Annotated in this window: 88 protein-coding genes, 2 tRNA genes, 1 pseudogene and 1 riboswitch (2 of these 92 only partly in view); of the genes and pseudogenes, 58 read left to right on the top strand and 33 right to left on the bottom strand. The window is 45.0% G+C overall.

Annotation, left to right across the window (positions count from 1 at the left end):
* Positions 1 to 3,366, top strand: partial view of a pilus assembly protein gene (locus KDM92_RS09280; RefSeq protein ID WP_212684063.1) — the 3' portion only. 231 nt of this gene lie to the left of the window's left edge; the window shows 3,366 of its 3,597 coding nt (coding positions 232–3,597); its start codon lies beyond the left edge, outside the window; its stop codon occupies positions 3,364 to 3,366.
* Between the two features lie 63 nt (positions 3,367 to 3,429).
* The gene (locus KDM92_RS09275) at positions 3,430 to 3,873 is read left to right on the top strand and encodes a type IV pilin protein (protein WP_230408259.1); all 444 of its coding nucleotides are present in this window, start codon (positions 3,430 to 3,432) and stop codon (positions 3,871 to 3,873) included.
* Positions 3,874 to 3,972: 99 nt separating this feature from the next.
* Here the strand turns inward: KDM92_RS09275 and nrdR are convergent, their stop codons facing one another.
* Together nrdR and glyA are read right to left on the bottom strand one after the other, a co-directional pair.
* Positions 3,973 to 4,434: a transcriptional regulator NrdR gene (gene nrdR / locus KDM92_RS09270; protein WP_212684061.1), complete on the bottom strand. Its 462-nt coding sequence runs from the start codon at positions 4,432 to 4,434 to the stop codon at positions 3,973 to 3,975.
* A gap of 215 nt (positions 4,435 to 4,649) precedes the next feature.
* Entirely contained in the window at positions 4,650 to 5,897 is a 1,248-nt protein-coding gene (gene glyA / locus KDM92_RS09265; RefSeq protein WP_212684060.1) for a serine hydroxymethyltransferase, read from the bottom strand.
* A 99-nt stretch (positions 5,898 to 5,996) separates the two neighbouring features.
* A riboswitch (ZMP/ZTP riboswitch) is annotated at positions 5,997 to 6,128 on the bottom strand.
* A gap of 375 nt (positions 6,129 to 6,503) precedes the next feature.
* Between glyA and KDM92_RS09260 the strand changes: the two genes are divergently transcribed.
* The 33 genes from KDM92_RS09260 to KDM92_RS09100 all read left to right on the top strand — a co-directional run bounded on the left by KDM92_RS09260 (position 6,504) and on the right by KDM92_RS09100 (position 49,089).
* Entirely contained in the window at positions 6,504 to 7,250 is a 747-nt protein-coding gene (locus KDM92_RS09260; RefSeq protein ID WP_212684059.1) for an SDR family oxidoreductase, read from the top strand.
* Between the two features lie 25 nt (positions 7,251 to 7,275).
* Positions 7,276 to 7,683, top strand: a complete 408-nt coding sequence (gene ybgC / locus KDM92_RS09255) for a tol-pal system-associated acyl-CoA thioesterase (protein ID WP_212684058.1) — start codon at positions 7,276 to 7,278, stop codon at positions 7,681 to 7,683.
* Between the two features lie 120 nt (positions 7,684 to 7,803).
* Complete coding sequence (tolQ, locus tag KDM92_RS09250; protein WP_189345003.1) at positions 7,804 to 8,499, top strand: protein TolQ; 696 nt, start codon at positions 7,804 to 7,806, stop codon at positions 8,497 to 8,499.
* An 18-nt stretch (positions 8,500 to 8,517) separates the two neighbouring features.
* The gene (locus KDM92_RS09245; RefSeq protein WP_189345002.1) at positions 8,518 to 8,961 is read left to right on the top strand and encodes an ExbD/TolR family protein; all 444 of its coding nucleotides are present in this window, start codon (positions 8,518 to 8,520) and stop codon (positions 8,959 to 8,961) included.
* Positions 8,962 to 8,970: 9 nt separating this feature from the next.
* Positions 8,971 to 10,842 carry an autotransporter assembly complex protein TamA gene (locus KDM92_RS09240; protein ID WP_212684057.1) on the top strand — a complete coding sequence of 624 codons (1,872 nt, stop codon included), beginning with the start codon at positions 8,971 to 8,973 and terminating at the stop codon, positions 10,840 to 10,842.
* 39 nt (positions 10,843 to 10,881) lie between these two features.
* A complete protein-coding gene (locus KDM92_RS09235) occupies positions 10,882 to 15,222 on the top strand; it encodes a translocation/assembly module TamB domain-containing protein (protein ID WP_212684056.1) in 4,341 nt (1,446 codons plus the stop codon).
* Positions 15,223 to 15,402: 180 nt separating this feature from the next.
* Positions 15,403 to 16,227 (top strand): cell envelope integrity protein TolA, encoded by an 825-nt coding sequence (gene tolA, locus KDM92_RS09230; RefSeq protein ID WP_212684055.1) that lies wholly within the window; start codon positions 15,403 to 15,405, stop codon positions 16,225 to 16,227.
* A gap of 6 nt (positions 16,228 to 16,233) precedes the next feature.
* Positions 16,234 to 17,511: a Tol-Pal system beta propeller repeat protein TolB gene (gene tolB / locus KDM92_RS09225; protein WP_212684054.1), complete on the top strand. Its 1,278-nt coding sequence runs from the start codon at positions 16,234 to 16,236 to the stop codon at positions 17,509 to 17,511.
* 78 nt (positions 17,512 to 17,589) lie between these two features.
* Entirely contained in the window at positions 17,590 to 18,114 is a 525-nt protein-coding gene (gene pal / locus KDM92_RS09220) for a peptidoglycan-associated lipoprotein Pal (protein ID WP_189344998.1), read from the top strand.
* A gap of 180 nt (positions 18,115 to 18,294) precedes the next feature.
* Positions 18,295 to 19,056, top strand: coding sequence for a tol-pal system protein YbgF (gene ybgF / locus KDM92_RS09215; protein ID WP_212684053.1), 762 nt, complete (start codon positions 18,295 to 18,297; stop codon positions 19,054 to 19,056).
* A gap of 53 nt (positions 19,057 to 19,109) precedes the next feature.
* Positions 19,110 to 19,185, top strand: a tRNA-Lys gene (locus tag KDM92_RS09210).
* A 98-nt stretch (positions 19,186 to 19,283) separates the two neighbouring features.
* Positions 19,284 to 19,359: transfer RNA gene (locus KDM92_RS09205), tRNA-Lys, on the top strand.
* A 189-nt stretch (positions 19,360 to 19,548) separates the two neighbouring features.
* Positions 19,549 to 20,616 (top strand): LacI family DNA-binding transcriptional regulator, encoded by a 1,068-nt coding sequence (locus tag KDM92_RS09200; protein WP_230408258.1) that lies wholly within the window; start codon positions 19,549 to 19,551, stop codon positions 20,614 to 20,616.
* A gap of 738 nt (positions 20,617 to 21,354) precedes the next feature.
* On the top strand, positions 21,355 to 23,664 hold the full coding sequence (locus KDM92_RS09195) for a TonB-dependent receptor domain-containing protein (protein WP_212684052.1): 2,310 nt from the start codon (positions 21,355 to 21,357) through the stop codon (positions 23,662 to 23,664).
* A gap of 134 nt (positions 23,665 to 23,798) precedes the next feature.
* Complete coding sequence (locus KDM92_RS09190; RefSeq protein WP_212684051.1) at positions 23,799 to 25,739, top strand: alpha-amylase family glycosyl hydrolase; 1,941 nt, start codon at positions 23,799 to 23,801, stop codon at positions 25,737 to 25,739.
* A 57-nt stretch (positions 25,740 to 25,796) separates the two neighbouring features.
* Complete coding sequence (locus KDM92_RS09185) at positions 25,797 to 26,801, top strand: PfkB family carbohydrate kinase (protein WP_212684050.1); 1,005 nt, start codon at positions 25,797 to 25,799, stop codon at positions 26,799 to 26,801.
* An 82-nt stretch (positions 26,802 to 26,883) separates the two neighbouring features.
* On the top strand, positions 26,884 to 28,203 hold the full coding sequence (locus KDM92_RS09180; RefSeq protein WP_212684049.1) for an MFS transporter: 1,320 nt from the start codon (positions 26,884 to 26,886) through the stop codon (positions 28,201 to 28,203).
* Positions 28,204 to 28,328: 125 nt separating this feature from the next.
* Complete coding sequence (locus KDM92_RS09175; RefSeq protein ID WP_212684048.1) at positions 28,329 to 29,213, top strand: class I SAM-dependent methyltransferase; 885 nt, start codon at positions 28,329 to 28,331, stop codon at positions 29,211 to 29,213.
* Positions 29,214 to 29,385: 172 nt separating this feature from the next.
* On the top strand, positions 29,386 to 30,843 hold the full coding sequence (locus KDM92_RS09170; RefSeq protein WP_212684047.1) for a Ppx/GppA phosphatase family protein: 1,458 nt from the start codon (positions 29,386 to 29,388) through the stop codon (positions 30,841 to 30,843).
* Between the two features lie 152 nt (positions 30,844 to 30,995).
* Positions 30,996 to 31,718, top strand: a complete 723-nt coding sequence (locus KDM92_RS09165) for a hypothetical protein (RefSeq protein ID WP_230408257.1) — start codon at positions 30,996 to 30,998, stop codon at positions 31,716 to 31,718.
* A 537-nt stretch (positions 31,719 to 32,255) separates the two neighbouring features.
* Positions 32,256 to 35,090: a TonB-dependent receptor gene (locus KDM92_RS09160; protein WP_212684046.1), complete on the top strand. Its 2,835-nt coding sequence runs from the start codon at positions 32,256 to 32,258 to the stop codon at positions 35,088 to 35,090.
* 274 nt (positions 35,091 to 35,364) lie between these two features.
* Positions 35,365 to 36,873, top strand: a complete 1,509-nt coding sequence (locus KDM92_RS09155) for a tryptophan halogenase family protein (protein WP_212684045.1) — start codon at positions 35,365 to 35,367, stop codon at positions 36,871 to 36,873.
* Between the two features lie 55 nt (positions 36,874 to 36,928).
* The gene (locus tag KDM92_RS09150) at positions 36,929 to 38,128 is read left to right on the top strand and encodes a cation:proton antiporter (RefSeq protein ID WP_212684093.1); all 1,200 of its coding nucleotides are present in this window, start codon (positions 36,929 to 36,931) and stop codon (positions 38,126 to 38,128) included.
* A 96-nt stretch (positions 38,129 to 38,224) separates the two neighbouring features.
* Positions 38,225 to 39,553 (top strand): MFS transporter, encoded by a 1,329-nt coding sequence (locus KDM92_RS09145; protein ID WP_230408256.1) that lies wholly within the window; start codon positions 38,225 to 38,227, stop codon positions 39,551 to 39,553.
* Positions 39,554 to 39,588: 35 nt separating this feature from the next.
* Positions 39,589 to 41,307, top strand: coding sequence for an alpha-amylase family glycosyl hydrolase (locus KDM92_RS09140; protein WP_212684044.1), 1,719 nt, complete (start codon positions 39,589 to 39,591; stop codon positions 41,305 to 41,307).
* Positions 41,304 to 43,769 (top strand): glycoside hydrolase family 31 protein, encoded by a 2,466-nt coding sequence (locus KDM92_RS09135; protein WP_212684043.1) that lies wholly within the window; start codon positions 41,304 to 41,306, stop codon positions 43,767 to 43,769. Before KDM92_RS09140 ends, KDM92_RS09135 begins: the two co-directional genes overlap by 4 nt.
* 133 nt (positions 43,770 to 43,902) lie before the next feature.
* Positions 43,903 to 44,901, top strand: coding sequence for a substrate-binding domain-containing protein (locus KDM92_RS09130; protein ID WP_212684042.1), 999 nt, complete (start codon positions 43,903 to 43,905; stop codon positions 44,899 to 44,901).
* A gap of 127 nt (positions 44,902 to 45,028) precedes the next feature.
* On the top strand, positions 45,029 to 45,772 hold the full coding sequence (locus KDM92_RS09125; RefSeq protein WP_212684041.1) for an AAA family ATPase: 744 nt from the start codon (positions 45,029 to 45,031) through the stop codon (positions 45,770 to 45,772).
* A 92-nt stretch (positions 45,773 to 45,864) separates the two neighbouring features.
* Positions 45,865 to 46,221, top strand: coding sequence for an Mpo1-like protein (locus tag KDM92_RS09120; RefSeq protein ID WP_212684040.1), 357 nt, complete (start codon positions 45,865 to 45,867; stop codon positions 46,219 to 46,221).
* A 136-nt stretch (positions 46,222 to 46,357) separates the two neighbouring features.
* The gene (locus KDM92_RS09115) at positions 46,358 to 46,786 is read left to right on the top strand and encodes a DUF2059 domain-containing protein (protein ID WP_212684039.1); all 429 of its coding nucleotides are present in this window, start codon (positions 46,358 to 46,360) and stop codon (positions 46,784 to 46,786) included.
* A gap of 40 nt (positions 46,787 to 46,826) precedes the next feature.
* On the top strand, positions 46,827 to 47,297 hold the full coding sequence (locus KDM92_RS09110; protein WP_212684038.1) for a hypothetical protein: 471 nt from the start codon (positions 46,827 to 46,829) through the stop codon (positions 47,295 to 47,297).
* Complete coding sequence (locus KDM92_RS09105; RefSeq protein WP_230408255.1) at positions 47,294 to 47,677, top strand: DUF1801 domain-containing protein; 384 nt, start codon at positions 47,294 to 47,296, stop codon at positions 47,675 to 47,677. The genes KDM92_RS09110 and KDM92_RS09105 overlap by 4 nt, the downstream gene beginning before the upstream one ends.
* Before the next feature lie 20 nt (positions 47,678 to 47,697).
* Positions 47,698 to 49,089, top strand: a complete 1,392-nt coding sequence (locus KDM92_RS09100; protein ID WP_230408254.1) for an ATP-grasp domain-containing protein — start codon at positions 47,698 to 47,700, stop codon at positions 49,087 to 49,089.
* A 17-nt stretch (positions 49,090 to 49,106) separates the two neighbouring features.
* Here KDM92_RS09100 and KDM92_RS09095 read toward each other — a convergent pair whose 3' ends face one another.
* From KDM92_RS09095 to KDM92_RS09085, 3 genes are all read right to left on the bottom strand, one after another.
* Positions 49,107 to 51,242 (bottom strand): EAL domain-containing protein, encoded by a 2,136-nt coding sequence (locus tag KDM92_RS09095; RefSeq protein ID WP_212684037.1) that lies wholly within the window; start codon positions 51,240 to 51,242, stop codon positions 49,107 to 49,109.
* A gap of 14 nt (positions 51,243 to 51,256) precedes the next feature.
* Positions 51,257 to 53,029: a PAS domain S-box protein gene (locus tag KDM92_RS09090; RefSeq protein WP_212684036.1), complete on the bottom strand. Its 1,773-nt coding sequence runs from the start codon at positions 53,027 to 53,029 to the stop codon at positions 51,257 to 51,259.
* A 206-nt stretch (positions 53,030 to 53,235) separates the two neighbouring features.
* Positions 53,236 to 54,846 (bottom strand): phospholipase D-like domain-containing protein, encoded by a 1,611-nt coding sequence (locus KDM92_RS09085; RefSeq protein WP_212684035.1) that lies wholly within the window; start codon positions 54,844 to 54,846, stop codon positions 53,236 to 53,238.
* A gap of 329 nt (positions 54,847 to 55,175) precedes the next feature.
* On the opposite strand from KDM92_RS09085, the gene KDM92_RS09080 reads away from it, so the two are divergent.
* Positions 55,176 to 56,378, top strand: coding sequence for a toxic anion resistance protein (locus KDM92_RS09080; protein WP_212684034.1), 1,203 nt, complete (start codon positions 55,176 to 55,178; stop codon positions 56,376 to 56,378).
* Between the two features lie 83 nt (positions 56,379 to 56,461).
* The gene (locus tag KDM92_RS09075) at positions 56,462 to 56,938 is read left to right on the top strand and encodes a YiaA/YiaB family inner membrane protein (RefSeq protein WP_212684033.1); all 477 of its coding nucleotides are present in this window, start codon (positions 56,462 to 56,464) and stop codon (positions 56,936 to 56,938) included.
* Positions 56,939 to 56,940: 2 nt separating this feature from the next.
* Here KDM92_RS09075 and KDM92_RS09070 read toward each other — a convergent pair whose 3' ends face one another.
* The 8 genes from KDM92_RS09070 to KDM92_RS09035 form a co-directional block, all read right to left on the bottom strand.
* Complete coding sequence (locus KDM92_RS09070; RefSeq protein WP_212684032.1) at positions 56,941 to 57,795, bottom strand: hypothetical protein; 855 nt, start codon at positions 57,793 to 57,795, stop codon at positions 56,941 to 56,943.
* Between the two features lie 142 nt (positions 57,796 to 57,937).
* Positions 57,938 to 58,828 carry an HvfC/BufC N-terminal domain-containing protein gene (locus KDM92_RS09065; RefSeq protein ID WP_212684031.1) on the bottom strand — a complete coding sequence of 297 codons (891 nt, stop codon included), beginning with the start codon at positions 58,826 to 58,828 and terminating at the stop codon, positions 57,938 to 57,940.
* Positions 58,825 to 59,772 (bottom strand): MNIO family bufferin maturase, encoded by a 948-nt coding sequence (gene bufB, locus KDM92_RS09060; protein ID WP_212684030.1) that lies wholly within the window; start codon positions 59,770 to 59,772, stop codon positions 58,825 to 58,827. Before bufB ends, KDM92_RS09065 begins: the two co-directional genes overlap by 4 nt.
* Before the next feature lie 88 nt (positions 59,773 to 59,860).
* On the bottom strand, positions 59,861 to 61,540 hold the full coding sequence (locus KDM92_RS09055; RefSeq protein WP_212684029.1) for a ferritin-like domain-containing protein: 1,680 nt from the start codon (positions 61,538 to 61,540) through the stop codon (positions 59,861 to 59,863).
* 71 nt (positions 61,541 to 61,611) lie between these two features.
* Positions 61,612 to 62,955, bottom strand: a complete 1,344-nt coding sequence (locus KDM92_RS09050; protein WP_212684028.1) for a heme-binding protein — start codon at positions 62,953 to 62,955, stop codon at positions 61,612 to 61,614.
* Between the two features lie 301 nt (positions 62,956 to 63,256).
* A complete protein-coding gene (locus tag KDM92_RS09045) occupies positions 63,257 to 65,617 on the bottom strand; it encodes a patatin-like phospholipase family protein (RefSeq protein ID WP_212684027.1) in 2,361 nt (786 codons plus the stop codon).
* 87 nt (positions 65,618 to 65,704) lie between these two features.
* On the bottom strand, positions 65,705 to 66,931 hold the full coding sequence (locus tag KDM92_RS09040; RefSeq protein ID WP_212684026.1) for a cytochrome P450: 1,227 nt from the start codon (positions 66,929 to 66,931) through the stop codon (positions 65,705 to 65,707).
* Positions 66,932 to 67,262: 331 nt separating this feature from the next.
* A complete protein-coding gene (locus KDM92_RS09035; protein ID WP_212684025.1) occupies positions 67,263 to 69,431 on the bottom strand; it encodes a S9 family peptidase in 2,169 nt (722 codons plus the stop codon).
* Positions 69,432 to 69,597: 166 nt separating this feature from the next.
* On the opposite strand from KDM92_RS09035, the gene KDM92_RS09030 reads away from it, so the two are divergent.
* Positions 69,598 to 70,317, top strand: a complete 720-nt coding sequence (locus tag KDM92_RS09030; protein ID WP_212684024.1) for a glycine zipper 2TM domain-containing protein — start codon at positions 69,598 to 69,600, stop codon at positions 70,315 to 70,317.
* Positions 70,318 to 70,392: 75 nt separating this feature from the next.
* Here KDM92_RS09030 and KDM92_RS09025 read toward each other — a convergent pair whose 3' ends face one another.
* The 5 genes from KDM92_RS09025 to KDM92_RS09005 form a co-directional block, all read right to left on the bottom strand.
* The gene (locus KDM92_RS09025; RefSeq protein ID WP_212684023.1) at positions 70,393 to 70,701 is read right to left on the bottom strand and encodes a single stranded DNA-binding domain-containing protein; all 309 of its coding nucleotides are present in this window, start codon (positions 70,699 to 70,701) and stop codon (positions 70,393 to 70,395) included.
* Positions 70,702 to 70,837: 136 nt separating this feature from the next.
* On the bottom strand, positions 70,838 to 71,224 hold the full coding sequence (locus KDM92_RS09020) for a VOC family protein (protein ID WP_212684022.1): 387 nt from the start codon (positions 71,222 to 71,224) through the stop codon (positions 70,838 to 70,840).
* A 127-nt stretch (positions 71,225 to 71,351) separates the two neighbouring features.
* Entirely contained in the window at positions 71,352 to 71,738 is a 387-nt protein-coding gene (locus KDM92_RS09015; RefSeq protein WP_212684021.1) for an Imm10 family immunity protein, read from the bottom strand.
* A gap of 61 nt (positions 71,739 to 71,799) precedes the next feature.
* Positions 71,800 to 72,762 carry a hypothetical protein gene (locus tag KDM92_RS09010; RefSeq protein ID WP_212684020.1) on the bottom strand — a complete coding sequence of 321 codons (963 nt, stop codon included), beginning with the start codon at positions 72,760 to 72,762 and terminating at the stop codon, positions 71,800 to 71,802.
* Between the two features lie 44 nt (positions 72,763 to 72,806).
* Complete coding sequence (locus KDM92_RS09005) at positions 72,807 to 73,154, bottom strand: DUF2695 domain-containing protein (protein WP_212684019.1); 348 nt, start codon at positions 73,152 to 73,154, stop codon at positions 72,807 to 72,809.
* A 455-nt stretch (positions 73,155 to 73,609) separates the two neighbouring features.
* Between KDM92_RS09005 and pgmB the strand changes: the two genes are divergently transcribed.
* From pgmB to KDM92_RS08985, 4 genes are all read left to right on the top strand, one after another.
* Positions 73,610 to 74,260 carry a beta-phosphoglucomutase gene (gene pgmB, locus KDM92_RS09000; RefSeq protein WP_212684018.1) on the top strand — a complete coding sequence of 217 codons (651 nt, stop codon included), beginning with the start codon at positions 73,610 to 73,612 and terminating at the stop codon, positions 74,258 to 74,260.
* Positions 74,261 to 74,367: 107 nt separating this feature from the next.
* The gene (locus tag KDM92_RS08995; RefSeq protein ID WP_212684017.1) at positions 74,368 to 76,680 is read left to right on the top strand and encodes a family 65 glycosyl hydrolase domain-containing protein; all 2,313 of its coding nucleotides are present in this window, start codon (positions 74,368 to 74,370) and stop codon (positions 76,678 to 76,680) included.
* A 244-nt stretch (positions 76,681 to 76,924) separates the two neighbouring features.
* Positions 76,925 to 78,553 carry an alpha-amylase family glycosyl hydrolase gene (locus KDM92_RS08990; RefSeq protein WP_212684016.1) on the top strand — a complete coding sequence of 543 codons (1,629 nt, stop codon included), beginning with the start codon at positions 76,925 to 76,927 and terminating at the stop codon, positions 78,551 to 78,553.
* A 129-nt stretch (positions 78,554 to 78,682) separates the two neighbouring features.
* Complete coding sequence (locus KDM92_RS08985; protein ID WP_189344965.1) at positions 78,683 to 79,381, top strand: thiol:disulfide interchange protein DsbA/DsbL; 699 nt, start codon at positions 78,683 to 78,685, stop codon at positions 79,379 to 79,381.
* Positions 79,382 to 79,489: 108 nt separating this feature from the next.
* Here KDM92_RS08985 and KDM92_RS08980 read toward each other — a convergent pair whose 3' ends face one another.
* The 3 genes from KDM92_RS08980 to KDM92_RS08970 all read right to left on the bottom strand — a co-directional run bounded on the left by KDM92_RS08980 (position 79,490) and on the right by KDM92_RS08970 (position 82,625).
* Complete coding sequence (locus KDM92_RS08980) at positions 79,490 to 80,614, bottom strand: beta-ketoacyl-ACP synthase III (RefSeq protein WP_212684015.1); 1,125 nt, start codon at positions 80,612 to 80,614, stop codon at positions 79,490 to 79,492.
* Between the two features lie 136 nt (positions 80,615 to 80,750).
* The gene (locus KDM92_RS08975; RefSeq protein ID WP_230408253.1) at positions 80,751 to 81,371 is read right to left on the bottom strand and encodes a YitT family protein; all 621 of its coding nucleotides are present in this window, start codon (positions 81,369 to 81,371) and stop codon (positions 80,751 to 80,753) included.
* Between the two features lie 255 nt (positions 81,372 to 81,626).
* Positions 81,627 to 82,625 carry a tetratricopeptide repeat protein gene (locus KDM92_RS08970; RefSeq protein WP_212684013.1) on the bottom strand — a complete coding sequence of 333 codons (999 nt, stop codon included), beginning with the start codon at positions 82,623 to 82,625 and terminating at the stop codon, positions 81,627 to 81,629.
* Between the two features lie 293 nt (positions 82,626 to 82,918).
* Here KDM92_RS08970 and KDM92_RS08965 point away from each other — a divergent pair, with 293 nt between their 5' ends.
* Complete coding sequence (locus tag KDM92_RS08965) at positions 82,919 to 84,235, top strand: hemolysin family protein (RefSeq protein ID WP_212684089.1); 1,317 nt, start codon at positions 82,919 to 82,921, stop codon at positions 84,233 to 84,235.
* A 360-nt stretch (positions 84,236 to 84,595) separates the two neighbouring features.
* On the top strand, positions 84,596 to 88,273 hold the full coding sequence (locus KDM92_RS08960; protein ID WP_212684012.1) for a sensor domain-containing phosphodiesterase: 3,678 nt from the start codon (positions 84,596 to 84,598) through the stop codon (positions 88,271 to 88,273).
* A gap of 73 nt (positions 88,274 to 88,346) precedes the next feature.
* Here the strand turns inward: KDM92_RS08960 and KDM92_RS08955 are convergent, their stop codons facing one another.
* From KDM92_RS08955 to KDM92_RS08945, 3 genes are all read right to left on the bottom strand, one after another.
* Positions 88,347 to 89,495 carry a 6-phosphofructokinase gene (locus tag KDM92_RS08955; protein WP_212684011.1) on the bottom strand — a complete coding sequence of 383 codons (1,149 nt, stop codon included), beginning with the start codon at positions 89,493 to 89,495 and terminating at the stop codon, positions 88,347 to 88,349.
* A 27-nt stretch (positions 89,496 to 89,522) separates the two neighbouring features.
* The gene (locus tag KDM92_RS08950) at positions 89,523 to 89,711 is read right to left on the bottom strand and encodes a YgaP family membrane protein (protein WP_212684010.1); all 189 of its coding nucleotides are present in this window, start codon (positions 89,709 to 89,711) and stop codon (positions 89,523 to 89,525) included.
* A 90-nt stretch (positions 89,712 to 89,801) separates the two neighbouring features.
* The gene (locus KDM92_RS08945; protein WP_212684009.1) at positions 89,802 to 90,662 is read right to left on the bottom strand and encodes an MBL fold metallo-hydrolase; all 861 of its coding nucleotides are present in this window, start codon (positions 90,660 to 90,662) and stop codon (positions 89,802 to 89,804) included.
* Between the two features lie 259 nt (positions 90,663 to 90,921).
* Here KDM92_RS08945 and KDM92_RS08940 point away from each other — a divergent pair, with 259 nt between their 5' ends.
* A complete protein-coding gene (locus KDM92_RS08940; protein ID WP_212684008.1) occupies positions 90,922 to 91,740 on the top strand; it encodes a sulfite exporter TauE/SafE family protein in 819 nt (272 codons plus the stop codon).
* 41 nt (positions 91,741 to 91,781) lie between these two features.
* Positions 91,782 to 92,705 carry a hypothetical protein gene (locus KDM92_RS08935; RefSeq protein WP_212684007.1) on the top strand — a complete coding sequence of 308 codons (924 nt, stop codon included), beginning with the start codon at positions 91,782 to 91,784 and terminating at the stop codon, positions 92,703 to 92,705.
* A gap of 114 nt (positions 92,706 to 92,819) precedes the next feature.
* Here KDM92_RS08935 and KDM92_RS08930 read toward each other — a convergent pair whose 3' ends face one another.
* Positions 92,820 to 93,158 carry an ArsR/SmtB family transcription factor gene (locus tag KDM92_RS08930; protein ID WP_189345126.1) on the bottom strand — a complete coding sequence of 113 codons (339 nt, stop codon included), beginning with the start codon at positions 93,156 to 93,158 and terminating at the stop codon, positions 92,820 to 92,822.
* Positions 93,159 to 93,351: 193 nt separating this feature from the next.
* On the opposite strand from KDM92_RS08930, the gene KDM92_RS08925 reads away from it, so the two are divergent.
* The 6 genes and pseudogenes from KDM92_RS08925 (at position 93,352) to KDM92_RS08900 (ending at position 103,080) form a co-directional block, all read left to right on the top strand.
* Positions 93,352 to 94,488, top strand: a complete 1,137-nt coding sequence (locus KDM92_RS08925; RefSeq protein WP_230408252.1) for an efflux RND transporter periplasmic adaptor subunit — start codon at positions 93,352 to 93,354, stop codon at positions 94,486 to 94,488.
* Between the two features lie 28 nt (positions 94,489 to 94,516).
* Positions 94,517 to 97,738, top strand: a complete 3,222-nt coding sequence (locus KDM92_RS08920) for an efflux RND transporter permease subunit (protein ID WP_230408251.1) — start codon at positions 94,517 to 94,519, stop codon at positions 97,736 to 97,738.
* Between the two features lie 108 nt (positions 97,739 to 97,846).
* Entirely contained in the window at positions 97,847 to 98,056 is a 210-nt protein-coding gene (locus tag KDM92_RS08915; protein ID WP_189344953.1) for a YgaP family membrane protein, read from the top strand.
* Between the two features lie 365 nt (positions 98,057 to 98,421).
* The gene (trxC, locus tag KDM92_RS08910; protein WP_212684006.1) at positions 98,422 to 98,841 is read left to right on the top strand and encodes a thioredoxin TrxC; all 420 of its coding nucleotides are present in this window, start codon (positions 98,422 to 98,424) and stop codon (positions 98,839 to 98,841) included.
* An 83-nt stretch (positions 98,842 to 98,924) separates the two neighbouring features.
* Positions 98,925 to 100,198 (top strand): annotated as a pseudogene (locus tag KDM92_RS08905) (NAD(P)/FAD-dependent oxidoreductase).
* Positions 100,199 to 100,482: 284 nt separating this feature from the next.
* Positions 100,483 to 103,080, top strand: a complete 2,598-nt coding sequence (locus KDM92_RS08900; RefSeq protein ID WP_212684005.1) for a M14 metallopeptidase family protein — start codon at positions 100,483 to 100,485, stop codon at positions 103,078 to 103,080.
* A 148-nt stretch (positions 103,081 to 103,228) separates the two neighbouring features.
* Here the strand turns inward: KDM92_RS08900 and mnmA are convergent, their stop codons facing one another.
* Positions 103,229 to 104,335: a tRNA 2-thiouridine(34) synthase MnmA gene (gene mnmA / locus KDM92_RS08895; RefSeq protein ID WP_212684004.1), complete on the bottom strand. Its 1,107-nt coding sequence runs from the start codon at positions 104,333 to 104,335 to the stop codon at positions 103,229 to 103,231.
* Between the two features lie 146 nt (positions 104,336 to 104,481).
* On the bottom strand, positions 104,482 to 104,976 hold the full coding sequence (locus KDM92_RS08890; protein WP_212684003.1) for an NUDIX hydrolase: 495 nt from the start codon (positions 104,974 to 104,976) through the stop codon (positions 104,482 to 104,484).
* Between the two features lie 563 nt (positions 104,977 to 105,539).
* Here KDM92_RS08890 and KDM92_RS08885 point away from each other — a divergent pair.
* The 4 genes from KDM92_RS08885 (at position 105,540) to KDM92_RS08870 (ending at position 109,125) form a co-directional block, all read left to right on the top strand.
* Positions 105,540 to 106,655: a Re/Si-specific NAD(P)(+) transhydrogenase subunit alpha gene (locus tag KDM92_RS08885; RefSeq protein ID WP_212684002.1), complete on the top strand. Its 1,116-nt coding sequence runs from the start codon at positions 105,540 to 105,542 to the stop codon at positions 106,653 to 106,655.
* Between the two features lie 108 nt (positions 106,656 to 106,763).
* Positions 106,764 to 107,126 carry an aspartate 1-decarboxylase gene (panD, locus tag KDM92_RS08880; protein WP_212684001.1) on the top strand — a complete coding sequence of 121 codons (363 nt, stop codon included), beginning with the start codon at positions 106,764 to 106,766 and terminating at the stop codon, positions 107,124 to 107,126.
* Positions 107,127 to 107,356: 230 nt separating this feature from the next.
* Complete coding sequence (locus KDM92_RS08875) at positions 107,357 to 107,680, top strand: NAD(P) transhydrogenase subunit alpha part 2 (protein ID WP_189344945.1); 324 nt, start codon at positions 107,357 to 107,359, stop codon at positions 107,678 to 107,680.
* Positions 107,680 to 109,125 (top strand): NAD(P)(+) transhydrogenase (Re/Si-specific) subunit beta, encoded by a 1,446-nt coding sequence (locus KDM92_RS08870; protein ID WP_212684000.1) that lies wholly within the window; start codon positions 107,680 to 107,682, stop codon positions 109,123 to 109,125. The genes KDM92_RS08875 and KDM92_RS08870 overlap by 1 nt, the downstream gene beginning before the upstream one ends.
* Positions 109,126 to 109,205: 80 nt before the next feature.
* On the opposite strand, the gene KDM92_RS08865 is transcribed toward KDM92_RS08870, so the two are convergent.
* The 4 genes from KDM92_RS08865 to KDM92_RS08850 form a co-directional block, all read right to left on the bottom strand.
* The gene (locus KDM92_RS08865) at positions 109,206 to 109,520 is read right to left on the bottom strand and encodes a hypothetical protein (protein ID WP_212683999.1); all 315 of its coding nucleotides are present in this window, start codon (positions 109,518 to 109,520) and stop codon (positions 109,206 to 109,208) included.
* 106 nt (positions 109,521 to 109,626) lie between these two features.
* A complete protein-coding gene (locus KDM92_RS08860) occupies positions 109,627 to 109,887 on the bottom strand; it encodes a hypothetical protein (protein WP_212683998.1) in 261 nt (86 codons plus the stop codon).
* Between the two features lie 951 nt (positions 109,888 to 110,838).
* Positions 110,839 to 111,162 (bottom strand): low molecular weight protein tyrosine phosphatase family protein, encoded by a 324-nt coding sequence (locus KDM92_RS08855; RefSeq protein ID WP_212683997.1) that lies wholly within the window; start codon positions 111,160 to 111,162, stop codon positions 110,839 to 110,841.
* 88 nt (positions 111,163 to 111,250) lie between these two features.
* Positions 111,251 to 111,622 carry a DUF5329 family protein gene (locus KDM92_RS08850; RefSeq protein ID WP_212683996.1) on the bottom strand — a complete coding sequence of 124 codons (372 nt, stop codon included), beginning with the start codon at positions 111,620 to 111,622 and terminating at the stop codon, positions 111,251 to 111,253.
* 153 nt (positions 111,623 to 111,775) lie between these two features.
* Here KDM92_RS08850 and KDM92_RS08845 point away from each other — a divergent pair, with 153 nt between their 5' ends.
* Positions 111,776 to 112,375, top strand: coding sequence for a YceI family protein (locus KDM92_RS08845; protein ID WP_212683995.1), 600 nt, complete (start codon positions 111,776 to 111,778; stop codon positions 112,373 to 112,375).
* 77 nt (positions 112,376 to 112,452) lie between these two features.
* Here KDM92_RS08845 and KDM92_RS08840 read toward each other — a convergent pair whose 3' ends face one another.
* Together KDM92_RS08840 and KDM92_RS08835 are read right to left on the bottom strand one after the other, a co-directional pair.
* Positions 112,453 to 113,001, bottom strand: a complete 549-nt coding sequence (locus KDM92_RS08840) for a CNP1-like family protein (protein ID WP_212683994.1) — start codon at positions 112,999 to 113,001, stop codon at positions 112,453 to 112,455.
* A gap of 2 nt (positions 113,002 to 113,003) precedes the next feature.
* Positions 113,004 to 113,666, bottom strand: coding sequence for an RNA pyrophosphohydrolase (locus KDM92_RS08835; protein WP_212683993.1), 663 nt, complete (start codon positions 113,664 to 113,666; stop codon positions 113,004 to 113,006).
* 497 nt (positions 113,667 to 114,163) lie between these two features.
* Here KDM92_RS08835 and KDM92_RS08830 point away from each other — a divergent pair, with 497 nt between their 5' ends.
* Positions 114,164 to 115,343 carry the 5' portion of a proline--tRNA ligase gene (locus KDM92_RS08830; RefSeq protein ID WP_212683992.1) on the top strand. It continues 557 nt past the right edge of the window, so 1,180 of the gene's 1,737 nt are visible here — the first part of the coding sequence; it begins with the start codon at positions 114,164 to 114,166; the stop codon falls past the right edge of the window.

Here is a 115,343-nt window from a genome sequence, read left to right as displayed (position 1 = left end):
ACCGATAATACGAAATATTGCGGATCTTCTTGCTGGGTGGTCAGAGTATTTCCATCACCAGATGATGTGTATAACATTAACGGTGATGGAAATTATAGTGCAACAAATGAGACCGTCGTTGGTTTTTCAGACAACATCACAGTTGCTCGGTGGCGCTCTTCTGAAACGAATAAAGTTTATTATAACCCTGCCGTTCGCTATGATCCTTGGATAGATATAAATTCCATTTCATTGACGAATCCCTATGGTAATCCTATGCCGAATGCTGATCCGGCAGCAGCAAGGTACAATCCAGTGACTATTTCAGGGATGTCAACTGCTACTCTCAATTTGACTACCGAACAATCACGTAGTTTACATTCCAACGCTTGGCTCAATGATGCAGCGAATGGAACGACGACGTCTCCAACTTGGACGGTGAACAGTGTTTCTAAGACGACTTTTTATCCAGCCACATATTTTCAATACAATCCAGATAATTTACCTACATGTACGACTAGTCAATTAAGTTGCTTCAAACGCGTTGAAATTAAGTTAGGAATGGCATTAACCACCAAATCAGCTACGCGTTCAGATTGCGCCGCTAGTACCTGTACTTATAATGAAGAAATACAAAATTTTGCGAATTGGTTTCAATATTACCGTTCTCGTATGCTGACTGCGCGTGCTGGTAGTGGTCGTGCGTTTGCAAATCAGGCTTCTACGTTACGTGTTGGATTCGGAACGATTAACACAACTGGAACTAAGGTTTCTAATGTGTCCGATGATTTCGGAGTCACGAATAAAAAGAATTTCTTGAAGACTTTGTATGAAAGAAAAGTCCCGGCGGCAGGAACTCCACTGAGAAAAGCGGTTGATGATATTGGGCAATATTTTAAGGATACGACCGTTAATGGACCTTGGCAAACAAAGTATGGTGTTGGAGCAACTTCCGATCAATTAAGCTGTCGTCAAAATTACAATATTTTGATGACTGACGGGTACTGGAATGGTGCTGCGGCTGGTTCTGGCAGAACTGGTGACTGGGACGGGCAAGATGGCTCTACCAAAACGAGTGCGGATGGAGCGACCTATAAGTATGTGGCTTCTAAACCATACAGAGATTCTGAGTCGGATACTTTAGCTGATATTGCGATGTACTACTGGGTAAATGATTTACGCCCCGATTGGCCACAGGCAAAGAAAAATGTGCCACCTTCTAGAGATGGGACTGATCCGGCATTTTGGCAGCACTTGGTTCAGTACACGGTTGGGCTTGGCGTTAAAGGGACTCTAGATCCCGCAACAGACTTAGCCGCATTGACAGCTGGTACAAAGAATTGGCCAACTGCCGCATCAAATCAAGTAGATGACTTATGGCATGCGGCATTAAATTCGAGAGGTCGATATTTCAACGCAGGCAATCCTCAGGCCTTTTCGGACGCGTTGAATGATGCTTTAAATGAGATTGCTGCAAGGTCTGGTGATGCGGCCGCTGTAGCTACTTCGAAAAATACTCTGGATGCGGATTTAAGGTTGTATACCTCGACTTATCAAACTTCAGACTGGTCTGGGCGATTAGAGCAAAAATCTGTAAATCCAACTACAGGTGTCATTATTTCACCTAACGATTGGGATACTGATAATAAGATCCCCGTGCCAGCGTCTCGAAAAATTGTTACCGTTAATTCAAACGGCAAAGGCGGGACAGATTTTAATTTCGCTAATTTGACCTCCGCAGATCAGAGCATTATGAACACGGCTGCTGCCGCGTATGCTCCAGCGTATACAGTATCTGGCACCGATATCATTGATTACATTCGTGGTGAGAAAAGCAAGGAGTCAAAACCATTCCGAGCTAGACAAGTTCTTCTTGGTGATCTCGTGAATTCCGATCCGCAGTATGTTAAAGATGGCAGAGATGGTGGGTATATTTTCCTCCCTTCGGATATTAATGGTAAAACAAGTTACGATCAGTTTTTGACAGATAATAGAAATAATCGCGCACCAACTGTGTATGTCGGTAGTAACGACGGCATGTTGCACGCATTTGACGCTACAAAGTCGTTATCTGGTGGCACCGAGAGATTTGCCTATGTGCCTAAGGCTGTGATTCCAAACCTACATGAACTGGCAAAGCCTAATTACGTCCATCGATTCTATGTCGATGGAACACCCATGATTGGTGATGCTGCTATAGGATCAGGTTCATCACCTTGGCGCACCGTCTTAGTCGGAACTACCGGTGCTGGAGCCAAGTCTGTATTTGCATTGGACGTGACTGATCCTACTTCATTTGATAAAACAAAGGTTTTATGGGAAATTAATTCAACGGTTCCTTCAGTTGATAATGATCTTGGATATACGATTGGTGTTGCACAAATCGGAGTGTTACGTGACGGGCGTTGGGTTGCTATCTTTGGGAACGGATTTGAAAGTGCAAATCAAAAGGCTGTTTTGTATGTTGTTAATTTAAAGACTGGCGATATCATTAAAAAGATTGATACTGGGGTCGGAGGTGCAGGTACACCAAATGGGCTCTCCACTCCCAAACTCTTATTAAACGCAGACGCAACAATAAAAGCAGTTTATGCAGGTGATAAGCTAGGTAATATGTGGAAGTTTGATTTTGTTACGACTGGCTCTGCTCCATCATTCTCAACTGATATGAATTTAGCATTTGGGGCTGCAACTCCATTGTTTAGCGCGGTAGATTCGGGAAGGAAACAACCGATTACAACGCAACCACAGTTGTATCCGCATCCAGAGGGTGGATACATGGTTGTGTTTGGAACAGGCAAAATTTTTGAAGATACGGATTCTTCAACAGTTGACAAGGAAACCTTATATGGTATCTGGGATAAGATCCCAGCAAGTCAGGTCACCCAGTCACAATTGGTTGAGCAAACACTTTCAACGAGTGGAAGTTTTTACAAAGTGACTCAAAATGTTGTTGATTGGGCCACGAAGCGAGGATGGTTTACTACTTTGAAAATTAAGAATGGTGAACGTATTGTAAACGACCCAATTATTTTTGAAGACCAAGTTATTTTCACTAGCTTAATTCCAGGAAATAGTACGGACTTATGTGTAATTGATGCCTTATCAACAACGATGCAATTTAGTCCTTTAAATGGTGGTGCGTTAGGTTACAAGTCTATCGACACCAATGGGGATGGTGTAGTGAATGCCTCTGACACTATGGTTAGTGGACGCCAGTCGAGTGCAACTTTTGGTACGACGATCATTCGACTTGGTAACCGCAAGGTAAAAATATTCCAAGCTGATGCGAGGACTGGTACCGTACCTGCAGCTGGATCTGACAGGCAATTATCTGATGGCATTCCAACTGTACGATTGTGGCGACAATTGATTGGGAAACAATAGTGCGTGATAATGTCTTAATGCTAAATACAACGAAGGAAGTTTATGATTACGCGAAATAACAGAATGGGATTTACACTAATTGAGTTGATGATAGTGGTTGCAATTATTTCCATCATTAGTGCGTTTGCTTATCCAAGTTATCGAGAAAACATTAGGCGTGGTAATCGTGCTGATGTAAGAGCTTTGATGTTGGAGAACGCGCAATTTATGGAGCGTTTTTTTACGGAAAATAATTCATATTTGCAGACAGCCGGTGCTGCACCGACTCCACCAGTTTTGCCGAACACAGTATCTCCACGAGGTGCGACCGGCACAAGGGTCAACTACAATATAGCATTTCGTGCAGTGCCTGCACGTACTGCAACAACTTTCGCAATTGAAGCCGTGCCTGTAAACGGTATGGCAAGCGACGCATGTGCTACGCTCACATACAATCATCTTGGTCAACGTGGTACCGAGGGAACTTTAACTGGTGGAATGACAACAGATACTTGTTGGTCTAAGTGATCACCTAGGCAGTTTAGTGAGCAAATTTAGAGCAATAACTATCGAGGCTTGATCAGTAAAAAGTTTTAAATGAACGAGAAGTAGCAGAGCGGAAGTAAATCAAGCTCTGCTATTTTTTTTGACTTCTTGAATAGCTTCAACAAATTCCGATACATCCTCAAAGCTTTTGTAGACTGAGGCGAAACGAATATAAGCGATTTTGTCTAGACGTTTTAGTTCACGCATTACCAATTCACCGAGATGGCCAGAGATAATTTCGCGTTCACCACTCGCTAATAGTTTTTCTTCTATGTGTCGAATTGCCGTATCAACCGCCTCAGCCGATACCGGACGCTTTCGGAGTGCTAGCATTAAACTGGCGCGCAGTTTTGAGGACTCATATTCGGAGCGACTGCCATTTTTTTTGACAATTACAGGCATTGCTAATTCTATTCGCTCGTAGGTGGTAAAGCGCTTATCACAACTCGAGCAACGGCGGCGGCGGCGGATGCTATCGCCTTCTTCTGATATTCTTGTATCGATGACTTGCGTCTCGTCGTGGTGGCAATAAGGGCATTTCATGATTCTCTCCTAGCAGCGTTAATTCGCTGTTTGCTTACTCTTATTTTAATTAGATATTCTTGTTATATTTTTTGATGAGTGTGTTGGCACAATCAATTGTGAAAGCAATTCAGTTTTCTTGAATTATGCTTGATTCGAGGGAAGTTTGGTTGAGGTTCCGTTTCTGTGAATACAAAAAAAGCCACTTTGGAAAGTGGCTTTTTGTTTGCTGAGTTTTAATTTCCGTAGACCGGGAATGCAGAAGTCAGTTTCTTCACTTCTGCTTTTACACGTTCAATTGTTGCAGCATCGTTTGGATTGTCTAATACGTCAGCAACCAAGTGCCCAATCTTCACAGCTTCCGCCTCTCTGAAACCACGTGTTGTCAAAGCTGGGCTACCTAAACGAATGCCAGAGGTAACGAATGGTTTTTCTGGATCGTTAGGAATAGAGTTTTTGTTGCAAGTAATGTGCGCAGAACCAAGTACAGCTTCAGCAGCTTTACCCGTAATGTTTTTAGAGCGTAGATCAACCAACATCACGTGAGACTCAGTACGGCCAGAGATAATACGCAAGCCACGTTCGATCAAAGTTTTTGCCAGAGCGTCAGCGTTCTTCACGACTTGTTCTTGATAAGCTTTAAATTCTGGGTTCAACGCTTCTTTGAACGCAACTGCTTTGCCAGCGATTACGTGCATCAAAGGACCACCTTGCAAGCCAGGGAAGATCGCAGAATTGATGATTTTTTCGTGTTCAGCCTTCATCAAAATGATACCGCCACGTGGGCCGCGCAAAGACTTATGCGTGGTCGAAGTCACAAAGTCAGCGTGCGGTACAGGATTTGGATATACGCCTGCAGCAATCAAGCCTGCATAGTGTGCCATGTCGACCATGAAATACGCACCTACTTCTTTTGCAATTTTAGCGAAGCGTTCGAAGTCGATACGCAAAGAGTAAGCCGATGCGCCAGCAATGATCAATTTAGGTTTGGATTCACGTGCCAAGCGTTCCATCGCTTCGTAATCGATTTCTTCTTTGTCGTTCAAGCCGTAAGAAACCACGTTGAACCACTTGCCAGACATATTCAATGGCATACCGTGTGTCAAGTGACCACCTTCTGCCAAAGACATACCCATAATGGTGTCGCCTGGTTTCAAGACAGCGAAGAACACGCCTTGGTTCGCTTGTGAACCAGAGTTTGGTTGGACGTTAGCAGCTTCTGCACCGAAGATTTGTTTCAAGCGGTCGATTGCCAATTGCTCAACTACGTCAACGTGTTCGCAACCACCGTAGTAGCGCTTGCCTGGATAGCCTTCAGCATACTTGTTTGTCAATTGCGAGCCTTGTGCTTCCATGACAGCTGGTGAAGTATAGTTTTCAGAGGCGATCAACTCGATGTGTTCTTGTTGACGGACATTTTCGGCTTGAATCGCGGCGAGCAATTCTGGATCGATATTAGCGAGAGTGTGGTTCTTGGAGAACATGGGTTTCCTGTAGAAAAAGCGTGAAAAAATGAACTTGGATTGGGACTGATCCGTAAAAATGCGAACGCTTGCTGATACAAGTCTCAATCACTTTTACCATCGAGTTACCCAGGCGTACGGCCAGAATCAAGATTCGACTCTGCAAATCTCACGCTTCACGATGGATATCCATCTTCTGCGAGCACTTTTGGATAAAAAGTTGCTGCATTTTCGCCAGTTGCGTGAGACAAAATGGTGTTCGGATTTTACGTGAATAGGGGTGTTTCGGCAAGTTACGTAAAGGTAAATACAGCTTTCGAAAGCAGTGAAAATGCTTCGCTTTTGTAAAGCATCAATAACTTTTCCGAGGGCGGATAAGCTTTACTAGCCTAGCTTTTAGATTTGATCATGTGCAGACCTTAGAAGGCAAATTCTGATTGTAAAGTTAAAATTTTTACATAAGTTAAAACTGAAATGACAATAAAAACGAAAGAACATGAGTTCGAGTGCATGGCTAGTGAAATTGCCCAGACTTTGGGCTTTTAGGGATTTTCTAGGTAAAAGACTGGCCTTTGTTAAAAAGCTTTAAAATGTCGGTTTTACTTGTGACAAAAATAGGTATTTCATATGTTAGTGTTAATTACAGGCGCTAGTTCTGGGTTTGGCGAGGCAATGGCACGTAAGTTCGTGCAGCATGGACATCGTGCTATTGCTGCAGCGCGGCGTTTGGAACGCTTGCAGCAATTGCAATCCGAGTTAGGTAGTGCCTTGTACGCCGTTCAATTAGATGTTACTGACAAAGCGTCGATTGCAGCGATGTTAGATAGCTTGCCGCAAGATTGGCGTGACATCGATGTCTTGGTCAACAATGCCGGTTTGGCTTTGGGCGTAGCACCCGCGCAAAATGCTAGTCTAGAAGATTGGGAAACCATGATCGATACCAACAATAAGGGTTTGGTACGCATGACTCATGCATTACTGCCACACTTTATCGCAAGAAAAGCTGGTTTGATTTTAAACATTGGTTCTATTGCTGGTTCAACGGCTTATCCGGGCGGCAATGTGTATGGTGCGACAAAAGCGTTTGTTGATCAATTTACCTTGAACTTACGTGCTGATTTAATTGGCACTGGTGTTCGTGCAACGAATATTGCGCCGGGACTGTGTAGTGGTACCGAATTCTCGAATGTGCGCCTGAAAGGTGATGATGTTGCGGCAGCCAAGGTTTATCAGGGTACACAAGCCTTGACCGCGATTGATATTGCAGAGACCGCTTTTTGGATTGCCAGCTTGCCGGCGCATGTGAATATCAATTACATCGAGATGATGCCGATCTGTCAGGGCTTTGGCCCTTTAGCCATTCAACGAACTTAATTAGCAATTTTGCGAGAGCGGAACAATGACGAGTGTATTTAATTGGCCGGCGCGGGTGTATTACGAAGATACCGATGCTGGTGGCATCGTGTATTACGCCAATTATCTTCGTTACTTTGAGCGGGCGAGAACTGAGTGGTTACGTGAAATTGGCGTAGACCAAACTGATATGCGGGCTGAGCATAACGCGATCTTTGTCGTCAAAGCGACTGCAGTCGAGTATCATGCGTCCGCACGACTAGATGACGCTTTGCGTATTACCTCGGTAGTTGAAAAAATTGGGCGAGCCTCAATTGTGTTTGCGCAAGAAGCATGGTGCGAAGAGCGGCGATTAGCTAGTGCGAAAGTGACAATTTGTTGCGTTGACGTGGCACAATGGCGATCTATACCTTTACCTAGTTCAGTGTTGGCGAAAATCAATCCAAACGTTTAATTTGAGCTAGCTTAGCGTTATTAGCTAGCACCGAAAAAACAGCAGTAGGTTAGACCATAGTTAAACATTATTGTGGCAATCATCTGCATTTTAAGATTTTAGTGTTTTACAAAAATAATCATGACAGTTACTCACGATCTTTCTTTTTCCGCATTAATTTTAAATGCATCACCATTGGTACAAATTGTGATGGCAATTTTGCTGTTGGTCTCGCTCATGAGCTGGAATTATATTTTCAGTAAAATGTTTGCGATTAAAAAAGCGCGAACTCAGACTGAACAGTTTGAACGACAATTTTGGGCGGGTGGTAATTTGGTTGAACTCTATCAACAAGCGACTGCCAATCACCGTGGAAGCCGCGATAAGACCGGTGCGTTAGAGCGTATTTTTGAAGCGGGTATGAATGAATACCATAAGGTGAAAGCAGCGAATAAAGCTAGTCTCGATGCAGGTGCAATGTTGGATGGTGCACGTCGTGCTATGCGCGCATCGTACCAACGTGAAATGGACCATCTTGAATCGCATTTATCGTTTTTAGCCTCAGTCGGTTCTGTCTCACCTTACATTGGTTTGTTGGGAACGGTATGGGGGATTATGAATTCCTTCCGTGGTTTGGCAAACGTGCAGCAAGCGACTTTGAGTGCGGTCGCTCCAGGCATTGCCGAGGCTTTGATCGCTACCGCAATCGGTTTATTTGCGGCGATTCCTGCGGTATTGGCTTATAACCGTTATTCCCACGATATTGATCGTCTGGCGATTCGTTTCGAAACTTTCATTGAAGAGTTCTCGAATATTTTGCAGAGACAATCACGCTAATCAGCCTAGGAATGATTGATGAGTTCACTCCGTGGCGAACGTAAACGCAAATTCAAAGCTGAGATCAACGTCGTGCCGTATATTGACGTTATGTTGGTGCTGTTAGTTATTTTTATGGTTGCGGCACCAATGACGAATCCAAATGTGATTAATTTACCGACTGCAGGACAATCGACTAAGCCGCCTTCAGACTTTATTGAAATCACATTAAGCCCAGATGCCTCTGCGACGATTAGCATCACCACGCGCGGTAGCACTAACGGCAATAGCAAACAAGAAGCCAAAGAAACTGGCTTGGATCGTAAACAGCTGCTGCAAAAATTGCGTGAATATCATGCCGAAAAACCAGAGTTATCGGTGCTGGTATCAGGTGATAAAGATATTAAATACGATGAAGTGATACAAGTGATTTCTGAAGCAAAGAAATTAGGCATACAACGTGTGGGGCTCGCTACTAAGTAGTGTGTGGTCATGATTTTTCATTTAAAGCGAGAAATTCAATACCCACTAAGCATCGTGGCGTTAGCACTTTTATCGCTATTCGCTGGAACTGAGGCTTGCGCGCAATCACCACAAGCGGCGACCACACCGCCCCACATACAAGTACCAGTGCAAGTGCAAGCCGTTGAAGCACCTTCTATTAAAATCGATGGGATTTTTGCACGGTTTTATCTAGGGGAATTGAGCGGCTCACTTGCTAATTTGTTAGAAGAACACATCCCTGCCTTGTCGGCAAATGCAGAACCACAGATCCCGACGCCTGGCTTTATCCGTAAGCTACAGCGCGATATTAACGAAATCTTAGCGACCGAAGGTTATTTTTCCCCGCAAGTGCAATTTGATAAAAGTGTCGATGGTACTCGGATAGATATTCAAGTAGATCCCGGTCTGCGCACTACGATTAAATCGGTCAACATCAATTTCACTGGTGCTTTGTTATCTGCCGTGGAAGCGGGTGAAAAAGAAGCGATTGAACGTCGCGATCAACTACTAAAGACTTGGAGCTTGGTACAAGGGCAGGCGTTTCGTCAGGATGATTGGGGTCGTGCAAAGACGATGCTGATGGAAAGTTTGCGCGCTTATCGTTATGCAGGCGCGACTTTGGTGGATAGTCGCGCGAATATCGATGCAGAGACACAATCAGCGCAGCTAGAGTTGGATGTTGACAGTGGTGCTGCATTTACTGTGGGCGATTTAACTGTCACCGGATTGGAACGTTATCCCTTATGGTTGATCGATCGATTTAATCCGCCCAAGAAAGGCGATGTGTATTCGAGTGCACGTTTGCTGGATTTTCAGCGAGCTTTGCAGAATTCAGCCTACTTTTCGACGGTGGCATTTAATATTGATACCGATAGTACAAAAGCTGATGCGCTGCCGATTGAAATATCTTTGCAGGAACGTCAAACACGTGATTTAGGTTTTGGTACTGGTTATAGCTCAAGTACAGGATTTCGTACCGAGGTCACTTATCGAGATCGAAATTTTTTTGATCGGGTATGGGATCTACGCTCAGCGTTACGCGTTGAACAAAAACGCCAACTCTCCTATGCCGATGTATATCTGCCGCCGAATGATAATAATCGTCTAGACTCACTCGGTGTGTTGTTTGAACGATCCAATCTTGAGGGCATCTTAAAGACACATTCAGCGCTCGGTGTAAAACGCAGCATTACGCATGGCATGGTTGAGCAACGTCTCGGACTCAACTACGTACAAGAAAAAGTAGTACAAAATGAAGATACGTCTGTCGAGCTAGAACGTAAGAGCCGTGCTCTAGTCGCCAGTATAGGTTGGACTTGGCGTGATGTAGATGATGTTTTTGCACCGCGAAAAGGCCAACGTGCCCAGTTAGATTTGGCAATGTCAGAGAAGGCGATTGTGTCTGATCAGCGCTTCGCTCGTCTGTATGGTAAGTATCAATATTGGTGGCCGGTCGCTAAGCGCGATAGCGTTCTATTGAGAGTTGAGTTTGGTAAAGTGTTTAGCCCAAGTGTCGCAGGTATTCCAGAAGAGTATATGTTTCGAACTGGTGGAAGTACATCGGTACGTGGATATGCATATCAAAGTTTGGGTGTGCGTAGCGGTGATGCGATTATTGGCGGTAGTATGATGGCCGCATCGAGTATCGAATATGTTCATTGGCGTACCGATACTTTAGGTGTCGCCGCCTTCGTTGATGCAGGAGATGCCGCGCGCAATTGGCGTGAATTTAAAATGAAACAGGGCTGGGGCCTAGGTGCGAGAATTAAAACCCCAGCAGGGCCGATTGCCTTGGACGTCGCATACGGTAAAGAAGTTAAAAAATTCCGCTTAGATTTTTCTATCGCGATCGCATTTTAATTGTTCGCTTGTGCCACACTTTAAAGAGAATTTCTCAGCATGACGGATCAAAATTCATCTGCACAAGTAACTGAAAAAGACGCTGTCGAAAGTGAGGCGGCTTCGCAAGTTTCTATGAGTCGAAACACAAAGTCGAAAAATACTGGACGGCCATTTCTGCTTGCCTCGCTTGTCCTTGCTTTAGGATTATTGTTAGGGCTAATTGGGGGCGTGCAAACGCAAGCCGGTGGCCGATTTTTTTTGCAAAGTCTATCAAGTTTAAGTGGCGGCAAACTGACTTTCAGTCCTCTTCATGGTCGCTTGGCAGATCAGTTGCAAATCGATGAAGTTGTTTATCAAGATGCGCAACAAAGAATCCGTATCAATGGTTTGCAATTAAACTGGCAATTATGGTCAATTCTCAGTGGACGTCTCGCTATTTCACAATTGAATGTTTCTACGCTAAGAATTGCTAGCCAAGCTAGTACGACGCCAGCCGTAATGCCGGTGAATTTGCAGTTACCGATTAATGTGGCGATTCGACAGGCCGCAATAGGGCGCATCGTAATAAGTGAGTTAAGTAGCGATGGGCAAGAGATCGAGCCGATAGAGTTGAAGTCTGTTTTGGCAAATCTGCAAACCTCAAATCGTGAACATCAAATCGCGATGCAGCTTGATTCCGCATGGGGTGGTTTGCATCTAAAAAGTGCGATACAAACGATGCGCCCTTTTTCGCTCGGCGGTACCTTTACCTATCATGGTCAACTCAATCAAGACTTGCCACGAGTGCTGGTACAAGGCAATTTGACTGGATCTTTGCAAGCATTATCGATTCAAGCACGTTCAGTGACTGCTACCAGTGAGGGATTGCGCGCCGATCCACAACAACAAGCAAGTGCCGATCTTGATTTACAGTTGTCGCCATTTTCAACCCATCCTATCAATGCGGCACACTTAAAGGTGCTCAGTTTAAACCCTCAATGGATTAATCAACACGCACCATTTGCAATGCTCGATATTGATGTGGATTTGCAGCCGCGATCTACATCATTGAAACCATCAACGACACCTCAAACAAAAGTCCCTGTACAGTCACCTGTCGATGTAAAGTCGGCAAGCGAGCCTGATACTTTTAATGGCAACTTCAATGGTAACTTAGATGGCATGATACGTATCGTGAATCGTGCCGCACGCACGATTGATCAACAAGGCTTACCATTTAAATTGATAGAGTCAGGTGTTGATTGGCGTGATATGCAGTTGAATTTAGCCAAAACAAAAATTGAATTGCTCGCTGGTAGTATCAGTGCACAGAGCAAGTTGCAATTACGGGCTGCAAAGTTGCCGTTACTAGATTCCAAGCTCGTGTTGAAGGATTTGAATTTGGCGCAAATCGATAGCCGCATGCGTGAGAGTCGTATTCAAGGTGAAGTGCAATTGCAGTCGAAAGCTGAGCAAGGAATTGATTTCCAAGCGCAATTAACCGAGCCTAGAGCGAACTTGAATGCTGATGCGAGTTTTATCTTTAATCGTGCTGGTGATAGTGGCTTATTGCGATTTAAACGATTAGAATTGCAGGCGGAACAAGCGCGATTGAATGCGAGCGGCGAGCTACATTTTGATGGTGAGCGTGCCTTTAAGATGCAAGCCAAAATGACGCAATTTGATCCGGCACATTGGTGGTTGGCACCGCATGGTCGAATTGATGGCGACATTCATTTGAGTGGTAATCTCGCGGGGAAAACGACGGTCAAATTGCGGATTCCTAGCTTGACCGGTGAGCTTGCAGGTCAAAAAATTCTCGCAGTAGGGCAAGCGGATTGGCAGCAGTCATCCTTACTCAAATTGGATCAATTGCAAGTTCAATGGGGTAGTAATCGTTTGTCTGCGAATGGTGCTTTGGGAAGTGCGCAGTCGCAATTGCAGTTGAATCTTGTCGTTGATGATCTGGCGCATTTCGAAAGCATAACAGGATTTTCCTTAGTGGGAAAAGCGAATGCAGAGGCGGTGTTGAGTGGCAAGTTAAATGCACCAATTATTAAAGCAAAATTGCATGCAGATGATTTGCGCTCTGCGCAGGGCTGGGCTTTGTCTAGGCTTAATGCAGATGTCGAGCTCGGTATGAGTCCGCAAGATCCTATGAAAATTCACGTTGTCGCTAGTGAGTTAAAAAACGCCAGTATTTCTTTAGATCCGGTACATAAAGATCAGCAAGGCTTGCCCATAGAAAAGCGCCATCAATTGATTGAGCAACTGGAGTTGTCAATGTATGGCGTACGTAATCAACATACGATTAACACGCGCGCGCAATTTGATAAAGCACGTAGCTTGGTTTTCAGTGCGCAAGGCGGTCTCATGGCTGCGCTTGAAGAGAAAATTAAACCCGAAAAGAAACGATCTAATCCGATTGCCTCTGATGGCGATATGACATGGGGCGGGCGTCTGCATCAAATGCAGTTAACTGGCTTTGGAAGAATGGTCGATTCGACGATGGTTGACGAGGATGTGACTTTACAAGCACCCATGCCAATTCAACTTAGTTCCACTGGTGTCAAACTAGGTTCCGCGCATTTGGTTGGCGGTTTTGGCAAGCTGGCACTAAATCATTTGGAATGGACGCCGAAATCTTTAAGCTCAAAAGCGAAATGGGATGGTATTCCAGTCATGGCCTTGACAAGATTAGTGAAGACGCAAGAGAGTCTGCACGGCGATTTACGTTTGGGTTTAGATTGGGACTTGCAGCTCAAGGATAGCGCTCGTGGAGAAGTGCATGTTAGTAGGCAAGCGGGTGATTTGTATGTTCCTGATGCTGATGGTACCGGTCAGGCGATGAGTTTGAGCTTGAGTCAATTGAACTTGCAAATGCAAGTTGGTGGATTAATCGCCGGTAGTGATGCTGAGCAGGTGCGGTTGAGTATGCAGAGTGTCGGTGATCGCGTCGGTCAATGGCGTGCAAATCTGGATACACAAATCCAAAGAGTCAATGATAAGTGGACATTTCATTCGGATGCACCGATGAAAGGTGATTTACAAGCCACTATTCCAGAATTGCAGTGGCTTGCTGGACAACTGAGTGCCGACTTCGCGGTGAAAGGGGCCTTGAATTTAAATGCGAGCTTTGGTGGAAAATTTTCGCAGCCCGTGTATCAAGCGACTCTAGATGGACGTAATTTAGAGCTCGCATTTGCTTCAGAAGGCTTGCTATTTCCGAATGGCGAATTACGCGCGCATTTGAATCAAGATGTTCTGAAATTAGAGAAATTGCGATTTGCGAATAAAGTTAATTTTGTGCCTAAGCTAGAGCAGTTACAAGATTTGAATTGGACTGGTCGCGAAGGAGAGTTTGTTGCTTCTGGAGAGGTCAACTGGCGCGAGCAAACAGGCGTTATTCAAGCGGATTGGAAAGATTTTCCTTTGCTGCAGCGTAAAGATCGCTGGTTAGTTGTGAGTGGTCAGGCAAATATTAAGCAAGTCGATAAAGTATGGGCGCTGATCGGCAAATTGAAAGCCGATGCGGCCTATTTTAAATTGCCAAAGCTGCCGCCACCGAGTTTGTCTAGTGATGTGTTGGTGTCGAGAGGCCTTAAGTTGCGCGATGAGGAAATCGAGCTTGATAGTGGCAAAAAAGGCTTAAAAACCAAGTTGGATTTGCAGATCGATATGGGATCGCGTTTTGTCTTTGTGGGGCGCGGTTTAGACACTGCCTTGACGGGTACTTTGCGATTACGCAGCAATGATAATTCGCCAGTTTATGCAAGTGGTTCTATCATTACCAATGGCGGGCAATACGAGGGTTATGGGCAGCAATTAGAAATTGAACGTGGAATTTTGAATTTCCAAGGCGCACCAAATAACCCTGCACTGAATATTCGCGCCTTACGTAAAGGTTTGGCGGTGGAGGCTGGGGTTGACGTTACCGGTACTGTCGCGAGTCCTCAGGTACGTTTGGTGTCAGAGCCGAACGTGCCAGATAGTGAAAAAATTTCTTGGCTGGTGTTGGGGCGAGAATCCGATCAAGTGGGAACTGCCGATGCATCCTTGTTGCTATCGGCTGCTGGTGCCATTTTTGGTGGCGATGGAAGTCGAAATATTCCGCGCGAGTTGGTTCAGGGCTTAGGTTTTGATGAGTTTTCTATTGGCCCCGCAGAAAATGGTGGTGCATCAAAATTACCTAGTCAAACCGTCGCAGGTGCTACTTCGGTCGGATCGTCTTCCAACGATAAGGTAGTGAATATCGGTAAACGATTGAAACCGGGTTTGGTTATTTCAGTTGAGCGCGGTGTCTCGGATGCGAGTGGCGCGTTGAAATTAAGCTGGCAGTTAACGCGTCGAATACGATTTATCGGTCGTTCTGGCACCGATAATTCAGCGGATGTGAAGTACAGTTTCTCTTTCAACTGATGTAGGTAGTGATGAATTTTTGGTAGTTTAGTGGGATCGAGCTTGGAAAAGCTTGCTCTGATGTTTGTTGCAAAAGACCGTTTATAATCACGCGCTAAAAGTATAATCGCCAATTTCTCATATTGACACGATTTGTGCGTTCAATATCTGTAGCTAGAATGAAGAAGTAGTTGAAAATCAATGAATGAATTTACTTACAACGCCGCAACACAGGTGCATCCTCGCGACGGCTTGCAATGGCAGTCGCTGAGCTTGGCCGGACTCGTGCATTTGTTGCTGTTCGCATTTCTTGTGATTGGTGTGCAATGGCAAAGCAGTGAAACGGTTGCGGTTGAAGCAGAGGTTTGGGATTTGACCACCAGAGAAGCTGCGCCGCTGCCAGTTGTCCCTGAGTCACCGATTGAAGAGCCAAAGCCTGTCGTTGAGCCACCTAAAGAGATAGAGAAAGTTGTTGAAAAAGAAGATCCGGAAATCATCATTGCGCAAGAAAAGAAGCGCAAGCAATTAGAGAAAGAAAAACAAGCCGAGCTTGAAAAGCAGGAATTAAAAAAAGCCGAGCTTGAGTTAGCGAAGAAAAAAGCAGCAGAAGAGAAAAAGCGCCTAGCCAAAGAAAAAGCGGCGCAAGATAAGATCTTCGAAGAAAATATGCGTCGCTTGAATGGTCAAGTGGTAAAGTCAGGTTCGGGCGGTTTAGGCGATGCCTTGAAATCCACTGGAAATAATCGTGGCGATCCAAGTTATAACGCGAAGGTCGCAGCGAAGATTAAATCGAATACGATTTATGTGGTGAGTGATAATTCATCGAATAATCCAACAGTCGAGTTTGTGATTCAATTATTTCCTGATGGTTCTTTAAAAGGACCGATCAAGAAAACCAAATCATCTGGGGTATTAGCGTTTGATGATGCGGTTGCAAAAGCGATTGAAAAATCACAACCATTTCCACGCGATAAATCGGGTGAAGTTCCAAGCAGTCTTAATTTAGTTCATAGAATGAAAGATTAAAATTTGATGAAAAATTCTTCGATATTGAAAGCCCTGTTTGCGGGCGTAATCACGCTAGTTTGTGGTTTGGTGCAAGCACAAATGCGGGTAGAAATCTCGGGTGTGGGTTCGAATCAAATCCCGATTGCAGTCGCCGCATTTGCGAATGAAGAATTATCGCCACAATTGGTTTCGACAATTATTCGAGATGATTTGAATCGTAGCGGATATTTTCGTTTAATCGAAGTTGGCACAGCGATATCAGAAACCGCTACTGTTGATTTCGAAGCTTGGAAAACGCGTGGGGCAACTGCCTTGGTGGTCGGTAGCGTGCAGAAGAAAGGCGAAGGTCGCTATGATGTTCGTTATAAGCTGTTTGATGTGCTCAAAAATGAGATGTTGTCTGGCTTTTCTATGGATACACCAAATCCAAAAATACGTTTAACCGCACACAAGATTGCGGATGATATTTATGAGAAGTTGACGGGCATACCAGGTGTATTTTCAACACGGATTGCTTATGTGACTAAAGCGGGCAATCAATATCGTTTAGAGATCGCTGATGCTGATGGTGAGGGCGTTCAAGTTGCCTTGACCTCGAAAGAACCCATCATTTCTCCAATTTGGTCACCAGATGGAATTAAAGTCGCGTATGTTTCGATGGAGTTAAAGAAGCCGATTGTTTATATTCAAAACTTGATGACGGGTCAACGTACTACGGTCGCCAATTTCAAAGGTAATAATTCTTCGCCATCATGGTCGCCAGATGGCAGTAAATTACTGGTCACTTTGTCCAAGGGCGCAATTGCACAAATTTACTCGATCAACGCGGACGGTTCTGATGTTCAACGTTTGAGTAATTCAAATGGGATTGATACCGAGGGACGTTACTCACCAGATGGTCGTTATATTTATTTTGTGAGTGACCGCAGTGGCGGCGCACAAATTTATCGCATGAACGCTGACGGAAGCGATGTTAAACGTATCACGTTTAAAGGTAGTTACAATATTTCTCCCCGTATTTCGCCAGATGGCAACACCATGGTTTATATCTCTCGTCGCGATGGTGGCGACCAAGTCTATGCGATGGATTTGTTAAACAATGGTCAAGAATTGAAGATTTCTGATACAAATCGGGATGAGTCGCCAAGTTTTGCTCCAAATGGAAGATATGTCTTGTACGCAACGCAAGTCGGACGTCGTGGTACCCTCGGAATGGTTTCAACAGATGCAAAAGTAAAACAGAAATTGACGATTCAAGCAGGTGAAATTCGTGAGCCAACTTGGGGACCTTTCATGAAATAGTGGAATTTTGCCGTTTTTAGGGTACAATTTCGTGTTAAGTCTTTGTTTTAGTTTTTAAATTTCTATCAGGAGAGTTTCATGCGTTTTACATCAGCATCCAAAACCGTTGCCGTTTTGTTGGCAAGTGTCGCTTTAATCAGTGCTTGCAGCACTCCAGTAAAATTGGAAGAGCCAGCAAAGATCGTTGAAGCAAAACCAGAGCCAGTAAAGGCAGATACACGTGAAGTGAAGCCACAAGTTGCTGCAGAAGTTGATCCATTGACACAAGGTGCATTGGCTAAACGTAGTATTTATTTCGACTTCGACAGCTATGTCGTGAAAGAAGAATTCAAAGCAACTATCGAAGCACATGCAAAATACTTAGTTGCAAACAAAGGTCGTAAGATTTTGGTTCAAGGTAACACCGATGAACGCGGTGGCCGTGAATACAACATCGCATTGGGTCAAAAACGTGCAGAAGCAGTGCGTAAAGCATTGGCATTGTTGGGCGTAGCAGAAGCGCAAGTTGAAGCCGTATCTTTGGGCGAAGAAAAGCCAAAAGCTACTGGTAGCGACGAAGCATCTTGGGCAGAAAACCGTCGTTCCGACATCGTTTACCAATAATTCGTTAAAGATAATTTTCTAAATTATTTTTAATTGCAGTAAGTAAAAACGGACTTTGCAGTGTCATACTGCAAAGTCCGTTTTTTATGGTTCAATGGTATTTGTGTGGGTTTGCACGCATTGTGGTGTGAGTGATTGTGCGAGATTAAATTTTGACCGTATTTTGATTGAGGTAGCAAAATGAATGTATCTGTTTTGACAAAAAAAATGCAGGCGCTTGTATTTGCCGGCTTGTTAATGCCTGCAGTCGCTTCTGCTGGATTGTTTGATGACGAGGAAGCGCGTAAAGCAATTCTTGATCTTCGAGCGAAGATCACTGCATTAACCGCAAAAATGGAAGCAAGACTGGATGATAAAGCGGATAAAACAAGTGTGTTGGAACTGAATAATCAGAACGAACAATTGAAAGCAGAAATTGCGACTCTGCGTGGTCAAATTGAGGTTTTGCTGAATGATTTAGCGAACTTGCAAAAACGTCAGCAAGATTTTTATGTAGATTTGGATAAACGCTTACGTGCTTTAGAGCCAAAAACCTTGACTGTAGATGGTCGCCAAGTGACGATAGAACAGAGTGAGCAGCGCAGTTTTGATGCCGCGATGAGCTTGTATAAAGCTGGACAATACGCGAACGCGGCATCGGCTTTTACTGCGTTCACTTTAAATTACGCGGATTCTGTTTTTGCTAGTCAAGCGCAATATTGGTTAGGTAATTCTCATTATGCTCAGCGCGATTGCAAAAATACCATCGTGGCTTTAGACAAGCTTCTAAAAACATATCCTGATAACGCTAAAGCACCTGATGCCATGTTGAATATCGCTGCTTGCCAGTTGGAGTTGAAGGATAAGAAAGAAAGTCGTAAAACATTACAGGCGGTAATTGCAAAGTTTCCGGGAACAGAAGCAGCGCAAGCGGCGAAGAGCCGCTTGGCTTCGACAAAATAATCCCGTGCTGCAATTGACAGCTTGATAGAATCATCCTATAATCTCGTTCTTTCGGGTCGTTAGCTCAGCTGGTAGAGCAGCGGACTTTTAATCCGTTGGTCGCAGGTTCGAATCCCGCACGGCCTACCACGAATACAGTGAAGGACTTAGGTGTAAATCTAAGTCCTTTTCATTTACCGGATATTTCGTGCAGTAGTTAAAAAAATCGGTAAATGGCAACAAGTTTTGGGTCGTTAGCTCAGCTGGTAGAGCAGCGGACTTTTAATCCGTTGGTCGCAGGTTCGAATCCCGCACGGCCTACCAAAACAAAAAAGACTCAGCTTAGGCTGGGTCTTTTTTTTTGCCCATTTTTTGGTGGTGGACCTTGGTGTACATCGATGCATTTCTTGCGCGTGCTTGCTGTTTGTTATGCGCGATGCAGATTGTTTTTCATAGCGGTGAAGCGGTGTTCTGTGATACTTTTGGCGTATCCTAATTTTGAGCATCAAGTCAATGAGCAAGTCGCCAGTTTCAGCTGTAGCAATTCCATCGAATCCAGTTTCCGCTTCGGAGCAGAAGCGATTGCAAATGGCAGATATCGCGCGATTGGCGGGCGTATCAACCTCGACAGTTTCTCGCGCATTAAACAAAAGCCCGTTGATCAATGAGGAAACCAGAAGTCGCATCGAGCAGTTGGCGAAGTCTTTAAATTACTCGATCAATGTCGGTGCGCAAAATCTGCGTTTAAAGCAGAATCGTACCGTGGCGGTGGTCGTGCCTTTTGATAGCACTTCGCGCCAACATTTATCTGATCCCTTTTTTCTAAGTATTTTGGGTAGTATCGCTGATGCTCTGACGGCGAGAGGGTTTGATATGTTGTTGACCCGCGTCGACGCTGAAGAGTTGGATGCGGCAGCGCAGATATTCCATACTGGGCGAGCGATTGGCGTGATTTTGATTGGTCAATGGCGACATCATGATCAACTGAATCAAATGGCAGCCAGACGCGTACCTATTGTGGTTTGGGGCGCGCAAATACCGCAGCAACTGTATGTGACTGTCGGTAGCGATAATGTTGCTGGTGGATTTTTGGCGACTGAGCATTTGTTGTTGAACCAGCGTCGTCGAATAGCTTTCTTTGGTGATACGCAGTTGCCTGAGGTGGCCGATCGCTTTCAGGGTTATCAGAAAGCCTTGCAGCAGTATCAAATTCCGTTTGATCCTACTTTGGTTTTGCCTGCTGTATTTACTGAAGAAGGCGGCCGCGCTGCGGTTGCGGAACTGTTGGCGCGTCAAACGCGTTTTGATGGACTGTTTGCTTGTAGTGATCTTTTGGCGATGACCGCAATTAGTTCATTTCGCGAACGTGGCTTGGTGACACCACAGGATATTGCTGTCGTCGGCTATGACGATATCGAGTTGGCGCGCTATTTTCATCCTCCCCTTAGTACCGTGCGTCAGCCTTTAGTTGCTGCTGGCGAGGCTTTAGTCTCTGCTGTGTTGGCTTTAGCGGAAGGGCAAGTGCTGCCACCGGTTCTGTTGCCGACTGAACTTGTCGTACGCCATTCTAGCGTGATGTAAATTTATTTTGACTCTCCTATTTTTGCTTCCTAGTAAGTGCCTAGTTTTTCTGCGTGCACTTAATCAGGCTTAGTGATGCGATCCTCTTGAGGTGGTCTTATGCCTGTTTTTAACGACCGCTTTACCTATGATTTCTTGCAAAAAAAGCTCAGTATTCGATCGTCAAGCAATTTAAACATCAATTTAAAACATCAATAAGAATGAGTTAAAATAGTCATGTTTGCAATCGTTTGCATCATTTTTGCCACATTCACCTTGGTGCGCTCTCTGTAGCGCCCATTATTCTGCTGCATTGCAGCATCTTAGTGTACGTCAACGTAGTGTCAAACTAAGATTGAACATCTCTATCTATATGATTTTATAGTGAATAATAGTTTCATTTCTGAATTTTTCTGCATCCAATTAAATAGTTTTTGAAAACGATTTATTGTTGTATCGCACAAAAAATAGTTTATGCAATCGATTGCATAAACTATTTTTTCAACCCATAATTCCATCATCGGTAAAGAGAAACTGTAATCGTCTTCCACTTATCCCGAGAAGCGACTTCTTGTGCGGAAATGACGATGCCATACCTTAGCTTACTTGAGCCTAATTGAGCTTAGATGGCTGGATGGTCAAGTGCCAAAAGTGCTTGCAAACGAGTTCTTACTGAGGAATTTCGCTTTGATGAATTGCATCAATCTGCATTGATGCAAATAGGCATAAAGCGTTTAATCGAACATCAAGGAGACGAAGATGCGTGCATTAACAACAGAAGTGACGAGTAAATTAAATCAGATGACTCTTGCGGTTGCATTGGCTTTGAGTGCGATGGCAAGTGCGCAGGCGCAAACGGCAGCACCAGTGAAAGAAAAAGACGGCTTGAATCTGGAGACCGTGGTGGTCACCGGAACACCTATAGGCAAGTCCAAAATGAAAGCGAGTGTGTCGGTTAGTACATTAGAGTCTGATCAAATCATGCAAGCATCACCAACCAATGCAGCAGAAATTTTACGTTCTATTCCAGGTGTACGCGCTGAATCTTCCGGGGGGGAGGGAAACGCTAACTTGACCGTACGTGGTGTGCCTGTATCGGCTGGTGGTGCGCGCTATGTGCAATTTCAAGAAGACGGTTTACCGGTATTGCAGTTCGGTGATATCGCTTTTGTCACGCCAGATATGTATTTGCGTGCGGATGGAGGTTTGAGCCATTTGGAAGTTGTTCGCGGTGGCTCTGCATCGACTCTGGCAACCAATGCGCCTGGTGGCATCATCAATTTCATTACCCGTAACGGTAAAGAAAAAGGTGGGAGCATCGGTCTCACTAAAGGTTTAGATTTTAATCAAACGCGCTATGACTTCGACTATGGTGCTGCGATCTCTGAAAAAACGCGTTTCTTCATCGGTGGACATTATCGTATCGGTGATAGCTCCCGTCCTGCAGGTGTTACTGCTGAAGATGGTGGGCAATTGCGTGCCAACATCACGCATGAACTAGATCAAGGTTATGTGCGTTTGAGCTTTAAACATCTTGATGATAAAACGCCGATGAATATGCCGGTGCCGGTCAAAACCATCAATGGTGTGATTACAGAATTACCTGGTATCGATCCGCGTACCGCGAGTTTCTATTCGCCATATTGGGTTAAGGATATTGTTCTCGATAAAAATAACCAGCGTATTGCTACCAATATCAATGACGGTTTACAGGTTAAGAACAATGCGTTTGGTGCCGAGGCATCGTTCAACTTAGGCCAAGGATGGAAGCTGGATGAGAAATTCCGAAAATCCAGCAATAGCGGCCGATTTATTTCGATCTTCCCTGCAGATAATGGCAACCCGCAAAAGAATATGAGCTACGCAACTGGACCTAATGCAGGTAAAGCTTATACCGGCGCGGCGGTGACTGCTGCGGTCTTCAATACTTCGATTGATGATTTGGGAAGTACGGTCAATGATTTACGTGTGTCGAATAGTTTCCAAATGGGTGATGGCAAGCTGGCGTTCACTGGTGGCTTGTTCACCTCTTTGCAAAACGTTTCACTCACATGGAACTTTAATCATTATTTAATGCAAGCGAGCGGCGATAAACCTGCTTTGTTAAATTCTGCTGCGACGGTTGCTGGTTCTGCTGGCTTGCTAGCGCAAGGAACCGACGTGTGGGGCGGCTGCTGCAATCGAGCGATTGACGCGCAATACAAAACGACCTCACCTTATGCAAGCTTAGGATATGAGAGTGGTGATTGGAATGTCGATGCCAGCATCCGCCGCGATAGCCAAGATGCTTCGGGCATATACAATCAAGCGGTCAATCAAAGCTATCAACAGAAGAATTCCAAAACGATAGATTACTCGGTCAATCATACTTCGTACTCTGCAGGTGTAAATTACAGCTTCGATAAAAATCTCGCATTCTTTGCGCGTACTAGTGAAGGCATCGCATTTAATGCAGATCGCATTATGTTTGGCAATCCGCTCGATGGCTCGGTGCCGATTAGCACGAATATTGTGAAGCAAAATGAAGCTGGTTTTAAATGGAAATCCGGTGGATTCAATAGCTTTGTGACTTTCTTCCAAGCCAAAACCGATGAGTCGAACTTTGAAGCAACGACACAGAAGTTTACTGCCAATAGTTACGATGCCAAAGGTACAGAAATTGAGGCTAGTTATCGCATTGGTGCATTTAGTTTGAGTGTTGGCGCCACTTTTACCAATGCGGAAATTGTGAACGCCAATGATAAATCGATCATCGGTAAGACACCGCGTCGTCAAGCACGTACGGTGTATCAGTTGACGCCAACTTGGAGTGCTGGTGATCTGGTACTCGGTGCGAGTGTGATCGGCACATCCAAGTCATGGGGTGACGATAACAACACGATTACTATGCCAGGATTTAAGGTGGTAAATGCGTTTGTGAACTATCAAATCAATGAGCGTTTAAAGGCATCGCTGAATGCGAACAATCTGTTCAATGCGATCGGATATACCGAAGTTGAAAGTGACGGTCATGCAGCACGTTCCGTCAATGGCAGATCCATTCGCGCTACGCTGACCTATAGTTTTTAATCGCCAGTCGCTAGCCACAAATCGTTTTATCGATTTGATTGATCTGTTGTGTTGAAAGGCAAGCAAAGTAGCTACTTTGCTTTGCTTGCCGCAACACTGAAATGTCTGTTCGTATTCTCTTTTAGTTTATTGCCATGAGCTTTTCATCTTCTTCGACCCCAGAAGCCTTATCTCGGGCGACTCCGCTTCAGCTACGAATTCAGCGATATTCACCGGGTTTGCGAACCAAGCTGGAACAGGTCTATGGGCAGCATGAAAACTTCGATACATGGATGCAGAAATTAATTGCGCAAGTCACTGAGTTGGCGCAACAACGTAGTTTAGATTTAGTCGAATTAGATAATCAAAGATTGCAAAATCCAAATTGGTTTTTGCAGCAAGATATGCTCGGTTATTGCACTTACGTCGATCGCTTTGCAGGCAATCTGCAAGGTGTAAAGCAACAGATTCCGCATTTGGTTAATTTGGGTGTACGCTATCTGCATTTATTGCCGTTTTTTCAGGCGCGATGTGGCGAGAACGATGGTGGTTTTGCGGTCGCTAGTTTTGATCGGATTCAAGAGGGCTTGGGAACCATCGATGATTTGCTTGAACTCACATCGGCACTACGTCAGAACAAGATTTCTCTGTGTGCGGATTTCGTTTTAAATCACATCGCAGATGATCATCCTTGGGCGCTCGCCGCAAAGCACGGTGATACCCATTATCAAGCCTATTTTCATACCTTTGCTGATCGCGAATTGCCAGATCAATATGAGCAAACCTTAGGGCAAATTTTCCCGCAAGCTGCGCCAGGTAATTTCACGTTTAATCCCGAGTTGCAAAAATGGGTTTGGACGACGTTTTACCCTTATCAATGGGATTTAAACTACAGTAATCCTGAGGTGTTCGCGCAAATCGCGATCGTGATGTTGCGTATGGCGAATTTGGGGATAGAGGCGTTTCGTTTAGATTCGACGGCTTTTCTGTGGAAGCGACTTGGCACGAACTGCATGAATCAGACAGAGGCGCATCTGTTGCTGCAAGCGCTGCGCGATATTATTGAGATTGCCGCGCCTGGTGTGCTTTTAAAAGCCGAAGCGATTGTTGCTACTGCTGATTTACCAGCGTATTTAGGTAGCGAAGCACAGGGAGTGAAAGAGTGTCATATCGCTTATCACAGCAGTTTGATGGCTTCGTCTTGGGTTGCATTGGCTGAGCAAAAAGTAGATTTAATTGAAGCGGTGATCACCGCGACACCAGATTTGCCTGCTCAGACGAGCTGGCTGAATTACGTGCGTTGCCATGATGATATAGGTTGGAATGTACTACGCGCCGAGGCGGCGGGTGCCGATGGCGATGTGCAGTTGGCGAAACAACGCTTGAAGCATGCGGCACTTTTTTTCTCCGATCAGAGTGCTAGTTATGCCGATGGTTTGCAGTTCCAATCGAGTGATCCTGAAGCTGTACATGGCACGGTGGGTATGGCTGCCTCGCTTTGCGGTTTGGTACATTCATCAGCGGCGCCAGATCCAATTGTTGCCGAGGTTACCGAGTTGTCGATCCGTCGTATTCTTTTGATGTATGGCTTGAGCTTAAGTTTTGGTGGTATTCCCTTGATTTATATGGGCGATGAATTTGCTCAAACAAATGACCGTTCTTTTCTAGATGATCCTGCCAAGAGTATGGATGGTCGTTGGTTGCAACGTCCCTATTTTGATCATGATGCGCAAATGCATTTACATGATATGTCGCGTTGCTCCAGCCAAGTATTTGCACAACTTAGTGAATTGATTCGACAGCGTCAGCAATTGCCAGCATTGGCAGCGAACACGGCTCGTCAATTATTAAGCACGGATTCAGCACAGGTACTGGGCTTTGTGCGTGGTGATGTGAACAGTGCAGAACACCTTATTTATTTGTCGAATTTTAGCGAGTTAGCGCGCACTTTAGATGCGGAGAAAATCGTTAGGCAAATTCCATTTGCGACAAACCGTCAAGTTGCGTATGTGGATGTATTGAGTGGTGAATTGACCGGACAGAAGATCGATTTGCCAGCATATTCGCAACGTTGGTTGCGCTTGCTCGGTGCTTAATGGCAGACTGTTGAATGCACGTAACACAACTGATGCGCAACATTTTTCGCCTATTCCATGAAAGTGACCACAGCAATGAACTCATCGACGACTACTAGCAAGCCCAATTTACTGATTTATGGTGAAACCTTAATTGATGAATTCCCGCAGCAAAAAGTGATTGGTGGCGCGCCATTTAATGTGGCGCGTAGCTTGGCTTTGTTGGGCGCGAAACCATTGATGATCACGCGGATTGGGCAAGATGCAGATGCGGCCTTGATTCGTGATGAGGCAGCGCGAACTGGCTTACTGCTCGATGGTTTGCAGATTGATGCTGAACATCCGACTGGACGTGTCATTGTTCATATGGATGCAAAAGAAAATGCGAGCGCACATCGTTTTGAGATTTTGCCAAATCAAGCCTATGACTACATCGGTAGTGAATTAGTCGATAAGCTGTTACAGCAATATTTTTCCGAAACACCACCAGATTTAATTTACTACGGTTCTTTGATTCAAAGGAGTGCGACTTCACAGCAGACCTTGATCTCGATTTTAGAATCTGATTTGACTGAAGGTGCAAGTAAGTTTTTAGATCTGAATTTACGTGATGGTCAAGCAACGCTTGAGACGATTACTTCGTCTTTAAACTACTGCGATATGGTGAAGTTGAACGAAGATGAATTGCAGTTTGTGCTGCAACATTGCTGCCCAGCTGCTAAAGATAAGCGACTCGTGTGCGAATCAAGTAGTCTGCTGCAAGCTTGCGAAGCGCTAATGGCAGAATTTTATATGCAAGCCGTCATCGTCACTTTAGGGGATAAGGGCTATTTTTATTTCGATGCAAATGGCGTGTGCTTACACAGTTTGCAGCAAACACCGATTGCTGTGCAAGTTGTTGATACAGTGGGTGCAGGCGATGCATTTACCGCGATGTTTATCCATGGTTGGCAGAGCAATTGGCCAATCGAAAAAACGATCGCGATGGCGAATCGGTTTGCTGCCGCGATTTGTACGGTGCGCGGTGCGGTTGCCGATCACCTTGATTTTTATCGCCAGTTTTTGGCGCAATCAGCAGATTAAGCAGCATAAGCAGTGGAAAACATTTTGTGTGGCTACTTATGCGCATTCATGCACTTAAATGCATAAATTGGGAGACAAACAAATGCAAATAGAAAAGCCACATCTGTCGTTCTGGCAGATTGTGAATATGAATTTTGGATTTTTTGGTATCCAATTTAGTTTTGGTCTGCAGCAAAGCAGCATGAGTCCGATCTATAGTTATCTCGGCGCAGATGAAGCGAGTTTGCCGTACTTGTGGCTGGCTGGTCCAGTGACAGGTTTGCTGGTACAGCCAATTATTGGGGCGATGAGCGATCGCACTATTAGTCGCTGGGGAAGGCGTACACCGTATTTTCTGATTGGCGCAATTCTTTGTAGTTTGGGTTTGTTGGCGATGCCATTTAGTCCAACGCTGTGGATGGCAGCGAGTTTGTTGTGGATTTTAGATGCTGCCAATAATGTGACGATGGAGCCTTATCGTGCTTACGTTAGCGATCGGTTAGATAAGAGTCAGCATTCAATTGGTTTTCTGACGCAGAGCGCATTCACTGGTTTGGGGCAAACACTTGCTTACCTGACGCCATCGATTTTGGTGTTTGCTGGTATGAATAAAAACGCGGTGAATGCCAGTAATATTCCGCACATCGTGATCGCCGCCTTTCTGATTGGCGCGGTGTTTTCTTTGGGCTCCGTGTTATGGACTTTGAAGACTACGCCAGAGTTACCCATGAGCGAACAGGAAATCGCGGTGATACGTAGTCAGGCGCAGGGATTTCAACACACCTTGGCTGAAATTTTTGCGGCGATTAAAGAAATGCCTGCGACCATGAAGCAATTAGCATGGATGAAGTTGTTTCAATGGTATGCGATGTTTTGCTACTGGCAATATATTATGCTGTGTCTGGCCAAGACGATTTTCGCGACCAATGACCCTGCCTCTGAAGGCTTTCGTGATGCAGGATTATTAAATGGGCAGCTCGGCGCTTTTTATAACTTCATCGCTTTTATCGCAGCTTTTGCTTTGGTGCCATTTGCTAAGCGCTTAGGGCCAAAGATTGTGCATAGTGTTTGTTTGGTATTGGCTGGCATAGGGATGTTATTGATCCCCGAAATTCAGAACAAACAATGGCTATGGCTACCTATGTTGGGGATCGGTTTGGCGTGGGCAAGCATTATGGGTAACCCTTACATTATGTTGGCGGGCAGTATTCCCAAAGAGCGCACTGGTGTGTATATGGGAATCTTTAATATGTTTATTGTGATTCCCATGATCATTCAGATTTTTACACTGCCATTGTTTTATCGCGGCTTGCTAGGAGCTAATCCAGAAAATGTCATTCGTCTGGCTGGCATACTTTTATTATTTGCAGCGGCCAGTGTTGGGTTCGTGAAATTGCAAAAATCGAGCGTGGATGATCATTGATTTTTGCTAGCTGAAGTAACTAGGCGATGAGTTGATTTCATCGCCTTTTTGTTTTGTAGACTGGCATCAAGTAAAATACGGGCTTACGCAAGATCAGCGCAGTCTCCGCCGCATAAGGTACCAGCATGAAATCCACATCCCCGAAAAAAAATATCGACAACAACGACAAGCACGAAATCCGTCCGGGGCAATCATTGGAGTTGCTGAAAGAATTACATATTTTGACGCGTGACGGCAAGATGAATCAGGATAGTCGTCGCAAGTTGAAGCAGGTTTACCATCTATATCAATTTATTGAACCCTTGATGCAGCAAGTCTTAGAGCAAAAAGGACCGCTCAGCTTGGTCGATCACGGTGCAGGAAAATCGTATTTGGGATTTATCTTGTACGACTTATTTTTTAAGGCTTTAAGCAAAGACAATGCTTCGTGTATATATGGTATCGAGACACGCGATGAATTGGTCGCCAAATCAACTGAATTGGCGCAACGACTTGGTTTTCAGGGAATGCAGTTTCTGAATTTGTCAGTGGCAGAGTCGACTAAATCGACAGCTTTGCCTGCGCAAATTGATATCGTTACTGCGCTGCATGCGTGCAATACCGCAACCGACGATGCGATTGATTTTGCGTTAAAAAAGAAAGCAAAATTTATGGTATTGGTGCCATGCTGTCAGGCTGAGGTTGCCGCCGAATTGCGCAAGACCAAAGGGGATGCGGTAAAAAATAACCCTTTATCAGAAATGTGGCGTCATCCATTGCATACGCGCGAGTTTGGTAGCCAAATTACCAATGTGCTGCGTTGCCTGCAATTGGAGTCTCACGGTTATCACGTGCGCGTGACCGAATTGGTCGGTTGGGAGCATTCAATGAAAAACGAATTGATCATCGCCGAGTATAAAGGTAACCGCAATAATAAATCAGCTCAGCGTTTGAGCGAGATACTCAATTCAACTGGACTCGATAATTTACGTCCGCGTTTCTTCTTGCCGACGCCTGAGAGCATCAGTTAGGCGAATAATTTCGTGCGCGGAAGACTGTCACATTCGCGTCACAATTAATCATTAATATCATTTATCCGATTGCTGGGGTACTTGTCAGTATCAAGCTGTGCGATATGATGAGTTCTTTCGTGGTCAGATCGTCGATGGCCGCATCGTATTCAATGTATGAAGGAAAAAGCGCATGTTTGCAGCGGTAGATCTTGGGTCAAATAGTTTTCGCTTACATATAGGTAGTCATGAAGGCACTGCAATCCGCGTGATTCGTAGCGCACGTGATCCTATACGCTTAGCTGCTGGATTAGATCAAGATGGAAACTTAACGCCGGAAGCGATGCAGAGAGCAATTGCCTGCTTGGCGCGATTCAAAGAAATCTTGGCTAGTTACGCGATTGATTCTGTTCGGGTGGTAGCGACAAACACCATCCGTATCGCAAAGAACGCGGCTGATTTTTTGCCAGCAGCTGAAGCAGCAATAGGATTGCCGATTGAAGTAATTTCAGGTGAAGAAGAAGGGCGCTTAATTTACCTAGGTGTGTCGAACTCGTTAGCAATACCAGCCGAGCGTCGCTTGGTGATTGATATCGGTGGAGGCTCGACCGAGATTATTTTGGGGCGTGGACATGAGATCGTGAAGGTTGAGTCCTTTGGAATGGGAACGGTCAAACATAGTTCTCATTATTTTCCGCAAGGTGTTATCACGGAAGAGGGCTTTGATGCTGCGGTGTTAGCGGTACGATCATTGTTAGAAGATGCCACGCCAGCTTATCAACCCGAGTTTTGGCGCAATGCATATGGTTCATCGGGAACAGTTAGAGCGATCTCTGATGCCTTGTATAAAAACGGCTTCGGTGATGCGGAAGTCACGCTAGAAAAGTTGCAGGCATTACGCGCCTATTGCATACAACGCGGACAAATTGATGATCTGAATTTGCAAGGTATCAAGCCAGAGCGCGTCGCGATGGTGATTGGTGGTTTAGCGATTTTGATCGGTTTATTCCAAGAATTAAATATCCAAGTTTTGCAACCCATCGAAGCGGGTTTGCGTATGGGGGTGATGTGGGATTTGTATTTGCGTTCAACCAAACGAGATCGACGCGAACAAGCCGTGCTGGATGTGTTGAACTTATTTCGCGCCGATCTTAATCGTGCGAAGTTGGTGGCAGATATGTCGCGTTCCTTATTTGCACAATTGAAGCCTGCTGCTGATAACTTAAGTAACTATGTGTATTGGAGCGCGCTGCTACATGAAGTTGGTATGGTGGTGTCACACACCGGATATCACAAGCATGGAAGCTATCTAGTTGAAAATGCAGATATCCCTGGCTTCACCACACGCGAACAAAAGTTGATGAGTCGTTTGGTGTTAAGTCAGAAAGGTAATTTACGAAAATTGGGTGATGCATTCGCTGACGCCGATTTTGCAAAAGCGGTGTTGGCGCTACGGTTGGCGGTCAGCTTTATGCATTCACGCGTTGAACTCGATTACATGGATTTCAGTCTCAAGATGAAAAGTAAGATCGAGCTGGAATTAAAACCAGATTGGGTTAGCCTGCATCCGACAGTCGCCTTCTGGTTACGTAAGGAAATTGAGTGTTGGCGCGAAATTGGCATCGATTTTGTTGTGCGTGCTCGAGTTTGAATGTAGTTTTGAATAAATTGCGTTCTTTTTACTATTGATGTAAATTGTTTATATTATTTATTTTATTTGGATGTGTATCGTTGATTTTGTATTGATAGATATTTTCAGTAGTTATTCAGTGTAATTCAGTAGTAACCGAGAAGGAGTTAATGATGGTAACGACAGCGAAGAAAAAAGCGCCGGCAAAAGTGGTTGTGAAGGCTGCGGTGAAGGCTAAACCTCCCGTGGTGCCAGCAAAAACGATTGCGAGCACAGCGGCAAAGGCGGCAGCAATGCGTAGCGCGGATGAGTTAAAGACTCCAGTTGCAGTGGCAAAGGTAGCTGTGAAGCCAGTTTCAAAGGCAATTTCTAAGCCTTTAAATAAGCCTGTGAATAAGTCAGAGACTAAAGCTTCAGTTAAACCTGCAGCTAAGTCTGCAGCTAAGACAGTAACGAAGACAGTAGCGAAGGCAGCGCCTGCGATCAACTCTCCATCTGATAAACCAACGTCGCCATCGAAGACACAGTCTAAATCAGCGGCAAAGGTCACTAAGAAGGTAGCTGTAAAAGGCGCGGCAAAGTCAGTAGATGCTGTTCAACTAGAGAATGGCAAGTCTGTGGCGAAGAAATCGGTGCCAAGCGCAAAGTCTGAATCCACCCCTAAAGAGAAAGTCAAGAAGCCTAAATTAGTACGTGATAGCTTTACGATGCCAGAGGCTGAGTATGCGGTGCTAGGAGAGGTGAAAAAAGCTTGTATCGCCGCAGGGATTGAAGTGAAGAAAAGTCAGCTATTGCGCGTAGGTTTAGTGTTATTGAAGAAAACACCGATCAGTACACTGAAAAATTTGGTGGAAAATTTGCAAACACTTAAGGCAGGGCGTCCAAAATTGGGCTAAGTATCATTCTGAGCTTTCTAGTTTGAGTCGAAAACCGCGATTGCATATCGCGGTTTTTTTATGGGCGCAACAAAGATTTCATCCTAGACTGGGTGTGTGGTCATTGATTGCGTCTTAAGTTCGCATTCGGTTTCGTTTTGAATTTCTTTTATTTGAATTTTTTTGGCCGCAGTCCAAAAGATGGAAAAATTAAAGCGCTTTGAATAAATTGGAGTGAAAAATACAAAGCGCTTTGAATTTTTTGGTAAAATCTTTGCAATGAAATTTGCAAAATGTAGTTTGACTACATAAATTATGCTGGTGTGATTGTGGTTTTCAAGCCACGTAATAGATGATTTCTTCATAGTGAGGCAAAAATACTTCCTAAATTCTGCCATCTTTCTGATTGACACTAAATTTAGTTTTGGTACAAACTTGAGCCAAGATTTGAATTTAGACCAAAAGTTCATGGATTCGAATTCGATGCTGAAAATAAGAAGTAGTTGTTGATTTCCTCCCCCCCTAGATTGCAGTGATAAAAAACATTTGGAGATTTAAATGGAACTGAATTTAAGCAAGCGCCAGCAGAGTTCGAGTCTGAACCGTGCGATGGTCAAGTTAACCCCGATTGCTGCTGGTTGCGCAGTGATGTTGGCGCTAAGTTCAGGTGCTGCGTTTGCGCAGCAAGCTGAGCCAGCGAAAGAAGCGGCAAAGGCAGACTCACAGCAAACCACCGAGACCGTGGTTGTGACTGGTATTCGCCGTGGTATTGAAGCAGCGATTTCTTTGAAGAAAAACTCCACCTCCATCGTAGAAGCGATTTCTGCTGAAGATATTGGTAAATTGCCAGACTCTAGCGTTGCAGAATCCATCTCTCGTTTGCCAGGTGTGACGGCACAACGTAGTCGTTCTTCTGGTAAAGCAGCCGATATTAGTGTGCGTGGTTTGTCGCCATCATTTAATGGTTCATTGCTCAATGGTCGCGAACAAGCGTCAACAGGTAATGCACGTGCACCAGAGTTTGATTTGTTCCCAGCAGAATTGATGGGTTCAGTCATGATCTACAAAACACCTGATGCGTCCTTGATCGGTCAAGGTTTGGCAGCGACGATTGATTTGAACACCTTGAAGCCACTCGATTTTGGCAAGCAAGTTGTATCTGCCGCATATCGTAAGCAACGTACTGGCGTGCAAACTGCATCAGAAGGTAGCGGCGATCGTATTTCTTTCTCTTATGTTGATCAATTCGCAGATCGCACGATTGGTTTGTCATTAGGCTTCACCAAGTTCAAAGAAGATGGCGGCGCGCAACAACGTTTTAATACTTGGGGTGGTTGGTCTCCAGAGGTCGATTACAACGGTGCTAAAGTTAAGACCATCGGTGGTTTCGGTGCGGATACAGAAACGAGTAAGAGTGATCGCGATGGTGCATCCGCAACTCTGCAATTTAAACCAAACAAAAACTTTAAATCGACAATCGACTTATTCTACTCAGCCGGTAGTTCTAGCTTGAAAAAGACAGGTTTAGAAGGTGCGATTGCGGGTTCTGCTGGTGGTTATGATCCAGATGGCGTGTTGTCTAATGCAACTATCGTCAATGGTGTAGTTACAGCAGGTACTTTCAGTAACTACAAAGGCGTTGTTCGTAACCATAAAGAATCTGCAAAAGATAAGTTCACATCCATCGGTTGGAATAGTGATTTGAAAGTGGATGAATGGACTTTGAACGCCGATTTAGCTTATTCCAAAGCGAAAAAAGACGCATCACGCTACGAAACAACGGCAGGTCAACCAGGTAACGCAACTGGTCTTTCCTCGATCAGCTACACAGGCTTCAATGGTGGTAACTTCAATGATGTGAAGTACACAACCAGCTTAAACTTTGGTGATCGCAATGTTGCTAAACTGACTGACGTGAATGGTTGGGGCGGTGGCGTTGATTCTCCACAAGCTGGTTATGTTGCGCTGCCAACGGTGAATGACAAAGTAACGAGCTTCCGTTTGACGGCTAGCCGTGATGTAGAGTTTGGTCCGATTGTGACTGCACGTTTTGGCGTGAATGGTACAGATCGTGAAAAAATTCGTGCAGGTCAAGAAGGTCGTTTGGTTGTAAAAGGCACTAACGGCTATGCAACCGCAACTGTACCTGGTTCTGCAGTGGGTGTTGCTGGAACAACTGGTTTGCCTATTGTTTCATTTGATCCAGAAGGTTCTTTGGGTTCAATTTATGATCTAGCTCGCTGGGTTGATGCATCAGTGTTGGCAAAAGATTGGTCAGTTCATGAAAAAGTGACTACCGCTTATGCGATGGGTGACTTAGACGGTGAATTGATGGGCTTGAACTATCGTGGTAATGTCGGTGTGCAATTTGTTCATACCAATCAATCCTCTACTGGTAACCAAGTTGATTTAGCTAACTGTACAGGTATCACAGCGGCAACTTGCCCATCTAGCGTGGTTGGTGGTGGAACTTCTTACTCCAATATTCTGCCAAGCTTGAACGTGTCGTTTAATTTGGGTAGCGATCAATACTTCCGTGTTGGTGCTGGCAAGATCATGTCACGCGCAAATATGGACGATATGCGCGCAAGCCAAGCATTTGGAGTCACAACGCAAGGCAATAATCCAATCTTGACTGGTAGCGGTGGTAATCCAAACTTGAAACCATTCCTGGCTAAAGCTTTAGATTTGTCGTATGAAAAATACTTTGGTAACAAAGGTTATTTCAGCTTCGCAGGTTTCTACAAATCTTTAGATACCTACATCTATCGTTCACCAACAACATTTGATTTCGCGCCATTTGTTAGTGCGAAAACACCATTGCCATTAACTGGTGCATATAAAGGTTCAACAGTTGGTTTGTTGACTGCGCCACGTAACGGCGAAGGCGGTAGCATCCATGGTTTTGAAATGGCTGTGAACGTACCGTTCAATATGTTTAGTTCATACCTCGATGGTTTCGGTGCGATGTTGAATCACTCTGATACCTCCAGCAAAATTACTCTGCCAGGATTTGGTTTCGGTAATGTGGCAGTGACATCTTTGAATATTCCATTGCCAGGTTTGTCGAAGAAAGTTTCGAACTTGCGTCTGTACTACGAAAAGAATGGCTTCCAAGTGGCTTGGGCTGCACGTAAGCGTTCTGACTTCTTAGGTCAAGTAAGCGATTACCAAGACAATATGCAGTTGACGATGGTGAAAGGTGAAACGCTGGTTGATTTGCAAGCATCTTACGAATTCCAATCTGGCTGGTTGAAAGGATTGTCTTTGTTGGTGCAAGCAAACAACTGGAACAATACACCGTTCCAAGAGTACAACACCGATCCTAACGTGATCACGAATAAAGTGACTTACGGTAGAACTTATCTGTTCGGCGCAAACTACAAGTTCTAACTTGAACTAAGTAAAGACCCCTGCGCGGCATGGCAGGGGTCTTTTTTTTAGCTTTTGATTTTGTCGATGTTGTTGGTTTCTTTGTGTTTCGAAATTAACGATCGAAAAAGAAAAAACAGAAAAGACTTGATGAAAATAAGTTTGGTAAATGGGTTTCTCGGAATGCGGTGCAGTACACTAAGATTTCTAGAAAATTTTCCAATTTTATCGAAGCTTGATCGAAGCCTGATCGAAGCAAATTTCCATCAATTCTTTTTTAGCGCGAGAGCTTAAGATGAATAATCCATTAATTCAAGATGTGGTGATTGTAGGTGGTGGTACTTCAGGCTGGATGACAGCTGCCGCCTTAGCCCGAACTCTGCAAGGGCAAGTCAAGATTCGCGTGGTCGAATCTGACGAGATCGGCATTGTCGGTGTGGGCGAAGCCACGATTCCGATGATACAGCGCTTCAATCATGTCTTGGGCATTGATGAAAATGAGTTTCTGCGAGAAACCCAAGGCACCTTTAAATTAGGTATTGAATTTGTCAATTGGGGCAAACTTGGTGATCGCTACATGCATGGTTTCGGCACTATCGGTCAAGATACCTACACGGTGCGTTTTGACCAATATTGGCAAAAATTTCGCCAACAAGGCAAGGTCGCACCGTTAGAAGAATATTCGATTACGCGCATGGCGGCAAAAGCGAATAAGTTCATGCCAGCGAATCATGAGGTAGAAAATTCGCCATTGAATCAAATCGCTCATGCCTATCATTTTGATGCGAGTTTGTACGCGAAATATCTGCGTAAGTATGCGGAGAAGCTAGGTGTCGTGCGCACCGAAGGAAAAATCACGCAAGTAAAGCAACGCGATACAGATGGCTTTATCGAATCCATCGTGTTGGAAAATGGCGAGGTGATTGCTGGCGAATTATTTATTGATTGTTCAGGTTTCCGTGGTCTTTTGATCGAGCAAACATTGAAGACCGGTTACGAAGACTGGACGCATTTCTTGCCATGCGATCGTGCCCTAGCAGTACCTTGCGAATCGGCACCAGTGCTAACGCCTTACACACGCTCAACAGCGCATAAAGCAGGTTGGCAATGGCGCATTCCTTTGCAACATCGCATTGGCAATGGTCACGTGTTTTGCAGCCAATTTACTAGCGAAGACGAAGCTGCCGCAAGCTTATTGGCAAACTTGGATGGCAAACCTTTGGCAGAACCACGCTTGTTGAAATTCACCACGGGAATGCGTAAGCAATGTTGGAATAAGAATGTGGTTGCGATTGGCTTAGCGAGTGGTTTCTTGGAGCCATTAGAATCCACCAGTATTCACTTGATACAAACCGCCATCGCGCGTTTGATTAGTTTCTTTCCAGGCAAAGTGTTTAATCAAGTCGATATCAGTGAATACAATCGTCAAAGCAAATTTGAATACGAACGCATTCGTGATTTCGTGATCTTGCATTACAAATTAAATCAACGTGAAGATGCGCCATTTTGGAAAAATTGTGCCGAGATGGCGGTGCCAGAAAGCTTGATGCATAAGATGGAAATGTATCGAGCCAGCGGCCGTCTACTGCGTGTGGATGATGAATTGTTTGCTGAAGTCGGCTGGCTGCAAGTGCTTGAAGGACAAAACATGCCAGTCGAGAGTTTTCATTCTTTAGTCAATCTACAAACTGAAGCAGATACCTTAGAGTATCTCGAAAGTGTGCGTGAAGTGATCGCCAAGTGCGTGAAGGTGATGCCGGATCATGCTGCCTATATTGCTCAGCATTGTGCTGCGATGCGTTAAGTTTTTTTAAGCTTTTCTGTTTGTTGCAATCTCAATTTGCATTGGAATGACTATGATGAGTAACACCGAAATTTTCCTGATTGCGATGCTCGTGATTTTTAGTTTGCCTTATCTGATTTGGCGGCTCGGGAAAACAGATTACTTCGCCCCCTTGGTTGTAGTACAGATCATCACGGGTATTTTGCTTGGGCCTGGCGTGCTGGGCAATGCTTTACCTGAGGTGTATCAATTCGTCTTTAATCCAGTGGTGGTGCAGCATTTAAACGGAATCGCACTTTGGGCTGTCATGATTTTTGTAATGATTGCTGGTGTTGAATTGGATTTGAAGGAAGCTTGGGAACACAAACGCGAAAGTGGAATTACTGCGGGATTGGCACTTGGTATGCCATTGCTGGTCGGTAGTGGTGTAGCGCTGGGTATGTTGCCGATGGCGGGTTGGATTGGTGAGAAAGCTTTGTCGTGGCAATTCGTGCTTGGTATCGGCATGTCTTGTGCAGTTACCGCTTTACCGATTTTGATTTTGTTGATGGAAAAAATGCAGATCTTGCGTGAACCATTAGGACAAAGGATTTTACGCTACGCCAGTGTCGACGATATTGCGATTTGGGGTGTATTGGCTTTGATCTTGCTCGATTGGACTCGAGTTGGTCGTCAAGCTATTTTTCTAATGGCATTTGGCTTCGCAGCATGGTTGTTTAGAAAATTGATGCTGCGCTTACAAGAAACAGATCGTTGGTATGCCGCATTAATTTGGTTGGCTATCTGTGCATTTGCGGCGGATTGGGCTGGCTTACATTTTATGGTAGGTGCATTTTTGGCCGGTGCTGTAATGGATGCGGTTTGGTTTAATCAAGAAAAAATGGATGCGTTGCGTCACCATGTCTTGCTGGTAATGATGCCCGTCTTTTTCTTGAGTACCGGTTTAAAAACCAATTGGACGATGGGTGGGGCAAGTGTGTTCATTGCCGCGTTCGCGCTGTTGGTAGCCTCCGTTTCTGGAAAACTGATCGGCATTCAAATCGCAGGACGTGTACTGAAATGGAAAAAAGGCGAGGCCAGCATCATTGGCTGGTTACTGCAAACCAAAGCCCTGATCATGATTATTTTTGCCAATATTTTGTTAGATAAAGCCATCATCACGAACGCCACGTTTACCGCTTTGTTACTGATGGCAATTGCAAGCACCATGTTAACGGTGCCAGTGGTGCAGCCAAAACTAATGCGTTTGCGCGAGTTGATAGGACGCAGTTCTTAACACGCTTTGCAAGGTATTAGGCAATGCACATAAGCAATACACCTAAGCAATACACATAAAGAATAAACAAACTACCGAATTTTTGAGGGGACACTTATGCATCAACTAGCAAAACCTAAACTGTCGTTTTGGCAGATTTGGCACATGAGCTTTGGCTTTTTCGGTATTCAATTTGGCTTTGCGCTACAAAATACCAACACCAGCCGTATCTTTGCTACCTTGGGTGCTGATATCGATAGCTTGTCTATTCTTTGGCTAGCGGCACCGATTACTGGTTTGTTGGTGCAACCTATCATTGGCTATTTAAGCGATAACACTTGGCATCCAAAATGGGGACGTCGTCGTCCTTTCTTTTTTATTGGTTCGGTATTGGCATCGATCGCGATGTTTCTGATGCCAAATTCCAGTGTCTTGTGGATGGCCGTATTTGTGCTGTGGTTGATGGATGCGTCAATCAATGTATCGATGGAACCGTTCCGTGCATTTGTTGGCGACAAACTAGATGCGAGTCAGCAAACCGGTGGCTTTGCGATGCAAACTTTTTTTATCGGTTGTGGTGGCGTGATCGCCTCCTTATTGCCAACGATTTTTACTGACTATCTTGGCGTCAGCAATGTTCCTGTTAATGGCGCGATTCCCGATACCGTACGCTATTCTTTCTACGTAGGCGGCAGCGTGTATTTCTTGGCGGTCATGTGGACAGTTTTGTTGAGTAAAGAAGATGCACCCGCCGATATGAATGCATTCTTGGCTGAGCGTGCGGCGAATCAGGGCTTGGGCAATGCGGTGAAAGAAATCTTAGGTGGCTTCTTCAAGATGCCAAAGACCATGGTGCAACTGGCTATCGTGCAGTTCTTTACTTGGGTTGCCCTGTTTGCGATGTGGGTCTACACCACACCTTCGATCGCTTCTGGTGTTTTTCAATCGAGTGACGCACAATCGAGTGCTTATCAAGAGGCGGGTAATTGGGTTGGCATCATGTTTGCCATGTATGGCGGCGTCTCTGCAATTGCCGCGTTTTTGTTGCCGATGTTGGCCAAAGTCACCAGCCGCAAATTCGTACATTTGTTGTGTTTAGCGATTGGTGGATTTAGTTTGATTAGTATTTTTGCGATCACCTCCAAAGAGATGTTATTGCTGCCGATGGTTGGCGTGGGTATTGCTTGGGCGAGTGTATTGACCATGCCTTATGCCATTTTGGCGGGCGCTTTGCCCGCAAATAAAATGGGTTATTACATGGGTTTGTTTAACTTCTTTGTAGTGATTCCGCAGATTGTTGCTGGCGTTGTCTTAGGGGCGATCTTGAAGCACTTTTTTGCCAATCAATCCGTCAAGATTTTGATGTTGGGTGGTGCATGTATGGTGCTGGCCGGCGTATTGACTTTGTTTGTACAGGACGAGGCCGAGAAGGCAATTGCAAAATAGATCGCTTGGGTATTTTCTCTAAGATAGGATTTTTTATGTTTCATAAGACCCTAATTTGTTTGTCGCTATTGAGCCTGAGCCTGAGCCTGACTCAACATGCGAGCGCGGCTGAAAGTAAGCGAGCAAGCAAACATCCCTTCTTATGGGAAAACGCCACCGTCTATTTTTTGCTTACAGATCGTTTTCATAACGCAGATAAGACAAATGATTTGGCGTACGAACGACAAGCCGATGCCGCGCCCTTGCGTGGTTTTATGGGCGGTGATCTGCAAGGTGTGATTGCAAAAATTCAGGATGGCTACTTCAGCCGCTTGGGCGTGAATGCTTTATGGATCACGCCGCCAGTCGAGCAAATTCATGAAGGAACTGATGAAGGCACGGGCAAGTCGTATGGCTTTCATGGTTATTGGACCAAAGACTTTACCAAGGTAGACGCGAATTTAGGCAGTGAGAAAGATTTTAAACAACTGGTCGAAGTCGCACATCAGCATGGCATACGCATTTTGCTTGATGTGGTGATGAATCATATCGGACCAGTGACTGCAACCGACACGGTGTGGCCTACAGATTGGGTGCGTACAGAGCCAACCTGCGACTATAAAACGGCAGATGGTGCAATCAAATGTACTCTGGTAAAAAACTTACCGGACATCTTGACCGAGAGCGATACGCCAGTCGATTTGCCTCCGCAGCTAGTACAAAAGTGGAAGCAAGAGGGACGTTATGAACGCGAAGTAAAAGAGTTAGATGCGTATTTTGCGCGCACCGGTTTCCCACGCGCACCGCGTTATTATCTGATGAAATGGCACACCGATTGGATACGCAAATATGGCATTGATGGATTCCGTGTTGATACTGTTAAGCATGTAGAAGCCAGCGTTTGGAAAGAATTGAAGCAAGAAGCGCATATCGCTTTTGAGGAGTGGAAGCGCGCACATCCCCAAAAGAAGCTCAGCGATGCGCCATTTTTCATGACTGCCGAGGCATACAACTATCCGATCAGCGATGGTTTGCAGTTCCGTATGGATGGCGGTAGTCGTGTCAATTATTATGCGAATGGCTTTGATAGCATGATTAATTTTGGTTTCAAATCGGATGCACAGCAAGATTACGAAACGCTATTTAGTCGCTATACCAACTACTTGCAACAGGATTTAAAAGGCTATTCGGTATTAAATTACATTAGCTCGCATGATGATGGCAGTCCGTTTGATCCTGCACGCCAACGCCCATTTGAATCAGCAACTAAATTGATGCTGACGCCGGGTTCTGTGCAGATTTATTACGGCGATGAGATCGCGCGATTATTAAACATCGCCGAAGCGCAAGGTGATGCGAAATTGCGATCGATGATGGATTGGTCGGTACTGCAAAAAGATGTTCCTTTGCCGTTAACATCGACGCAAATGCCATTCACCTATCAAGCTACTCCCACCTACCGCGACTTGCTCCAGCATTGGCAAAAATTAGGGCAATTCCGTGCCGCGCATATTGCGGTCGGCGCTGGCGTACATCAGCAAATTTCTGCGAAGCCGTATGTTTTTCAACGTAGTTATCAAAAAGATGGTGTGAGTGATCAGGTCATCGTTGCGCTCGATTTGCCTAGAGCCAAAACGCATACGATAGATGTCAGCGCGGCGTTCCGGGATGGTGAGCGTTTGCACGATTACTACTCTGGCCAAAGTGTTATCGTTCAATCTGGCAAAGTCCAAATTGCAGGTCAACATTCAATGATTCTTTTGGGTAAACCATGAAACAAACTTCACACCACTTTCGGCCTGTGAGTATCATCTCCGCAGCGATTCTGTTTGCTTTTAATACGTTTGTTTTAAGTAGCTCTGCTTATGCGCAAAATCCGCAACGCCAAGTGCTGCAAGTAAAGCAAAGCCCAGCACATTTAGTCATCGTGACGAACGATGGTGAATATCAAATCCGCCCTTATTCGACAGAAGTTGTTGAGATTCAGTTTATCCCTAAAGGTGAGGTGATTTCTGCATTTGATCAGCAATCGCATGCGGTGGTGGCGAAGCCGCAAGTGGTCAAAATGCAGTTTCAAGAAACCGCACAGCAGATTGATTATGCAAGCACTGGTATTTCTGTTCGCATAAAGAAAGCACCATTTCAGATCAGCTATTTTTATCAAGGTAAACTATTAACCTCGGAAAAAATGGGTTATGAAAAGATAGCCAGCGTTGAGAAGAATAAAGAGCGCTTAAGTTTTCATTTAGATGCCAATGAAGCTTTGTATGGAGCAGGGGCGCGGGCGCTAGGTATGAATCGCCGCGGACATCGACTACCGCTTTACAATAAAGCGCATTACGGCTACGAAGAACAATCGAGTCAAATGAACTTTGCGATACCGTTGGTATATTCATCTAAGATGTATGGCATCCATTTTGATAATGCCGCTATCGGCACACTTGATCTCGATAGCAATAAGGATAATTCACTCAGCTATGAAACCATAGGCGGACGAAAAACCTATCAAATTATTGCAGGCGCATCATGGGCGAAATTGATTGCTAATTACACCCAACTCACTGGTCGCCAACCACTGCCACCGCGCTGGGCGTTCGGTAATTTTGCCAGTCGATTTGGTTATCATTCAGAAGCCGAGGCGCGTCAAGTCATTGCCCAATATCGTGCAGAGCAAATTCCTGTCGATGCGATTATTTTTGATTTGTACTGGTTTGGTAAAGAAGTGAAAGGGACGATGGGTAATCTCGCCTTCGACCAAGACAATTTTAAAAATCCGAAAAGTATGATTGCGGATTTTAATCAGCAAGGTGTGAAAACCGTACTCATCACTGAGCCATTTATTTTGACCACCTCAAATCGTTGGCAAGAGGCAGTACAAGAAAAAATTCTGGCGACAGATCACGCAGGTAAGCCTTTTACCTATGACTTCTATTTTGGTAATACGGGATTGATTGATTTATTCCAACCAAAAGCGCGTGACTGGTTTTGGCATATCTACAAAGGTTTAGCGCAGCAAGGTGTTGCTGGTGTTTGGGGTGATCTTGGTGAGCCAGAAGTGCATCCTAGCGAGTTACGTCATGCGAACGGTCAACTCGGTGCAGATCAAGTACACAATATCTATGGACATGAATGGGCGAAGTTAATCGCACAGGGATATCAGAAAGATTTTCCTACACAACGTCCTTTTATTTTGATGCGCGCTGGTTATTCTGGTTCGCAACGCTTTGGCTTGATTCCTTGGTCTGGTGATGTGAATCGTACTTGGGGAGGTCTACGCTCGCAGCCAGAAATCGCATTGCAAATGGGTATGCAAGGCTTGGCATACATGCACTCGGATTTAGGTGGATTTGCTGGCGCAAATTTAGACGATGAGTTGTATGCGCGCTGGTTACAGTACGGTGTGTTTCAGCCTATCTTCCGCCCACATGCACAAGAAGAAGTTGCTTCAGAACCGATCTTTCGCGCCGCTAAGGCTAAGCAGTTAGCAAAAGCTGCGATTGAATTACGCTACCGTTTGCTACCTTACAATTACACCCTCGCGTTCGAAAATCAGCAATTGGGTTTGCCTTTGATGCGACCATTATTTTTTGCTGAGCCACATAAAGAGCAATTGCGTGCTCATTCCGCTTCGTATTTATGGGGGAGTGATTTTTTAGTGCAACCAATTATGCAAGCAGGGCAACAACAGGCCGACGTGATGTTCCCACAAGGAATTTGGATCGATTTTTATGGCGGTCAGGTTTACAAAGGTGGTACGCAGCATACGGTAAAAGTGCAGCAAGAACATATTCCGGTATTTGTGCGCGCTGGTGCTTTCATTCCTATGGCTAAGCCTATGCAAAGTACGCAGTTTTATGATGAGAGCGCGTTAGAGCTGCATTACTATCATGACGCAGCAGTGACCAGTGCGCAGGGAAGCATGTATGAAGATGATGGAGTCACAGCGCGGTCCTATCAACAAGGTCGTTATCGTCTTCATCATTTTACAAGTGCATTGCAGACTCAAAGCAATGGGAAATCTTCGTTGCAAATTCAGATGCAGCAGCACAATGGAAAGAAAATGAAAGCTGTGAGCAAACAGGTTTCCTTGTTTTTGCATAATGTGGAGCAAGCGCCAAATCATGTGATTGTGAACGGTAAGAAAGCTGTATTTAGCTGGAACCCAGAGTCAAAGTTGCTTGCAGCCCAAGTCCGTGCAAATGCGAAATCAACAAATTTAATTCGTGTGAATTGGTAATTAAGATGTTCTGATTTGGCGAAGTTAATGATCTGCAAAGACGCGGACAAAATACCTTGTCCTGCATGCTGCATGCTATTAAACTTCGCTTTTCTGTAAGTCGCCTGTCGTCATCAATACTGAATTTGGCACCATGAATCTGAAAAGCTTGGCACAAAATCTCGGCATCTCTGAAACCACGGTTAGTCGTGCATTGAACGGCTATCCAGAAGTCAGTGCGCGTACTCGTCAACGTGTTTTAGAGGCCGCTGAACAATTTGGTTATCGTCCCAATCCGATGGCGCGCAGCTTGGCATCAGGTCGTACCAACGTGATCGGTATTATTCATGCGCTGATCGCGAATGATTTGGCTGATCCCATGTTCATGCAAATTGTCGGTGGTATGGTTGAGGCATTGGAATATCGCCAGATGGATTTAATCATGGCGCCAGTCTCGCCAGAGAATGAATTACGTGCTTACGAGCATATGGTGAAAGAGCGCCGAGTTGATGGTTTGATTGTGGGGCGTACTCGATTGTATGATGAACGCGTCGCGTATCTCGCCCAACATGGTTTGCCATTTGTCGCCCATGGTCGGACTAGTGTCAATGAGCCACACGCATGGTTCGATTACGACAACGAGAGCGGTATGCGGGTGGCGGTCGAACATTTACTCGCGTATGGTCATCAACGGATTGCTTTGATGAGTGCGCCATTAGAAATGAATTTTGCGCGCCAGCGATTTGATAGTTTTCAGAACGTGATGCGCGATGCAGGCTTGCAGCCGAATCCAGAATACCTCAAAGATAATTCAAATGACCGGCGTGGTGGTTACGCTGCCATGCAACAGTTACTTGCTAGTGCGACGCCGCCAAGTGCCGTCATTGTCGATAACCATATGGCTGGCGTCGGTGCGATGCGCGCTTTGCTCGATGCGGGTGTTACCATCGGCAAGCAAATGTCGATCATCGTGTGGGGCAAGATGGAAGATTCTTTGGCTGGTTACAATGTAACGACGATAGAACAACCGAATCCCGATTTGGCAGGTAAGAAAATGGTAGAGATGCTGCTATCTTTGCAGAACGGCACGCCACCGTCAGAACTACAAGTGTTATGGCAACCTATATTGATTGCTGGTGAAACCGTCAGATGATTTTTTTTGATCTGTTGCGTTCATCTGCAATGTAAAGCTTGCCTAGATAGCGATATTAAAATTCGATTTGTTTTTTCTTACGTATTCCATTAAGGTGCTTGCTTTCCTAATTTGAGGCGCACCTGTTATGAGTAGTCTGCAAGCGAAACCCTATTTGCGACAAGTGTCAATACGCGCCGACGCGGAGTTTGATCAAGACCAGTTCCCATATTATTTGCCGGCAGTGCAAGCAATCAACAACTTGCAGTTTCATCCCGATGTTACTTTCTTTGTAGGCGAAAATGGTTCGGGAAAATCGACCGTTTTAGAAGCCATCGCGATCGCCCTAGGTTTTAGTGCTGAAGGCGGTACTAAAAGCGTGCGTTTTCAAACTGCTGATACGATTTCTCCGCTGCATTCTGTTTTGCTATTGGCGCAAAGTTTTAAGCGACCAGCCGATGGCTATTTTTTACGCGCTGAAAGTTTCTTTAATGTCGCCACTTATATGGATAAGATGGGCTACCTCGATAGTTACGGTGGCAAATCACTGCATGCACGTTCACATGGCGAAGCGTTCATGGCACTTTTGTTGACAAAGCTACGCGGTAAAGGCCTGTATCTCTTAGACGAACCAGAGGCGGCATTATCGCCCAATCGTCAACTCGCTGCATTGTCGGCAATTCATCAGCTAGTGCAAAATGATTCGCAATTGATTATTGCAACGCATTCACCGATTCTTCTAGCCTATCCGAATGCAAAAATTTTTCAGTTTAGCGGTAACGGAATAGAAGAAGTAAAGTATGAGGATACTGAACATTACGCACTAACCAAAGATTTCCTGAATTTCTACGAACGTCGTTTGCAACAATTGCTCGACGCCGATCCAGAATAATTGCAGATCGATGTTAATCGTAAAATGGGTACTTATTTGATTTACCCGCACCACAAAACCAACCAATAATCAACTAATAAGGAGGCAAAACTATGCAATTGCATGAACTGATTCGCTGGCAATGGGACAGCTATTCTTCCTATCATCGATCACGCAAGAATTTGATGATTCATATTGTGGCCGTGCCGCTATTTTGGCTAGGAAACTTAAGCCTAGTCGTTAGTCTGATTGCGACTTCATTAGTTGCTGCGCTAGTCGGTATCGGCCTGATGCTGCTTTCGCTTATCTTGCAAGGACGTGGTCATGCAATAGAAGCCTTGCCGCCAGTTCCTTTTACTAGCAAGTTCAATGCGATTGCTAGATTATTGATAGAGCAGTGGATTAATTTTCCACGTTTCGTCTTTTCGGGTGCTTGGTTAAGAGCGTTTAAAGCAATCGATGCGGAATAAACGTCTTGAATTGTACCGAGTGCAGTGAAGCCAAATTAAGTTGAAGAAATATAAGTTTTGCTTGTCAGTTAATTTACTTTTTATTTAATTGAATATCGGTAGAATAGTATTTTTAATTTAATTGGTGAGATAAAAAATGAAATTCAACTGTTTAATTGTTGCTTTATTTTTCTCGTGCGCGAGTTTTTCCTCGGCGGCGGTTGCGCAAGATAGTCCAGAGTTACGCGCGAAAGCCGCAGATCGCTATCTGAAAAGTGTTCCGATGTCGGCTATGTTAGAGGATGCTTATACATCGCTTGCGCAGCAGATGCCAGCAGACCAAAGAGAGAAATTTTTAAAGGATATTCGCAGTATTGTACGTATTGAATTTCTCGAATCGATCTCAAAAGAGAAAATGGTCAAGGTGTTTACGGCCGATGAATTAAACGCGATCGCAAGCTTTTATGAATCAAAAGAAGGTGCCAGTGCGATGAAAAAATTTGGCGTTTATATGGGCGAGATTATGCCGGCGATACAAAAAGAAATGATGCAAGCAATGGGAAAATTGCGTGAAGGGAAGAAGTAATTTTTCGGTAAATCAAGAATCGCGCTGTGGATGAATTTCAGTGAATTTAGTCACCCAACAAGACTACGCAAATAAGACTATGCAAATGACCTACAATCTTTATCTAAGTATTGCCGCGGCGATGACGTTTGTCGCCGCGCTGTTACACTTTGCTTGTCTTATTTGGGGTGTGCCTTTGTTTCGTTTGCTTGGCGCCGGTGAGGCAGTTGTTGCGATGCTGAGTCGTGGTCACACACAACCCTTGTTGATGGCGGCGATAGTTGGTATTGCGCTCTTGCTTTGTTCCGCCTATGCTTTATCCGCAGCTGGTTTGATCATGGCACTACCATTGCGGCGTTTGGTTTTACTCGGTTTGATCATCGTATTACTTGCACGTGGCTTGGCATTTCCTTGGTTAAAACCTTATTTTGTTGGGAATAGTGATCTTTTTTGGTGGACCAGCTCTGCGATTTGTTTGTTGCTGGCTGCAGTTCATGCTATAGGCTTACGCCAAGTTTGGAGTGATTTATGACAACGCAAGATCGTAACGACATGGAAAATCGTGTTGAACAGTTTTTGCAGGATTTGCGCCTGACAAATGCAGTTTGCTATGAGCTGGTACAAGCATTACGTCAACAGATTCTCAGCGCAAGTAATTCGACCGATGAAACAGTTCAAGAAGAAATTAAATACGGCGGTATTTTGTTCGCAGTCGAGCAGGCGTTTTGCGGGATCTTTGCGTATGCGAATCATGTGTCATTGGAGTTTGGTGAAGGCGCAGGTTTACCCGATCAGTTTGGTGTATTGGAAGGTAAAGGCAAGTTTCGTCGACATATCAAGTTGACGACACTTGCTGATATTAAAAACAAACATGTAATGCATTACATTAAGCTTGCCTATCAAGGCCTGTAATCTACTTCAGTCATATCTAAATGAACGCAACGGATAATCTAGCAGACCAAGTTTGTCATGCCTGTCATGTGCAGGGCGAAGCGTCAAAAGCGATACAACAATTAAACAGCCAATGCTTTTGTTTGAGCTTGCCTGATGGGGCTTTAAAGCAGGCGATTAAAGTGGAACTCGCCGCGCCAGAGATTTTCGACTTAATTGAACAACGTTGCCCGCATCTGTTCTCTGCGCAGCCTGTATTTGTTTCATCGAGTCAGCAAAGCGCCATGACTGCGGTGATCCAAGCGATAGAATCTGTGGTGGCGATGCCAGCGTTTCGCGACAAGGTTTTAAGTAATGCGCCCGCAATTGCGCGACATGGAAAGCAGGCTGCAAAGGGTGTTTTTTTCGGTTACGACTTTCATTTACATGACGAAAAAATTGGTCTGATCGAGGTCAATACAAACGCTGGTGGCGCCATGCTCAATGCGGTGTTGGCACGCGCCCAACGAGCTTGTTGTGCGGTGATGGATGATATCGTGCACGATCGTTCGACTGTACAAGCATTTGAACAAGACATCGTTGCTATGTTTCGGCATGAGTGGACGCTGGCGCAACAGGCACAAGCGAATACTTCGTTTGCTGAACTGCGTGTGATAGCGATCGTCGACGATGCGCCGACTGAGCAGTATCTCTATCCAGAATTTTTATTGTTCCAACAATTGCTTCAGCGCGCTGGCATACATACGCTAATCGCTGCGCCGCAAGAATTGACTTGGCGTGAAGGACGCTTGTGGCAAGGCGATATCAAGATCGACTTGGTATACAACCGATTGACTGATTTTTATCTAGAACAAGCAAATACGAACGCGCTAAGACAGGCTTATCTGGCGGATGCGGTTGTCTTAACGCCGCATCCGCAAGTGCATGCATTATTCGCTGATAAGGCCAATTTAGCGATTTGGACCGATCCTGAACAATTGCAAGCACTTGGCGTGAGCCCCGAATTACAAGCTTGTCTGTTAGAAAATATCCCACGTACCGAGATTGTGCGTCCAGATCAAGCCGAGCGTTTATGGGCAAATCGACGCCACTTGTTTTTTAAACCGAATGCCGGTTATGGAGGGCGTGCAACGTATCGCGGCGATAAATTAACGAAACGCGTATGGGATGAAATTTTATCTGCTGATTACATCGCACAAAGCATCATCACGCCGGGACAGCGAATTTCGGGATCACCTGCATTACCCGAACAGATGAAATTTGATATTCGCCAATACACCTATGATGCACGCGTACAATGGACAGCGGCGCGTGTGTATCAAGGACAAACTACTAACTTCCGTACACCTGGTGGCGGCTTCGCGCCGGTTTATACCATTAGTGATGAGGATTTAGCCGACAACCCGCAAAAAATTGGTGCAATCCTTTGCTAATTTTTATAGGCTATGTTTTATTTAGTTAATGGTTCAGGATAACCAACGCCATAGCCTTGAGCATAGTCGACTCCCATCATCTGTAATTGATTGATGATCTCCTGATTCTCGGCAAATTCGGCGATGGTTTTTAAGCCCATCACATGGCCAATCTTATTGATTGCATCGACCATCGCGGCGTCAACAGAATCACTGATAATATCTTTGACAAAGCAGCCATCGATTTTTAGTAAATCGACTGGCAGATGTTTGAGATAGGCAAACGAAGACATACCACTGCCAAAATCATCTAAGGCGAAATAACAGCCTTTCTCTTTCAAACTCACGATAAATGCACGTGCATTTAATAGATTGGCGATTGCTGCGGTCTCGGTGATCTCAAAACAAATGCTTTGCGGCCTTGCACCACTGATCGCGAGTTGTTCGTAAATATAGTTGAGTGTTTTTTCGTCGTTTAAGCTACCGCCGGAGAGATTGATGGAGAACATCGCATTTTCAGGTGCGGCTATTTTCGAAATAAAGGAAAACGCGTGGTGGATCACCCAGCGGTCAATCTCAGGCATTAATCCATATCGCTCTGCTGCTGGAATAAAGGCCATCGGTGGAATTACCTTTCCTTCCTGATTAATCAAGCGCAATAATATTTCCACGTGTACTTGGTGTTGCCCATCCACTGATGGATTTAATGCGACAATTTTTTGTCCATACAATGCTAGGCGATTATCAGCTAGGGCACTGCAAATCTTGGTATACCAATCTAATTCACCATGACGTTTTGTGATGGCATTATCTTCGGTTTGATAGATGTGAATTCGGTTGCGACCAAGATCTTTAGCTGTGTAGCAAGCGGAATCAGCGAAACGCATAATCTCGTGCACGCCTTGTCGTTCTGCTTCTTGTCCGCCAAAATTGACTAAACCAATGCTGACACTAATCGGGAAAGTTTTGCCATCCCAACTGAAATGGAAATCGCCAATAATATTCCGCAATTTTTCTGAAATTTGTAAGGCTACATAGGGTGGGCAAGTTTCAAGTAGCACGCCAAACTCATCACCGCCCAGTCTTGCTAGGGTGTCGTTAGCGCGTAAAGCTAAACGCAATAAACCGGTGATCTGACGTAGTAATTCATCGCCAGCATTATGACCGCAGGTGTCATTGACAATCTTAAACTGGTCTAGGTCAAGGTAGGCGAGTGCATGTTGCTGTTGATGCAGAACGCTACCTTGTACCGCTTTTTGCAGACGCTTCTCAAACTCACGGCGATTCACTAAGTCGGTGAGCTCATCATGCGTAGCCTGATAAGTCATCTCATCTGCCAGACGTTTGGTTTCGCTGACATCGTGGAAAACGACTACGGCACCGATAATTTGATCGTTGCGGTCTAACATTGGGGCAGTCGAGTCTTCGATAGAAAAACGGCTGCCATTGCGATTGACTAATGCACTCTTATGCGCCATGCCTGTAACTTGCCCAGTTTTGAGTGTTGTTTCTATTGGTGAAACACTCTCCAGGCCTGTCTCTTCGTCGATTAAGGTGAGTACTCTTGAGATCGGCATACCTATCGCCTCAGCGCATGACCAGCCAGTTTTTCTCTCAGCGACGGGGTTTAAGTACGTGACATTTCCTGCGTGATCGGTCGTGATAACGCCATCGCCGATGGAATTAAGTGTGACTTCTAGACGTTGTTTTTCTTTAAATAGCTCGCTTGCATGGAGTTCTAATTCACGCTTCGCACTTTCCATTTTTGCATAGGCGATAGCGAGCAAGTTCTCACTCATCTTTAAGCGGGTCTCGACTTGATGGCGTTCCAATGCCATTTGTATGGTCGCATGTAGTTCTCGCTCTGAAAATGGTTTAACCAGATAACCATAAGGTTTGCTGGCTTTGGCGCGTTGTAAGGTACTTTCTTCAGAATATGCGGTTAAAAAAATGACTGGTAAATCGATTTGAGCCGCCGTGTCTATACCATCAATATCACCAGCAATATTGATATCCATCAGGACGATATGTGGCATGGCTTCTTGTATGGCCTTGAGCGCTTGTTCACAACTAGCGGCGACGCGAGGTACATCGTAACCAAGTCGAATTAGACGTCGTTGCAGATCAAGAGCGACGATACTCTCATCTTCCACGATTAATACGCGTGTCAGCATGGTGAAGTCCTCGTTTAATGTTCAGTCAGTGGGAAGCGCAAAACAAACTGTGTAGGATGCTGACGCTGTATATGCAGTACGCCATTCAGTTGTTGCGACAGTAAATTTACCAGGCGCAAGCCCAAGGTCTCGACCTCATCTAGATTCAGATGATCAGCAATGCCATTGCCATCGTCGCTGATGATCAATTGAATTTCTTTGTTATCCTTTGTCGATAAAGAAACACTGATCCTGCCTTCGCTACGATCTGTGAAAGCATGTTTGAGTGCATTTGTAATTAATTCATTGATGAGTAAGCCACAAGGAATTGCTGAATTGATTGGTAGATACACTTCATCGACATCCACCGTCAGCGTGATATTTTTTCCCGATATTGAGTAAGAATTGACTAGGGTAGGAATTAAGGCTTCTAAGAAATCAGAAAAGTCGACACGCGCAAAATTATTTGATTGATATAGTGTTTGATGTATCAATGCCATAGATTGAATGCGGTTCTGACTATCCATCAACATGTTTCTGACCGCTTCGTCATTGATTAGTGAGGATTGCAAGCTAAGTAAGCTGTGCACGACTTGTAGATTATTTTTAACGCGATGATGAATTTCACCGAGCAATACGTCTTTTTCAGTGAGCGCTTCTTGAATTCGTAGCTCTTTTTGCTTACGGTCTGAGATGTCGACAATCGATGATAGCACCATCATGCCTTCTTCAGTTTCTATCGGATTCAGACCGATTTCGATAGGGAATTCGCTGCCATCTTTGCGACGTCCAAATAGATCTCGACCAGCGCCCATGGGACGTGATTGTAAGTCGCCGAAAAATTGATGTCGCTTGTTTGGATGCTCATGTCTGAATCGCTCAGGCACCAAAATTTCTATCAGTTGACCAAGTAATTCTACACGTGCGTATTGGAATAATAGTTCGGCTTGCGTATTCACCATTTCTATTTTTCCTCGTGAGTTGACCATCACCATCGCATTTGGAGCAGATTCGACGACACGTCGAAAACGTTCTTCCAAACGCTTGCGTTCAGAGATATCAACAATCGAAGACAGCACCATCATGCCTTCATCGGTTTCAATCGGATTGAGGCCAATTTCAATCGGGAATTCGCTGCCGTCTTTGCGTCTGCCAAACAGATCGCGTCCCGCGCCCATTGGTCGTGATTGTGGTGCATGCAAAAACATATCGCGTTTTGCTGGGTGTCCATGACAAAAGCGATCAGGCACAAGGATTTCGATTTTTTGTCCCAACATCTCAGCTCGGCTGTAGTCGAATAAACGCTCTGCTTGGGTATTCACCATTTCAATACTACCGTGGTGATTCACCATCACCATGGCGTTGGGTGCGGATTCAACCACACGTCGAAAACGCTCATCAATGCGGCGCCGCTCGCTGAGGTCTTTGATGATTTGGCTATAGCCGATTAGCTTCCCGTTAGGCTCAAACAGTGCGGTAATTAATACATTAGCCCAAAATTCAGAACCGTCTTGTCGGTGTAACCAAGTATCAACTTCGTATTGTCCGTGTTGGGCGACGTGGCATAATAATGATGGGGGAAAGTGATTGTTCAGTATCTCTTCAGAAAACAAGGACAATACTGACTGCGTCAAGATCTGCTCTTGCGAGTAACCCAGAATGTGTCGTGCGCCAGCATTCCAACTCTGAATATATCCGGCTGGATCTAGCATGATGATGGCATAGTCGGTGATGCTGTCGACTAATAGCCGATAGTGAACATCGGCCGTCTTATGCTGCTCTTCATCTAGCTTGACGTGATCTGACATGATGCCACCTTCGCGAAGTTTGCATCTTATGCTAGCACGATTTATGCCGCATATATCCCTGAAGAAAGATTTTTGACTAGAAATGAATCGAAAAAATGTGCAAGTCTTTTACGAATGACAAGAAGACTTATTCTTTTTTCCTGTTGAGGTTTAAATGCTTAGGTCTTGAAGTCTTTTTACGTGTAAATTCCGTTTTCACATGTCAATTATAGTATGGGGCGGAGTGGCAGTAATTGCATCAGCCAAACCTGAAATCGCTTCGAGTATGAGACGTGCTGATCGGGATCATCGAGTTCAGCGTTCCAGCTATTGCCGGGTTGGATATCTTGTTTTATCGCTTGCACAAGTTGTTCTGCGAGTTGTTGATTGTGGATGATCACACCGACTTCGGTATTCAGATTCTCAGAACGCGGATCAAAATTAAATGTTCCTACATAAGCGATTTTGTTGTCGATCACCATCGATTTGGCGTGCAAGCTAAATACCGCAGGTTTGTATTTGTCGATCACCGGAGAGTTGAGTAATTTCCCTCGACTTCCTGCATCAGGTCGAAATTCAAAGATTTTTACTCCCATCTTTAATAATTCTTCACGCTGGTTACGATAGCCACTAAAGGCTTGTAAGTTGTCGGTAGAAGCCAAGGAATTGGTATTGATTGTGATTTTTACGCCTCGCTCTAAACTGCGTTTAATCATCGCGATTGCTTTGTCGGATAAAACCAAATACGGCGACTGGATCAAGATTTCTTGCTGCGCTTGATCCACCAAAGTCGCTAATGCGCGCGTGCTATCGCCGCCACCTTGCAAGTCGGCACTACGATTTTTCCCAGGTATGTCATGAATAAATTCAACATCTGTCCAGACAATTTCTTTTGACAAGCGCTCGAATGATTCGGGAATGCTACGTATCGCTTGTTTGAGTAAGGGGTCAAAATTACTGTCGAGATTTGCATAGGCATGCAATTGTTGATAGATGTTGGCTACTTCTTGATTGCTAATTTCCGGTGATGCTTGCATGAAGCGATGTTCCGCAAAAATGGTTTCTACAGGAACGCTTAATGGGTGCTGCCAGAAATTATTAAAGTTGTCACCGACTTTGGTGACGGCGCTACCGAGTATTAATAAATCGCGATCACGAAAATTAGATTCGTGATGGAAATTAAAATATTCACTTGCCATATTACGACCGCCAGTAATCGCAACTAAGCCATCGACCACGAAGGTTTTGTCATGCATGCGCTGATTGGCTGATTTAAAGTCGGCGACGATATTCCACAGACGCTTACCAATATTGGTGCCAACGCGGTGTTTTGGATTGTAGATGCGAATTTCTACATTGGGATGTTTGGCTAATGCGAGTATGGTTTTATCTTCTGCTTCGATGAGTAAATCATCGACGATGACGCGTACTTTAACACCGCGATTGGCCGCACGGATTAAGGCTTCCGAGGCTAAGGTGCCGATGTTGTCATTGCTCCAAATAAAATATTGCACCTCAATGCTCTTAGTTGCATGGTCAGCCAGCCAAGCGCGAGCGAGTAGTGCTTCGAAACCATTTTCTAAAATATACGCCCCGGTTTTTTGTGGATGCTCGGCGGTGACGGAGTTGATGTAATCTGGTAATGACCACGATTGCGCATTCTTTTTGTCGGCCGATAAAAACTCGAAACTCGCTTGTAGATTACTCTCCGTTGTTGCGGGCAAAGGCACGCTGTCGTAGACCGTTTTGGAATTGGGAAATGGTCGGTCTAAGTAAGAAAATAGACAGAGCAAAATAAAGATGGCGAAACTAAGTTTGAGTTTGTTTGCAGGGCGCATAGCCAGATGAGATGAAATTACGATTGATAGTAGTTTCTCATTTTACAAGCAAACTGATTCCGTAGAATCTCAGTTGCGTATAAATTTTCTGCTGACAATCTGAAAAGTCGCCGACGAGTATCGTATCTAGACACCTTTTGAGTAAGAACTTGAAACTATTCAATCTTGTGTGGAAATCGATCGCAATCAATCCCAAACTCCTGCCCACGCAACTAGTTACAGAGGTAGTTAAGCGCAGTTTATTGAGATTGCGCGCCAAAGTAATTGTTGCTATCTAGGCATATTCAATTTAAATTGCCAATATCTTAAATCTAACCGAAAGGGATAAGATGACCGAGCAGATTGTGGGTAGTTCTAACGATACATTTGTATTGCAAGCACCGGAGGTAATGACACCTGTTAGTGAGCAAATGGCAAAAACAGCCGTTCCGTTGACCGATGACTTGAAAAATGCAGTGGAAGAGCAAGTTGATCGTTTTATGCATGGATTGTTGACGGAAGATCTGCAAAGTGAGGGTTTTAAGGCGCGGCTTGATAGCGCTTTTGCGCTTGGTCGCGAGGAAATCTCGATCGCTTCCACATTAATGCAAGGTCGCTTAATGCAAGCCAACTTTATTGGGATGGAAGATAGTTCCGCATTTAAGGCGATTCAAGAGATGCGCGGACATTTGGATGGTTTAAATCCAGGTAAAGAAGGAGATTTATTTCAAGCGAAAAAAATATTTGGCTTGATTCCTTATGGAAATAAATTACAAAGTTATTTTCGTAAATATCAGGGCGCGGCAGGGCAATTGCAAAAGAGTATGCAGCAGTTAAATGCCGCGCGTGACGATATGCAACGTGATGTGATTGATATTGAAGCGACGCGCCAAAAGTTATGGGACGCTATGCAAAAGCTGAATGCCGCTATTCACTTTGCAGAAACCTTAGATCGTCGTTTGCATGAACGCGTACAAATTCTTAAGGCTACTGATGCATTGCGTGCACAAGCTCTAGAACAAGAGGTATTGTTTTATGCAAGGCAGAATCTACAAGATATGTTGACGCAACAAGCAGTTTGTACCAATGGTTATCTGGCCTTAGATGTGTTAAAGAAGACTGGCCGCGAAATGATGAATGGATGTAGTCGCGTGGCTACAACTGGCATGAGTGCATTGGCGGTGGCGCAAACGTTAGCTCGTGCAACAGGCAATCAAATGAAAGTGATGGATGCCTTAAGCGGAATAAATAGCACGATAGAGAATTTGGTCGCAGAAACAGGCCGACAATTAAATCAACATGCGGATAAGGTTGGTCAGTTTGCACAAAATCCGATGTTGGGAATCGACAAACTGAAAGAAATGTTTGAGCAAACATTTAAAGCGATGGATGCGATGGATACGTTTCGCTCAAAGGCAATTGATGTGATGGGACAGAACAATCATATTCTGCAACAGCAATTGCAAAAGGCAGAACACTATCTAGATAAGCATCGTCAACAACAGGCGCGTGCAGCAACACAGCAAGAATTATCTGGACCAGTCGCTTTGTAGTCGCTCAACTAGGTTTTCAAAATAGTATTTGGTGTGATGAGTTTTTGAATGTAGTGATGACTTATAAAAAAGGGGAATTAAGTATGGCAACACAGTACATTATGCATCGTGATAGCAATGCTTGGCGTTTGCAGGTTTGGTTAGCGTTTGCGATCGCAGTGGTGGCGTGTGCGGTTGGCACGATTCAATTACCTGGGCAGGAGTTAGACCGGGCTTTCGTCGCTTTGGGTTTGTTCTTTAGTTTATTCGCCTGCTTTGCAGTCGCTAAAATGATACGTGATAATCGTGATGGGCAAGTCGATACGCCTTCATGGGTGATGACAGTCTGGGTTGCGTTCGCAGCCGCTGTTTTATTAACAGCTTGGGGACTGTGGCGTATGAATATTCCTGCTGCGGAAAAGAATTATATGGTGGTCAGTTGGTTATTCTTGATCAGCACCACATTTACCTTAGCAAAAACAATTCGCGATGCGCATGAGGCAGATTTGATGGCACGTTCCGACCTCACTGCCAGCGAAGTTCCGGCGCAAGCAACTCAATCAACGCAATCTACCCAGTAATACTAGCGCGAGCTACGACTCTTTTCTTCTAAAAAACGCTGCTGACGCATTAATTGCTCAGCAGCGTTTTTTGTTAGCGCTTGTTCGCGTTGATCAATTTCAGTATGCAAGAGATGCAATTGATGCAGCAGCAAATCCAAGGCGGTTTGTTCACCTTGTACTGCATGTGTCAGACGTGTTGCTGGCGGTACGCGTAAATAACTTTCAAGACTATCCGGTAAATATCGTTGTAAGCAGGCGTTCAAATAAAACTGATCGTCATAACTCAACACCTCCTGTGCATCCGACTTTGCTGTCAATTGGTGGATGCGAACAAACTGTGCTTTGATCGAGAGCAAAATCGATTTCAACTTATCTAATTTGTGCTGTAGTTCAGAATCGTGTGGCGGCTGCTCAACTTTTTCGCGTGTACCGTAAAGTGCAGCAATAGCACCATCAAATGCGATGATATTGGCAACAGTGAATAAAGCCACTGAAGTAGATTGTGTCGAACTAGTTTGTCGATTGTGACGTCGCGTAAGTCCAAGCCAAGTTGCACTAAGCAAAAAGCACAAGCCGCTAGCACTCGCAATTAGCATCGATTGCTCAATCGCTGCTAATAAGCCAGCGATAAATGAAGTCGAAGCGACGATCCCGAGGATTATTTGTTTTGGATGTAACTGAACATGAGTCACTGTGCTGGATTGTGTCTGTATTTGATCAAGTAGGGGCAGTCCAAGCGTATGCTTAGCCTTGATTGCAGCCACTTGACGTTGTACGGTCGGATTGATCTCTTGTTTTTTGCGCGCAGCGAGGAAAGCGGTACGACGATTGGGTGGACGATTTGATGAAACAATGCGTGGATCAGATGGCTGCATGAAAGTTCAAATGTGAGTTCAACTGAAAAAAACGTACATGCATCATAGCATTGAATAATCTTGTTTTTCTCAATTGTTTGTTCGGACGTGCCTAAGCGATCATTTGTAAGAAAGTTCTAAGTTGGTAGAGATATTCAATCTTTTAAGTATCAACAAATTCGACGTATAAATACGCTCTGCTAATGGCAATTGGTAACCAAAGTGAAAGATGTGCATAAATCGTCTCAGCATCAAGGTTAGATTCCTTGCTTGTGTGCATGACTAGATCCTCTAGCAAAATCGGCGTTTGTGTTGATTGCGCAAGTAAATGTAGAAAATGATACTGCCATATTTGAAGGATGTCTGTGCGGATTCGGTAGTTACTACGACTGATCGCAAGATAGATGCGATCTATGTTGACATAATCTCGTTCACGATTTTCACCGCTTAAAATATCGAGTAAAGCTGGATGCGCAGACATCAAGCCACAAGCATCTGAAATAGATAATGCGATTGCCTTCGCATGCTGAAGGTTGTGGTAGTTGGGTTCGATTAGTTGGCGTTGTTCTAGACCAATTGCACGTGCCGCGCGAATTCGTAGCCGTTCTGCTACCGCGATTTGTATTGGTAACTGGTGAGTTACTTTATCTTGCTGATTAAATGAGGCAAGATCAGGACAACTTTGTTCTAAGTGATCTGAAAAATTTTTGCCTAAGTCGAACAGACTATATGATGTTGGAGGAAAAGCCTGGATATATTCGGTCGCAAAATGATCGAATAGTTGAGTTCCTAAATACTGTCTCAAAACAGGATAATCTGCGCGCAGGCACTCCAGTAAGCGAGCAATATAGGCACGTTGGTAAATTGCGAGTGCTTGGGCTGGGGGTAAGTGTGCGTTAGGTCGTAGTAAGTGATCAACCCCATTTTCTATTGTTTGAATCGAACTAGTTGAAAATGCGGAAGCTGTAAGGGAATTTGTATCAATGGTAGTGCTAGAAACGCCAGTGATATGCTTCAATATTTGTTCTTGTAGTTGCGCAATTTGCTGGTTCATACTGCAATTCTCATAGAGAATTTATCGTGCCTTGCTATCGTTACAGCCGCCTCGATTTTTGTGTTCGATTTTGAAATTGGAAATACATCCCTCGCTTTTGCAAGTTCACTCAGAAGAATGTGAAATTCTGGAATATTTGCATCCCATTCTAATAGACAACTGATAGGCCCTGTTCTGCGTATCAGTTGTGTGTAAAGTTGCCAGACTACCTCAGGTACAGGACTATCGTGCGTATCGATGATGTGGGTACCACAGTGTTGTGGGCCTGCGAGGTGAATTTGAACGACATGGTCGGGGGTGATACCTTGAATGTAGTCGTTTGCGTTAAAGCCTAAGTTGAATGCCGAGACGTAAATATTGTTGATGTCTAATAGTATGCCTGCACCGGTCGCATCGCACAGTGAATTAAGGAACTCCCACTCCAGCATATCTGAATCAAGGTAATGTAGATAACTACTCGGATTCTCTAAAATTAGGCGGCGTCCCAAAAAGTCTTGAATCTGATTTACCCTGGCAATAAGGTGACTCAAACTGTGTTGATGTAAGGGCATAGGTAGTAGGTCGTGACTATTGATACCGCCGAAGCTAGTCCAACATAAATGGTCAGAAATCCACACTGGCGAGAACTCTGCGCATAGTTGCTTTAATTTATTCAGATAGCCGATATTGAGGGCCTCGCTGCTACCGACCGAGAGTGAAACACCGTGAAACACAAGGGGATAGCTTTCTGCAATTTGATGCAGTACCCGACGGTTGACGCCATGATCATCCATTACATTTTCCGTGATGACCTCCAACCAATCTGGTGCAAAGTGATCGCCGATTTTTTCCCCAGCTTGATATCGCAGTAGGTCTTGCGTGTGACAAGGACGTAGTCCAATCCCATATCCAAGATTGGGCAAGCGGTGTTCAATTGAACGCGATTGATTGAATGGGTCTTGCATGTATAGACTGGTCCTTGGATTGCAGAGACTTTTACACGATCAACGGAAAGGTAGATATACAAAAGTCTCTTGTCATAAAATTGAAAACTTAACTTGGTGGTAGAACAATACGCAAATTGTTGGGTTTGGGTTTCTGTGCTGCCTTTATTGCGGGATTGGATGCAAATCGGGCTTGAAACACTTGCCAGGCCGTGTCATAGACACTTTGGCCATTGCTCGCCCCAATATTAACGCCCTCGACAGAAATCGCTGGATTTGTACTGTGAAAAATTTGTGCATCAGGAATCGGCGCACCACAGCCTCCATTGCCCGCTGCTGAATTGAAATCAGGCAAGCTTTGACTCGGAGGGTACCCACACCCGCCTTGGTTGGCGCAACTATTCGATCCAGCACAGGTATGAATAACAGCATTGGCGCAGCTATTCGTTCCTGGTGAGTTTGGATCAAGTCCCTGGCATGCATGTGCGTTGTTGCTAATCACAGTCGGTGTAACAGGAGTAAAACTAGGTGAGCCACCAGTTGCCCATACCGTAGCAACACGGGTTGATAAAGCTTGCATAGCTGCAGCGGGGAAGCTAATTTTTGCATCGCTCCAGCTCGATTCAATTGCCGCAAGAAGATTGCAGTAGCTATGGCTTAGTGCATTGTCAATTTCAGGTGGAGTAGTGGGATCGTTCATTGCTAAGGCACGTGCTTGAGCAGCTTCGAATTCAGCTGGCGTGGCTTGGCTAGGCTCCATTAATAAGTCATTTGCTGTCCAGGCCCCAGCTTTCGGACGTGACGCCAACCAGGTCGGCCAAGTTTCTATCATGTCTAACCAAGACGCAACTAGCGCGAAGCGATCATAGTGGCTTTGTTTATCCCATTGTGCGCGAACTACCGCGTTTCCCTTGCTCTCGTCTTTCTCCATCTTTTGTTCGGCAGGTACAAATCGACTAGGGACTACGGAATTAGCTTGCGCACCTTCACCTTGATCAAGAATCGCAGTAATCATTTCTTGTGCGGTCTTACGTGCTTGCTTTGCAGTCGCATCACTGGCAATGGTCACCGGAAAATGTGGATATTCTCTGCTGGGATGTTGCGCGCTCGCGGATTTAAAATTAAACATATCCACTTGTACGGAATTTGCTGTAAATAGTTTTTCCCATAAAGTCGTTTTGTCGTCATAGACAATATCAAAGTACTGCTGAATGCAGTGGTAGAGGTGCCCAATTGAGCCAAATTCCGATGGGATTACCGGTTTGCCACTAGCATCCGTAGGAAATGGGGTAGTAGGGCGTAAATGAGCATCGTCGTTTGCTTCCCAGTCAGGCATTTCGATCGCTAGAAATAGCTTGATTTGGTTGCGATCTAATGGCCCCAATCTTACTTCGACATCCTCATACCCTTTGACCTTTCTTAAGTCGCCAATGCAGGGGATTGTTGTGCCAAACTTGGTGTAATCGAGAGCCGGAAATTGAGGAGTTAGTCCCACGGCAGTACATAAATTGCTTGCCAACTGTAAATGCAGCATTTCTTGAATGTAGACACTGAAGATAGCATTGTATGCATACTGATTTGCGCTACTTACATTGGGGTTTGGCTTTATGCCTGGCCACAAGGCTTGACTGCTAGACGAACTCATATACATGCCACGAATAGAATACAGTGAAGACATATAGAGCGGGATCGTAAACAGCTCAACCTCGACGGCGAGTTGCAATAACTGATGCAAGGCGGATCGGTCGGCAGGAAATTGCTGAGCATTATGAATTGGTTTAGAAGACATCGTAGAGCCTTTCTATAAAAGTCAGGGGAGTGAGTGGCATAGGTAAGTGCGAAAATTGAGTGATGTATTGGCTACATTTTGCTTAAGGTGTTCGTCGTTATATGTGGAAAAAGAATGAATTGCTCACCGATCGGTAAGCGCATCATGATGGTTTGTGAGTATTGGAGTTGAGTGAATTCTGTTGCTTCATTTAAGGCTTCTAACCAGTAGGTACATTGGTAAGATTCGACTTGCGCATGCTGCTGTTCAAAGCCTATGTTAGTGACACCTCCGCCGCCGTTCTTGCTGCTGACATTTAATGTAAGGAATGTCGTTACTGGCGCAGCAAGTAAGGCATCGGCGAGCGCTTGATTGGGATTGCGTGTGTAGCTTGGATTGGGATTGGAAATAGGATCAATTTGTGTGTATTGCTGTGTATCGACACCTTCTGGCAAGCTTGATACGACAGGAATCGATGGCGCACCAGACTGCTGTTGATAGCTACCCGCAGCTAAGATGGAATTGCCATGTGGTACCGATATTTGCTTGATAATATTAAACTGCTGCGAGGGCGCGACGCTGTCTTTGACGGTTTGATTTCCTAATCCTGCTTGATTACCATTACCGTAAGGGCCAAGCAGTTGAAGCTGATCGTTGATAAAGAGTAGTGACCCGTTTTCTGCATGTACTAAAGCATTCTTATTCGGACCTTCGGCGAAATAGACACGCTGTTCATAGAATAAGACATTGCAGTTTTGTGTACCGATTCCACCACGATTTGCTGCACTGCCATGAATTGCGCTGAAGCTCAGTTCTTCGTAGTAGGCAAAATTTTTCAGTATGTAGCCCGTTGGTGAACTAGGATCAAGCTGAGGCAAGGGCATGACATTGTATGAGTAGGGCAGATCGTCTGTATCAGTGAGTTTATTCGTCCATGTGCCAATTAAATATTCGAGTGGGCCTAAACTAGACGTTGGCGCCGCTGGTGATGTTTGTGCTGGTTCGTTGATGATACTGCGGGTAAGAATGGGTATTGTGTTGCTGTGATAAATGAAGACAGTAATTTGACCTCGGTTGTCGGCAAGCCCTGGACCGTACACCGCGTGAATATCATCGTTGATACACAAAGACAAAGAACCTGTCTGGCCGCGAGGTACTTCTGTCGGACCTGCACCAATTAGAAATACCGGATTGTCGCCAATTCGTCCAACTAAGGCGCCCATTGGTGCACCGACCAAAGGATACTGTGTTTGGGTCGGTGGGACAATAATTTGTGAGTCGCCAGCGGGGCCATAAAGTTGCTGCTGGTTGGTCTGCGGATCGGCAGTCCACGCACCTGTTTGAAAACTGATTGTGACGGCGTTATCTGCTGAAATCATGATTCCAGTATCGGTCCAAGCTTGTGTCGCTTGCACCACAATACGTTGATTTGGCATTGAGGCACCCCCGTTTTTTTACCCGATAAAAAGTCAAATTTGCCGATTTATTTTATGATTGAATGAGAAGCAAAATCGGCTGGTGTAGATGCTTTAGCATTTTTTATGCCAAACAGAATTACCAGATATGGATGGGCTTTTGTCAGTGGCAAGAGCCTGATTTTAAGAGAGTAGTTTTTTTGCATTACACGTAATCAAAAGGATGATTACGTGTGAATGCGCTTAAAGAATAGAGCTGAGTGAAGAAGTGAAGGCCTCAGGTGGCGCTATATGGAATTGCTATTAGTGATTCAAATTCGCATCAGCGTCTTCCTAGCGATTCGGTAGCGATTTGAAATCCCAAAGAGCGATAGCATTCGAATTGAGTTTCGTCATAAAACTGATTTGCTGAAGATTGATGTGGAAATGCGGGGTCTTGCATTTTGTAATGCGCGATATACGGATTGTGATCAAAGGCAAAATTATCGCTGCGCAAATGTGAGGATAAATAGGCTTCATCCGATAAGCTATCTCGCAAGCTAAAGTCACCCAACAAGGAGGTTTTTAGGTAAATTAATTTACCCACTTTTTCATTGCGATAATAAATACTGCCAATCGCATAGTGCTGTTGACCATTACGAATCTTGTCTAATCCTTGCATCACGATGATTACACCGAAATCGATTTGCACCAAACGAATGACATCTGCAAGACTAGAAAAAGTCAGGCCTAAATCTTCCTCACTATCGGCAGCGATGATCAGCCTACATTCTCGCCTTATTAATTCATAGATCCCTAAATTTTCGATATGACCACCATCGGACAAATTGATATACGGGGAGTCGGCAGTTAAGTTACTAGTTAGTTCGCGCAGAAAGTAATTTGGACCTGGACGGTTTTTGACTACTCGTTTGTGCTTAATCCAAGTGGGATTTGCCAACCAATAGTCGTAGCGAATATTGAGCATGCCCAAGATGAATACTAATGGCTTAATAGTGCTCTTTCCAAGATTTGGCGCGACTGCCGCTGCCGATATGGCCATTGCGGTGGCTAAGTTGAGGTCAGAATTTTGTTTCTCTAATTCTTCGGTGCGGCAGTAAGAGGTGCTGACGCTACCCACGTAGCGCTTACTGAAGAAGAAAAAGTCACCACGTCGGTCATCGCAGTAGGCTTGACTAGTGCGATTCAGATTTAAGGTGCAATTGAGCAAGTGATAGGGAGCGAATGTCGAATCTAATTCCGATAGTTTTAGTTCATCTGCTTGTTGCACCATTGCTTGTCGGTTTAAGCCAAAGATATAGGCTTTGCTTAAGCGATCTCGGTAGAAGCAACTAAAACTAGTAAAGTTGACGTTCGCCGTGTAATGATTAAATAAGAACAAAATCAAAGCAATAGTGAAAAATCCGATTGGACTCTTCCATGCAAATTCAGCTAGCGGGGAGGGCGCTATATGCAGTAAGTCATTGCATAGATGCAGATAGAATAGCCAGAACACCGTAAACCCAATCAAGCCCAAGAGATAGATGGTTAGTCGTGATGCGAGACTTGCGATGCTAGGCAAGAGCTTGGACGCCAAATAACTCAATCCGAAAGCAGAGAAGCTTCCGAACAGAATTAAAGTTTGAAAGCTAAATCGGCCTTCAACTTCAGTACCGTACAGATGAATTGCGATGACTTGTAACTCAATGAAGAAACTGCTCAGTATGGCAGCGATACACCAGCCTAACACTTTGCTTGCTTTGTCGCGACGAAGCCAATTCGCGTTTTTACTTTCAGTTTCTGTTGTTAGTTCCCTTTTTTGTTTGATTGATGCAAGTAGCAAATTGGCGAGCGGCGAAAGCAGATACATCGCTATCGTTGCATAAATTAGCGCAAGCGTGATGGCGAAGTTTTCAATGATAGGTAAATGAAAATGAGCAAACCATGAGGCAATTAGATGACGTGGGTTTGAGGAGTTAGAGATGAGTAAAACACTGATTGCCGCCATCACCAACAATATTGGAAAAACGATCAAGAAGTTGACAAACATGCCGCGCAAGAACACGCTTGGTACACGTAATACATCGATCAATCCGCCGGGGGCCATGTAATTTGCATTATTGCGCAAATGGCGAAAAACAGCGTTTTCTCGAACGCCTGGCTGGTGTCCAAATAAGGCCTCATGGGCGCGTATTTGTTTGACTTGTTCAGCGTGTTGACTTGTACTTACCTCAGTGTGTGATTTGGTGTCAGTTTGTGCTTTTGTGAGATTTGCATGTTCCAATTGTTGTTGCGTTTCAACCGCGTGTACTGCGCTGTAGCAAGAGGCAATGTAGCCACCACCAGATACCGTAGACAGATAGTCGACCGCTTTCAGTAAGCCTAGTTTTCGTAGCCCTTGTATCACGCCTAAATTGACCGTCGCTGATCGTATGCCGCCACCAGAAAACGCTAGGCCAACTAGTCCTCGATGTGCCACATCAGGATCGGCATCCCACGCCGCTTGGGTGTTGTGAATTTCGTCCAGCACCTCATTCAGAACTGCCGAGCGTTTTTCAGGTGCAAGCAAGATACGATCAAAATCGATCAAGGCTTGTTCATGACGTGATAACAGCTTGCCGTCATTGTCTAAGAATTGACGTTGATTGATTTCTTCCAGCTCGGCCTCAATCACTTCTTGGGAAAGTTGGTGCTGGGTTTGCATAATCTCGACCTCTCAATCTGTGATGAGGATTAATGAATATTCGGGTTTAGTGATTGGCATTGAGTATGCCGACATCTATTGAGTCACTTACGACACCTGATCGAAAGACAAATGCAAACTAGTCGGGAAGCTATTTTGATAGCGAACTTTGCCGTCATCTCCAGGTACACGGCGTAGATTTTTTTTGCGAAGCAAGGCTTTGATAATCATGGGAATTTGCACCATATTGATGTATTGACCAAAGCAGGTGTGCATGCCATAACCAAAGTGCATGTAATGATAATCAGGGCGATCGAGTCGGAAAGATTTTGGATCATCGAGTGCGCGTCCATCCAACATCGCTGATTGCAATGCGACTAAGACCTTAGTGCCTTTTTTGATTTTCTTTGCGCGCAAACTACCACTGGCGATCACGTAGTCTTCATTGGCGATACGGAAAATTCCGGCGCCAAAGCTATTGAATCGTAATGCCTCAAGCACGAACTTACGGAGTTTTTCATTATCGTCTTGTAGCGCTGCTGCTTGTGCCTCGGCAAGTAACGCGGGATGATCAAGTAAATAGTCGATGACCAAGACCGCGCATTTAGAAGTGGTCGGCATTAGACCAATAATGATGCCAATCAAGTTGTTACGAATCTCCAGATCGCTCATGCCTGGCGTGCCACTTGCTTGCAATTGCAGACACCGACTAAGTACATCGTCGCTGATTTGATTTGATGCTGTATTTTGCGTTAGTGCTAGTTTTCTTTGCGCAATGAGTTGATCCAAATAGGCACAAGTTTTTACGCTGTTGGCGAGTGCAGCTTGATCAACTTCTGCGGGATTATTGGGATAAAACAAGTAGGCGAACATACTGCTAGTCCAGTCGAATAGTTCTATTTGACTTGGCCCTGCAACGCCCAAATATGCAGCACTAAATTGGCAAGGAACGATGCTACTGAGTTGACTAACCATCTCGATTTGTCCAGCCGTTTTGTTCACCAGCTGTTCCGCAAATCGCTCGACCATAGGGGCGACGATTTGAGCTAGGTCATCGCGCCGGATTACTAAACGCATATTGGATACATCGCGGGTGTATTGTGGGGTGTCGTTCATCCCGAGAAAAAAGTTACTGCCAGCGGTAATTTTCTCCATCTTCTCTGCGTAAGTCACGCCGAGCGCATTCGGACGAGATAGTGCTTCTTGCACATCGCTAAAGCGAGTGATCAAAGCAAATTCTTTAAGTACAAGATTCGGTTTGATGAAACGTAATATGGCGAAGATGAGAGGTAGGTTATTGCCGGCCCAAGTTTTGATTTTTGTTGCGATGTCCATAGTGATCTCCCTGACGATTTATTTTTGTGTTTTTAAAATATGCTTTTTAGGCACGGTTTTAAGTCGCAGAGTAATGTATGGGTAAATAAATGTCTATTTTTATCAATACTTTTTGAGTAGCCGTTGTTTTAAATGAGGCTAAAGCACTCTTTGTGGGATGTAGTGCGCGGTCGATATTGGGTTTTACTTTGTGCGCAGTGTTGGGAGTAGCTAGCGATGCTGTTGTGGCGATCTTGTTCAATCGATTTGAGATAAAAAAATGCCAGCACTAAGGCTGGCATTTTCAGACTCTAATTTATCTCGAAAAAATTAGAGTGATTCTGGGTCGGTGTTACTCCGTGATACCCCATTGCGACAGCATCCAAGCAAAATTAAATGCACCTTCTTTAATTGCATCGTAACGCCCCGACGCGCCGCCATGTCCAGCAGCCATATTTGTTTTCAATAGCAGCGGATTATTGTCCGTTTTATGCGCACGTAATTTAGCAACGTATTTTGCAGGCTCCCAATACATCACCTGACTGTCATTTAAACCGGTCGTGACCAACATCGCTGGATAGGCTTTTTTCTCGATATTGTCGTAAGGAGAATAGCTGCGCATGTAGTCGTAAGCCGCTTTGTTGTTTGGGTCACCCCACTCTAGATATTCACCCGTGGTCAATGGCAAACTAGCATCCATCATGGTGTTCATGACATCGACGAATGGCACCGCAGCATGGACCGCTTTGAATAAGTCAGGACGCATATTTACGACCGCACCCATCAATAAACCACCAGCACTACCACCTTGAATAATCAATTTATCCTTGCTAGTCCATTTTTCTTGAATCAAAAATTCTGCGGCGGCGATGAAGTCGGTAAAGGTATTTTTCTTCTTCATCAACATACCATCTTCGTGCCAGCGCTCACCTAAGTCTGTACCACCACGGATGTGTGCTTGTACATAAATCACGCCACGATCAAGCAAGCTTAAGCGGTTCAACGCAAAAGTCGCTTCGGTAGAAATGCCGTAGCTACCGTATGAGTACAATAGTGTAGGTGCGGTGCCATCAAATTTAACGCCTTTTTTGTAGACTGCCCATAAAGGCACTTTGACACCATCTTTAGCCGTCGCCCACAAACGACGTGCTTCATATTTGCTGGCATCAAATCCACCAACAACTTCTTGTTGTTTCAAGATCGTGCGTTCACCGGTCGCCATATTTACATCCATCACCATTGGTGGAGTGGTTGGAGATTGGTAAGACATACGCAATTTTTGTGCAGTGAATTCAGGTGTACCTGCGCTATTTGCTAAATACACTTCATCATTGAACTGTACGCTCTTCCATTGTTTGGTTTTGAAATTGAAGATGCGGGTACGGTTCAATGCCTGTGTTTTTTCGGTAACGGCTAAGTAATCTCGGAACACTTCATAGCTGCCAACCAAGACATTGTCATCATGTTTAACCACTTCTTTCCAATTTTTCTCAGTTGGATTTGCCAGCGGTGCAGTAACAATGCGGAAATTTTTTGCATTTTTATTGGTGCGGATATATAAGCTTCCATCGCGATGTTCTACGTTGTAACGATGTCCTTTTTCACGTCCCAACACCGATTTAAAATTTGCTTGCGGTTGATTCGCTGGTAGTAACCACGCTTCACTGGTATCCGTTGCGTATGCTTGCAATTGAATGAACTTACGGTCTCGGCTTGTACCAACGCCAATGCTAAATTGTTCAACCTTTTCATGATAAATTTCGGTCGCTTTGTCGCCCAGTGTCAAACGGAATAAACGATCAGAACGTTTGGTCGTTGCATCTTCCTGCACATAGAACATAGTGTTGTTATCTGCCGCCCACGCCATACTAGTGACTCGCTCGGCTGTATCTTTGAGTAGCTCACCGGTTTTCAAATCTTTGATTTGTAATTTGAATTGACGATAACCAGTAGTATCGGTCAGATATGCTAAATAACGATCATCTGGACTAACGGAAGTGCCCGCCACCATGAAGAATTTCTGTCCTTTTGCTAATTCATTTTGGTCTAACAAGACTTCTTCAACCGCCTTTTCGTCATAGTTGAGTTTGGCGTCAGCAAGGCGACGGCAATTAATTCCATATTGTTTGCCAGCTTCGGTGCGTGAATAGTAGTAGTATTTTCCGCGACGTACAGGTACCGATAAATCGGTCTCTTTCATGCGGCCTTTGGTCTCAGCAAACAACTTATCAGCAAGTGCTTGCACGCCAGATGTCATTGCTTGGGTGTAGGCATTTTCTGCATTCAAATAGTCGATGACCTTGGGGTCTTCTTTCTTTTGCAACCAACGATAATCATCGGTCACGGTTTCGCCGTGACGCACTTCAGACCAATTGGATTTTGCTGCGATTGGGGGAACAGGCATCGTTGTCATTGGTGCTTGAACTGTTGGAGGCACGTTTGTTTGAGAATTGACATTGGCGGAAGAGCTTAATGCAATTACGAATGTGGCGCCTAATACGGACCATGGATGTAGGGACATAGAAATCCTTATAAATAAAACAGTGAGACTCGCATCTTATGAGAGTTTTGTATAGAGTTCAACATCGATATCTCTTGTGAGATCAATTGGTCGAGGTTTATGTTAGTCAACCAGGCATCAGGTATTACCGTTAAACTCTTACTTCTAACTACAAAACGAGTACAAAATGAGTGATCAACAGAAAAAATCTCTTCATCCCTTAATTGCAGTCGCCGCTGGCTCTGTCATTGTATTCAGTTTGGTGGGTGTTGCTGCGATGACAGGTCTGTTACCCAATTCGAATGGCGAGCCTAAGGCTGAGGTTAATCAGCAGATTGCGAATGTAAGCGAGAACGGCAAAGTTTCTAATGTAGCTGATGCTTCGATGGTTGATGTAAAGAATGCTGAAAAATCCGCGACAGCACAAGTTGTTCAGCCTACAGCTACTCCTGATAGAAAGCAGAGTTCGATCAAGACAGAAGGCAAGGTTGCGAATCAAAATTCTACACAAGCAGCATCGCAGAAAAATTCGTCCAATTCTAATGCAGAAAAATCTGAGAAGCCGATTTGCCTTCAATGCGGCACGGTCGAGTCTGTACGCAGTATTGAACAAAAAGCAGAAAAAGGAAGTGGCGTCGGCGCAGTCGCTGGAGCGGTGATCGGTGGCGTGATCGGCAATCAGATTGGCGGAGGTAATGGCCGTAAGTTAGCGACGGTTGCTGGTGCGGTTGGTGGTGGTTATGCGGGTAATGAAATAGAAAAGAGCCGCAGTACACGAATCACATATGAGGTTCGCGTTAAGATGGAAAACGGTGAAGTGCGTACTTTAAAATCAGAGAGCGAACCTGAATGGCGTAGTGGTGATCGCGTGAAACTTGTTGGTGGACGCTTGGTTCGTAACGATTAATCTGTAGAAAATCTTTAGAATTCCTCTAAGAAAAAACGGCGACATGATTGAGCTTCAGTTCAAAGTCGCCGTTTTTTAATTGTCTTTGCGTGCAGCTAGCTTTTGTATGCTGTGCGCAACCAAATCCAAGGCAGGGCGCACATTGCCTTGCTTATCAGTCCAGACCTTGGGTGTTAGCGCACCTGATAAACTGACACTTGCACCATCTTCTAGTTGTAGTAGGTGGGCACAAACGGCGTCATGAAACGCAATGACATTGCAAATAATATTGTCACCATCATCGGTCATCGCTTTGATTTTACAAGTAACGTAAATAGAACCAGCATGGCCTGTTCTCTGTTCGGCAATCCCGTGTAGGCGTCCAGCGATTAATGCATCGATCATAGATAAAGACTCCTGAAAATCAAATGGGTTCGCATTATAGTACGCCTTAGACAGACTTACGCAGCTATGGTTAACCTTGGTCAGCTCAGTGGTACCTCGCAAGCAGATATTTGTACGCAATGAAATGTGATGAAATTCACTGACCTTCTGGCGGCTGCCATAGTTCGACTTTGTTTCCCTCTGGGTCAATTACCCAAGCGAATTTTCCGTATTCGGACTCATCAATTTTATCGAGCACCTGACAGCCTTCTTCTTTCAATAATTTGACTAAGCCATGCAAATCTTCGACGCGATAATTAATCATAAAAGCGGCGGAGCTAGGTGCAAACATATCGCTTTCTCTCGCCGAGATTGACCAGATTGTTGAGCCACCAGTCGGTCTACCTTCTTCATCAGACCACGAGAATGCGGTGCCACCCCAAGACTGTACATCGATGCCAAGATGGCGTTTATACCAAGCGTGTAAAGTTGGAGCATCGTTTGCTTTGAAAAAGATGCCGCCTATGCCAGTGACGCGTTTCATATAGCTACTCCGAAATGTGTGTTGGAAAGTCTAATTGTGGTTGAGCTGAATCGAAAAGTCATGCGAATGTTTGATTGCATGTGTGTGTTGTAGGCTTTTTTCACAGCGCAACTGATGAAATGATCGTCTATATTTTTAAACAGTCGCTATTTTCAAAGATTTTTTGCAGTGCTTGCTTGAGCAATTCAAACTGATTTTCGTCAAGCTCGAAACTGATTGATACTTGATGTAAACCGTCTAATTCTGCACTGACATCAGGATCGAATACGAGTTCTGCTAAGTTACGATGTAAGCTGAATTGACGAATGCCTCCATAACCTGAATTCTCTTGATTACACCATTCGACATAATAGGTATCCATACCAAGCTCGCGATCTTGTTCGTCGTACTCATACGCACGCTGTAGCATCAAATAAATTTGTGCTGCATCTTGATCGGCGAAGCCCACTAAATGACCCTCGCAATTCGGGTCTTGGGTAACAACACAATTTGCGTGAAATTCGAAAGTACTCATGTTATGTTCTCTTCATACTGAATGTGTAGCTTGTTCATGGATTGTTATGGATTGTGTCGGGTCAATTTAGTGAGCGTAACTTATCCTCTATGATTTCGATTGATTTGATTCTGTCGAGTCGATGTTCCCAATCTTTCGCTGCCTCAGCTTGTTGACCTTGCCATTCAAGTGCAGAAAGTGCCATTTTTCGCAAAGTCTCGTCGCATTTGTTTTTCACTTTGATTTCGGAAAACGTTAAAGCGAGAACCATATCTGCGCGAACATCCTCTTCTATCGATGCAAATGATTCGTAGCCCCATTGTTTTGCGAGCAGTTCAAGTAGTTTTAGCGGGTTTGATTTTGGATGTGCTTCTACCCATTCCAAATATTCAGCTAGTACGTCAGCGCCAGTATCATTGCCATGCGGAGAGAAATCGTCACAGTCGTCCCAAAAAAATGCTGAATCAAGGGTGTGAATTGCATCTGGATGAAAGCAATCCCAGTCAACGTCTAGGGTTTCCCAGAGTGAGGTGTTGGATAGTGCTGCTTGTGCGCGCATCTCTAATTCTTTCAGTAATTTTTGCAGGGCGTTGAGTGATGTCGGTACTTCGTTCTTTTTTATCTCGCAGTGGTTTAAGAAAGCACTAACATCAAATTGATCCGCAGCAGTGATCCGTTTTTTTATTAACTGCAAGGCGTGACAGACTTCTTCGACTCCAGCTTGAAATAAGGGAAGAGATATTTTTTCAGAAGATCTCCAATCTCTTCCATCCATTAATTCGCTGGCGATCTCAATTTCAAAAAGTCGTTTTGATTTTCGGTAAGTGACTTTGGGCAGTGATGCGCGATAAGCCTGATGTAGTTCCAGTAATCCCTGCAAACTTCGTTTTGCTGGACCAGAATCATGAAAACAAAGTGTGATCGTGATCTCTTCAACTGCGTCGCCAAAGTTCGGTGCATCAGTTAGTAGAAAATCGCCTATGGGGGAAAGCGTACTATGTGCGCCATGAGTATCGTAAGACTTTGCGAGTATGTGTAATTTCATGTTGTGAAGTTCACTTCAGAAAATTGAAACTGTTAAGTTTGTTTTTAAGTCCGAACGCGATTTTCATGCCAATGCATAAAAGTATTCGCAGCAATTTCGCAATCACAATAGCCGCCATGTTGATTGCACCAATCGAGTAATCTATCGGCGTCTTCTTTTGCTAACTGCATCGCTTGAATGACATGCAAAGCATGTCGAATATCATGAAAGCAACCGTGCTTAGCTCGTAGCTTTTCCAACATCTCAAAAAACTCTTGTAATCTCGAATCAGCTAGGGGAAACAAGTTTTGCGCCTTCATGCGCTCACCGTCACGCCAGGCTTTGAGTTTGGCTTTTTGGGCTGATTTATTGGCTTTGTTCATAATTTGAATCGTATCAATGTGATGGAACATTACAAGAAATTTTCCAAATCAATTTATGTGCGATTGTGAAGTTGTTTGCCCAGTAGAGTGACAAAAAAATAGATTCCTATGCTTTGTATCAATCCGACTACGATGATGCCGAGTAGCAGTGCATCGTACGGGAGAGTGATGCCTGATTGCCTAAAAAACTAGAGATTTACAATAAATAATATTACTCTAAATTGCAATAATGTAACAATTTAAATTCAAGCTACCGCTGAAGATTTTTAATGCGCTGCCTTTTCAGCTCGATTCTATTGAGACGGTGATTGAGCCTTCTCTTTGTAATTGCAGAAAACAACAAAAGGCGCTCTTTTTTTCTTTACTTTTCAAAGCGCTTTGAATTAAACTTTGTATAAATCCAAAGCGCTTTGAATTTGTTATTGAGAAAACTCTAGCAAAATCAATCGAGCGCCATTTATTTAAATTTGTTGACGCTTAAGCTTATGAAACCAGCCTGCATATTTGATCTCGATGGAGTAATCGTAGATACCGCCAAATATCACTATCTGGCGTGGAAGCGTTTGGCGAACAGTTTGGGGTTTGATTTTACTGAGCATGACAATGAACAGCTCAAGGGTGTGAGTCGAATTGAATCCTTGAAGTTGATTTTGCGCCTAGGAGATAAGCACTTGAATGCGGAAGAGTTTGAGGCTGCGTTGGTGTGTAAGAACGCTTGGTATTTGGAGTACATCCAGCAAATTGGTCCAGAAGAAATCTTGCCAGGAGCAGCCGAATTTTTACATTCAGTGCGGTCACAAGGCATGAAAGTAGCCTTGGGTTCAGCGAGCAAGAATGCAGTGCTGATATTAGAGCGCATTCAATTACTCGATCAGTTCGATGCGATTGTCGATGGCAATAAAGTGAGTAAAGCAAAGCCAGATCCCGAAGTATTTTTAAAAGCGGCAGAAGAGTTAGGTGTGGCAGCTAGCGATTGCATTGTGTTTGAAGATGCAGTTGCGGGTGTTTTAGCAGCGCGTCACGCGGGTATGAAAGTGGTGGGAATTGGTGCCGCGAATGTGCTCGATCAAGCGCATTTTGTATTGCCGAATTTTGCGGGATTGAGTATTACTGATGTGCTCGCTAAATTCGCGTAATTACTTGTAATTAGTCGTTGCCAGTGTCGATTCAAACTTCGATACAGAGAAGACTTCGGAAAGAACTCAGAAAAGAAACTAGTTAGACCAATACGGATGAGATAGCGATGAGAGACTACATCAAAAAAGACCCTTGGAATATTATCGAAGAAGGCTTTGATCCTGCTTTGAATCGTATCTCCGAAAGTATTTTTTCGATAGGCAATGGCAAGATGGGCCAGCGCGCGAATTTTGAAGAAAAATATAGCGGCAGCAGCTTACGCGGTAGCTATGTAGCGGGCGTTTACTATCCGGATAAAACACGCGTAGGTTGGTGGAAAAATGGCTATCCAGAATATTTTGCGAAAGTTCTCAATGCGACCAATTGGATAGGCATTAACGTCAGCGTTGATGGTGAAGAATTAGACTTGGCGACTGCGCAAGTTGCTGGTTTTAAACGTGTGCTGAATATGCAAGAGGGCATCTTGCAGCGTAGTTTCGTCGCTACGCTCGCTTCTGGTAAGCAAGTCGAAGTGCAATCTACCCGTTTTACAAGCATTGTTGATACGGACAACGCAGTAATTCGGTATACCGTGAAAGCGCTCAACTTCAGCGGAAAACTCACGTTTTCACCTTTGCTTGACTTGAATGTCGTCAACCAAGATTCCAATTACGACGAACAATTTTGGGTCGAAATTTCACGTACTGCAGCGCAAGGAAGCGCAGCGATCACGGGTGAAACTAAGAAAACCGCATTTCATGTCGCTTGTGCATTTAAGTTAGCACTGGAGCATGATGGTGATGACGCGTCTTATACGATCGCGCCGTTTTCTCAAGAAAAGCTAGTTGGCAATACAGTCAATTGCAATATAGAACAAGGGCAATCCGTTAGCCTGATTAAATATGTCGCCGTGATTTCTTCCTTGTATGCGGACAAGGCGACGATACAAGCAAATGCAGAAACTTCTGCGGCGGCTGCTTACAGCAAAGGTTTTGCTGCGATGCTTAGCGAGCAGCGCGCAGCTTGGGCGAAAAAATGGGCAGAGTGCGATATCACAATTGAAGGTGATGTCGCTGCTCAACAAGCGATACGCTTCAACATCTTGCAGATGAATCAAACCTACACAGGTGAAGATGAGCGCTTGAACATCGGCCCGAAAGGATTCACAGGTGAAAAATACGGCGGTGTGACTTACTGGGATACCGAAGCTTATTGCTTACCGTTTTATCTGAAAACTGCTGATCCGAAAGTAGCGCGTCAATTGCTCGTGTATCGTTATAAGCATCTCGGTCGTGCGATTGAAAATGCCGCTAAGCTGGGTTTTAAGCATGGCGCGGCTTTGTATCCTATGGTGACCATTAATGGCGAAGAATGCCATAACGAATGGGAAATCACGTTTGAAGAAATACACCGTAATGGTGCGATGAGTTTTGCGATCTACAATTACATCAATCACACCGGTGATGTGGGTTATTTGGCGGAATACGGTTTAGAAGTGTTGATCGCGATCTCTCGTTTCTGGCGTCAACGTGTGCAATGGTCAGATCGTCGCAATGGCTACATTATGTTAGGCGTCACTGGGCCAAATGAATACGAAAATAACGTCAACAATAATTGGTACACTAACTTGCTGGCGCAATGGACTTTAAATTACACCCGTGAATCTCTTGCCCAAGTAAAAGCAAGTGATCCAAAGCGTTATGCTGAGATTGTCGTCAAAACCCAATTTGGTGGTCACGAAGACGAAGAAGCTATCTGGGCAGATGTGGCGGCAAAAATAGTGTTGCCAGTAGATGCGCCAACTGGTGTGTTTATTCAGCACGATGGTTTTATGGATAAAGAATTGTTGCCAATGACAGCGATTCCTAAAGGCGAATATCCGATACATAAACACTGGTCGTGGGATAGGATTCTGCGCTCTTGCTACATTAAGCAAGCCGATGTGTTGCAAGGGATTTATACCTTTGAAGCGAACTACGATAAAGAGACGATAAAAAAGAACTTTGATTTTTATGAGCCGCTGACCGTACATGAATCTTCGTTATCGCCATGTATTCATTCGATTTTGGCGTCTTCATTGGGGTACGAGGATCTGGCATATAAATTCTATTTGCGTACCGCGCGTTTGGATTTAGATGATTACAACCACGATACTGACGATGGTTTGCATATCACATCGATGGCGGGCACTTGGATGTCGGTGGTTGAAGGTTTTGGTGGCGTGCGTGTGCGTCAAGGCACACTGCATCTGAATCCAAGTTTGCCTAAGCAGTGGCAGGGCTATTCTTTCCGTATTACTTTCCGCGGTAGTTTGTTGAAGGTGACAGTTGCAAGTAATGCGATCATGATAGAAAATGAATCCGACTTGGGATTAATGCTGTATGTCAGTGGCAAAGAAATGCGCAGTCCGGCGCGACAGCTATTGACAGTGGCGCGTTAGTTTGGTGTAAGCTACTCTTTGACAAGTATTTGATAAAGTATTTATTGTTACAGCCTTATTAGGGTATTTCTTGCTCACATCGGAGGGGTAATCAGCTCGATGATGAGTTTCGGCTCCCTCCTTACGAGAGTAAGTGAGGGGCTTTTTTTATCTACGATATGTTTGTTTTAACGACGATAACGATAGAGCTTAAAACGAATCGTTAATTTTAATTCGAACTTTAATCTGTTCAATTGCACGCTTTATGATTTCTACTCAGCATCCAAATTGGTGGCGTGAAGCCGTCATATATCAAGTTTATCCGCGTAGCTTTAAGGATAGTAATGATGATGGTATTGGCGATCTACGCGGCATTACACAAAAGCTCGATTACATTGCAAGCTTGGGCGTCGATATAGTTTGGATATCTCCTTTTTTCACTTCGCCAATGAAAGATTTTGGTTACGATGTCGCCGATTATTGCGATGTCGATCCCATATTCGGCAGCCTAGCTGATTTTGACGCATTGATCGCACGCGCGCATGCGCTAGGTTTGAAAATTATGATAGACCAAGTCTTATCTCACACAGCGGAGACGCATCCATGGTTTGTTGAAAGCCGTAGTAATCGACATAATTCCAAGGCAGATTGGTATGTCTGGGCAGATTCAAAACCTGATGGAACGCCTCCGAACAATTGGTTGTCGATATTTGGTGGATCTGCATGGCAGTGGGATACCCGTCGCTGCCAGTATTATTTGCATAACTTCCTTAGCAGCCAGCCGGATATGAATTTTCATCATCCCGAGGTGCAACAAGCACATTTAGAAAATATGCGTTTTTGGTTGGATCGCGGTGTGGATGGCTTCCGCATGGATGCTTGTATTTATCATTTTCATGATCAGCAATTACGTGATAATCCGGTCGCAGAAAAGCGTAATACCGTGAATGTTGCGGCGTCTAATCCTTACGGTATGCAAGCCCATCTATTTGATAATTCCCGCCCAGAGAATTTAATTTTTCTGGAAAGAGTGCGTGCTTTGTTAGATGAATACCAAGCGATTTCTATTGGTGAAGTTGGTGCTGACGATGCGCTCGAAGTGATGGCGCAGTACACCGAAGGCGATCAACGTTTGCACATGGCCTATAGCTTTAATTTGTTGACAGCAGAATTTTCTGCCGCACATATCCGGCGACAAGTTGAAGCGTTTGAAGCACGTGTCAAAGATGGCTGCGCCTCGTGGTCGGTTGGGAATCATGACGTGGCTCGCGTAAATACGCGTTGGGGGCGTGACAATGCCAGTGCCGCATTTGCCAAGATGATTTTGACTTTGCAATTGACGCTGAAGGGCACGCCTTGCATCTATCAGGGGGATGAATTAGGTTTGACCGAAGCTGAGCTAGCTTATGCGGATTTGCAAGATCCGGTTGGGCTGACTTTCTGGCCAGAATCCAAAGGTCGAGACGGTTGTCGCACGCCTATGGTGTGGGATAGTGAACAAGCACATGCAGGATTTTCTAAGGCCAAACCGTGGTTGCCGGTGCCAATGGAGCATTGGGGTTTAGCTGTGTCTGAGCAAGAGAAGGATGCAGAATCTGTCTTAAATTTTGCACGCCGCGTGATGCGTTGGCGCAAAAGTATTCCGCAACTATTGCGTGGCGATATTCAGTTCTACGATGTGCCAGAACCTTTATTGGCCCTGAGTCGACAATCTGATGCAGCACCTGCTTTGGTCGCGATATTTAATTTATCGCCTGATCCTCAAAGTTTCGAGTGGCCGCTAATTCAAGATGCAATCGCATTGTCTGGACATGGCTTGGCAGGGCAAAAAGAAGAGGCCCGTCTGTTGTTGCCCGCATTTGGCGCGTGGATAGGTGTCAAACGCCATCTCTGAATTTGACTGCAAGCTCGAAGATCAAATACAAGTTAGAGTTACGTACAACTTGCAGGGAATCCTGAAGCACTCACGCGAAACTATATTTGCGTTTATACTGAGTTTTTGTTTGCTTCTACGGATAAAAATATGTCGCCTATTCAAATTAACAGACGTCGGTTTTCTCAACTGATTGCAGGAACTGGATTGGGTTTGCTGAACTTGGCAAGCAATGCCAGCATTCTTAAACCAGAGGCTGGTAAGGAATATCGATTGCTGTCGCAACCGCAAGCCGCCAATGCGGGAAGCAAAATTGAAGTGATAGAATTTTTTGCTTACTACTGCCACTTTTGTCACCATTTAGAACCTAGCCTTGCGGAATGGGTAAAGAAAAACAGCGATAAAATTGCATTCAAACGTATCCATGTTCTGAACCCTGGTGCTGAAACTCAGCAAAAATTATTCTTTGCGCTCGATGCGATCGGAAAGACTGAAGAATTACATAACCAAGTGTTTGATGCCTACCATGTGCAACGTAATCGCTTGATGACGGATGAGCAGGTACGTGATTTCATCAATAAAACGACGATTGATAAAGCGGCGTTTTTTAGTGCTTATAACTCATTTACGATCAAGACTAAACAAGCACGTGCGCCACGCGTGATGTCTGATTATGAAATCAATTCTTGGCCGACTTTGATTGTCGATGGACGTTTTCAAACCTCTCCATCCATGGCGGGTAGTGAACATGGTCGACCAAGTGAAGATCAAGCTAATCAAGCATTGTTTCCGGTATTGGATTGGTTGGTTGCGCAGGCACAAAAAGACAAATTGACAGCGCCGAAATAAGTGGGACTCGGTGTAATTGCGAACCAGTAAGAACGCATAAAAAAATGCCAGCCGGAGCAGTTGTTTGTCTCCACCGGCTGGCGTTTTTATTTGGTACTAGTGTCGCTTTTAGTTGAGTTTCTTCACCACCACACAACCGATTGAATAGCCTGCGCCAAAAGAACAAATGACGCCAACTGCATCTTTGACTAAGTCATCTTGATGTTTGTGGAAAGCGATGATAGAACCAGCGGATGAGGTGTTCGCATAGGTATCCAAAATCGTCGGTGATTCCTCTGGAGTTGCATCGCGTCCCAAAATCAATCGTGCAATCAAAAGATTCATATTCAAGTTGGCTTGATGTAACCAGAAGCGTTGCACCGTGTTGACATCTAAGCCTGCTGCTTGGACTGTATTGGTGATAGTTTCTGCAGCCATAGGGCAAACTTCTTTAAAAACCTTGCGCCCTTGCTGGCGGAATAATTTATCCGCTTTGCCGATGCCGCTTTCATCCGCACGGTTTAAAAAACCAAAGTTGTTGCGAATATTATTGGAGAATTGGGTTTTCAACTTCATACCCAAAATTGCAAATTGGTGAGAAGAAGTCGCTAGATCAGCGCGTTCTAATAAGATCGCCGTACATGCATCGCCAAAAATGAAATGGCTATCGCGATCGCGCCAATTCAAGTGTCCGCTCGTAATTTCAGGATTAACCACCAACACAGCTCGTGCTTGACCACTTTGAATTGCGCTCATGGCTGCTTGTATGCCAAAAGTGGCGGAAGAACAGGCAACGTTGATGTCGTAGCCGTAGCCATCGATGCCGAGTGCATTTTGGATTTCGACTGCCATAGCTGGATAAGCGCGTTGCATATTGCTCGCCGCGCAAATCACTGCATCGACATCGGCAGCAGTTTTTCCTGCACGTTCCAGCGCTTGTTTTGCTGCCGTGACCGCCATTTCACACATGATGGATGGTTCATCATCGCTACGCTCTGCGATATGCGGCACCATGCGGTCAATATCAAGCACACCTGATTTATTGATGACATAGCGTGATTTGATACCAGAAGCCTTTTCAATAAAGGCTTCACTTGATGGTTCCAGCGCAGTGATTTCGCTAGCCGCAATAGCTGCGGCATTATCCTGATTGAATTGTTCAACATAGGCGTTGAAGCTGGCGATTAATTCTTGGTTGGAGATAGATTCGGTCGGCGTGTATAGACCTGTGCCGCTGATGACGACTTGATTCATCTGGGTTTCCTCGGTTGGCGTAGTGAATTGCAGCGCTTCTGTAGGCGGTGCTTAGCACACCGATTTTACACGGGTATTTTGTAAGTGCTTTAAATATGGGCAAAACTTAGAGGAAATATTCCAACCAATAAGGATATTAAACCGCTAAATATCTGCCAGGTCGATGATTGAGCATAATCGCCAAGTTGAGTACGACCGCGCCAAGTATGGATGCAAGCATGGCAATCGGTGAGACCACTAAAAACGAGGCGAGGACGATGCAAAGATCAATACCCATTTGGATTTTTCCTGCGCGTAAACCATGCTTTTCTTGCAGATACAAAGTCAGAATATTAATACCGCCTAGACTGGCTTGATGGCGGAACAAGACAATAAAGCCCACTCCCATTAAAGAGCCGCCAATTAAGGCAACGTAAAACGGAGTGAGTTGACTAAGTTGTACCATTTTTGGGTGTAAGCCAGACATCACCGAAACCAAGCCAACCGAGATAAATGTTTTGAGTGTGAAACGCCATCCCATGCGCTTCCAAGCTAGCCAATAGAAAGGTAAGTTCAACACAAAAAATACCGAACCGAAGGAATAATCGCTGGCGTAATGAATCAGAAATGCCAAACCTGCAGTGCCGCCTGTGAATAAGCCGGCTTGATTAAATAAGGCAACGCCAAGTGATACCAACAATGTCCCGGTTAAGATCGCCAATACGTCTTCAAACAAATTATGTGGGACGGCAACAGGTGGGCGTGGTGGGGTAGACATTACAGATTTCATGGTCAAGCGAATACTAAGCAAAATGGGAAAGATTGCGCATTGTAATTTGCTTGTCGCCCGAAAAGGCGCTTGGCGGCGTCTTTTCAGGCTTTACTTGATACGTGTCAAACTGCCGTGGAGATCGACTTTGTTGGCATCGTTTAGATCTGTTTTGTATTGCAAGGAATACGCCAGCACCTGCAACTTTCAGCGTAGCGGTTGTGCAGCGCTAGTGCAAGTATGCAAGTAAGTTAATTCATCCTGTTAACCTTTCAAAGCCTTTAACTGTTCTTCGGCATCTGCTTTGGTTTTTTTCGCTAACTCTGGTTTAAAACTTAGGGCTTTCTCAAATGCGGCAATGGCTTTGATTTTGTCCCCTAAGCTTTGCCATGCTTTGCCTAAGCGGTACAGCACATTCGCATTGGCTTCGATCGCTAATGATTTTTCTAAATGCGGTAAGGCGTCCTTGATTTTGCCTTGTTCTTGCAGTGCCTTACCTAGACCGTAATAGCCGTGAATTGAGTCAGGGAAACGATTGCATAATTCTTGAAAAATCTTCTCAGCTTGCGCCATTCTTTTTTCGGTGATCAGTGCATGGCCGATCCCAGATAAGACATTACGCTGATGTTTAGCCAAGGCTTCCGACTGCGTCGTATTTACCGCTAATGCGACTGAACTTGCGCGATCAAAATTGTCTTCATATAAGTCTAAAGAGGCTTGTAGCAATGCGCCTGCTGAAGGGCTAACTTTAATGGTTTCGACGATCAAGTCTTTTGCCTTATCTTTACCGCCACCTACAAAACTAGGAGCTTGTAGATAGAACTGCATTAGGGAACTACGTGCACTGAAATTGTTGGGGTCGAGTTCAATCGCTTTGCGGAAAGAGTCGCGAATTTTGCCAACGTAACTGATCGCTGACATCACGCCGCCACGCATCGCTTTGGTTCCTAGCACATTGCCTAAGGCTTCATGGCATTCGGAGTTTTTGGGATTATGCGCAATGCATTGTTCAGCGATTTTGCCCGCTTCATCAAGTCGATTTTCTTTGCCTTCAATTAAAATCAATTCGGTTTTTGCCACGAGTGCATCGGGATTATTCGGCTCTGTTGCTAATTTGAGGCTAGTGGCTTTCTCTACCTCGGCATATTTTTTCGCTTTGATTAAGGCTTCGTATTCATGTGCGTGTGCTTGTTGCGCGATGATGCTAAAGCCAATTGAAGTGAGTAATGTGAGTAATAAAGAGTCGCGGACGATTGTGTTCATTGTGCTATTCCATTAAAAAAATGACAATTGAATCAAGTGCTTGAATGCTGAGGAGTGTCACTTTTGCATTAACGATTGTCAATAGAAATGCGATGACACAGAATTTAACAATCATGAAATGACAAAATCGCGGCGTGAACGGGAATTATTACCGCAATTGATGTATTGAGAGTGGTTTATCGCCTTATGAGATGGTTTTCAGTCAGGATTGATTTGTGCTTCTATGGTTTTTGCCACAGAGTTGTCGTATTTCTAGGGTAAAGTAACGTTTGTTTATTTTTGAAAGCAAGGCGTTGGATAATATTTTGTATATCGTCGCAGCAACTTTCTTGGTGCTGCTGAATGGTTTTTTTGTTGCTGCGGAGTTTGGATTAGTCAAATTGCGGGCAACGCGTGTACGTAGTTTAGCCAAAGTGGGCGGCTTGCGTGGGCGCTTATTGGTTGCCGTGCATCAGAATCTGGATGCTTATTTGTCTGCTTGCCAACTGGGTATTACCTTGGCTTCGCTTGGTCTAGGTTGGGTTGGTGAACCAGCGTTTGCCCGAATCTTAGAGCCTTTGTTGACCGCACTCGGCATCGAGTCTGCCGAGTGGATTCATAGCATCTCCTTATTTTTTGCTTTCTTTGTGATTTCCTTCTTGCACATTGTGGTCGGTGAGCTCGCACCGAAGTCGATGGCGATTCGCACCCCAGAACGCGTTTCTTTGTGGACGGCACCCGCCTTATATTTGTTTTATTGGATGATGTTCCCAGCGATTTGGGTGTTGAATAAAAGCGCTAATGCTGTGCTGCGTTGGTTGGGGCTGGACGCTAGTCATGGCAGCGATGCGCACTATTCTCCAGAAGAATTGAAAATGATTTTGCGTGGTAGCCATGCTAGCAAACAGTTGACGCCAGACGAATGGAGCATCATGGCGCAGATGCTCGATTTTGGTGATCTTGAGATTTCTGATTTGATGCGACCGATCAATGAAGTTGTGGCGATGTATAAAGACGCTAGCTTAGAAGAGAATATGGCGACGGCGGCACGTAATCGATTTAGTCGCTATCCGTATATCGATAGTGATGGAGAAACGGTATTGGGAATGTTGCATTTGAAAGACTTATTTCTAGCGCAGCAAAGTGGCAAATCTTTAGATGACTTATCCAAGCATTTACGTCATGTGGAATACGTTCCGCCAAATACCCCTGCACTCGAATTATTCCGCCGCTTCCGTAAAGGTGCACCGCACTTCGCAATGGTGGGATATCGTGATAGTAAGCCGGTCGGTTTTCTAACATTGGATAATTTATTAAGTGCCTTGGTTGGACAGATTCGTGATGAGTTCCGTCAAAACGACAACGATTGGACTTTATTAGATGATGGCACTTTGATCGGTAAAGGTAGTTTGCCTTTGTTTACACTAGGAATTGCGCTGGGCATTGATCTTGATAATGAAGAAGTTGAATCCATCGGCGGTTTGATCATGCAAGTGCTAGGGGATTTGCCAGAAGAAGGACAAAAGATCGAGTTTCCACAATTTGACGTGGTGGTGAAAAAGATGAATGGACCAAGAATCATTTTGGTGCGCGTCCATCCCAAGCTTGAGCGCTCTGAATACGAGCATTAATTTATGCTGAACCATCTTGCTTGAATTATCGTATTCGAGTCGTTAGTTTGGCGGTAATTCATGGTGGCAAGGATGCTGTTTGCGCAGCATCCTTTTTTTATATTCAGAACCTTGAAAATAGCGGACTTTCGTGTTGTTGTTTTCGCACACTGAAACTAGACAGCTTTCTTGTTTTCGATCAAGGTGGTGAGCCGTTTAGCTGTTATAAATAATCAAGATGTACTGCTTTTTTGTTGGATAAATTGGTAGTGAATTTGGCTCTTTGTTGCGTGTCATCTGAATTAAGTATTTGCCGCGATTGTTAGTCAACACTTCTACTGAAGAGATATACTTTTTAGTAACGACCTGTCGAGAAAGTCAATGATCATCACCTATCATTTGCTGAGATTCACACGAAATTTTTGGCTCAGTTTGGTCATGATATTGGCTTTTTTTCTGATCTTTACAATATACGTACAAGCAGAAAAACGTGTTGATTCGGCGAATGAAGCGCGCTTCGCTGCACATGCATTGAGTAACGAGCTACGTCAATCTTCGGAAGACTTAACGCGCATGTCTCGCGCTTATGTCACGTCGGGCCAACAAATCTACCGACAATATTACGAGGAAGTGCTGGCGATTCGGAACGGCAGCGCAGAGCGTCCCATCAATTATGATGAAGTTTATTGGGATTTGGTGCTAGTCGATGAGCAAAGACCGCGCCCATCAAGCGGTAAAAAGATTGCGTTTAAAGAGTTAATGCAGGGAGCTGCGATTAATTCAACCGAGCGCGCCAAACTGCAATTAGCTTTAGACAATTCTGATCGATTAAGCGTGATCGAACGCCAAGCAATGGCGTTAGCGCAGGAGCATTTTTCCAAATCTAATAACACCCCAAGTTCAGCAATTGCTTTGGGGATGCTAACTAATCAAGCATATCGGGTTGCGAAAGCAGGAGTGATGTGGCCGATTGCTGAGTATCATCAATTAATGGAAGCACGCACACGTAGCGCGGTTGAAAATGCGCAGCAGGTGGCGATGTGGCTCAGAATTTTGTTGATCAGTACTGGCATTTTGATGACGGCTTTGCTTTGGCGTGCTTACCAAAGTTTACATCGAACTTTGGGGGCGCCAGTTTCTGACTTACGAGCTCATTTAGATAATTTGGGGCGCGGAGATTTTTCACAGCCTATTTCGGTGCCTGAGCAATCAGAGCGCAGTGTGTTGGGCTTAATCGCGGTTGCACGCACCGCTCTCGCCAGTATTGAGGCACGTCGGCAAAGGGCCGAGTTACGTAATCAACGATTGACGCAGTTCTATAATGTCTTAAGCCAATGCAATCAAGCGATTGTTCGTAGTCATTCCGAGCAAGAATTATTTCAGCAAATTTGTAGCGATATGGTGCAATACGCCGGCATTAAAATGGCGTGGATAGGCGTGTATGCGCCAGAGAAAAATGAGATCGTGCCGACCACTGCTTTCGGCGCGGGAATCGAAATTCTGGAGCGTAAGAAATTTTTACTTGATCGTGCAGCGGATGCGATATCGAATCGTCAAGTTGACGCCGATACGAATTTGGTGAAGGACGTAGACGATCCTCAGCATATCTGCGTATCCGCGGTACGTAATGCGATTGCCACTTGGTCACAAGATTTTGCGAATGAAAATAGCGATACCGATTGGGGTATGTTGGCGCAACAACATGGATGGGCAGCCTCCGCTGCGATTCCCCTATTTAAAAATGGGGCTGTGTGCGGTGTGATTAATGTATATGCCGGAAACGTCAATGCATTTGATAAGGAGATTCAAACACTATTAGTTGAATTGGCGATGGATTTGAGCTTTGCACTGAATCGATTTGAACTCGAAATGGGGCGTCAACGATCAAGGCAAACCGAAGCTTTGCGTAGTTTTATGTTGGAGCAGATTAATAGCGCCAAGTCGCTAGCACACATGTTTCGCGACGTGATATTGCATTTAGAAGATCTGATACCGGAAAGTATTTGCTCTATCGTTTTGTTAGATCGTGATGGGGTGCATTTGCGTGTTGGTGCGGTGCCTGGTTTACCGGATTTTTTTGCGAAAGCGATAGATGGATTGGCAATTGGAAATGGTATTGGTTCCTGTGGTCATGCAATGGCGACCGGACAAAGAACGATAGTTGAAGATATCGACAATCATCCTTATTGGTTTGCGTTTAGAGAATTAGCAAAGCGTGCGCGATTGGCTTCCTGTTGGTCGGAGCCGATACGTGCATCGAATAATCAGATTCTTGGTGCATTCGCGATTTATCACGCAAAGCCAGCGAAGCCTGAAGCTTGGCATTTGAGTATGCTAGAAATGGCCTCTCACTTTCTGGCGCTTGCTATAGAAAAAAATCGCACAGAAAGTAACTTGCGTAAGCTATCGCAAGCAGTCGAACAGAGTCCCAACATAATTATCATTACGGATATTGATGCAAAAATTGAGTATGTGAATCAAGCCTTTGTTAGCAAGACCGGGCAGAGTTTAGATCAAGTGCTTGGGCAACGTCCGAGCATTCTGCAATCTGGAAAAACGCCCTTGTTTACTTATGAAGAAATGTGGGATCATTTACGCAAGGGAGAAAGTTGGCAAGGTGAATTGATCAACCGTTACCGTGATGGTCGAGAACATATTGAATTAGCGCACATTTCTCCAGTGCGAGATGCCAATGGTGTGGTGACCCATTTCTTATCCTTGCAAGAGGATATTACCGATAAAAAACGTACCGAGGAACGAATTCAGTATTTGGCTCACTATGATGTATTGACGGGTTTGCCGAATCGGGTATTGTTGGAAGAGCGCTCGCAGTTTGCGATCAATTCGGCTAAACGTAAGGGTAGTAATTTAGCGTTGATATTTTTCGATTTGGATCACTTTAAAAATATCAATGACTCGTTGGGGCATAGCACTGGTGATGCACTCTTAGTTGAATTATCGCGTCGTTTGCGTGATGTCCTCAGAGAAGACGATATCATTTCGCGTCTTGGTGGTGATGAGTTCATCTTGCTGTTAGCGGGCGCAGATGAAGTTGGCGCTGAGCGTGTCGCGGAAAAATTATTGCAAACGGTGAGTCAACCTTATGTACTTGGTCAATACGATCTAAATGTGTCAGCATCAATTGGCATCGCGGTTTATCCAGGTGATGGTGAAGACCTAGAAACCTTGCTGCGTAATGCAGATACAGCGATGTACCGAGCCAAGCAAGATGGTCGCAATAACTTCCGATTCTTTACGCAAGAAATGCAGGCACGATCTGGACGTCATCTCGAGTTGGTGAATGCGCTACGTTATGCCTTAGAGCGTGATCAGCTACAAGTTTTGTATCAACCACAAATTCAATTGCAAACAGGTAAAGTGATTGGTGCGGAAGCCTTACTGCGCTGGCATCATCCTGAAATGGGTTCAATCTCACCAGCCGAATTTATTCCAGTGGCGGAAGAAACCGGGCAGATTTTGGCTATCGGAGAATGGGTATTGCGCACTGCCGTTTCGCAATTAGGTCAATGGCATGATGCCGGTTGGCGCGAATTGAGTATAGCGGTGAATTTGTCGGCAATTCAGTTTCGACATACTGATTTACCTGGAACGGTGTCGCAAATTTTGCGAGAGCTTGGCTTAGATGCGCAATTCCTGGAATTAGAATTGACGGAAAGTGTTGCGATGCTTGATCCACCTGCTGCAATTGCAACCATGAATGATCTACATCATCGCGGAGTCAGAATGGCGATTGATGATTTTGGCACAGGTTATTCATCCCTCAGTTATCTCAAGAAATTTCAGGTCTCTAAATTAAAAATCGATCGATCATTTGTACGAGATATCGGCACTGATCCCGAGGATAAGGCGATCATCAGCGCGGTGATCAGTATGGCGAAGAGTCTTGGCATGCGCACGATTGCCGAAGGCGTTGAAACCAATGAGCAGCTTGAGTTTTTACAAGCGCATCAATGTGACGAAGTGCAGGGCTACTTTTTTGCCCAGCCATTAGATGCGCTCAAGTTTCAAGAATTCTTGCAGGGGCGTGAAGTTATTTAGTTGTGCTTCTATCTATGCGCATGTATGTGCACGTATATATGCGAGATCGTTTAACAATGCTGAATCAGCATCGTTAGTCTCCGAAGCAAATACCAATATCGCGCCCAGTTTGCAAAGTATCTCCATCCAAGGGAACTGCTTTCATTCTGCCCGCGACCTCATCTAAGTTGACGTATTCAACATTCGGGAATGCCAGCGAAATCATAATGCCAGAAAAGCCTTGGTCCAATGCACGAACCGCCGCTGCGCCAAAACGCAATGCTGACAAACGATCGAAAGAAGTGGGGCTACCGCCACGCAGTAGATGACCAAGAACCACTGCACGCGCTTCTTTTCCAGTAAGCGCTTCGAGTTGGCGTACGAGTTGCTCACCTATGCCTCCTAAGCGTTCAACGCCACCTAGTTGCGCTTGTTCTTCTAGCACGCGTTGACCGTCTTTTGCGCGCGCGCCTTCTGCGACTACGACGATGCTGTAATGACGACCAGCTTTGGTGCGGGCATGAACTTTTTTTGCCACTTGCTCGATGTCGTAGGGAATTTCTGGGATCAAGATCGCATGTGCGGTGCTCGCCATTCCTGCATGTAAGGCGATCCAGCCTGCGTAGCGTCCCATCACTTCGACTACCATAATTCGGCGATGGCTCTCAGCCGTGCTATGCAAGCGATCAATGCAATCTGTGGCAAATGCGACTGCTGTGTCGAAACCGAAGGTGGTGTAGGTTTTGTCCAAATCATTATCAATCGTTTTCGGTACACCAATCACACGCAAGCCTTGTGCCAATCCACGTTGGTGCAACGCATGGGCGATGGTCAGCGTTCCATCACCACCTACACAAATCAATGCATCGACCTGCATCTGGCGTAGGTGTTGAATAATATCGTCGGTGCGATCAACTTCATATTCGCTACCGTCTGGATTTCTCATGACAAAACGCATGGGGTTGCCGTGATTTGTGGTGCCAAGCATGGTGCCGCCGAGATGGCTAATACCGCGCACTTGGTCTTTACTGATTTTGAATACGCCATCGACCGGAAAACGATCTGGTCGCAGAATGCCATTAAAGCCCTCGCGTATCCCAAAGCATTCCCAACCACGTTGTAATGCAGCGAGCACCACTGCTCGAATCACTGCGTTTAAGCCCGGCGCATCGCCACCGCCGGTGCTAATCGCGATTCGTCGAATTGGCTTGAGTGTTGTGGTTGGAAGAGGGCTATTATTCATGCAAACTCCAGATGCAAACGAAGTGGATTAATCTTTTTTACAGGTAGAGATACCGAACGGCAAATAAGCAGGGCAAATGCGTAAAGTACCAGTAAGGATAGGGATGATGCCGATGTAGCCCCACATGCCTATATAGCCTGTCGCAGCGCCTGCGATTAAAGCGACTCCGGCAATGATTCGAATTAGACGATCTGTAGTTCCGACGTTGACTTTCATAGCGCTCTCCTGATGAAGTAAAAAAACGAAAAGTGAAGCTCATTGATGAAAACAAATTTGATGTGTTGCGACTGTTTTGCTGATGCTCTTTTAGATGCTATTGAATGGAATCTTTAAGTAACTAATTCCATTTGCTTCCGCTGGTGGTAAATTGCCCGCTCGAATATTGATCTGCACCGCTGGTAAAATCAAGAGAGGCATATCGAGTGTCGCATCGCGCGCTTTGCGCATCGCAATGAAATCGGCTTCACTGATGCCATCATGTACATGAATATTGTTTTTCTTTTGTTGAAAGACGGTCGTTTCAAAACTAACTTCTCGTCCATTCGGCGGATAATCATGACACATAAAGAGTCGTGTTTCATCCGGATAGGACAAGAGCTTCTTAATCGATGCAAATAGCATTTGCGCATCGCCCCCAGGAAAATCGCAGCGCGCAGTCCCAACATCGGGCATGAACATGGTATCGCCAACAAAAATCGCATCGTCAATTTGATATGCCATGTCGGCGGGCGTATGACCGGGGACAAATAAAGCCTTAGCAGTTAATTCGCCGATATTGAAAATTTCATCTTCTTGAAACAAGTGATCAAATTGTGAGCCATCGACCGCGAATGCTGGTTCAAGATGAAAGATCTGTTTGAAAACTGTTTGTACTTGATTGATATGCGCGCCGATTGCGATTTTTCCACCGGCCGCTTGTTGTAAGTAATGTGCTGCGGAGATGTGATCAGCGTGGGCGTGCGTTTCTAAGATCCAGCTTAGCGTTAATTGCTGTTCTGTGAGTGCGTGTAGGAGTTTGTCCGCAGAAATCGTTTTGCTACGACCAGATTTGTGATCATAATCAAGCACAGGATCAATAATGGCAGCATGGCCACCAACGTGGTCGAAAACAAGATAGCTGACAGTGCAAGTGCTAGGGTCAAAAAAATTTTGTATCTGCGGTCTCATACTTTAATTGGATACTTTGATTGAATACGTTGATTGGTTTGAATGGGAATCGTGGCAGACAATCATAGCAAACCAGTTTTTGAATGCAAGACAAATTCAGTTATCTGCGTGTGAAACCACAGGCAATTGGCGTTCATTTGATTTTTCACATAGGATGAAAAACACATTTTCTTTGCTCGCTAGCGATTTGCTTGTCGCAATTTCTTTTCTAAGGTAATGTGACTTTTTGCAGTCACTTCTAATTACCACTTTTTTCTTCATGAGTTTATTTGCCTTATTTGTACTTCTATCGATCGGTTTGATGGTCGGTTTAATCATGGGGTTGACCGGCGCCGGTGGAGGCATGTTGGCCGTTCCAGCATTGGTCTATTCTCAAGGCTGGACCATGCAGCAGGCAACGCCAGTTGCATTATTGGCTGTCAGTATCGGGGCGATGATTGGTGCGATCGATGGTTTGCGACGTGGTCAAGTTCGGTATAAGGCGGCAACACTGATGGCAGTCGCTGGCGCACCGATCACGGCCTTAGGTGTTTTGCTGGCGCAGCAAATGTCACAGCGCGGCTTGATGCTGGCATTTTCATTGGTGTTGATGTTAGTTGTCACGCGATTGATTTTGCAAGTGCGTGCCGATGCTCGTGCAGCTCTTAGTGCTGCAGTAAAAAATGAAGCGCTGGCCATGGTCAACCAGCAAACGGGACGTTTTGATTGGAGTTGGTCAACTGCGGCGATCATCGGCCTTATCGGTGCTTGTGCTGGATTTGCGACAGGACTATTGGGAGTCGGTGGTGGTTTTATTATTGTTCCTCTATTGCGCCATTTCACCAACTTGACGATACAGAGTGCCGCTGCCACCTCCTTGATGGTAATTGCGTTAGTAGGTGCGGTAGGCGTAGGTTCAGCAGTGCTTCATGGTGTCGAATTACCTATAGTGCTTTCTTTATGGTTCGCTGCGGCTTCAATTGCTGGCGTGTTGGCGGGGCGTCGACTAGCGAATTTTCTTGATCCTAAAACGGTGCAATTGATTTTTGCTACGATGTTGAGCGGCGTTGCTATGAGCTTTCTCTTGAAGGCAGTTTGACGATTTGCTGAATTTAGAAGTGCTTCAATTGAGAAGAATTTATGCTGCTAAGAGATCTAATTCAAGAACATCAACATCAACTGGCACTATTGATTGGGAATGGCATCAATCGCTATAACAGTCGTGCAAATACCAACTCTTGGGATGCGCTATTAAGCACCTTGGCGAAAAGTAGCTTGCCAGAATTGAATGGCAAACTCCCTGAGGGAATTTCATTGACCGAGTTTTATGATGTGCTCGAGCTTGCTTCGCGTCGACCACTGAAAAATTCTCAAACATCAAAAAAACTACCAAGTTTGCAGCAGCAATTTTGTCAATTAATGGCGGATTGGAAACCTGCTGTTCAGCACCAAAGCATTACACGTTGGGCACGGCATTTTGCTTGTCCCATATTGACGACGAATTTTGAACATACGCTAAGTGAGTCAGTGCAGGCGCCCGCCTTTGTCACTAGTAAAAACGCGTTCACTGATTTTTATCCCTGGGAAACCTATTTCAGTAACAGTAAACTTGACCATCCTTGCGGCGGATTTGGAATTTGGCATATTAATGGTATGCAGAAATACCATCGTAGTATTCGATTGGGATTGACGCATTACATGGGCTCCGTCGAGAGAGCACGCGCGCGTTTGCACAAAGGCAGTAAACGCTTGTCTGCTGGTGGTGCGATCAATGACTGGGAGGGCGCGAACACATGGCTACAAATTTTGTTTCATAAGCCTTTACTGATTATTGGTTTGAATCTCGCCGAGAACGAAGTCTTTTTGCGTTGGTTGCTAATTGAACGCGCAAAATATCACAAAGATTTTCCTGATCGAGCACAAGCGGCATGGTATGTACATACACAGCATGAGCAGGATCTAGGTAAGTTGTATTTTTTAAAGGCGGTCGGTGTCGACAGTTTTTGTGTGCCTGATTACTCAAGCATTTATGATGCTTCAACTTGGCGACTCGAAGCTGACTGAAGTTCGTGTGACAACCGCGTTCGAAACTAGCTCAGGTTCAACTTTGTTGATTGTCCATGGTTGTTGGTCGTGAAGAGCGTCTTTGTGCAGACTAAAGATTCGTAGCAGCGGCTATCACTTTTTAGCTTGCAAGCCACCCAATAAAGAAGCTTGTGATTCCAATTGACGCGCCACATTGCCGCAGACGAGATCACATAAGGCATAAATCGATTCGTCCGCGATGCGGTAATACACAGCGGTGCCACGTCCCTCGCGTACCACCATGCCGTGTTTTGCCAGTGTTGATAAATGGCGAGAGACATTCGCCTGTGAACAGTCGCACGCGCTGGCTAAGTCGCCAACGTTTTTTTCGCCGTCACGCAAATTATTCAAAATCTTTAATCGCGTTGGTTCTGATAATGCAGAAAAGTATTGAGCAACGTGATTAAGCGCAAGTTCTGATAAGCCTTCCATAACCGAGCATGAATGATGTGTTGAAAGCAGCATGATACCTTCTATAATGAATTTTTGTCTATTTGCGCAAAAACTTAATTTACTATTTGCGTATGTACGCAAATAAGTATATTATGCGAAGTATCGGATAGCAATTAAATTTTTTTGGCTATTTTTAACTTTGATTTTTATGAAACTTGAGAGAGTCAACGCCATGACACCATTGATGACCATGAAGCTGCGTAGATCTGTTGTGCTATTTACCTTGATTGTTACTAGTTTGCTGCAAACGCAAGCCTTTGCACAAAAATCAACGTCACCCCAAGCGCCTGCATCGCCGGCAGGTAAATCGAGTTTGACATCGGTTGCCGTGAGAGCCGTGAATGCTGACGGTAATTTGAGTGCTGATGGCGTGGTCGAAGCTGTGCGCAACACCGTGATCTCCGCGCAAATTGCGGGTGCCATTGTGCAATTGCCGGTGCAAGCAGGCGATGTGGTCAAAGCAGGCCAACTTTTAGTACGTATGGATGCACGTGCTGCCCAACAAGAATTCTATGCAAGTAAGGCGCAAGTGGATGCAGCCAGAGCCAATCTCGCTGTCGCAGAAAAAGACTACGAGCGTCAAAAACTATTGTTTGAAAAAAATTACATCAGCCAAGCGCAATTAGATCGCGCCTTAGCGCAATTTAAGTCAGCCAGCGCGCAAGCGAATGCCCAAATTGCCCAAGCTGGCGCGGTGCAAACGCAGTCTGGCTTCTATACGATCAATGCGCCATATAACGGCATCGTCGCAGAAATGCCGTCAGCAGTCGGTGGAATGGTGATGCCAGGTAAACCAATCATGACGGTCTATGATCCCAAAGAATTGCGTGTGATCGTCACGGTGCCGCAAGCACGAGTTAGTCAATTGAAATCAGATCAGCATTTTCAAATTGAATTTCCTTCTTTACCTGCTGCACAGCGTTTTGTGAAGCCCAAAAAGATGACGGTCTTACCTTTGTCCGATGCCTCTACGCATACTGTGCAAGTCCGCTTCGACCTGCCCGCAGATATACAAGCGGTCAACCCCGGCTTGTTTGCACGCGTCAATTTCGCTTTGCAAGCCGAAACGAACGAAACGAAATCGGCAAGTGCCCAGCGTTTGTATGTGCCGCGCAGTGCGGTTATTCGTCGTGCTGAGTTGCACGCAGTGTACGTCATTAATTCCCAAGGAAAAGCAATTTTGCGTCAAGTCAAACCTGGCCCTGTGATGGCGAATGAACAGGAAATATTAAGTGGCGTGGCTGCTGGTGAGATGGTCGCGGTAGATCCATTAGCTGCGGCAAATGCGAGCAAACTTGTCGCTAAATAAGCTTGTACCTAAAGAATAAGGAGCGAATATGTCTGACATCGATATGATCAAAGCGAAAACTATGGGCGTATCTGGCCGGATTGCCGCATTTTTCCAAGCGTCGCAAATTACGCCTTTGCTGGCGTTAGTCGCTTTTCTACTAGGACTATTTGCGGTATTGGTAACGCCACGCGAGGAAGAGCCGCAAATTAATGTGACGATGGCGAATGTCTTGATTCCGTTCCCCGGTGCCTCAGTCAAAGATGTTGAGCAAATGGTGGCGATTCCTGCTGAGCAAGTCTTGAGCCAAATTGCCAATGTTGAACACGTGATGTCGGTGGCGCGTCCAGGTATCGCGATCATCACCGTGCAATTTGAAGTGGGCGTGCCACGTACCGAGGCCTTGGTGCGTTTGTATAACACCATTCATAGCAATCGTGATTGGTTGCCTGCCAATCTTGGCACCTTAGAGCCTTTGATTAAACCTAAAGGTATCGATGATGTGCCTATAGTCTCACTGACCCTGTGGAGCAAAAATTCAGAAACTGGTGCTGCCGCTTTAGAGAGCGTCGCTCATAGTATTGAAGCAGATATCAAACGTGTACCAGGAACGCGTGAAGTGGTCAGTATCGGTGGACCTGGACGCGCAATTAATATTGAGCTCGATCCATCCAAATTGGCAGCTAATGACTTAACCGTGATGGATTTGCAAGGTGCTTTGCGTGCAGCGAACTTGGGTTTGCCTAGCGGTGAACTAAGTGCGGGTAATCAAACTGTAGCGATTGAGGCGGGACCATTTTTGCGTGATGCGCAAAGTGTCGGTGAGTTGGTCGTCGCTGTAAAAAACAAGCGTCCGATTTTCTTGCAAGATGTTGCAAAGATCGAAGACGGTGCTTTACCAGCAAGTCGCTACGTGTGGCACGGCACTGCGGGAAAAGAGGCGGCTGAATATCCCGCTATTACCATCGCGATCACTAAAAAGCCCGGGCAAAATGCAGTTGAAGTAGCAAATGCGGTAATCGATCGCGTTGATACTTTAAAAAATGCGGTTATTCCAGCAGATGTTGAAGTTTCGGTCAGTCGCAACTATGGACAGACAGCAGACGATAAAGCGAAAAAGCTGATACAAAAACTCTTGTTCGCAACTTTGTCGGTGGTCGCCTTAGTGTTTATCGCACTTGGTCGTCGTGAGGCCGCGATTGTGGGTACGGCTGTGATCTTAACTTTGACGGTCACATTATTTGCTTCATGGGCATGGGGCTTTACGCTGAATCGGGTTTCGCTGTTTGCGCTGATTTTTTCTATCGGTATTTTGGTGGATGATGCGATTGTGGTGGTCGAAAACATTCACCGTCATCAGGCCTTATTCCCTCATAAGACATTAACAGAAATTATTCCAGGTGCGGTGGATGAAGTTGGTGGTCCAACGATTCTAGCAACGCTGACCGTCATCGCGGCCTTGTTGCCGATGGCCTTTGTTAGTGGTTTGATGGGCCCTTACATGAGCCCAATTCCTATCAATGCGAGCATGGGTATGCTGTTGTCATTGGCGATTGCCTTTGTAGTCACGCCTTGGTTAGCGCGGATTTGGATGAAAGAAGGTCACCATGCACAAGATGGTTTGGCGAGCAAATTAGAGCCGATTTTCCGTAAGATTTTCAAGCCATTTTTAGACGACAGTGCTGGTAGCAAAAATCGTAAAAAGCTCGGTCTTGGCGTGGCTGCATTAATTGCGTTGTCAGTCGCATTACCAGTGGTCGGTTGGGTGCAATTGAAAATGCTACCGTTTGATAACAAGTCAGAGTTCCAAGTCATTGTTGATATGCCTGCCGGTACGCCAGTGGAAAAGACCGCAGCGGTTTTGCGTGAGCTTGGCAATTATTTACAAACAGTGCCAGAAGTTAGTGATTATCAAGCGTATGCCGGCACTGCCGCGCCGATCAATTTTAACGGCTTGGTGCGTCAATACTATTTACGTGCGGGTGGTGAGGTTGGCGATATTCAAGTCAATCTCGTCGATAAAAGTCATCGTTCTGATAAGAGTCATGTGATCGCGACACGTGTGCGCCCGCATTTGCAAGCATTGGCGAAAAAGTTAGACCCAGATGCGAATGTCAAAGTGGTGGAAGTGCCACCTGGTCCACCTGTTTTGGCACCGATAGTGGCTGAGATTTATGGACCTAGCGATGTGGAACGTCGTCAAGTTGCTAAGCAAGTACGTGCTGTGTTTGAAAAAGCGGAAGGCATCGTCGACGTTGATGACAGCAGTATCTTGCATGCACCACGTAAATTGCTGATCGTCGATAGAAAGAAGGCTGCGCAATTAGGCATTGCGCAGTCCAGTATCGTCACGACTTTGCGTGCTGGTTTAGCCGGAGATTCCGCAGCCTATTTGCATGACCAGAGTAAATATCCAGTTGCTGCGAATTTGCACTTGCCGATTAGTGAGCAAGGCAATTTGGATACTTTGTTGTCCTTGGGAGTCAAGAACGCACAAGGCAGTATTGTGCCGATTCGTGAGCTTGTCACGGTCACCGATACCTTACGTGAGCAGCCTTTGTTTCATAAAGATGGTTTGCCAGTGAATTTTGTGGTGGCGGATATGGCTGGAAAAATTGATAGTCCGCTGTATGGCATGTTTAGTATGCGTGGAGAAATCGCCAAATTGGTAACGCCTAGTGGTGGCAAGTTAGAAGAGTTCTTTATTAGTGCACCGCAAGATCCGTATCGTGGCTTTAGCTTGAAATGGGACGGCGAATGGCAAGTTACCTATGAAACTTTCCGCGATATGGGCGCTGCTTATGCGGTTGGTTTGATTTTGATTTATCTCTTGGTGGTGGCGCAGTTTGGTTCTTACTTAACACCGTTGATCATCATGGCACCAATTCCTTTGACCATCATCGGGGTGATGCCTGGACATGCCATTTTGGGTGCGCAATACACGGCAACTAGCATGATAGGCATGATCGCTTTGGCCGGCATTATCGTGCGCAATTCGATCTTGTTGGTGGATTTTATTCATGTGCAAATTGCGGATGGTATTGCGTTTAAAGAAGCGGTAGTCAACTCTGCGATCACACGCGCACAGCCAATTGCCTTAACTGGATTAGCGGCGATGATGGGCGCTTTCTTTATTCTCGATGATCCTATTTTTAATGGCTTAGCGATCTCTTTGATCTTCGGCATTTTTGTTTCGACGTTGTTGACCTTGGTCGTGATTCCTTTGTTGTACTTCATGGCTTATCGCAAGAAGTATGAGGCGGTAGTTTAAAAGTCAGCTTAGTGCTTAGTTTAAAGAGCACTTGAAAAACGTAGTTTTAGTGGCGGTAGTAAGACAAGATCAAAAATTTTTTACGTGTTTATATTAAGGAGAAATAACATGACTTCATGGCAAATGGTGAGAGTGGTTGCTGGCGTATTTATTCTTTTGAGTTTGGCTTTGGGTATTCCAGGTAGCCCTATATTTATGAATCAATGGTTCTTGGCATTTACTGCTTTTGTCGGCGTTAATATTTTGCAGAGTGGGATTACCAAGTGGTGCTTGATGGAGACAATCATGCGTAAAGTTGGATTCAAGGCTGGCGATTAGGTTTGATTTTCGTATCCCTTTGATTGTTGATGATGCTGAGCGGTTTGTTGGTCGGGTGTGGCCCGACAGCCAATTACCTTTTTTGCTTCGCCAAAAAAGGTAATCCAAAAAAGGCGACCGTAGACTCGCCCTTCGGGTGCTTACGCTACGCTTCAGCATAATTTGTGCATTACAAAAAATGGGAAAGTGTTGAAACTCGCTTCGCTCAAACAACAACACTTTCTTATCCATTTTCTGTAAAGCACAAATTACATCATCTCAAACGGGGAACATCAAAACATAAACATCACCGTCGTTAAAATGGCGTCGCTTGTTTAGTGGTAGCCGTTCAATTTGATATGTACAGAATGAAAAGGAGCTAAACCGTGCATTTAGTTTGTCCTAGTTGCATAGCAACGAATCGTATTCCAGACGAGCGTTTGGGTGATGCGCCAGTCTGTGGCAAGTGTGGTCATGCTTTGATGGCGGCGCAGCCAGTGGCGATTAGTGAACAGGCTTTGCCAAAATTTTTATCTCATACCGAATTACCGGTATTGATCGATTTTTGGGCAGGGTGGTGTGGCCCTTGTCGCGCGATGGCGCCGCAATTTGAACAGGCTGCGCAGATGGCGCCGGATATTCGCTTTGTGAAAGTCGATAGCGATGCAGCGCCGCTTGCTAGTCAGCGTTATGGCATACGTAGTATTCCGACTTTGCTATTAGTCAAGGGTGGACGCGAGCTGGCGCGTCAAAGTGGTGTGATACCGGCTGCGCAAATTGTGGCTTGGGCACGGCAATATTTATAAAGAAGTTTTTAATGGTGTAGGTTGAATTGTATTGAATGGTATCGAATTAGGGTGAATGTTGATTAATCATATAAGGAGTAGACATGGCACATATTATTGTTCTCGGCGCGGGCACTGGCGGTATGCCAGCCGCATATGAGTTGCGTGAAAAACTCGGTAGTGCGCATCAAATCACGGTGATTAACGCTGTCGATTATTTTCAATTTGTGCCGTCGAATCCTTGGGTTGCTGTCGGCTGGCGTCAACGTGATGCAATCACCTTCGAGATCCGTCCTTATTTGGAAAAAAAGGGATCAACTTTATTGCCCAAGCTGTGACTGCTTTATCGCCAGAACAAAACGCTTTGACTTTGGCCGATGGCACAACTGTGAATTATGATTATTTAGTGATCACCACTGGGCCGAAGCTGGCTTTTGATGAAGTACCAGGTGCTGGTCCATTAAATGGCTATACCCAATCAATTTGCTCGATAGATCATGCAGAGCATGCCTATGCTGCTTATCAAAAATTTTTAGATGATCCGGGTCCTGCAATTATTGGTGCGATGCCAAGCGCTTCTTGCTTTGGTCCTGCTTATGAATTCGCTTTTATCTTTAGCACTGACTTGAAACGTCGTAAATTACGTCATAAGGTGCCAATTACTTATGTGACTAGCGAGCCTTATATCGGACATTTAGGCTTGGGTGGCGTGGGTGATTCCAAATCCATGTTAGAAAGCGAATTACGTAACAACGATATTAAATGGATTTGTAACGCGAAGACGACGCGGGTTGAAGATGGCAAGATGTTCGTCAGCGAAATGGATGAGATCGGCAATCTTAAAAAAGAACATGAACTGCCGTTCAAATACAGCATGATGTTGCCGTCGTTCCGTGGAGTTGATCCGATTGCTGCGGTGGAAGGTTTGTGCAATCCACGTGGCTTTGTGATGGTAGACGATCATCAACGTAGCAAAAAATATCCGAACATTTATTCTGCTGGTGTCTGTATCGCCATTCCGCCAGTCGAAGTGACACCGGTTCCGACTGGTGCACCTAAGACTGGTTACATGATAGAAACCATGATTACTGCGATTGTGCATAATATTGAGGCAGACTTAAAGGGCGAACCCGCGACCGCGAAAGGCAGTTGGAATGCGATTTGTTTGGCCGATATGGGCGATACGGGCGCGGCCTTTGTTGCCTTACCGCAGATTCCTCCAAGAAACGTGAATTGGTTTAAAAAAGGCAAATGGGTGCACTACGCCAAAATCGCGTTTGAAAAATATTTCATTCGCAAAATGAAGACCGGCAATTCGGAACCAGTGTATGAAAAATACGTATTGAAAATGCTAGGTATCGAACGCTTAGATAAGTAGCCAATAGGTATTAGGTAAGTAGAAGATAAGTTGTTTGATATTTCATAAAACGATACATCCCCCGCGCTCTGATTGGCGGGGGATTTTTTGTACTTGTCTTTATGCTAGGCATGCGCCAACTTTTCATGAGTTGATCGTGGAAATGGGCTTGTGGATTGATTAACTCGAATTGGCAAGTTTGAACTAAATATGCAGCAAGCGCTCTAAACGCGCTAAGCTAATGCCGTAATCCATCGCCGCATAGCGCAACCTCCAGTCGGTAATTCACTATAAGAAGGAATCCCATGTCACTAAAAAAAATCGCTCAAGCGGTCAGTCTCGCATTTTGTATTTCTGTCAGCGCTGCACCTATTTATTCTGCTTATGCGGCGACACCACAATCGGTTATTCCTGCGCATGCGCGCGCCGATAAAATTAGCACGCCTGCTTCTGTGCTTGGATATGAACTGGGCGAGTGGCATGCACGTCCCGAGCAATTGACTTCCTACTACCAGCTATTGGCAACGCAATCACCGCGGGTCAAAGTGCGTGTGGTTGGTTATTCGCATGAGCGTCGTCCGATTTTGAATGTGATTATCACCAGTGAAAAAAATCATCAACGTTTGAGCGAAATCGAAGCAGCACGCGGACGTGGTGAAAGCGATACCCCATTGGTTGTGTATCTTGGTTATAGCGTTCATGGTAATGAACCCAGTGGCGCAAATGCTGCACCGGCAGTGGCATGGCATCTCGCAAGTTCAATGGATAAATCTGTCAGTGAAATGTTAGAGCGTACCGTGATTGTGATTGATCCTATGCTCAATCCAGATGGTCTTGCGCGTTTCGCAAATTGGGCGAATAGCAATCGCGGTCAAACTTTGGTTAGCGATCCGAACACTCTAGAACATCGTGAGGGTTGGCCTAGTGGTCGAGGTAATCATTATTGGTTTGATTTGAATCGCGATTGGTTGTGGTTGCAACACCCTGAATCACGTGCGCACGTCGCTACTTTCCAGACGTGGCGCCCGCATGTGTTTGGTGATTTTCATGAGCAAGGCACGGATGCAACTTATTTCTTCCAACCTGGCGTGCCAACGCGTACCCATCCTTTGACGCCAGCGAATAATCAGTCCTTAACTGAAGCGATTGCGAAGTTCCATGCCCAAGCATTGGATGCGCGTGGTGAATTGTATTTTAGTCGCGAAGCCTTTGATGATTTTTATTATGGAAAAGGCTCTACCTATCCAGATTTGCAAGGCAGTGTTGGTATCCTGTTTGAGCAAGCCAGTTCGCGCGGTCATATTCAGGATTCGCGTAATGGTTTGCTAAAATTTGATCACACTATTGCCAATCAAATTACGACTTCACTTAGTACGATACAGGCAGCAGATGCGATTCGTGATCAATTGATTTCGCATCAAAAGAATTTCTATGATGAAGCGAAAAAAATGGCGCAGGCTGATCCTAATCGCGCCATGTTATTTGCGGCTGAAGGCAATCCAGCCCGATTGCGTGATTTCTCGAATTTGTTGAAGCAACACGGTATCGCGGTGCATCAGGTGAAGGGTAGCGTCACCGTCAATGGTCAACGTTACGATGCGCGCAATGCGATTGCGGTTCCGTTGAATCAGCGCCAAAGTCGTTTGTTAGAAGGGATCACCGAGTTGCGTACGCAATTCAAAGATAATACTTTTTACGATGTCTCTGCTTGGAGTGTCACCAAAGCGTATGACCTAGCGAGTGCTAAGAGCGCGGCTGATGTGATTGGTGATCCGGTGCAGGATTTGCCGAAAGCGAGTTTAAAAGCTGATTCGAATATTGCTTACGCTTTTTCATGGGTCAATGATGATGCTGCACCATTGCTGGCAGAACTAAGCCAAACTGGATTGCGCTTGCGCACAGTGACCAAGCCAATGCGCGTGCAAACGACCGAAGGTAGTAAGGATTTAGGTATCGGTAGTATCGTTATTCCAGTCGCGATGCAAAGCACTTCAGCCGCGAATGTGGCAGAGATAGTACGTAAAGCGACGGCTAATCACAGTGTTGAAGTGTTCGCATTAAGCTCGGGTGCTGGTAGTACGGGAATAGATTTAGGCAGCGCCAGTTTGAAAACGGTAGAGCGCCCGCGCGTGGCGGTGCTAACTGGTCAAGGCTTGGATTCGACTTCGGTTGGTGAGTTGTGGCATTGGATCGATACCCATTTGCGTTTGCCAGCAACCATGCTCAGCACAGATCGTTTAGCGTCAACGCAATTAGAACGCTACACACACATCGTGATGAGTGATGGTAGTTATCGTTTGTCCGACGAGGCTAACAAAAACATCGAACGCTTTGTGAAGCAAGGCGGCGTCATTATCGGTGTTGAAGGTGCTTTGAATTGGGCAAGCAATCAATCTTATTTGCAAACCAAGTTAGTGAAAGGCGATGCAGGTAAAAAATCGGATGCAGATAAGGCAGAGGATAAGAAGGCCAAAGAAGGACGTTTAGCCTATAAAGACCAAGATGCAAACGCCGCCAAAGATTTGGTGGCTGGCGTGATCTTTGAAACGGAAATTGATCGTAGTCATCCAATTGCCGCAGGCATTCCGCGCGATATCTTGCCAGTATTCCGTGGGCAGGCTGATGTGTACAAGTTAGAAGGGGATCGTTATGGCACGGTCGCTGCGTATACAAGTTCACCTGTGTTGAGCGGATATGCTTCGCCAGAAAACGCCAAGCGTATCGCTGGGTCAGCGGCAATCACGGCGCAACGTGTTGGTAGTGGTAGCGTGATTTTGGCAAGTGCAGCTTTGGGCTTTAGAAGCGGTTGGCTCGGTAGCCGTCGTGTGTTGGAAAATGCTTTATTCTTTGGAAAAGCATTTGAAAAAGCGCGCGCTGAAGGTGATGAGGCGCATGAGGATTAAATCGGCTTAGCTAGACTTTTTAAAAAATAGAGGGCAGATACATCGAGTATCTGCCCTTTGTCTTTTGTGCTTTCGTAATCAGTTATTTTTGTTTTGCGAAGTTAGCCAAGTTATTTAAGTTAGTGGCTGCGAACCAAAGCAATACGATTTAGTTGTTCTCGGCTGAGGCCGAGTTAATAATCCCTCCACCCAAACAAACATCGCCATCATATAAAACTGCAGATTGTCCCGGCGTGACTGCCCATTGTGCTTCTTCAAAATGCAATTGAAATAGCTCGTTATTGCCATTGAAACGACAAGCCATATCGGGTTGGCGATAGCGTGTCTTGGCTGACAGTTTCTCTAGATCTGGCGCATGTCCGGCGATCCAACTGACTTGTGCTGCTTCTAGCGAGTTAGATAGTAACCACGGATGATCATGACCTTGTACTGTGTACAGACGATTATTTGGCACATCTTTGCGCGCCACATACCAAGCATCACTGCTACCATCGGTATTTTGGTGTGACTTAATGCCGCCTATGCCTATACCTTTGCGTTGGCCTAAAGTGTAAAAACTTAAGCCTACATGTTGACCAATCACTTCTTCCTCTGCGGTGCGGATTTCACCCGGCGCGTACGACAAATAGCGATTCAAAAATTCTCGGAAAGGGCGTTCACCGATAAAGCAAATGCCAGTTGAGTCCTTCTTTTTCGCATTCGGTAAATTGATTTGTTCAGCGATTTTACGGACTTCAGTTTTGTTCATTTCCCCAAGCGGGAACAGCGTATTTTTGAGTTGAGCTTGATTTAAACGATGCAGAAAATAACTTTGGTCTTTGCTGGCATCGAGTGCTTTAAGTAATTGAAACTCACCATTGACTTCGCGTACGCGTGCGTAATGCCCTGTTGCGATGTAGTCGGCACCGAGCTTCATTGCATGATCTAAAAAAGCCTTAAATTTGATTTCTGCATTACACAACACATCGGGATTAGGTGTACGACCTGCTTGATATTCGCGCAGGAATTCTGCGAACACGCGGTCTTTGTATTCACTCGCAAAATTGACGGTTTCAATATCAACACCAACCACGTCGGCGACGCTGACTGCATCGATCAAATCTTCGCGCGTTGAGCAATATTCAGAATTATCATCGTCTTCCCAGTTCTTCATAAACAAGCCAATGACTTCGTAGCCTTGCTCTTTCAAGAGCCAAGCTGAGACTGAAGAATCGACTCCACCGGACATACCGATGACTACACGTTTTTTACTCATGAATATTCCTACTGATTTTTGTTACTGTAGTTATTACTGCAGTTATTACTTTAGCAGCGCGGGTTTCACCCGCCCTACGATTTATTTGCTTCTTCTCATCTAAGCTACAAGCCTGAGAAGGTGAATTCAAAATCGCTTGATGTCTTTTAATTTGCCGAATTCGTCACACTAGGATGCGTATACATCAAACTTAAAGGCGCTCTTTGTCCCGCCAGATAATCCTGTAAACACTTCAAAATTAAGGGGCTGCGATGCATCTCTTGGCATGCCAAAATTTCCTCATAGGTCATCCACAACGCCCGCAAAATACCGTGATCTAAAGGTCTATCATGCTGTGCGATCACTTTGCCACAAAATGCAAAACGCAAATACGTCACTTCTTTGCCTGAATTTGGTGAAATAAATTTCGACATATACGTGCCAACTAGCGCTTCCGGTACAAACTCATGCGCAGTTTCTTCCATAGTCTCGCGGATCACCGCTTGTTCCAAGCTTTCATTCGGATCAAGATGACCTGCCGCTTGATTCAGGTGTACTCCATCGGCTGTGGTTTCTTCTATCATCAAGAATTCTAGGCGCTCGCCATTTTGGCGCGGCACAATCGCGGCAACAGTGACAGAGGGTTTCCAAGTTTCAGACATAAGCGGTGCAAACAGTCAATCAAGCCAACATTTTACCCTTTTAAGCGTCTTTCTTAGCGCGAGCTAGGTCAAATCAAGATTCGAATTTACTAATAAAGATTCTATCTATAGGAAAATTCATCAGACTCGTTAGTAATTTTTAAATAAAAATGTAGTGTGCTTAGGCCCAAGCCATTTTTGCTTCTTATTCGGTAAAGCCTTGCCTGGTATGGGTTTGCGCAGATTTTGTTTGTCTTGCATTGGGAACCACTGTGCGCGGAAGTGGTGCAAGTTATTTCTTAGTAGCTCGCTTCAGTGTGCTTTTCTTGTGCCAGATTGGTGCGTTTTTCGTGTAATATCGTTGTCGAATATTAAATGTAAGATCCCTCCGGCAGTTCAAATTTGTATGCGGTTCGCAGTCGCTGGTAACAGCTTTGTAATTAGTTCAAGTGGCTTAAATCCTTGTCAGTTTTGGTTTTGTTTCTTGCTTTATCCAAGTAGGAAATTTCTGCGCAACATGGTGTACCTGAAGTCATCACTTTTGTCCTTGAACCTAAGGCTATCAACAATAAAAGGAGTTCTTTATGAAAATCGGCATTCCCGCCGAAACCCGGTCGGGCGAGACGCGCGTTGCGGCGACCCCAGAAACAATTAAGAAATATGTGAGTGCTAAGCACCAAGTTGTCGTACAAGCTGGTGCTGGTATTGCCTCCTCGATTACCGATGAAGCCTATCAAGCAGCTGGCGCGACGATAGGTACAGCTACTGATGCATTCGGCGCAGAGTTGATTTTGAAAGTGCGTGCGCCTTCGGTGGAAGAACGTGCGTTTATCAAATCGGGTGCGGTGGTAGTTGGTATGCTCAATCCCTTTGATGCAGACAACATCGCTGCGATGGCAGCGCACGGCATTACGGCTTTCTCTTTAGAAGCTGCGCCTCGGATTACACGTGCGCAGTCATTGGACGTATTGTCTTCACAGGCAAATATCGCGGGCTATAAAGCCGTAATGTTGGCAGCGAATACTTACCAACGCTTTATGCCAATGTTGATGACAGCAGCGGGTACGGTAAAAGCGGCGCGTGTCTTGATTATGGGAGTCGGTGTTGCGGGTTTGCAAGCGATTGCGACTGCCAAGCGGTTAGGTGCGGTGATCGAAGCGTCCGACGTGCGTCCTCCAGTCAAAGAACAAGTCGAATCTTTGGGGGCAAAATTTATCGACGTGCCTTACGAAACTGATGAAGAACGCGAAATCGCCAAAGGAGCAGGCGGCTATGCGCGTCCTATGCCTGCCGCATGGATGGCACGTCAAGCCGCGTTGGTGCATGAACGTGCGAAGCAAGCCGACATCATTATTACCACTGCCTTGATTCCGGGCCGCAAAGCACCGATTTTGATCTCTGAAGAAACGGTCAAGGCGATGAAACCGGGTTCTGTGATTGTGGATATGGCAGTCGAGCAGGGCGGTAATTGTCCTTTGTCTGAACTAAATAAAACTGTCACGAAATACGGTGTCCACATTATTGGTGAGCCGAACTTAGCGACTTTGGTGGCTGCCGATGCTTCTGCATTGTATGCCCGCAATATTCTCGATTTCTTGAAATTGATTATCGACAAAGAGGCAAATTTAGCGATCAACAAAGAAGATGAAATCGTCGTCGCTACCATGATGTGCTCTGGTGGCGAAGTGTTGAAGAAATAAATTTGAAAACGATGAGAAGCATCTCAAACGCGAAAATCTAGAGAAGTGCGAGGGAAGTTTTGATTCGCTTTTTATCAATCAGTTTTAAATAGAAGTTTTGAGGAAATTATGCAAAGAAATATGTTACGCGCCAAGATTCATCGCGTTTCTGTAACACAATGTGATTTGAACTATGAAGGTTCATGCGGTATCGACGAGGATTTGCTCGATGCAGCCGACATTAAGGAACATGAACGGATCGAACTCTACAACATCAATAATGGCGAGCGTTTTGCTACTTACGCGATTAAAGGAAAACGCGGCAGTGGTGAAATCTCTCTGAATGGTGCGGCAGCTCGACGCGTACAGTTGGGTGATTTGATGATTATTTGTACCTACGCACCGATGGAAGATGAAGTCGCAGAAAACTTCAAACCGAAAGTCGTGTTCGTCGATGCGAAGAACAAAATCACTAGCTTGAAAGAATATTGATTTGCAGAGATTTTCAGATGCGATGAAATAAGAGAATTACTGAAGTTTAATGCGGTTTAGCTAAGCTCGATACAACAAGGCGTCATTCCCGCGAAAGCGGGAATCCAGTGGCGTAAAGGCTCAACGACGCTGGATCCCTGCCTACGCAGGGATGACGGCGGCGAAGAGAAAATTTATCTGAACAGCATTGCAACTGAAGTCCCTTTTAACGTAAATAAAGAGAGAACGTCATGGATGTAGTAAGTCATACACTCACTAATTTGATCATTTTTGTACTGGCAATTTATGTCGGTTATCACGTGGTCTGGACCGTAACACCCGCATTGCACACGCCTTTGATGGCGGTGACGAATGCGATCTCGGCGATCATCATTGTTGGTGCGATGTTGGCAGCAGGCTTAACCGAAGGTGCGCTAGCCCAAGTGATGGGAACACTGGCGGTCGCACTAGCCGCGGTCAATGTCTTCGGTGGCTTCTTAGTCACCCAGCGGATGCTAGAGATGTTTAAGAAAAAAGAGCCTAAAGCGCAGGCTGAACAGAAGGAGGGCAAATAATGAGTATGAATCTCGTTACGATGCTCTATCTAATTGCATCGGTTTGTTTTATTCAAGCGCTTAAAGGTTTATCGCATCCATCAACCGCTCGTAAAGGCAATGCCTTCGGAATGATAGGGATGGCGATTGCAGCCTTCACTACAGTGGCGCTGATCGTTAAATTGAAAAACGAAGCAGGTGGCGCTGGTTTGGGTTATGGCTTGGTGATACTTGGTATCGTGGTTGGTGGCGGTATTGGTGCCACTTTGGCGAAGCGCGTAGAAATGACCAAAATGCCAGAGTTGGTGGCAGCGATGCATTCCTTGATCGGTTTGGCTGCGGTCTGTATCGCGGTTGCTGTTGTGGCAGAACCATGGATTTTCAACATCACGACACGTGATGCGGCGATTCCATTTGGTAACCGCATCGAATTATTTATCGGTACTTTCGTCGGTGCAATCACTTTCTCAGGTTCGGTGATCGCCTTTGGTAAATTGTCTGGTAAATACAAATTCCGTTTGTTCCAAGGCGCGCCAGTTAGTTTCGCTGGTCAACACATGTTGAACTTGGTGTTGGCGATTGCGATGGTTGGTTTGGGTTTAGTGTTTTGCTTTGATGGTGACGTGGCTCCCGCATGGACGCCATTCATCTTGATGACAGCGATTGCGTTTGTGTTGGGTGTGCTCATCATCATTCCGATTGGCGGCGCAGATATGCCAGTCGTGGTGTCGATGCTGAACAGCTACTCTGGTTGGGCAGCAGCAGGGATTGGCTTCTCACTCAATAACTCGATGTTAATCATTGCTGGTTCCTTAGTTGGTTCGTCTGGCGCGATTCTGTCTTACATCATGTGTAAAGCGATGAATCGTTCTTTCTTCAACGTGATCTTGGGTGGTTTTGGCGGCGCAACAGCAGAAGCAGCAGCGGGCGGTGGCGCACAACGCACGGTTAAATCTGGCTCTCCAGATGACGTTGCATTTTTGTTGGGCAATGCAGAAACGGTGATCATCGTTCCAGGCTACGGCTTAGCGGTAGCACGTGCGCAACATGCATTGAAAGAGTTAACAGAAAAACTCACGCACAAAGGCATCACAGTGAAGTACGCGATTCACCCAGTGGCAGGTCGTATGCCTGGTCACATGAACGTCTTGTTAGCGGAAGCCGAAGTCCCGTATGACCAAGTGTTTGAGATGGAAGATATCAATAGCGAATTCGGGCAAGCTGATGTGGTCTTGGTGCTCGGCGCGAACGACGTTGTGAACCCTGCCGCAAAAGATCCCAAATCGCCGATTGCTGGTATGCCGATTCTTGAAGCGTATAAAGCGAAGACGATCATCGTCAATAAACGTTCTATGGCTTCTGGTTATGCTGGTTTGGATAATGAGTTGTTCTATATGGATAAAACGATGATGGTGTTTGGAGATGCTAAGAAGGTGATTGAGGATATGGTGAAGGCTGTCGAATAATCAGCTTTTTTATGTTTTGACTGCTTGTGAAAAAGCCCGCATGATCTTTGAATTTTGCGGGCTTTTTGTTATTTCGTGTTCTACGAAGTAGGTTTTCTAACTAATATCTCGCGATCTGTGTGTGTATATGTGAATTCCAATTTATCGTCAGAAAATTGCTTAAATTTACAAATGCTGAATCTTCCCGTAGATGGCCAATAGCAACAAAAATCAAGCGTTAATGTTTCAGCATTCCAATTGATTTTAAGGACATCACCTTTTTCAGAATCATAGGAATCTATTGCTGCCACTGAATAGCCATTTTTTGTTTCGCTGATAGTGTATTCAATACAAGATAAGGTTTCCTGTTGATCTATCCAAGTGCCGATGATGTCAATTTTATTTTTGGAACTCATATTTATTACAAAGTCTAAGTTTTCTATTTGATTTATTTTGTGTGAAGTTACAGGTGCAATTAGCTCAGCGTGACTGGACGCATTGAATTAAATGCTACTGGCGCTCTTAATCTTTTATGTCTCCATAGCCCAGAACAACGTTTTGATCTTGCGTGCTTACATTATTGATTTTAACCTGAGAGGTTTTGCGCTGATTGCGTAAAAAAGAATGGAGTACAAATGCTGTCACAATTGGGATGAACCAAATTAAGGTGATTTGAACCAGTCGTTGCGCTCTCTCATATTCCTCTGCACGATAAATAAGAAAGGATACAAATATCTGATAAATGATAACTAGTACAAAAAGTGTATAGCTTAATTGAATCATGTGTAACTCAGATTTCTTATTGGCACTGCAAATAAGATGCAATTAGCGCAGCCTAATCGTACGTGCGTCACAAGTCAATTACTGTTGGTCAATTTAGCTCAGTTTAGTAGGGTGGGCAGGCCTTCTTGCCCACGCTCTGAGCCGATTAATTGTGAGCAGGCCTCGAATTTTAATAAGAATATTTGCTCACAAACAGTCTCATCGTTGGTAGGTCGGGAGTGGCCCGACAGCCACTCACTTTCTTTGCTTCGCCAAAGAAAGTAAGCAAAGAAAGGCGACCACGCTGCCACTGGCCTTCGGCTTCCCAATTATGCAAGACAAAAAATGGGAAAGCTTCGAAACTCGCCTTCGGCTCAAACAACGAAGCTTTCTTTTTCCATTTTCTGTCCTGCACAATTGGCAGTGTCAGAAGTGGGTGAAAGTCAAAAGCAAAGTCAAAAACAACAGCAAATCAAACAGTATCGATCGTAAATTGATTCAATTAGGCTAGAAAAATCGAGGCGTCATCCCTGCGTAGGCAGGGATCCAGTGACGTTAGGCTTTTAAGTCACTGGATTCCCACCTTCGTGGGAATGACGATTCACGCATCGAGGCGTAGCAGAGAGAGATCATAGTATCAACGGACTTTGATTTTTTCGATTAGCAGTTGATGGTCGTTGTTTTTGAATTTTCTTTTGACTTACCCCCGTTTGAGACGATGTAATTTGTGCTTCACAGAAAATGGATAAGAAAGTGTTGTTGTTTGAGCCGAAGGCGAGTTTCAACACTTTCCCATTTTTTGTGAAGCACAAATTATGCTGAAGCGTAGCGTAAGCACCCCGCAGGGGCGAGTCTACGGTCGCCTTTTTTGGATTACCTTTTTTGGCGAAGCAAAAAAGGTAATTGGCTGTCGGGCCACTCCCGACCTGTGAATGATGAGCAAGTGAAAAAGCGAATAAGAGCACTAACAACTTAAACCAAAAACTTCCCCACCTTAGCCTTTAAAATAGTAATCAACACCGGATCCATATACTCATATTCATCAGGAATATCCAAACAAATAATCCGCTTATTGCTTAGATACGATCTGAACTTCTTTGACAATTTATTGCGATGCGTTTTCTCCATGACGAAGATGATCGTCGCCCAGGCAATTTGTTCCGAGGAGAGTGGGGTCGTCGCATCGTTACCTAAGCCAGCGGAGTCTGTTTCCACGTCTGGCCAAGACGCGAAAACTTGTTCCGCTGTCGGGCTGCGGAGTCGGTTTTGGGTGCAAATAAAGAGCGCTCGTTTCATTTTTCTTTAAATCAGATTTTTGATACAGATGATTAATGTCATTATTTTTCTATGCTTGTGCTTCGTAAAGTTCTTCTCTTAAGGTCAGTTATTTAGATTCGCGCAAAATTCTTAATTGCTCGCTCAACCATAATTTACTCTCGACCGCGTGCGTATTACCACACTTCACTAAATAAGCTTTGCCGCTATAACTACTGGTTGAAGCGCCTAGTTTGATGAAGTCTTCGGTCGACTTGAGCATGTTTTTTCTTTCTAGGTAATCGAGTTTTTTGCTCAAGTGGGTTTGTGCCTCAGCGCCCGAATACCAACTGCCATTGCGGTTGAATTGGCAGCCAGAGTCCAGCAATCTTTTCAGAAGAACTTGAATTTCGGTACGTGTGGTTGTCGGAGTCTGCGTTGCCTTGCTCACTACTGATGAGCAAAGCGTAACAAGGAAGGGCAAGAAATAGACTAAGCGCATGGTTGGTGATTCACGTTGTCATTGGTCGAAGTTGTTGATTGTAGTCTGTAATCACTTGGTTTTGTGACCCGATTTGAAAGGCGCGAGTTTGCCTCAAGTATTTCCTATTTATGTTAGATTGAAATTCTTTTAAAGCAGAATGAAAGCTAAAACATGAAACCAAATTGCCAGAGTCTTGTGCGCAACCTGCTAGCTTTTGTCGTCGCTTGCGTCATTTGTGCTGGCAGTCATTTGGCGAACGCCGCAGACCGGTATGTGATTGATAGCACGCATACCTATTCGATATTTGAATACATGCACTGGGGTCTATCAGTGCAGCAAGGGCGTTTCGATAAGAATTCGGGTTCGATTGAATTGGATGAGGAAAAGCGCGTCGGCAAAGTCGATTTGCTTATTGATGCGAACTCGGTCAGCACGGGTACCAGCTTGTTTGATACGGCGTTGCGCTCCGCTAGCTTTTTTGAGACGGACGTCTACCCTAATATTCAATTCAAATCCGAGAATTTGGTGTTTGATGATGCCAATAAGGTAATTGCCATCGAGGGCGATTTGACTATCAAGGGAACGCGCAAAAAAGTGCGATTTGAACTTACGCATTTCCACTGTCGTTTTATGCCGCTTTATTTTAAAACAGCATGTGGCGCAAATGGCTACGCAAAAATCTTGCGTAGCGAATTTGGTTTAGGTCGTTATGCGCCGTTTGTGAGCGATGAGGTGACGCTGCGTTTTGCGATTGAGGCGATTAGGGAGTAATAGATTAAGGAGTAAGACTGCGTAAATGTGCTCAGTATCAGGATTCACGCGAGTATCGGCGCTTTTGTTAGATAGTCTTAATGAAACTGTCGCAATGATTGATTTTGCCGAATACGTTGAATGATCTTGTCGACGTTTCCTGCAACACTACCGCCTTCGCATATAAAGTCCCAAGCTAGACTACTGTGATGTTGGTTGACACCTTTGTTGTTGAAGCTATCCCATTCGTTGCGACGAGAATTTGACCAACTGCCGTCGGCGCGACCAAATGCGAATAAGCGTTTTTGGTTGGTATCACAGCGCAAGCCCTCGTAGCTGATATTCTTGGCTCCTGCTTGACTGTTGGATACCAGCGTAAATCGTATACTGCCATCGGTCACGATGCTAATCGATTCGCTATCGATGAAGAAAACCTGATTGGCATTACTGTAGAAGCGTAAGAGATTTTCTGATTGCGGCGCAGCTGGCAGTATTACAGGACTATCCGCCCACAGTTTGACTACTTTATCTTCTTCATCCTGCGCATAAGTAGTCGTAGCGACAGAAACGCACAAGCACAAACCGCAGAAACGTAAGAGCTTCTTAAAATCAAGCTGGAAAGTTGTGGTGTTTGTGCGTGCGTACATAATCAGCTTTCGGTTTTTGGTGAGTCTATCGCTGTGTTAGGTGTTTTAGGTGTTTCTGTTCCACTCGTCAATTGCAGTTCGACTTGGATTTCGATATTCGTTTGAATAACTGTGCCCACATTCGCTTGGCTAGCATCTACTTTGTTTTCTTGATGTCGGCGTTTGTGATGATAGGGCTTGCGTTGTCCATCTTGACGATGAATGAAGCGAGATAGCTCTTGCAATGCCATTTGATACACGCCACGCTTAAATTCAATCACCGTATCGAGCGGCACCCAATAATCATGCCAACGCCAAGCGTCAAATTCAGGATGCGTGCTTGCGCGCAAATTAACATCGCAATCGCGTCCAACCATGCGCAATAAAAACCAAATTTGTTTTTGCCCGCGATAATGACCACGGATTTCACGTTTGATAAAGTGATCTGGCACTTCATAGCGCAGCCAGTCTCGGGTGCGCCCCAAGATCTTGACATGCTCAGGAAGCAAGCCAGTTTCTTCTTCAAGCTCGCGGAACATGGCTTGTTCCGGCGATTCGCCGTATTTAATGCCGCCTTGTGGAAACTGCCAAGAATGCTCGCGCACCCGTTTACCCCACCAGACTTCATTATTGGCGTTCAGCATAATTATGCCTACGTTAGGCCTAAAGCCTTCACGATCCAACATGGTATAACCCCAATTATTTCTTGGGAAATAATTAATATCTGTTCAGGATGAGCGCGTTTTATCTGATTAATTCAATAGTAAAACTATGTCTGTAAAAAATCCGCTTCGGTCAATATCGGCGAAATTTTTTGTGTCCCTAAACAAATGATCAAGTATTCCCAAACGTGGTCAGGGCACATTCTTTATTTTGAGAGGCGAAGTTTTTTTAGCTGAAAACTTGGAGATTTGCCGAAAATTCCGATCAAAACACCAGTTCAGACGAAAAAAATGCAATTAAGCCGTCGAAACCATCATCAAAAATGCAAAGAGTGAGCGCATGAGCCAGCATATCCTTTAAAATTGAGCTGATTATAACCTAGGACTTCAACAAAAAAGTTCCTGCGTTGTTGTTTCAAAAAATCCAATGTCGGAAGTCTGCTCAAGGCGCTACGATTTTGTTTAGTTTGATCCTAGTTTGAAGCTATTCCTAAACCTCAATTATTGAAAAGAAACAATTCATGCGTGCCACACGGTTTTTTATTTCTACTTTAAAAGATGCTCCTGCTGATGCTGAAATCGTCAGCCACAAATTAATGATGCGCGCTGGGATGATTAAACGTCTCGGCTCCGGGATTTATAACTACATGCCCATGGGTTTGCGCGTGATTCGTAAAGTGGAAAAAATTGTGCGAGAAGAGATGGATCGTTCTGGTGCGATTGAAATGTTGATGCCCGTGGTACAACCAGCTGAGTTGTGGCAAGAGACTGGTCGTTGGGACAAGATGGGCCCTGAACTCTTGCGTGTGAAAGATCGTCATGGACGTGAATTTGCGATTCAACCGACCTCAGAAGAAGTGATTACCGACGTTGTCCGTTCAGAATTGAAGTCATATCGCCAGTTGCCGATTAACTTCTATCACATCCAAACGAAATTCCGCGATGAACGCCGCCCACGCTTCGGTTTGATGCGCGGTCGTGAGTTCACGATGAAAGACGCTTATTCTTTTGACCGTGATTTGGATGGCTTGAAAAAATCTTATCAAACCATGTATGACGCTTATATCCGCATCTTTAATCGCTTCGGTTTGCAGTTCCGTGCAGTAGCTGCTGATAACGGTGCGATTGGCGGAACTGGTTCGCATGAGTTCCACGTGATTGCCGAAACGGGTGAAGATGCTTTGGTGTATTGCCCAACGTCCGATTACGCAGCGAACATGGAAGCCGCAGAAGCTTTGTCGTTATACAGCGAGCGCCAAGCGGCAACACAAGCTTTAACGAAAACGACAACCCCAGGCAAAGCGAAGTGTGAAGACGTTGCCGAATTATTGAATATTCCTTTGCAAAACACGGTCAAGTCGATTGTCTTGACGGTAGAAACCGAAGAGAAAGACAACGTTACAAAACAAGTCTGGTTGTTATTGTTACGCGGTGATCATGAATTGAATGAAATCAAAGCGAGCAAAGTGCCGGGTTTGGCGAACTATCGTTTTGCGACCGAAGAAGAAATCCTTGAACACTTTGGGACTAAGCCAGGTTATCTCGGCCCAGTGAACACCAAGTTGCCAGTGAAAGTAGTGGCGGATCGCACCGTGGCGATGATGGGCGATTTTGTCTGTGGCGCGAACGAGGAAGATTTCCACTTCACTGGCGCAAATTGGGGGCGTGATTTGCCTGAACCTATGGTCGCTGATTTACGCA

The organism is Affinundibacterium baiyunense, assembly GCF_018139645.1.
Classification (GTDB): domain Bacteria; phylum Pseudomonadota; class Gammaproteobacteria; order Burkholderiales; family Burkholderiaceae_D; genus Undibacterium; species Undibacterium baiyunense.
Note: the sequence above shows the minus strand (reverse complement) of the source record. Positions and strands in the feature narration are given on the sequence as shown.

Coding starts and splice junctions, on each gene's coding strand:
- KDM92_RS08885 (WP_212684002.1), top strand. CDS start 105,540: ATGAAAATCGGCATTCCCGCCGAAACCCGGTCGGGCGAGACGCGCGTT.
- KDM92_RS09125 (WP_212684041.1), top strand. CDS start 45,029: ATGAGTAGTCTGCAAGCGAAACCCTATTTGCGACAAGTGTCAATACGC.
- KDM92_RS09050 (WP_212684028.1), bottom strand. CDS start 62,955: ATGCCAAATCAACGTATTGTGGTGCAAGCGACACAAGCTTGGACCGAT.
- KDM92_RS09090 (WP_212684036.1), bottom strand. CDS start 53,029: ATGTCAGATCACGTCAAGCTAGATGAAGAGCAGCATAAGACGGCCGAT.
- KDM92_RS08950 (WP_212684010.1), bottom strand. CDS start 89,711: ATGAAAGTCAACGTCGGAACTACAGATCGTCTAATTCGAATCATTGCC.
- KDM92_RS09120 (WP_212684040.1), top strand. CDS start 45,865: ATGCAATTGCATGAACTGATTCGCTGGCAATGGGACAGCTATTCTTCC.
- tolA (WP_212684055.1), top strand. CDS start 15,403: ATGAATGAATTTACTTACAACGCCGCAACACAGGTGCATCCTCGCGAC.
- KDM92_RS09020 (WP_212684022.1), bottom strand. CDS start 71,224: ATGAAACGCGTCACTGGCATAGGCGGCATCTTTTTCAAAGCAAACGAT.
- KDM92_RS09105 (WP_230408255.1), top strand. CDS start 47,294: ATGACAACGCAAGATCGTAACGACATGGAAAATCGTGTTGAACAGTTT.
- KDM92_RS08975 (WP_230408253.1), bottom strand. CDS start 81,371: ATGTCTACCCCACCACGCCCACCTGTTGCCGTCCCACATAATTTGTTT.
- KDM92_RS08985 (WP_189344965.1), top strand. CDS start 78,683: ATGTCGCCTATTCAAATTAACAGACGTCGGTTTTCTCAACTGATTGCA.
- KDM92_RS09180 (WP_212684049.1), top strand. CDS start 26,884: ATGCAAATAGAAAAGCCACATCTGTCGTTCTGGCAGATTGTGAATATG.
- tolB (WP_212684054.1), top strand. CDS start 16,234: ATGAAAAATTCTTCGATATTGAAAGCCCTGTTTGCGGGCGTAATCACG.
- KDM92_RS09190 (WP_212684051.1), top strand. CDS start 23,799: ATGAGCTTTTCATCTTCTTCGACCCCAGAAGCCTTATCTCGGGCGACT.
- KDM92_RS09145 (WP_230408256.1), top strand. CDS start 38,225: ATGCATCAACTAGCAAAACCTAAACTGTCGTTTTGGCAGATTTGGCAC.
- KDM92_RS09045 (WP_212684027.1), bottom strand. CDS start 65,617: ATGCAAACCCAGCACCAACTTTCCCAAGAAGTGATTGAGGCCGAGCTG.
- KDM92_RS09245 (WP_189345002.1), top strand. CDS start 8,518: ATGAGTTCACTCCGTGGCGAACGTAAACGCAAATTCAAAGCTGAGATC.
- KDM92_RS09150 (WP_212684093.1), top strand. CDS start 36,929: ATGAGTAACACCGAAATTTTCCTGATTGCGATGCTCGTGATTTTTAGT.
- KDM92_RS08855 (WP_212683997.1), bottom strand. CDS start 111,162: ATGAAACGAGCGCTCTTTATTTGCACCCAAAACCGACTCCGCAGCCCG.
- KDM92_RS09080 (WP_212684034.1), top strand. CDS start 55,176: ATGACCGAGCAGATTGTGGGTAGTTCTAACGATACATTTGTATTGCAA.
- KDM92_RS08840 (WP_212683994.1), bottom strand. CDS start 113,001: ATGTACGCACGCACAAACACCACAACTTTCCAGCTTGATTTTAAGAAG.
- KDM92_RS09085 (WP_212684035.1), bottom strand. CDS start 54,846: ATGCGCCCTGCAAACAAACTCAAACTTAGTTTCGCCATCTTTATTTTG.
- KDM92_RS08925 (WP_230408252.1), top strand. CDS start 93,352: ATGACACCATTGATGACCATGAAGCTGCGTAGATCTGTTGTGCTATTT.
- KDM92_RS09010 (WP_212684020.1), bottom strand. CDS start 72,762: ATGAAATTACACATACTCGCAAAGTCTTACGATACTCATGGCGCACAT.
- KDM92_RS09275 (WP_230408259.1), top strand. CDS start 3,430: ATGGGATTTACACTAATTGAGTTGATGATAGTGGTTGCAATTATTTCC.
- KDM92_RS09015 (WP_212684021.1), bottom strand. CDS start 71,738: ATGAGTACTTTCGAATTTCACGCAAATTGTGTTGTTACCCAAGACCCG.
- KDM92_RS08970 (WP_212684013.1), bottom strand. CDS start 82,625: ATGAACACAATCGTCCGCGACTCTTTATTACTCACATTACTCACTTCA.
- KDM92_RS08980 (WP_212684015.1), bottom strand. CDS start 80,614: ATGAATCAAGTCGTCATCAGCGGCACAGGTCTATACACGCCGACCGAA.
- KDM92_RS08870 (WP_212684000.1), top strand. CDS start 107,680: ATGAGTATGAATCTCGTTACGATGCTCTATCTAATTGCATCGGTTTGT.
- KDM92_RS08890 (WP_212684003.1), bottom strand. CDS start 104,976: ATGTCTGAAACTTGGAAACCCTCTGTCACTGTTGCCGCGATTGTGCCG.
- KDM92_RS09065 (WP_212684031.1), bottom strand. CDS start 58,828: ATGAACCAGCAAATTGCGCAACTACAAGAACAAATATTGAAGCATATC.
- KDM92_RS09175 (WP_212684048.1), top strand. CDS start 28,329: ATGAAATCCACATCCCCGAAAAAAAATATCGACAACAACGACAAGCAC.
- KDM92_RS09195 (WP_212684052.1), top strand. CDS start 21,355: ATGCGTGCATTAACAACAGAAGTGACGAGTAAATTAAATCAGATGACT.
- KDM92_RS08865 (WP_212683999.1), bottom strand. CDS start 109,520: ATGAGTTCCAAAAATAAAATTGACATCATCGGCACTTGGATAGATCAA.
- tolQ (WP_189345003.1), top strand. CDS start 7,804: ATGACAGTTACTCACGATCTTTCTTTTTCCGCATTAATTTTAAATGCA.
- KDM92_RS08960 (WP_212684012.1), top strand. CDS start 84,596: ATGATCATCACCTATCATTTGCTGAGATTCACACGAAATTTTTGGCTC.
- KDM92_RS09240 (WP_212684057.1), top strand. CDS start 8,971: ATGATTTTTCATTTAAAGCGAGAAATTCAATACCCACTAAGCATCGTG.
- KDM92_RS09160 (WP_212684046.1), top strand. CDS start 32,256: ATGGAACTGAATTTAAGCAAGCGCCAGCAGAGTTCGAGTCTGAACCGT.
- KDM92_RS09260 (WP_212684059.1), top strand. CDS start 6,504: ATGTTAGTGTTAATTACAGGCGCTAGTTCTGGGTTTGGCGAGGCAATG.
- KDM92_RS08945 (WP_212684009.1), bottom strand. CDS start 90,662: ATGAGACCGCAGATACAAAATTTTTTTGACCCTAGCACTTGCACTGTC.
- mnmA (WP_212684004.1), bottom strand. CDS start 104,335: ATGAGTAAAAAACGTGTAGTCATCGGTATGTCCGGTGGAGTCGATTCT.
- KDM92_RS08955 (WP_212684011.1), bottom strand. CDS start 89,495: ATGAATAATAGCCCTCTTCCAACCACAACACTCAAGCCAATTCGACGA.
- KDM92_RS09095 (WP_212684037.1), bottom strand. CDS start 51,242: ATGCTGACACGCGTATTAATCGTGGAAGATGAGAGTATCGTCGCTCTT.
- KDM92_RS08835 (WP_212683993.1), bottom strand. CDS start 113,666: ATGTTGGATCGTGAAGGCTTTAGGCCTAACGTAGGCATAATTATGCTG.
- KDM92_RS09040 (WP_212684026.1), bottom strand. CDS start 66,931: ATGGACATCGCAACAAAAATCAAAACTTGGGCCGGCAATAACCTACCT.
- KDM92_RS08930 (WP_189345126.1), bottom strand. CDS start 93,158: ATGGAAGGCTTATCAGAACTTGCGCTTAATCACGTTGCTCAATACTTT.
- KDM92_RS09030 (WP_212684024.1), top strand. CDS start 69,598: ATGAGTGATCAACAGAAAAAATCTCTTCATCCCTTAATTGCAGTCGCC.
- KDM92_RS09165 (WP_230408257.1), top strand. CDS start 30,996: ATGGTAACGACAGCGAAGAAAAAAGCGCCGGCAAAAGTGGTTGTGAAG.
- KDM92_RS09025 (WP_212684023.1), bottom strand. CDS start 70,701: ATGATCGATGCATTAATCGCTGGACGCCTACACGGGATTGCCGAACAG.
- KDM92_RS09070 (WP_212684032.1), bottom strand. CDS start 57,795: ATGCAGCCATCTGATCCACGCATTGTTTCATCAAATCGTCCACCCAAT.
- KDM92_RS08995 (WP_212684017.1), top strand. CDS start 74,368: ATGAGAGACTACATCAAAAAAGACCCTTGGAATATTATCGAAGAAGGC.
- KDM92_RS09005 (WP_212684019.1), bottom strand. CDS start 73,154: ATGTTCCATCACATTGATACGATTCAAATTATGAACAAAGCCAATAAA.
- KDM92_RS08900 (WP_212684005.1), top strand. CDS start 100,483: ATGTCACTAAAAAAAATCGCTCAAGCGGTCAGTCTCGCATTTTGTATT.
- KDM92_RS08845 (WP_212683995.1), top strand. CDS start 111,776: ATGAAACCAAATTGCCAGAGTCTTGTGCGCAACCTGCTAGCTTTTGTC.
- ybgF (WP_212684053.1), top strand. CDS start 18,295: ATGAATGTATCTGTTTTGACAAAAAAAATGCAGGCGCTTGTATTTGCC.
- KDM92_RS09100 (WP_230408254.1), top strand. CDS start 47,698: ATGAACGCAACGGATAATCTAGCAGACCAAGTTTGTCATGCCTGTCAT.
- KDM92_RS08875 (WP_189344945.1), top strand. CDS start 107,357: ATGGATGTAGTAAGTCATACACTCACTAATTTGATCATTTTTGTACTG.
- KDM92_RS08935 (WP_212684007.1), top strand. CDS start 91,782: ATGCTGCTAAGAGATCTAATTCAAGAACATCAACATCAACTGGCACTA.
- KDM92_RS08915 (WP_189344953.1), top strand. CDS start 97,847: ATGACTTCATGGCAAATGGTGAGAGTGGTTGCTGGCGTATTTATTCTT.
- KDM92_RS08990 (WP_212684016.1), top strand. CDS start 76,925: ATGATTTCTACTCAGCATCCAAATTGGTGGCGTGAAGCCGTCATATAT.
- KDM92_RS08920 (WP_230408251.1), top strand. CDS start 94,517: ATGTCTGACATCGATATGATCAAAGCGAAAACTATGGGCGTATCTGGC.
- KDM92_RS08860 (WP_212683998.1), bottom strand. CDS start 109,887: ATGATTCAATTAAGCTATACACTTTTTGTACTAGTTATCATTTATCAG.
- KDM92_RS08940 (WP_212684008.1), top strand. CDS start 90,922: ATGAGTTTATTTGCCTTATTTGTACTTCTATCGATCGGTTTGATGGTC.
- KDM92_RS09140 (WP_212684044.1), top strand. CDS start 39,589: ATGTTTCATAAGACCCTAATTTGTTTGTCGCTATTGAGCCTGAGCCTG.
- KDM92_RS08850 (WP_212683996.1), bottom strand. CDS start 111,622: ATGCGCTTAGTCTATTTCTTGCCCTTCCTTGTTACGCTTTGCTCATCA.
- KDM92_RS09055 (WP_212684029.1), bottom strand. CDS start 61,540: ATGTCTTCTAAACCAATTCATAATGCTCAGCAATTTCCTGCCGACCGA.
- KDM92_RS09035 (WP_212684025.1), bottom strand. CDS start 69,431: ATGTCCCTACATCCATGGTCCGTATTAGGCGCCACATTCGTAATTGCA.
- KDM92_RS09135 (WP_212684043.1), top strand. CDS start 41,304: ATGAAACAAACTTCACACCACTTTCGGCCTGTGAGTATCATCTCCGCA.
- KDM92_RS09185 (WP_212684050.1), top strand. CDS start 25,797: ATGAAAGTGACCACAGCAATGAACTCATCGACGACTACTAGCAAGCCC.
- nrdR (WP_212684061.1), bottom strand. CDS start 4,434: ATGAAATGCCCTTATTGCCACCACGACGAGACGCAAGTCATCGATACA.
- panD (WP_212684001.1), top strand. CDS start 106,764: ATGCAAAGAAATATGTTACGCGCCAAGATTCATCGCGTTTCTGTAACA.
- KDM92_RS09200 (WP_230408258.1), top strand. CDS start 19,549: ATGAGCAAGTCGCCAGTTTCAGCTGTAGCAATTCCATCGAATCCAGTT.
- KDM92_RS09075 (WP_212684033.1), top strand. CDS start 56,462: ATGGCAACACAGTACATTATGCATCGTGATAGCAATGCTTGGCGTTTG.
- KDM92_RS09235 (WP_212684056.1), top strand. CDS start 10,882: ATGACGGATCAAAATTCATCTGCACAAGTAACTGAAAAAGACGCTGTC.
- KDM92_RS09115 (WP_212684039.1), top strand. CDS start 46,358: ATGAAATTCAACTGTTTAATTGTTGCTTTATTTTTCTCGTGCGCGAGT.
- KDM92_RS09130 (WP_212684042.1), top strand. CDS start 43,903: ATGAATCTGAAAAGCTTGGCACAAAATCTCGGCATCTCTGAAACCACG.
- pgmB (WP_212684018.1), top strand. CDS start 73,610: ATGAAACCAGCCTGCATATTTGATCTCGATGGAGTAATCGTAGATACC.
- glyA (WP_212684060.1), bottom strand. CDS start 5,897: ATGTTCTCCAAGAACCACACTCTCGCTAATATCGATCCAGAATTGCTC.
- KDM92_RS09155 (WP_212684045.1), top strand. CDS start 35,365: ATGAATAATCCATTAATTCAAGATGTGGTGATTGTAGGTGGTGGTACT.
- ybgC (WP_212684058.1), top strand. CDS start 7,276: ATGACGAGTGTATTTAATTGGCCGGCGCGGGTGTATTACGAAGATACC.
- pal (WP_189344998.1), top strand. CDS start 17,590: ATGCGTTTTACATCAGCATCCAAAACCGTTGCCGTTTTGTTGGCAAGT.
- KDM92_RS09170 (WP_212684047.1), top strand. CDS start 29,386: ATGTTTGCAGCGGTAGATCTTGGGTCAAATAGTTTTCGCTTACATATA.
- bufB (WP_212684030.1), bottom strand. CDS start 59,772: ATGCAAGACCCATTCAATCAATCGCGTTCAATTGAACACCGCTTGCCC.